Below are 108,733 nucleotides of genomic sequence, written 5' to 3'. Positions count from 1 at the left end.
CAGCCGTTGCGGAGACTCATCGGACCTCATGGCCGGAAACTTGTCCATCGCCGCCGAAAGCGGGATAGAGTGCGTCTGGGTGCGCGCAGGGCCGGGGACGGCTGGTGTTTGAAGGCTTCTACAAGGTGAGATTTCAGCTCGGCGACCGGGTCGGCCGGAGCGTGATGCATGCCGGCAACGGCAAGATGCTCGGCGGCAATTCGGCCTTCGCCCATATCGGCACCTACGTGAAGACCGAAGCCGGCGTCGACGTCGTGATCAACACCGTCCGCCACAACCCCGATCCGAACTATCGCGCCATGGCGGGCACGGACGATGCGACGTTGCTTGCCAAGGGCTGGGCCGACGGCGATCTCTATCGCTTCAAGGGCGAGCTCAAGGAGCTGCCCGGCGTACCCTTTCAGTCGTTGATGACACCGATCACCGAAGACGAGATGCCGATCGCCGGCGGTGTCGGCGAGGCCGGTATCGCCGACGGGCTCTACTCGGTGCATCTGCGCATGCTCGATGGCGTCGACGGCGGTCTCACCGGCGTGATGCTGCTCAACAAGGGCCGCATCCTCGGCGGCGATGCATCGTTCTATTATCTCGGCAGCTACACCGCCGCCAACGGGCGCTGGAAGGGCCAGATCCTCAATCAGGAGCACACGCCGGCCAAGGACGATCCGATCTTCGGCGGCCACGAGGTCGGCATCGGCTTCTCCGGCACCTATGATGCCGAAGAGGCGGTGGTGGAGGCAACGGCGCTCGCCGGCAAGCGCAGCCTGCGCCTGACCGCCGCGCTCAAGCTGATGCACCGCGCCTGATCGTCACGGGAATCGCTGATGGAAACAATTCGCATGCTCTCGACGCTCGGCCTGATGGGCGCGATGCGCAGCCTCTCCTCCGCGTACGAGACCGCGACCGGCGTCCACATCGATGCCGATTTCGCGCCGACGCTGGCGCTGCTCAAACGGTTGCGCGACGGCGAGGCCGCCGATCTCGTCATCCTCACCCGCGAAGGGCTCGACGAGATGATCGGCGAGGGCCGTGTGATCGCCGAGAGCGCTGCCGATCTCGCGCGCTCCTTCGTCGGCATCGCGGTGCGGGCAGGGCAGGCACATCCCGACATCGCCACGGCATCCGCACTGCGCAACACGCTGCTCGCGGCGCGGTCGGTGGCCTATTCGCGACTGGGGGCGAGCGGGGTCTATTTCGCCCGGTTGATCGCGCAGATGGGGATCGCGGAAGAGATCAACGCCAAGGCCACCATCGTCGAGCAGGGCTTTACCGCGGAGCGGCTCGTGAGCGGCGAGGCCGACCTCGCGGTGCAGCAGATCAGCGAGCTGAAGCAGGTCGAAGGCATCGAGGTGGTCGGCCCGATCCCGCACGATCTGCAAACGCCGGCCGTGTTCTCCGCCGGTCGGATGACAAACGCCGAGAACGCCGACGCCGCTGACCGGCTGCTGCGCTATCTGGCATCGCCCGAGGTGGTCCCCGTGCTGCGCCAATCGGGACTCGAGCCTTGAATTTGCCGAGACTGCGACGCAACCTGGCGTCCATGCGGACTTTCCTCGTTGCCATCCTTCTCACGCTTGCGGTGCCGTTGTCGGCGCATGGGCAATCGGCCGACCTCGTGCTGTGCGACCGGGTCGCGGCCGATCCCAGCGATCCCGACAAGCCGGCCGACGTCAGGGGCGCGACCGAGATTGCGGCCTCCGACGTTGCGACCGCCATCAAGTTCTGCAAGCAGGCCGCGTCGTCGTCGCGGCGCGCGATGTTCGCGCTCGGCCGCGCCTATGCGGCCAACCGGCAACCGGCGGACGCGATGGCAGCCTGGCGCAAAGCTGCCGACAAGGGATCGAGTGCGGCGATGGTCGAGCTCGGCGTGGCCTACGGTACCGGCTCCGGCGTCGCCAGGGACGAAGCGCAGGCGCGGAAATTGTTCGAGAAGGCGGCGCAGGCCGGCAATCCCCGCGGCATCAGCAATCTCGCCGCGCTTGGCGGCAGCGGCGGTGCCGCGCCGGCCGATCCGGCACAGGCGCGCGCATTGCTGGGCAAGGCCGCCGAGACCAACGCGGAGGCGCAGTACCAGCTCGGCATGATGCTCTCCGAAGGCACGGGCGGGGCGAAGGACGACGCCGCGGCGCGCGCGCTGTTCGAAAAGGCTGCCGCGCAAAACCATCCCGGCGCGCTGGAGCGGATGGGCGCCTTCGCGCAGGAGGGCCGCGGCGGGCCAAAGGACAAGGACGCCGCGAAATCCTACTACGAGCGCGCCGCAGCGCTCGGCGACGAGGATGCCAAGCAGGCGCTGGAGCGGCTGCGCTGTCCCTATGCGATCAAGGACAAGCAGGGCAAGCTCGTCACCACGCTGTGCTTCTAAAGCCCGATGAACGCGCTGTAGATTTATTTGTGAGCATGATCTTTTCGGGAAACCGCTGCGCATTTTTCCGGATCATGCCGTAGCGCCTCGGCCGGCGGGTTCGAAGCCGGCTTTGGTGAGTGCGCAAGGACCGTTCGCGACCGGCCAAACAAAAAAACTCGAAAAACAACCCCATGCACAGTAGCCAAGTGGTTGAAATCACAGGCCTGCAAATGGTGTGAAATCGCCATATGCGGAATTGCCGAAATTGCTTGCGCCGTCGGGCAAAACAGGCGCATGATGGCATCATGGCAGGGCGTGGCTTCGCGAATGGCCCTGCGCGAAAAAGCCCGATGGTCTTGATGCGATGGCAGTGCTAGGTAGCGCGTGCTTTCCTTATGATTTTGCGGGTCACTTGCGTTGCTGGACGGGCTCTACAAGGTTGAATACGGCGTCAACGATGCCTTCGGCCGCAGCATCATGTGCATGCATGATGGCAAGCTGCTGGGCGGAAATTCGGCCTTCGCGCATCTCGGAAGCTATTTCGAGCGCGACGGCGAGATCATCGCCGAAGTCATCACCGAACGGCACAACGACGATCCCAACTACAAGCCGCTGATGGGGGCTGATGTCGCCGCGATCGGCGCGCGCGGCCGACTCGTCGGCAACCAGATCCGTCTCGCGGGCAGCGCGGACACGATGCCGGGCGCCGGTTTCTGGGCCAATCTCACGCGGCTCGATGACGAGGGGTTGCCGCCGCAGGGGACGATCGGTCCAGGCGGGGTGGTGAACGGGCTCTATGCGATCCATCTGCGCGCGCTCGACGGCGTCGATGCCGGGCTCTCCGGCGTCATGCTGCTGATGGACGGCCGCATCCTCGGCGGAGATGCGTTCTTCTACTATCTCGGCTCCTATTCCTCGGCTGACGGCCGCTGGAAGGGCGAGATCCTCAACCAGGAGCATACGCCGGCAAAAGGCGAGAACCCCGTGTTCGGCGGCTATGAGGTCGGAATCGGCTTCTCCGGAACCTGCACGGCGGACAGCGGCGAACTCGAAGGCATCGCGCTCGCCGGCAAGCGCAGCCTGCGGCTCGCGGCCTCGCTCAAGCTGATGCGGCGGGCGTAGGGCGGTTACTCAAAGATTTGGGATCTCCGCTCGAGAGGCTCAACAGGCCTGACGTCCGAGCCGCGGCAATGTCGGCAAGTGACCCCCAAGCGGACATATCGAAATCAGGACAGATCGAAACGGCCGAGACGAGAAGCACTGCGGCTCAGCTAGGGAAGTCCTTTTGTCATCGTAAAGGGATTGAACCCACGTTCCGCAAGGGCAGCCCACGAAGCTGCGCCAAGATGTGACAATCGGAAATAGTTTCGCGGCTTGGTCGGGTCGGTGTCCAACACGAACCCCGTCGGTAACGCGCGGACAGTCGTGGCATAGAACCCACCATCGGGCGACCTCTGGGATTCGATGACAGCGATCAGCGATTCTGCCCTCTTCGTCTTGCCGAGCAATTTCATCAAGAGAGCCATTTGGCTCGTACCTTCGGTCCACACACCGTCTCGGTCTTCACCGTAAGAAAAGCCTCCGCCGACACTCATTCGCTGTTCGGCGGTCGTCATTGCCGATGCAAATTTCCCGGCCGCTCCGTGAAGCGCTGTTAAAGGCCAGATCTGGGCATCCAGAGCCAAAATCGGATTATGCGTGACACCGTCTTCAGCGGTTCCTGCGGCGAAACAGACGCACCCCGGATCCCACATCGTATTTACAAAGTACTCGGCAACCGTTGCCTTATCGCGCCAGCGCGAATCGCCTGTGCGGATCGCAAGAAGGCCAAACGCGGCGGCGAGGTCAGTATTATGTTCAGTCGATTTCCACGTCCGCACTTCCGGCGTCGGTTCGTGCCCAAACGTACCTCCCGTGAAACCGCCAGTACCGCGCGTATCGGCCCATTGCGCGACCCAAGCGCCAAGCCGCGCTGCACCATCGCGAAACGGGGAGCCGGTGTTCACATCATCAATCGACAGCAACGCCAACATGGCCCATGCCATGTTACCAACATCGCTTCCCACCTGATATCGATCCTCCAACCATTCGTTCCGATTATTGTCCCACCAACCCGGAAGTTTGGCGGAGCCATTCGCCACCACACCCGCGGCGTAAGCGTTTCGGAGCCGTCCATCATGCCAGGTCCGGTCATTATCGACGGCCCAGAGGATCGCCGCGCCCATCCGACTTGCTTTGTCTCGCTCACCGCAACCGACCAACGCGATGACGGCCACCGCATTGTCATAGAGGTATGCGGCGCCATGGAGAGGCCCCGATTCCACGGTCGGATAGCTGGGCAAAAACAACGGCCCTGGCTGCGCCTTATCAATTTGACTAGCGAGGTACCCGCATGCAGACGCTTCCGGTGTTGCCAAAGCCCGTAGTGGAGCGGTGGCTAAAATGATTATGAAGGTCGTTACGATCCATACGAAGGTTTCTATTCGGGCCACTTGGCCGTTCTCCAGGGTGGACGATGATTCTATATACCCATCGGCGAAGTCTGGAAGTGGCCCCATCGCAATCGCGCTTGCGGTGCCCGCTCATGTCCGAAGTTGAGGGTAGACCGCCCGCCCTGACTGCCCACGGCCGAAACCGGCGCTATTGACCCACCGCGGAGTCCGACGCATCGAGCTCCCCCCGAGGGTGTGGACGGTCGGGTTCCGATACTCGGAACTCATCGGGATCGCAACGGGATTCACATGCCTTAATGAAGCCGCGCACGACCGCTGCTTTAATTCGCGGTTCGGTAGCGAATTTGAGTAATGGGGGCGATCATGCAGGACTTTCAAGCTGAGCTGGCCTCTCGGCTCAACGACCTCTATTGCCGGCTCTCAGAACTGGAAAATCTTCGACTTCAGATCGAAGATGCGGAGCGATGCCATCGGGCTGTGATTGCACCGCCGCCCCTCGCAACTATTTCGCCGTCAAGCTCGAAAAGAGCCTGCACTTCGCTGAGGGAGCGGACGCGCTTTTGACCACCCGTGGCGGACATCGCTGTGTTGAGCTATAAGCGCAGGAGCGAACGTCCTTTTGGCATCATCTGATGGAGCAGCAAGGTCAGTGGCAGGTCGCTGGTAGTGCGCCCGAAGTGTACGAACGGGAGTTGGTCCCGGCTGTGTTTGGGCCATGGGCCCCCGTCCTGATAGACCTCGCTCGGCCGAAGCTGGGCGAACGCGTAGTCGATATTGCTTGCGGCACTGGAATAGTGGCGCGCCTCGCGGCGGTGAAGGTGGGCCCTACCGGGATCGTGACGGGCATCGATCTCAATCCTGGCATGTTGAACGTGGCACGATCGCTCGGGATGGCCGATGACGCTGCCTCGGTTCAATGGCAGGAGGCCAGTGCAGACAAACTGCCGTCCGCTGACAGCGCGTTTGATATTGCGTACTGCCAACTCGGCCTCCAGTTCTTCGCCGACAGACCAGCTGCTTTGCGCGAAATGCGCAGAGTTCTATCTTCAAGGGGAAGGCTCGCCCTCATGGTGTGGTGCGGCATCGATCAAAGTCCCGGGTTTGAATCTTTAGCCAAAATACTGGAGCGCCACATCGGTCCAGCGGCGGCCACAATCATGCGAGCTCCATTTGGACTCGCCGATGCCGATGAGCTGAGCCGACTTGTCGCTGCTGCGAACTTTCAGGATATCACGGTTCAACGGAGGGTCGGTGCCATCGAATTTCCATCCGTCGAACGATTTGTACCTAGCTATGTTGCGGGTTCGCCACTGGCCAGTCATGTATCGCAAGCAAGCGAGGTGGCTCGCGAACACCTGGCCGAAGATACCAAGTTGGAGTTGGGAAAATACGTGGGTAGTAGCGGGTTATCGTTCCCGATAGCGGCTCACCTACTCACCGCAACTGCTTGATACGTCCGCTGACGGCATGGCCCTTAGCGGACCGCTGGCCTAGCCGCGCGGCCCCCGAGGGAGTGGATGATCCGCCGGTTTGCACGGGAACTTTTGAGCACTTTTGCACTTATCAGTCCTGCCGCGATGGTCGCGCTAATCAAGCGCTCCATCGAACTCCTCCAAGCATCAGCTCCTAAAGTTCAAAGCCGAATGCCATCCGGTCGTCGACCTCCGAGCGATGCACCGTCCTGAGGGGAGTGAACTTCATCCATCCTTGCACGATGAGGCTTGAGCGGGGGCTCATTTGGCGATGCCCGCTTCTGGCCCGTGGCTGACCTCAGCCCAGAGCGCGGCGATGTCCGCTTCGTGCAAGTGACCCGACCAAGGTTATGCTGGCTGAAGAGGGCAGCCTTTGACCCCTGGCAGACCTAGGCTGGGCGCTTGCTCGAGCTGGTCAGACGATCATGAGACATCGGCTGCAGTATGCCGTACATCAGTGTCCGCCATAACCATTCGACCGGGCCGTACCTGTACCGGTCTAACCACCAACCGCTGACAAATACCTGGCAGACGTAGACGAAAAGCCCGATAGCCAGTGCTTCGGCCGCCCCGAGCTGCCCAAATAGCCCGAGGCCGTATCCGTAGAAAATCCAGCCAAAGATCATGGACTGAGCGAGGTAATTCGTGAATGCCATGCGCCCTAGCGGCGCAGCCCAGCCCAGCAATCGCTTGCCGTTCGCCAGATCGGCGACGGCGATGATCATTGCACCGTAGCCGAAAGCCAGCAGGATCGTGCCGGTGGGAGTGGCCAGTGCGCCGAGACCGACGCCCGCTACGACGCCGCTTACTCTTAGGAGGATCAAGACTGCGCCTAGCCCAGTACAGCTGATTGCTGTCAAGAACAGGAGTGGACGATCTCGCTTCCTCAAGGCATTGCTGCGCCAGACGAGGGCACCAATCAAAAATAGCCCTATCGTCCGCGGGAATACGTAGATGTGGAGAGGAACGATCACTGGGATTTCGCTGACCCGGAACGCCAGCACCTGCCCGAAGCTGCCCCCTGCATAGACCTGATTGGCTTCAAGCACATGGCGTTGCAACGAAGCCAAGCTGGGAAACAATCCAGGAGGGGACCACACCTGCATGGCCAAATACAGCGCCAGGAATGTCGCCGCGCCGCATGAAAGCAGCCAGCGGGGGCCAAACAGGAATGGTAGGACGACTAACCCTGCGATCGCATATTCGGTAAGAATGTCACCATTCCAGATCAGGAAAAGGTGAATCAGTCCAAACATCAGCAAGGCGATCAGACGGCGAAACAACAGAAGCGCGCGATGCGGGTTGGTCGAGAGGTGCTCATATTGAATGGCAAGTCCAACTCCGAATAACAGTGAGAACAGGGCAAATGCCTTCATATCGACCGCGAGCATCAAGACTGTCTCGACCGCGCGGTCAAACGGAGGTGCCGGTCGCCCGGCGGGTAAGAACTGCTCGAAGATTGAGACGCGGAATTCAGTGACGACGTTAATAGCAAGGACGCCGAGCAACGCCAGGCCGCGAAGCACATCGATAGTTTCGATGCGCTGCCTTGGGTTTACAGGGCCGGAGCGGCTCTCACAGCTTATGGCGACCATTGCACGAGCACTATAGGTTGGGGCAGGAGATTGGGCCAGTTCAGTTCTGGTATTGGCCTGCAGCGGACTTCGGTGCATCGGTACTAGAGAGCCTATGGTCGTGGATTCCGGGAGGAGAGCTTGAAGAACATTCAGATTATAGATCGCGCGGTCAACGCGACGTTCAGCTTGTTTCAAGCGACCGATGATGAGTTCGCTGCTATCTTTCCCGGCCCGGGCCAAGACATGGAGTTGATTGAGGACTTTACCGAACGCGCTGGGGAAGAGCAGGCTTTGCGAATATTGTCGCCCGTATGGGAGCGCCCCATTTTGAAGCGCGATGCGCAAGGTGTCCACGGGACGCTGTACTTCGAGTATGCCGACCGGAGGCAATCTCTTCCGGAATCTAAGAGAGAGGTCGATTGGCCCGATTCTTACGTTAATCTTGCGCAGCGCAAGCTGTTTGCCAGCAAACGTTAGGGCCTGTATCTAACCCTGCGACTCGCGGCGATGTCGGCTTGTAACCCGTTGCAGACGTTCGGACGACCAGCCAGATTATAATTGTGAACAACGTCACAGAGCCGAAGCTTGCCTTTTGGCAAGCTCTACCTACGCTGCGCACATGTTGTTCGGGGCTGCGATGGGCGCGTTTCCCTGCGTTTTATTGGTCTTTTCATCTTGCTTGCTTGCGGATCAGCGGGAGGCGGACCGACGTGCAAGCTGCGCGAGGCTGGTAGCGGCAGTCAATGCGGCACAGTTCGGCCAAGTTTGATCCGAGAGTTCGCTGGCGAATGGGGGCACTGATGGCCAAACTGTATTGGATCTGTGCTGCCGTACTCGGCTGCTTGATGTCGCCTGTGCAAGCTGCCGGTGTTCAGCTTCTGGATACCGATCCAAATCTGGCTGGCGCTATATGGTACCCTTGCGCAGCAGCGGCGCAACGAGTGCCCCTCGGCAAACTCACTGTCCAATTCATTGAATCGATTGAAGGTACGAAGGACTGTCCCGTCACAGGAACGAACTTGCCACTCGTGATCGTCTCGCACGGACGCGGCGGTTGGTTCGGACAACACGATGACACGGTGCAGGCCCTGGCAAACGCTGGATTTGTCGTCGCCTCGATCAACCTTCCGGGTGACAATGGAAACGATTCCTCGCAACGAGACAGCCTTTCCATTCTGGCAACCCGGCCCGCCAGCATTATCCGATTGCTTGATTTCATCTTGAATGACTGGAAAGACCGGGCTGCGATTGATTCCTCCAGGATCGGCTTCTTTGGGTTTTCGCTCGGCGCCTATACCGGATTGGTGTTGGCGGGCGGCAATCCCGATCTCCGGAGATTTGCGCTCTACTGCTCGGACGCGAACCGAACGCGGGCATGCGAGCAACTCCGTAGCGGCGACATACCCAGCAGCTTGCCTCACGAACCTCGTATCCGAGCCGCAGTGCTCGCCGATACGGCAATTAACTTCGCCTTTCCCGCCGACCGCTTGGCAGACATCACAATCCCGCTGCTGATCTGGCGATCAGAGTTTGGCGGCGCAGGCGTAGACCCGAAAAACTCAGCGCTCGTTGCTCAGTCGCTGCCCGGCAAAAAGGAAGTGCGCGTGGTGCCTGCCGGTCATTTTGCTTTCCTGTCGCCATGCACGGCAGAGTTCGCGGAGAAGCTTCCTCGCTTCTGTACTGACCCGCCGGGTTTCGACAGGACGGCATTCCATCGCGAGTTCAACGCCAGCATCATCAATTTCTTTCGAGAGACTCTCGTTCGCCAGGGCGAGAGCCGTTAGCAGCCGATCTATGAGCGCGATGGACGGCCGCATCCTTGGCGGCGATGCGTTCTTCTACTATCTCGCGGCGAGCTCGAAGGCATCGCACTCGCTGGGAAGCGCAGCCTGCGATTGGCGGCATCGCTCAAGCTGATGAGGCGGGCCCAGAACGGTTACTCAGAGATCTCGGATGTCTGCCGAGAGGGTAACGCAGGCCTGACGTGCGACCGCGGCGAGGTCGGCAAGTGAGCCCAAGCTGACGTCTGGCCCAATATCAGCACGTTTGACGAGATCATTAGTTTATGCTTATCATTAGTTGTGGCTAATGATAGATCCGCTACCGTAACGGCAACCCTTCGGCGAAGCATGGCTAAAGACAGCGTGCAACTGGCCGCTCTGGGCAATTCGACCCGCAGACGAATATTCGCATTGCTGGGCGCGCGGCCGCGCACTGTCGTTGAACTCACCCGTGAACTGACTGTCTCCCAGTCAGCCGTCTCTCAGGATCTGAAGGTGCTGCGCGATCTCATTTGGTTCGTGCCGAGCCGAAGGGAGCCAGCAACATTTATCACATCGATCCAGCGGGGCTCAGCCAGATGCGCGCCTGGCTTGACCGGTTCTGGAGCAGCACACTGGCTGCGTACAAAGTGGCCGTAGAAAAATCAGTGGAGGACCAGAAATGAGCATCCGTGTATCGGCGGCACCCATCAAACAATCGATCGTGGTTGAGGCGCCTATCGAGCGCGCGTTTAAGGTCTTTACGGAAGACTTCGGCAGCTTCAAACCACGCGAGCACAATCTGCTCTCCGTGCCCATCGCAGAGACCGTGTTCGAGCCCCGGGTCGGCGGTCACATCTATGATCGAGGTGTCGACGGCAGCGAATGCCGCTGCGCGTGTGTTGGCTTTTGAGCCGCCGAATCGCGTGCTTCTAAGCTGGGACATCAGCCCGCGCTGGCAAATCGAAACCGATCCAGACAAGACCAGTGAATGGGAGGTGCGGTTCATTGCCGAGACGCCAAGCCGGACTCGATTGGAACTTGAGCACCGTCACCTCGAACGTCATGGCCAAGGTTGGGAAGGCGTGAGCGAAGGCGTTGAAGGCGATCAGGGTTGGCCGCTCTACCTGAAACGGTTCGCCGAGCGGATAGCCCGCGAGGCATGATATCCGCGTAACCTATGCGACGTGATCGCATTTGCGGAGGTCCTTATGACAGCCTACTGGCTTAGCATTGTCGGGGTGCTTGCCCTTTGCCTCCTGTCAATTTTGCTGGCGGTCTATTCAGGATTCTCCAAAGGCAGGGCCGGGGCACTCTCCGGACCTGTCTTGCCGTTGGATGACGATAACCTGCTGTACCGGATCGATCGCGTCCACATGAACGCAGTGGAGGCGCTGCCGCCTTTTGTCGTCCCGAGTCCTGGCTACGTTGGCAGGGGTAAGACCCGTCACGCTTGCAACGGTTGTATGGGTCTATGTCGCAATTCGTCTGATCCACGTTGCGGTCTATTTGCGCGTGGGTAACGCGGCCAAAGGCGGCAGCGTCAGAACCATTCTCTATGTTTCAGGTGCCCTCGTAACGGTCATCCTCATTGTCGTAACGCCCTGGCAGCCATCCACTAGGGTATCAACGCTGGCCGCCTGACGACAGCGGCTTTTGGCCCGAAGCGAGCGATCTGTGCAATTCGCAAGTTGTGGCCCTGCAGACGTGGGCTGCAGCGTGAAATTCAGCATGATCTGATGAAGCTGCTGAACTGGAAATTCTGTACCGATTGCCACGGCGTCGCGTGCTTATGACGCCGATGATCTGTCAATGTGAAGCCGGCGCCGAGCAGTGCGGTGATGCTGTCAGCGGTGTGACGTGTCACGGGCAAGCCGCTGCATTTCTCCGGACCATCGATTGCGAATGTGCCGATGATGACATGACCGCCAATTTTTACGGTTCTTCGGACGCACGCGACATAAGCCGCTTGTTCTTCCGGCGCGGTGAGAAAATGGAACGCTGCACGGTCGTGCCAGATGTCATAATGGCGCGCTGGCTGCCATGTCGTCACATCGGCGACGGTCCAATGCACGGCGTCGCCAGCGGCACCGAGCCGTGCACGCGAGGCCGCGAGCGCCGCGTCGGACAGATCAAGGACGGTCAGATCTGCATATCCAGCCGCCAGCAGCGCATCGACCAGCCGAGCCGCCCCACCGCCGATGTCAACAATCGGTGAGGTAAGCTCTGCGGCGGCCAGTGCGATCAATTCGAGCGAAGGCGACGGGCTCTCCTGGAACCAGCTTAACTCGCGTTCGCCCTTGCTCTCGTATACGTTCTCCCAATGGGCCGCCCGGCCTGAAATCGTCATGAAACCCGATCCCTTCCATGCTGACCCCGCCAATACTCGACCGCAAGCATTACTCCATCCCTTCAGTGTTCTCGCCCTCGGCGCTCCTGCGTGAAGCGCGGCGACAGCGCGGCCTGCCACGGCAGGATGTCCGGAGGTCTGCATTCTAGACCCGGACGGCGATCTCGTCAGGTGACCCAAGGCGGACCATGACCTGCAAATTCCGAGCTGGCGATCACTTCTAAGATTGCTTCGTTGAGCCGGTTTCCCACGCTACCGGCCCAAGTTGATTAAGAAGTGGCCCAAATTCGTTCCTGTATCTGGAACTGAGTATCTGGTTTAGAGTCTCGTGATCGCCGCCCGGTCCTTGGCTTTTATCGGTGACAGAGAGTCCTGCACGCTCCCGCCTTTGACAATCGCGGTGAGCTATGTGTGAGAAATGTGACGAGATCGACCAGCGCATTGCGCGGTACAAGTACATAGCATCACGTATCACCGACCGAATTACGCTCGATGGCATAACTGAATTAATCGAAGCTGCGCCTGCCAAGAAGGCCGCTTTCCATTGCAAACCCGAGCAACAATGAGGCCGCGTTGAACCTAAACGCCGGCGGTCCGACCAATGTCTACTGGAGGATTGCGGTTTCCAGTTCCAACGTGGCGCCACTGAGCATTATTGGGCTTGGTGGCGTTTTCGTTTAGGGGGAATTTCGAAACTCAGAGCGGCCTATTTCGGCCTCGATAGGGGCGCTGGCCTGTTTCCCACCTCAGTGGCCCGGTTTGATTTTAGCCCCGTCCTGCCTTTCTTTGTCGCAATCGCTCAGCTTGTCCAAGGCATCAGTGGCTTAACCCACATATAGGGCGTAGACTCAGCCGATCACCGCCCCGCCATCGGCATCTATCGGTGACTGAGAGTATCGCGCTCCCGCCTCCTACCCGGAGAGCACTATGCGCACCAAAGCCGTACAACCCACATTGTCGTTGCAGAATAGGCTTATGCTCGAGGCTAACCGCCTCGAAGGCGATGCAAACAGGCTGCCCCATGGCCCCTTCGGGAAGCCATGATCCGCGCAGCGGGACTAACCGAAAGTGCGCATCGAATCGAGAATTGGCTGTCCTCGGCAAGTCTACGAGCGCCAACGTGACCAACGATCGCTGTCGTATTCATCTTCCTGCATCTCAGCGAGGTCCGAGACGAGCCAGAAAGGGAAGGGCATCCAGGGCAGCCCTGCGGCTTCAGCCGTTATCGCAGCCTGCCGAGCCACAGCGCGGCGAGGGACTGGCGACTGCGCACGGCGAACTTGGCGTAGATCGACTTGACGTGGAAATGCGTGGTGTTCGGACTTTGCTCGAGCTTCTGCGCGATCTGCCTTTCCGTGTCCCCGGCGAGCAGTCCGAGCAACACGCGGCGTTCAGCGGGTGTGAGGGGCGCGTTGGCGATGAGCAGTCCGTGGCTGAGCAATTGTTGACGGTGAAACCATCTCAAGGCGCGCATCACGAAGCCCAGACGCTGGCCGTCCCGTGCCGTAAAGCGGGGTTGCTGCGCATCACGAAATACGAACAGGCGAATCCTCAAATCGTCATTGAGCGCAATGCGCACGGAGATGCTGTCGGCGAAGCCAACGTCCAGATAGTGGCGCCGATAGTGCTTGCCCTTGAACCATTCCGGCGGCAGCGTTTCGAACAGCAGGCGGACGCGGAACGGCTCGTCGCCCGACATTGACAGGATCTGGGACAGATCGACGTCGTCGGACCAGAGCGTATCGTACTGCTTCTGCACGGATGCCGCCACCGCCGGTATCGGGTCCAGCACCCTGACGAGACGCGGACGCCAGCCGAGCAGGGGATCGGTCCGCTTCGGCGAAGGCAATCGCACGACCACGCCCCACAGCACATTGCGTGCCGACAACATGGTGCGCAGTGCGGACAGCAGGTGGGTCAGCGCAGCGTCACTGTCGGCGACCGAGAAGTCGGCCAGCTGATCCCAGAGCGCATAGACGTCTTGATTTAGCGGATCGATGGGATCCGTGGAGAGATGCATGTCATTTCCAGATTGTGCCGGCCGCCGAGCTCAGAGGCGACCCCAGAGGCCTCCGACCTGCGCGAGCATACATAAAGTACAGCGAACCACCTTTCCAGGTAGTTCTCAGATGCACAAAATGGCGCGATATCGGCCCGGTTACCGGGAATACAGATTCTCTCAGCGTAACGACATTGGGAGATCGACGACGCGTACAACGACGGGCGCGCGCCGGCCTAAAAGGCCTGGCGAAGGCCGGACGGAGAGGCGACGGCGGCGCGGTTTTTTCCTCGCCCTGTCATCCGCGGTGCTGATTACACTCTCAGCCTTTGCGCAGCATCCACCGGCAAGGGTGTCGATCCGCCCCGGGCGTTAGCGTTCCCTGATCAAGCCGCTTTTGCACGCGTTTCCGTCGCTCTCGGAAGTCGATTGGCATGGAAATCTCATGATCCGGCCAGCCTGCCGGGTTTCTGATCGGCTCGTCGAGCCAGAAGAGCACGGCATCGTCGCTTTCATCATCTCGGCACTGCATGCGTCGCGGCGCCGCCTGGCAAGCCGCGTCATACGCCAATGTGAGCATTTGCTCGGAAACGAAGCCAAAAAACGTCCGGAGAACAAGAATGGTGACGAGCAGAGCGACGCAAACAAGATTGGCGGCCCGATCCCATGCCCACAATGAAACGGGCTGGCTGCTGGCAGTCGCCGCCGCATTCCTCATCGTGCACGCCGCCGCCTGGACCATCTGCGGACATGTTTCGAGCAACGAGGGCGCGCATTTCCAACCTGAGCCGATATGCCTGTCGTGCGATTGACGGCGCTCCTGGATTGCAAACCGATCCGCGGAGTCGATACGCCGGCTCAGAAAGCACAGCGAACCACCTTTCTAGGTAGTTCTCAGACCCCTCGGGTGGCGCGATATTCGGCACGGTGACTGGGAAAACGGATTCTCTCTGCGTAACGACATAGTTGAGCGGGCCTCCGCAGAACTTAAGCGCGTGCAGAACACGTTGCCGATATACCACCCCGCCTCGCAATCGTCGCGCCGTGACGATTGTTCGCCGTTTTCAAGGATGCAGCCATGGAACGCCTATCTGTTTCGCGCTCCCGTCGCGAGACATTTCCTGTCGTCGACACGGCAAACACGAGCGTTTCTGGAGTTACGTCATGAAGGTCAAGCTCGGTTCGACGACGCGGCTGCAAAACAGCAGCAGCATTCACAACAAGATGTCAGGTGGGGCAATGTCGGGCTTTGGACGGTTTTCGAACGGACGGGCCGCGCTGCTGGCTTTGGCATCAACCGGATTGGTCGGGATCGCGGTCCCGGCGTTGGGACAGGATGCGACCTGGCTGGCCAACCCTGGCACTGCCGATTACAACACCACCGCAAACTGGGCCCCGGCGACGGTGCCAGTCGGCACCGCATTTTTTGGCAGCTCGAGCACGACCGCGCTGACGCTCTCGGCCGACACCACGGTCGGCGGCTGGACCTTCAGTCCAGGCGCCTCGAACTATGTTCTCGACAACCACAACTTCCTTCAAACTCTCACTTTCAGCGGTGCCGGCATCAGCGTTCAGGGCGGCAGCGCCACGATCACCAACAGCGGCTTCCGGAGCTCCATCGCTTTCAACGGCAGCAGCTCGGCGGGCGGCGCCACCATCACTGACACTGCAAACGGCATCACGATCGGTTTCAACGACAGCAGCACGGCCGGCAGCGCCACCATCACCAACAGCTTCAGCAGCACCATCAGTTTCGCTAACAGCAGCACGGCCGGCAGCGCCGCCATTACCAACGGTGGCGGTTCGACTTCCTGGACGCCAGCACCGCCGGCAGCGCCACCATCATCAACAACAACGGGCTGCAATTCGCTGACACCAGCACAGGCGGCAGCGCCACCATCATCAACAACGGCAGCCTGGAATTCGCTAACTTCGCGACGGGCGGCAACGCCGCCATCACCAACGGCGCTTCGAGCGTTACGGATTTCAGCGACTCGACAGGGCCCAACAATGATCACAAGCTCAGCGCCGGCTCGATCAATGGCGCCGGGCTCTTCAGCCTTGGTCAGAACGAATTGACGGTCGGCGGCAACAACCTCTCCACCAACGTCACCGGTGTCATTGCCGACGGTGGCGCTGTCGGCGGCACCGGCGCCTCACTCGTCAAGGTTGGTACCGGCACGATGACGCTGTCCGCTATCAACACATACACCGGCGCGACCACCGTGAACGGCGGCACGCTGGCGGTCAACGGCGATATCACCTCGGCAAGCGGCGTCATCGTCAACGCCGGCGGCACGCTCGGCGGCATCGGCACGGTCGGCAACACCAACGTCAACGGCGGCACGCTGGCGCCTGGCAATTCGATCGGCACGCTGACGGTCAGCGGCAGCCTGACATTGACGGCGGCATCGACCTATCTGGTGCAGATATCGGGCGCATCGAGCGACATGACGGTTGTGACCGGCACCGCCAACCTTGCGGGCAAGGTCACGGTCGATCCGCTGGCGCGCATCAGCGCAACCACCACCTACACCATCATGATCGCGGGCACCGTCAACGGCACCTTCGACACGGCAGGCGTTCTCGCCGGCAACAGTTTCGCCCGCAATGCGCGGGTGAGTTATGTCGGCAACGAGGTATTACTGACGGTCGATCCCGGCCTGCTGTCGCCCAACCTGCCCGCCAACGCCAATATCAACCAGAAGAACGTCGCGGCCGGAATCGACAATGCGCTCCTGGCCGGCGCCAACATGCCGGCGGGCTTCAACGCGCTGTTCGCTCTGACCGGCTCCGGTCTCGCCAACGCCCTGACGCAGGTCTCCGGCGAAACCGCGACCGGGTCGCAGCAGTCCACCTTCAATGCGATGAACCAGTTCATGGGGGTGATGACCGATCCGTTCATCGCCGGGCGCGGTGACGGTGCAACCGCCGGCGGCAACGCAACCGGTTACGCCGACGAGCAAGCGCTGGCCTATGCCGCGAGGAAGCGCAGCCCGAACGACGCGCTGGCGGCGATCTATACCAAGGCACCAGCTGCGGTGCCGTTCCAGCAGCGCTGGAGCGTGTGGGCGGCCGGCTTCGGCGGCTCGCAGAAAACCGACGGCAACTCGATCGCCGGCTCGAACAACACCAGCAGCAGCCTCTATGGCACCGCTGTCGGCGCCGACTATCGCATCTCGCGCGACACGCTGGTCGGCTTTGCACTTGCCGGCGGCGGCACCAATTTCAGCGTCGTCAACGGTGGCGGCGGACGGTCCGACCTGTTCCAGGCCGGCGCCTTCGTCCGGCACACGCTCGGCGCGGCTTATGTCTCCGGCGCGCTCGCCTATGGCTGGCAGGACGTCACCACCAATCGCACCGTGACGATTGCCGGCATCGATCGCCTGCGCGCGCAGTTCAATGCCAATGCCTGGTCCGGCCGTGTCGAGAGCGGCTACCGCTTCGTGGTGCCCGTGATCGGCGGGATTGGCTTCACGCCGTATGCGGCAGGCCAGTTCACCACCTTCGACCTGCCGGCCTATGCGGAAGGTATCGTCTCGGGCGCCAACACCTTTGCACTCGCTTATAATGCGAAGAGCGTGACCGACACCCGCAGCGAACTCGGTCTGCGCACCGACAAATCCTTTGCCATGCAGAGCGCGATGCTGACGCTGCGCGGCCGCGTGGCCTGGGCGCATGATTTCAATCCCGAGCGCGGCATTGGTGCGACGTTCCAGACGCTGCCGGGCGCCAGCTTCTTCGTCAACGGCGCGGCGCAGGCTTCCGACTCCGCGCTGGTCACGGCATCCGCCGAAACCAGATGGATGAACGGCTGGTCGACCGCCGCGACATTCGAAGGCGAGTTCTCCAGCGTGACGCGCAGCTACGCCGGCAAGGGCGTGGTGCGATATGCGTGGTGAACCCCTCGGGTGGCAGCGGTGCCGTTGGAAACGATCAAGCAGTGCCATGACTTGATGACGCTCGGCGTGAACTACAAGTTCGACTGAACTCCGTTCGCGGGACGGACCGCTTCGACGTCACGGCGCCGGGCAGGCCGCTCCGGTCTTCACCCAGGCCTCGACCAGCGCGCCGGCCTGCTGTTGCGTGCCCGGCACGGGCGAGCGGCCGAAGCCGGGCTTCCAGGCCCAGCCGACGAGGGTGTCCTTGCCGATATGGTCGATCAGGTCTTCCACCTTGCGCCCGCCATTGCGCGCGGGATCCCTGATCTGCTCGCAGATCTCGCCGACGGTCTTGCCCTCCCAGGCCATCTCGCGCGGGGCGAGATGCCATTCGGGATGGCCGGGTATGCGGCCGGGCTCGAAATTGGCCTTCTGGTGGCAGGTGTTGCAGCGCATCGCCTCGAGCCCGTGGCCGTCAGCGCCGCGCGTCACCGGCGGCTGATGCAGGCGGGCATTGTCGCCCTGGTGCGGCCTGTCGCCGGCCGGATGGCAATTGGTGCAACGCGGATGCGTCAGCACCTTGCCGAGCTCGGTGACGATTGCGGCCGAGCGCTTCTCTGTGTCGCCGATCGAGGCAAAGCTCTCGGGCGAGGCGAGGGCGTGACCTGCCGTCTCCGACGCCGCGTAGCCTGCACCGAAACTGCCGGCGAGGGCGGCGACCACGGCAATCATCTTGAACCGCACGTCGGAGATCATGATGCGCTTCACTTGGTGGCCATGAGGTAGCGCTTCGAGTCGGCGAGGATCACGTCGCGCACCGCCTCGTGATATTTGACGTAGCCGGTGCAGCGACAGAGATGACCGTCGAGCGCATCCGCGATGGTCTGCTCCAGCGCCTCGCGCGCGACCGGTGTCCGCGACAGGCGCTCCAGCAGGACCTGGCCCTCATTGAGGAAGCCGGCGGTGCAATAGCCGCACTGAAAGGCGAAATGCTCGATGAAGGCCTTTTGCAGGGTCGAGAGCTCGCCGTCCCGCGCGTGCCCCTCGACGGTGCGGATCGACTTGCCGTCGAAATTCACGGCCGGCGCGACGCAGGTCGGGCTGGTGGTGCTGGTGCCGTCGGGCGCATCGATGATGACGGCGCAGCTCAGGCATTGCGCGGCGCCGCAGCCGAACTTGGTGCCGGTCATGCCCAGCATCTCGCGCAGAAAATCGTTCATCGAGAGATCGTCGCGGACGTCCATCGGGCCGTGCTTCTGGCCGTTGATGGTGAGGCTGAGGGTCGTCACGCGAGCACTCCCTTCAATAGGCTTGCGGTGACCGGCAGCGCACGGAAGCGATGGCCGGTGGCGTCGTGGATGGCGTTGATCAGCGCCGGCACGATCGGGATCATCACGACCTCCGCCATGCCCTTCGGCGCTTCGTCTGGTACTAGCGGCTTCAGCATCTCGATCTCGAGATCGCGGAGCGGCAGGTCGGAGCCGCGTGCGACCAGATAGCGCCCGAGATTCCATTCGCCGTTGCCGGGGCCGCCCTCGAACGGTGGGAGGGTTTCGAGCAGCGCGTAGCCGACGCCCATGGCGAAGCCGCCCTGGGCCTGGCCCATCACGACCTCGGGCACGAGCGCGGTGCCGCATTCGAACACACTGTAGGCCTTGGCGATGCGCAAGCTCCCGGTTGCGCGCTCGATCTCGACGCGGACGACCGTGCCGCACATCGAGGTGTAGGCGGTGCCAATCCGGTTGTTGTCGGTCGGCGGAAACTTGACGCTGGTGCGGTTGATCCGCTCGAACTTGCCGTTGCCTTTGCGGATCGCCAGCGCATCGATCTCGGCGCGGTATTGCTCGCCGGACACCGGGAAGCGTGCCCGTGACCACGCCCAGCGCGAGAAGCTGTGCGCAACCGCACCGGTGACGAAGCCGCGCGCGTGAGCTGTTGCGGCCAGTACCGGCAGCGCCAGCGGTTCGAGGCCGGGCATGGTGAGCTGGCCGTTCTGCCAGCTTGCGGCGTCCCATTGCCCCGCGCGCCGATCGGTCTTTGCGACGCGCCACAGCTCAAGCGCCGCGGGCCACAGGCCGAAGCGGAAAATCACGCGGGCGGCTTCCGCGGCCGAATGCGTGCCGACATGCGCGCCGATCGAGGAGCTCGTCGGCGAGCTGATCGCGGGCACCCAGCGCGGATTTTTCTCCGCGGCGTCCTGGGTCTTCTGGTCCATGGTGGAGGGATCGCCTGATGTGACCAGCCCGAGCATGTCATAGCTGTCGACGCGAGCGACCGAGACCTCGTCGGCGATGGCGCCGAGATGGCCGGCGACCCGGTTGGCCAGCGCCGTCCCGATGCCGTTGCCCATCTCGACGTGATCGCAATAGATGACGATCCTGCCGTCGGGGGCGAGCTCAACGCGTCCGAGCGAGCCGTCCGCACCGGAGCCATAGTCTTTCGTCACGCAGGCAACGCCGGTGCCGACCAGCCGATCCGACGAGGTCTGCTTGAACTGTGCCCGCTGCTGCCAGATCGGGTGCTTCTCGAGCTTGTCGAGGATTTCGGGCGTGCGCACCGAGACGATGTAGGGATTGCCCGTCATGGTCCGACCGTTCTGCGGCAGCGCGTTACGCCGCCGGAATTCGATCGGATCGCGCTTGAGCTCGGAGGCGGCTTCGTCGATCAGGACCTCCAGCGCCGTCATGGCTTGCAGGATGCCGTAGCCCCGCATCGAGCCTGCGCTCACGCCGCGCGAGTGCACCGCGACGGTCCTGACGTCGACCTTCGGAATGTCGTAGATGCCGATCGCGCCGGTGGCTGCGACGACGGCGACGCTGGCCGAGAAATGGGCGAGCCCGCCGCCGTCGAGCACGTGATCGGCAGCGAACCCCTTGATCTTGGCGGTCGCGCGATCGATGCCGATGCGCGAGCGCATCTTGATCGCGTGGCGTTTGATGCCGGCCTGAAACTGCTGGTAACGGTCATGCGCGAGCCGCACCGGCTTGCCGGGAAAGCAGACCGCCGCGAGCGCCACATACAGAATGAAAGGCGTGTGATCGCGGCCACCAAAGCCGCCGCCGACATGGGCGAACTGCGCGTTGATGTGTGCCGGCTTGTAGGGCGCGCGGGCCTTGCCGAAGAGATGCGCGATCGACTCCGCCGCTTCGTAGGGCGACTGGACGCCGAGCAGCAGTTCGAGATTGCCGCCCTTGCCGTCGTACCAGGCGAGCCCGCATTCCGGCTCCAGGAACATCGGGTCGACCGATTGCGTCTCGAACTCGCGGTCGAGCACCAGCATGGATGGGTCATCCGCTGCAAGCTCGGCGCGGATCTGCTCGCCATATTTCGCCGCCTTTGCGTAATCCGCCGGCGTGTCCTTCGCGAGCGGCGACCACACCGGCAGCGCCGCGCTCTGCACCTTCTTGGGCGAGACCCAGCCGGCCTGGAGCGGCGAATAGACGTCCGGTTGGTCAGGCGAGGGACCTGCCACGCGGGTGAAGCGGAAGGCCCCGTAATCGGGCACCACGACAGGCCCGGTCTCCTCGCCGAATTGGACGAACGTGCCGTCGCGCAGCGCGAGACGCGCCTGGTCGAAGGCATCGAACTTTTCGAAGATCAAAAGCGCGACCGGCTGCCCGAGATAATGCGGCGTCTTGCCGATCGGACAGAACAGGTCGCCCGCATAGAATTCCGGCACCTGCGTCCCGATCCGATCGAGATCGGCGGCTGTCACCACCACCGACGGCTTGAGCGCGCCGCCGAGGCGGCCGAGGTCCAGCCCGGTATAGACATGCGTGGCGTCATTGGCGCGGACCAGGATGGCGTGCGAGGTGGCTTGCGGCCAGCCCGGCAGGTCGTTGGCGCGGAAGTCGGACGCGTAAAGCTTCGCACCGGTGACCTTGGCGACGCCGTCGACACGGCCGGCGCCCGTTGTCGCGGGATTGAACTTGCCGCGTCCAGGCAGCGTTTCGTGCGCTGCGAAGGGAACGCCCGCCGCGGACGCCAGATGTGACAGGCTGACCGAGATGCCTCCCGCCGATAACCACTTCACGAACTCACGTCGCGAAGGCGTCATGATCAGATCCTTGGACAGAGTTTCGAGAACATCGGGATGCTGGCAGCATTCGATGTACGCAGGCCACGGACCAGCGCGAGCGCCGAATCCGTTACGATTCATTGACGATAGAACGGGCGAGGAGGTTTACAACCAATGAATGTGATACGCTTACGGCTCGAATTGCGGTTTCGAGCTTGCTTTAAAATCGAATCGAACGGAAGACCGTCAGGCAACAGGGGGCGAAACGCAAATGCAGCACGATTCGAACGGTGCAGCTTCAGTCACCAGCATGACAGGGACTAGGACATTGTCGCGCCGCCAGTTGCTCGATTGCGGTCTCAAAGCCGGCGCGTTGTCGCTGTTCGCAGGTGCCGCGAACGCCCAGCACGCCGTGCACGACCATGCTGGCATGTCCCACACCGCGGACATGTCGCCGACCATGGGGATGGTCGCTGAAACGCCCGTTCCTGCCATGGACCAGGCGCTGGTCGAGCCCGAGGTGCGGCGGTCCGTCAATGGCGTGCTGAGCACGACGTTGCGGGTCGGCTACGCCTATCGCCAGATCGGCGGCGTCCGGCTCTATGTCAGATCCTATGACGGCGGCAGCCCCGGCCCGACCTTGCGCATGAAGCCCGGCGAAACCCTGCGCATCAAGATGATCAACGATCTGCCGCCGAACCGCGACGGATTGCCGGCCGACATCAGCCATCCGCACCAGTTCAACAACACCAATTTCCATTTCCACGGCGCGCATACCAGCCCGAGCGGGATTTCCGACAACGTCATGCGCTCGATGGCGCCGGGCCGCAGCTACAACATCGAAATCGCCCTGCCGGCCGACCACACCAGGGGCACCTACTGGTATCACCCGCATCACCACGGCAGCGCCGACATCCAGATGTCCTCCGGCATGGTCGGCGCCGTCGTCATCGAGGGCGATTTCGCCGACGTCCCCGAGATCGCGACAGCCCGCGAACGCCTCATGGTGCTGACCCAGGTGGTCTACGATGCCAACGGCATGGTCGAAAATTTCGAGACGCTGTTTCCCGAGACTGCGACGCGCTTTCTCGCCATCAACGGCCAGCGCCGGCCAATGATCGAGATGCGGCCCGGCGAGGTGCAGCGTTGGCGCATCCTCAACGCCGCCTATCAGGACGACATGCTGCTCGACCTCGAAAAGCACGATCTGCATGCGATCGCCTATGACGGCATCCAGCTCGGTGCCATGCAGCCGCTCAAGCAGGTCCTGATCGCGCCGGGGCAGCGCGCCGATATTCTGGTCAAAGCAGGCAGCCCCGGCACCTACGCCTTCAACGCGGCGCCCTACGACCAGGGGCATCCTTCGCCGGTGGGGCCTCTGGCGCGGGTCGTGGTGTCAGGCGCGCCGATGGACATGCAACTGCCGCGCGCCCTGCCACCAGCGCCGCTCGCGACCATCAAGGACTCCGAGATCACCAACCGCCGCAAGGTGGTGCTGTCGGCCACCGCGCCGGAGGCCGATGCCGCCGGCCATTGGCAGGAATTCGAGTTCTTCGTCGACGGCAAGAAGTTCGACCCCGGCCGCATCGATCAGCGGGTCAAGCTGGGCGCGGTCGAGGAGTGGACCATCGTCAATACGCATGAGCATGACGACCACGTCTTCCACATCCACACCAACCCGTTCCAGGTGATCTCGGCCAACGGCAAGGCGCTGGCGGTGCCGGAATGGCGGGATTCCGTGATCGTGGAGCGCAAGGGCGGCGTGGTCGTGTTCCGCTCGCGCTTTATCGATTTCACCGGTGTCTACATGCTCCACTGCCACATGATGAACCACGAGGAGATGGGCATGATGCAGACGGTCGAGGTCTATAAGCCGTAAGCTTCTGGGAGGACGCCTCTCACCAGGCGTATCTGACCACGCCCTTGCCGGCATAGGAGCGCGTGACGTCGGAGAACTCGCCCTCGAAGGTGCCGGCCGCAGACCAGGCGTTCATCCATTTCATTTGGAGGGACGCCGTCGTCAGCGCGGACTCGCTGGCCTGTCTTGCGCCGTTGACGGTGAAGCTGGCGCCGGGCAGCGCCTGGAAGGCGGAGTTGATGGCGTGATCCGGGTTGAAGTCGTGCGCCCAGGCCGCACGGCCGCGCAAGGTGAGGATCGCGTTCGGCATCGCCCAGGATTTGTCGGCGCGGATGCCGAGTTCGCTCCTGCTGTCCGTGACGCTCTTGGAGCCATAGGCTAGCGCAAAGGTGTTGGTGCCGGAGACGACGGACTCGGCATAGGCAGGCAGGTCGAACGTTGTGAACTGCCCGGCCGCATAGGGCGTGAGGCCGATGCCGCCGATCCACGGCGTCACGATGCGATAGCCGCCTTCGAGGCGACCGGAATAGGCGTTCGCATTGAACTGCGCGCGCAAGCGATCGACGCCGGCAATCGTCACGGTGCGGTCGGTGGTGACGTCCTGCCAGCCATAGGCCAGCGCGCCCGAGACATAGGCCGCGCCGATGGTGTGACGCACGAAGGCGCCGGCCTGGAATAGGTCGGAGCGACCGCTGCCGCCATTGACGACGCTGAAACTGGTGCCGCCACCAGCGAGCGCAAAGCCTGCGACGGTGTTGGGTGAAAGGATATAGTCGGCACCGGCCGCCATGCCAAAGATGCGGCTGGTGCTGGTGTTGGAGCCTGCCGCGAGGTTGCCATCGGTGGTTTGCGCGCCGCCGAAGCCGGCCGCCCACACGCTCCAGCGCGGATCGTAATTGCTCCGCAGCGGCGCCTTGCTGTAGATCGCAGCATAAGCGTCGCGCTCGTTCTTGCTGCGCGGCTTGCCTGACGAGGCGTAGGCGTTGGCGGCAACATTATCCTCGGCATAGGCCGGCGCATGGACGCCGTCGCCGCGTCCGGGCGTGAACGGATCGGTCATGATGCTCATGAACTGGGTCATGGCGTTGAAAGTGGTCTGCTGCGACCCCGTCGCGGTCTCGCCCGAGGCCTGGGTCAGGCCGGCCGGTGTCAGCCCGCTATAGACCAGCGGAATGCCGCCATTGGTGTTGAAGTAGCCGACGATGGCATTGCCGACCCCGTTCTGGTTGCCAGTCAAACTGCCGCCTGGCGGGACGAAGTTCAGGACCAGGTTCAGATAGGGGTGGGTGGGATCATAGCTCAGCGTCGTATGGAAGTTCGTCGGCAGGTTGGTCTCGACCACTGATCCGAAGGTGCCGCTGACGCTGCCTGCTGTGAGGATCGTGTACTGCTTGGCGACGTAGCTGCCATTCGCGTAGGTCGCGTTCACCGTGGCGCCGCCGAGCGTGGCCGAACCCGTCACGCCGATGAAGCTCGAAGTCGTCGGATTGATCTGCACCATGTAGATGGCGCCGGACTGAAGGGCGAGACTGCCGGTTACGTTCAGCGACGTGCCTGCGGCGCCGTTGCCCGCCGCCAGGGTGCCGCCGGTGTTGATAACCGTATTGCCGACGGTGCCGACGCCCGACAGCGTGGCGCCGCTGCTGACGGCGGTCAGCACCGACGATGCGATCGAGCCGTTCACCACAAGCTCGCCTACGTTGACAGTCGTGCCGCCGGTGTAGGTGTTGGTGCCCGACAGAGACCAATCCGCTGCCGCCGATGGCGCTGCCAAAGGTGACCGCATCCGAGCGGTTGAAAATTAGCGCCGCGTTGTTGGTGATGTTGCCGAGGACCGAGCCGGTGGTGCCGCCATCGCCGATCTGCAAGGTTCCTGCGGAAATCGTGGTGCCGCCAGCGTAGGTGTTTGTGCCCGACAGCGTCAGCATGCCGGTGCCGGTCTTGACCAGCGCACCGCCGATTCCTTCGATCGTACCAGCAACTGTGGTCGACTGGTTGTTGCCGCCAACCGTGATCGTTTTCGTGCCAAAGTTGAACCTGCCCGTGCCACTGATCGAGCCGGCAGTCGTCCCCGCGGATGTTAGGGTCGAGAAATCAACGACACCGCCCGCAAAAGTCCTCAGAGTTGCATTGCCGCCACTGCTCGTGTCGAAAAACTGGACCAATTGCAGGGTGACATCGGCGCTGCTGGCTGTGCTGTTATTGAAGAATTGCAGAACGCCACTGCCGTTGAATGCGGCGCTGCCGGCGCTGCTCGCGTTGCTGAACGTGGCGGTGCTGTTCACCAAGATCCTTGCAGTGCCGGCTGAGCTGGTGTCCTTGAACACCACAGCGGGGCTGCCGCTGAAGGCGTTGATTTGCGCGTTCCCGGCCGTGCTAGAATTGTTGAAATAGATCCTGTTGGCAGCGCCACCGCCGCCTAAGCTAATGCGGGAATTACCGGCCGTGCTGGTGTCGTAAAAGTTGACGCTGCCGCCGTTCTGGATGTCAAATTGAGTTGCAGGAGCAACTCCTGCGCCGGCCGTGCTGCTGTTGTAGAAATTCAGAGCATTTGTGTCGTTGCGTATAAAGGCTTGGCCGCCCTGGGCATTGATACCAGCGTCGATGAAGGAAAGAGACCGGCTATTGGTGAAGTGGTAAGTCGACGCGCCGCTGTTGAAGGTCCAGCCGCCGAAGCTGGCGTCGGCCGAGAATGAAACTGCCGTCGTGCTGGAGGTGCCAAAGAACGCGGTGCCAGTTGGCACCACGGCCGGGCTCCAATTGGCGGCGGTGTTGAAGTCGCCCGTGCCTGGGCTGGTCGACCAGGTCGAGATCTGCGGCCTGCGCCGCCGCCGTACCGGCCAGCGTCGCCGCCAAGGCAGTCGAAGCCAGCCACGCTGCCCGCTTGGTTGAAATCCGCCGAAATCCCGACACTTGCCCACCTGACGTCTTGTTGACTGCCAGGCCATTGGCGGCACGACATGGCGACGCTATCGGAGTGGAACCCCTGGAACAATGAACCGTTGTTCGCAGCCGAGGCCATTGCTGGCGGCGTGCGTCATTTCAGCCACAGGCAGCAACTTCGGCGTGCGGCCAAGGTCTCTCCGAGCAGACAACACGGGCTCGGCCGGGCTTCCCCTGGCGGCCTGCATGGCCTATGACGCTGCAACGCAACAATCCCCCAAAAAGACCTCATGATCCGCCTCGACAACGTCAGCAAGCAAGCCGGCCACCAGATCCTGTTCATCGAAGCCTCCGCCGCCCTCAACAAGGGCGAGAAGATCGGGCTCGTCGGCCCGAACGGCGCGGGCAAGACCACGCTGTTCCGGATGATCGCCGGCGAGGAACTGCCCGATGAGGGGCAGGTCTCGACCGATCGCGGCATCACCATCGGCTATTTCAACCAGGATGTCGGCGAGATGGCCGGCCGCAGCGCCGTGGCCGAGGTCATGGACGGGGCGGGACCGGTGAGTGCGGTGGCCGCCGAGCTGCGCGAGCTCGAGACGGCAATGGCCGACCCTGATAAGGCCGACCAGATGGACGAGATCATCGCGCGGTACGGCGAGGTGCAGCACGCGTTCGAGGAGCTCGACGGCTACGCGCTCGACGGCCGTGCGCGCGAGGCGCTATCCGGCCTCGGCTTCAGCCAGGAGATGATGGACGGCGACGTCGGAAAACTCTCCGGCGGCTGGAAGATGCGCGTGGCGCTGGCGCGTATTCTCTTGATGCGTCCCGACGTCATGCTGCTCGACGAACCCAGCAACCATCTCGATCTAGAAAGCCTGATCTGGCTGGAGAAGTTCTTGCACGATTACGAAGGCACCCTGCTGATGACCTCGCACGATCGCGAGTTCATCAACCGCGTGATCTCGAAAGTGGTCGAGATCGATTCCGGCTCGCTTACGACCTACGCCGGCAATTACGAGTTCTACGAGCAGCAGCGGGCGTTGAGCGAGAAGCAGCAACAGGCGCAGTTCGAGCGCCAGCAGGCCATGCTCGCCAAGGAGATCAAATTCATCGAGCGGTTCAAGGCGCGCGCATCTCATGCGGCGCAGGTTCAGAGCCGGGTGAAGAAGCTCGACAAGATCGAGCGGGTGGAGCCGCCGCGCCGCCGCCAGACGGTGGCGTTCGACTTCCCACCGGCGCCGCGCTCGGGCGAGGACGTCGTTGCGCTCAAAAAGGTCTTCAAGGGCTACGGCAGCAAGCGGATCTATGACGGGCTCGATTTCATGATCCGCCGCAGGGAGCGCTGGTGCGTGATGGGCGTCAACGGCGCCGGCAAATCGACGCTACTCAAGCTCGTCGCCGGTGCGAGCGAGCCGGACGAGGGCACCGTTGCAGTCGGCGGCAGCGTCAAAATGGGCTATTTCGCGCAGCACGCGATGGATTTGCTCGACGGCGAGCAGACGGTGTTCGAGGTCACTCGAATATGCGTTTCCGACCGCGGGGCAGGGCTCCCTGCGCGCGCTCGCCGGCTGCTTCGGCTTCTCCGGCGACGACGTCGAGAAGCGCTGCCGCGTGCTCTCGGGCGGCGAGAAGGCGCGCCTGGTGATGGCCAAGATGCTGTTCGATCCCCCGAACTTCCTGGTGCTGGACGAGCCGACCAACCATCTCGACCTCGCCACCAAGGAGATGCTGATTACGGCGCTGTCGGATTTCGAGGGCACCATGCTGTTCGTCTCGCATGACCGGCATTTTCTCAGCGTCCTGTCGAACCGCGTGCTGGAGCTGACGCCCGAAGGCATCCACCAGTTCGGCGGTGGCTACACCGAATATGTCGCGCGCACTGGGCAGGAAGCGCCGGGATTGCGGTCGTAGTGATCGGCGGTAGCCCGGATGGAGCGAAGCGTAATCCGGGTTTCGTGCCGCGTGGCTAGTCGTGCGCTGCGGATGGTCCGGCCCCGGATGTCGCTTCGCTCATCCGGGCGACAGGAGTCCGTGGAAATCTCGTAGCCCGGATGGAGCGTAAGCGTAATCTGGGTCAGTCTTCGCGTTCGCCGAAGCTACCAACTATCTCTCCAGCTCCTCCCCAATCGGGCGGAAGCACGCCTTCGCGGACGTAGCGGTGAAGCGATGAATGCGGCCAGTCTGCCGGCGAAGAGACATACCCGTGCTTGGCCGGGTTAAAGTGGATGTAGTCGGCGCAGCGTTCGAAATCGGCGTCGTCACGAATCGTGTGCTCCCAAAACCGCCTTTGCCACAGAGAGAACTCCCCCCGACGATTGCGGGAGATGGGGGCACCTGAAACAGCAGTTGATGCGTGAAGGAGCTCTTGATCCGCCGCCATCGGCCGGAAAAATCAGCGTCATTGTCCGGCAGCGTCATGATGACGTGCAGATGATCAGGGAGGACCACGATTGCTTCGATCGTGAATGGCCTTTCAGCGCGCGCCACCCGGAATGCGTGGCGCAGCTTGTCCACATGATCGACCAACACGGATGATCTTCGATCATCCAGCGTCACGGTGAAAAAGAAGGTCCCACCAGGAGAAGATTGCGCCGATAGCGAACCACGCGAGCACCTTCCCGGATTACGCTTCGCTCCATCCGGGCTACAACCAGATCGAGAGATTTGCAATCCATTCGCTTGCTTGCACGTTTCAGGGGCTCTCGCTACGCTGTTTCAAAAAAGCGGAGCGAAATAGCCATGAAGCAGCTGCGGATCGGCGACATCACCATCGATGCGGTGATCGAGCGGGAGGGACCGTGGCGGCGGCCGCAGGATTTTTTCCCGGCTTATGACGAGGGTGTGTTCAGGCACCATCTGCCGACCATGGAGCCGGAGGTGTTCGATGCCGCGCGCGGCATGATGGTCATCACCTATCAGACCTTCGTGGTGCGCACGCCGCGCTATACCATCCTGGTCGACACCTGCACCGGCGAGGACAAGGGCCATCCGCCGCCGTTCGATTTTCCCGGCAAGGAGCGCTGGCGCAACGAGCTGTTCGCGCTCGGCATCGGCTTCGAGCAGATCGACTACGTGTTCTGCACGCATCTTCATATCGACCACACCGGCTGGAACACGACCTTGGGCGATGGCCGTTGGGTGCCGACGTTTCCGAATGCGAAATACGTCTTCCACAAGGGTGAATATGCGGCCTGGGAGGCCGAGCATGCCAAGGGCCGCAACCCGCCCGGCACCGTGTTTCGCGACAATTGCCTGCCGATCGTCGAGGCAGGCCAAGCGCTGCTGGTCGATGACGATTACGCGCTCGACGACACCGTCACGCTGACGCCGACGCCGGGGCATTCGCCCTGCCATTGCTGCGTGAACATCTTTTCGAAGGGGCGCCGCGCGGTGGTCGCCGGCGACCTCATGCATCATCAGATCCAGTGCCGCGAGCCGGACTGGTCGGCCAAGCCGGATTGGGATGCGAAGCAGTCGGCGGTGTCGCGGCGAAAGTTTTTTGCTTCCGTCGCCGACACCGACACGCTGATCCTGCCGATTCATTTTCCGGCGCCGACGGTCGGGCTGATCAGGCCGCTCGGCGCCGCCTTTGATTATCGTTTCAAGCGGGATTGACCACTGGGTCGCCGTCATGGCCGGGCTTGTCCCGGCCATCCACGACCATGGCTGCACGAAACAAGAACGTGGATGCCCGGGACAAGCCCGGGCATGACGAGTTCGTGGAGCGACCGCGCGTCGAATGCTCTAGTACGTATAGAACATCCGCTGGATTTCCTTGGTGTCGGTCGTCTTGGTCAGCGCCAGCATCAGCAGAATACGCGCCTTTTGAGGATTGAGCGTATCCGAGACGACGAAGTCATGCTCGTCGTCCTTGGCCTCGCCGTTGCGCGCGACGATGCCGTTGCCGACCCGGCTGCTGCGCACGATCACGACACCCTTCTTGCGGGCCTCGTCGAGGGCCGGCTCGACCGCGGGGCGAGCCAGGCTGCCGTCACCGACGCCGGCATGCACGATCCCCTTGGCCCCGGCGGCGACAAACGCGTCGATCGCGACCCGGTTCATGTTGGCGTAGCCGTACACGATGTCGACTTGCGGCAGGACATCGAGGCTGGAGACGTCGAATTCGAGTCCGCCGTGTGCCGGCGCGTCGATTGACGATAGAAGTACGGCTTGTTGCCCTGCATGTAGCCGAGAAAGCCGAGTTCCGGGGTACGGAAGGTGTCCGCCGTCGAGGTGTTGTTCTTGGTGACATCGCGAGCCGCGTTGATCTGATCGTTGAGAGCAACGAGCACGCCCTTGCCGACGGCCTCGTCACTGCCTGCGAGGATCACCGCATTGAAGAGGTTGATCGGCCCATCCGCGCTGATCGCCGTCGACGGCCGCATCGCGCCGACGACGACGACAGGTTTCTTGCTCTTGACGACGAGGTCCAGAAAATAACTGGTTTCTTCGATCGTATCGGTCCCGTGCGTGATCACAATGCCATCGACGTCGTCCTGCGCGAGCAGCGTGTTGACGCGCTTGGCAAGCTTGAGCCAGTAGTCATTGTTCATGTTCTCGCTGGCGATCTGGAAAACCTGCTCGCCCTTGACGTTAGCCACCGTTTTCAGTTCGGGGACGGCATTCAGGAGCGTCTCAATGCCCACCGTGGCGGCGGTGTAGCCGACCACGGTGGTGCTGCTCGCCCCGCTGCCGGCGATCGTGCCGCCGGTTGCGAGCACCATGACATTGGGCAGTCCCGGGCCCCGCGCGTTCGCGGCTTCAAGTCCGATGAGCAGCGCGAAGAGCAAGCTCATTGCCGCGATGAAGTGATGACGCACTCGAGGTTGCCACATCTTGACGTTCCCTTTGCTAGAAAGCCTTGTCGATGCGCCCCGTTTCGCTCAGCACCGCATGATCGGTCAGTCGAGAGCTCCTGTCTAGGGCGACGCTGCTTTCGGATGATTTGGTCTGGAAGCCGGCACACGGAAACACACACGCGAATGGCCGGGACAAGCCCGGCCATGTGGCAGTTCGTCTGGCGATTGCTCGCTAAAGCAGCAGCGAATTTGCGGCGCCTTACGCGCCCATCTCGCACTTCTTCATAAAGCTGTTCTTGGCGGCGCCGGCGAGCGGCTTGCCCTCGGCGCTGACGGCCTTGGGCGCGCAGGCTTCGGCTTTGCACTTCTTCATGAACGAGGTCTTGGCGGCGCCAGCCAGGGCCTTGCCGTCCTTGCCGACCGCCTTGCTTTCGCAGGTGTCCTCCGCGAGGGCCGAACCCGCTGCGAACGTGGCAACGATCGCAGCCAGGAAAATCCGCTTCATCATGATTGTCTCCCTAAACCAGAAATGGCACGCGGATTGGAGCCGGAAATCGTGGCGCAATCAAGCTGGATGAGCGCCTGCCGCCCGGTCTTGCTGGCGATTTCCGACCGCGGGTACGAAAGGGCCGACGCCTGCTGCACTGCTCGCTGACCGGGACGGGCGATCCTGCTAGCTTCAGGCGAGTTTAGCCGAAAGGGAGCATCGTAATGGAGACCCTGATTGCGAACATGCCGGATGCCGCTTCTGACCGGCATTCTCACCTGGTTCGGCCGCAAGAGATGGAATGGCAGAAGACGCGCTTTCCCGGCTGCGAGGCCAAGACGCTGCTGTTCGATCGCAGCAGCGGTCTGATGACGGCCTTGATGCGCTTTGCGCCGGGATCGGTGCTGCCCGATCACGAGCATGTCGGCGTCGAGCAGAGTTATGTCATCGAGGGCGCTCTCGTCGACAACGAGGGACCGGCCAAGGGGATTACCTGCAAGGCCGGCGAATTCATCTGGCGCGAGGCGGGCAGCCGGCATGCCGCCTGGTGCCCGGAGGGCGCCCTGATCCTGGCGATCTTCCAGGTGCCGAACAAGTTCTTCGAAGCCGACGGCCGCGTCGTCGATGCCGCCGGTCAGGATTGGGACCAAACTTGGGGGCACACCGACGCGCAGCGGGCGGGGAAGGCGCGGTAGGCGGCTCTTCGAAGCTCAAGTGCCGTCATTGATGCTTCTGACGAGCGTGGTGACCTGAACGGCGATCAGCCGCCGCATCTCCTTGCCGTTCCTGGCGGTTTCGCGCAGTCCCCGCATGCCGAACACCAGGCATCGCGCCAGCACCTCCGGCTCGACCGCTATCCCGGCGGCATTCACCTGATCGCGGATGAGGTCGGCGACCAAACACTGGAAGTTGTCGTAGACCTTCCGAACTGCGGGGAAACGGAGGTCGAACAGATCTGCCGAATCGGGATGCGCCTCGATCAGGTCGAAGCCATGCGATCCCCAGGATTTACAGGCGTGGAGCAGCCTGGCGTGAAGGCCGTCGAGGCGCGCGATTGCGGCCCTGATCTCCCGATGCTTCTGCTCGTCCATTCGCTGGATCACCGCCGCGAACACGGCGTCCTTGTCGGGGAAGAGCAAATACAGCGCCGGCCGCGACATTCCCGCCCTGGCGGCGATGTCGCCCATCGTCGTGCGGGCATGGCCGTAGCGGGAGAAGACCTCCGTCGCAGCCTCGACGGCGAGCTCTTCTTTCGAAATGCTGGAACGAGCCATGAGCCTCACAAGCGTCGGAACTGAACGTCGGGTCAAATTGACAAAGTATCAATAATTGTCAATATGACCGAAAGCGGCATGAAGCCACGAGAGGTTCTGCGAGATGAACGATGAAGCGCGACTGAAGACCTGGAACACCTATCAGGCGGCGTGGGGACCCATCGATGAGGACGAGCGGCGTCGGCTGCTCGAGCAAAGCGTGGTCGCGGACTGCGTGTATACCGATCCGGGCTCGCAGGTTGAGGGACGCGACGCCTTGATGGCGCGCATCGGTCAAACCCAGCTCAAGTTTCCTGGCGCGCATTTCAGGAATGACAGCTTCCTCGAGCACCATGATCAAGGGCTTTTTCGCTGGACGATGTATGACGGCGCCGGTCGCGTGTTCGTCACGGGCGAGAGCTTCGGCCGTTTCGGCGACGATGGCCGCCTCGTTCAGGCGACGGGCTTCTTCGAGGTGCCCGCTGCCAAGTCCTGAACGCCGGCCGGCGCGGCGGTCGATCCTGCCGCTCCGGATATCGCCCTCAGGCGCCGCGCGCGAGAAGCGCCTTGAAGTCCGCGCGTGCGCGCTGCGCTTCGGCTCGCGCCACCTCGGAGGCGTCGCCGAGGCCGAAATAGCCGTGGATCAGGCCGGGGCCTTCATGATGCTTCACCGGCACACCGGCTGCCTCCAGCGCCCGTGCGTAGGCTGCACCTTCGTCGCGCAGGGGATCGAACCAGGCGGTGGTGACGATCGCGGGCGCGACGCCGGCGAGCGAAGCCGCGCGCAGCGGTGAAACGCGCCAGTCGGTCGCATGAGAGGGATCGGCGAGATAATGACCGCAAAACCACTCCATCACGGCGCGCGAGAGGAAGTAGCCTTCGGCATTCTCGGCGCGCGAGGGGAAGCGTGCGTTCTCGCGCGCGTCCGCATAACTCCCGAGGACGTCGGTCACGGGGTAGACCAGGAGTTGCGCCGCGAGCTTGATGCCGGCGTCGCGGCAGGCGATCGCGGTGGTGGCGGCGAGATTGCCGCCGGCGCTGTCGCCGGCAACGCCGAAGCGTTTTGCATCGCCGCCAAATTCCGCGACGCGGCCAAACACGTCGCTGACCGCGGCAAAGGCGTCCTCGAACGCGCCGGGAAAACGCGTTTCGGGCGGACGGCGATAATCGACGGAGACGACGACCGCGCCCGTCTCGATCGCAAGGTTGCGTGCCTGCCGGTCGTGGGTCTCGAGGTCGCCCGCGACCCAGCCGCCACCATGGAAGAACACCACGGTCGGCGCCGGCGTGGTGCCGACGCGGTAGACCCGTGCATCCAGCGGACCGGCGCCGCCTTTCACCTTGATATTCGCGATGATGTCGACCGGTGGTGGCGCTATGGCCGCGCGTGAGGCAGCCAGTGCACGCAAGGAATCGCGGGCGCTCTGTGGCGTCATCGTCGTGGCATCGCGCATTGGCAGCAGCGGAATGATCTGGGCGATGACGGGATCGAGCGGTGCAGCCATGTTGGCTTTCATGGGATCCTCACAGGGTTCTTGGTCTTGCTTGCGGGTTAGCATAGATATTGCGCGCCGCATCGGCAACCGCTCGCGTGTTGGCGCGCCAGGGGATGAACGGGCAGGGAGGTCTTGAGGTGGAATTCGAAACGCTGGTCCAGTCGCGCCGCAGCGTGCGCGGCTTCAGGAACGAGCCGGTGCCGCGCGCGGTGATCGAAGCGATCATCGACAGCGCCAAGCGTGCGCCCTCGTCGATGAACACCCAGCCCTGGCACGTCCACGTGCTCACGGGCGGTCCGCTGGAACGGCTGCGCCGACGCAACATGGAGGAGATGGTTGGCGGCGCCAAGGTGAAGCGCGACATCGTCAGTCACGGCGAGTATCAGGGCGTGCACCGGACCCGGCAAGTCGACGTCGCCAAGAAACTGTTCGGCGCGATGGGGATCGCGCGCGACGACAAGCCGATGCGGCAGGACTGGGTGCTGCGCGGCTTCCGCCAGTTCGATGCGCCGGTGTCGCTGGTCTTGACCTATGACCGCGTGCTCGATCCCGGCGCGGTCTGCCATTTCGACCTGGGCGCGCTCTGCTACGGCATCGTGCTCGCGGCCTGGGACCGCGGTCTCGGTTCGGTGATCAACGGGCAGGGCATCATGCGCTCTGACATCGTGCGCGAGGTCGTAAACATTCCGGAGGACGAGGTGATCATTACCTGCGTCGCGATGGGCTATCCTGACGACAACTTTGCCGCGAACGCGGTGCGCTCCGATCGCGAGGGCAACGACGATTTCGTGCGCTACGTCGGATTCGCCGAGTAGTGCGGGCAGAGGAGATTATTCTCTCGCCGAAATTTTTGGTGCGGACCGCTTGGCGGCCTCTTGCAATCTCGATCGTGCAGGAGGAACAATGTGCGGACTGAAAGGTTTGATGCTGGCGCGAGGGAATTGACATGCGGCGGCTCGCTAGCCTGGTTCGACGGTTCTTCGGCCCGCGAGTGCGGCGTCCGATCGATGATGATCCAAGTCTTCCTTTCACACCCGAAGAGTTCGGCCGGCTGATCCGCAGCGGCCGGCACGAGGACATGAAGCTGCTGGCCGAAGGGCTCGCCTGCCGGACCGTTCCGCGCCGCACCAGACATCGCGCCGCGCACTAGACTGGGGTCGAGACGGGTTGCTGCGCTTACCTCGTGAGAGCGACCTGCCTGAACGCGGTCAGCAGCGCCTTCTCCAACTTTCCGCTCATCCCGCATAGGATGTCATAGGCTTCGCTGCGTGGCAGCGTCGGCTTGTAGTGCCGATACTCGATCAGGGCCGCGAAGATGTCCGAGATCGTGAGAATCCGCACGATGTCGCCAATACTCTCGGCCCCGAGTGCATCCGGATAGCCGCTGCCGTCAAGAAATTCGTGATGATGCCGCACGGCATCGAGGATCTCCGGTGAGATATTGTCGTGGTCTTTCAGGAAATCGTAACCCGCAATCGGGTGAGTCTCGATCATGGCACGTTCGGCCGGATCGAGACGGCCGGGCTTGTCGAGGATGGCAAGCGGGATCCGGGCCTTGCCGAGGTCGTGGAACATGGCCGCCGAATACAGCCGCTCGAGATCGGCGCGGCCCACACCGAGACTCAGTCCGAAGTCGATCGCAACGCCGGTCACGAGCAGGCAGTGCTGGTAGGTTCCCTCGTGGTGGCGCCGCACAGTGGTGAGCCACTCGGACAAGCCATGCTGGGTGATGCGATCAGCGATCTTGCGGCCGGCTTCCTTCGTGCCGTCGACATCGATGGGCTCGCCGAGCGCGACGGCCGTGAACATCGACGCGATCGCCGTCGCCGCGGCCTCGACGGCATTGTCCTGCTGCGGCGCCTGACCTGAGGAAGCAGACGCCTCTTCGGCGGAATCAGCCAGCGCTGCCAGCAGCTTGATCTTGTCGATCGTCCCGGGAAGGACGAGCGTGGCCCCGAGCGCGTAGGCCTGCGAGATACTCATGTGAGAGGGGTGCTCGACCAGGAAGATGCGCTTCGTTGCCTTTGCGAACTTTATGGCTCGTTTCTTGATGGCCGCGATGGTGTGGACGTCACGCAATTCCGCACGGATGACGATCGCGAACGGCATCTGGGACAGCTTGGCTTCTGCGTCGAGCCGTTCGCCTGCGACGGCAAACCGTTGCTCGAGAATCGAACAGACGCTCGACAATTTTTCCGAGGAGTCAGCCAGCACATGCACGAATGGGCGTGCCGCTTCCTTCTCTCGGATGCCGCCGTCGCCTTTGACGGGGCGGGATATAGTTCGCGCGTTCTGCACGGTTGACCTGAATCATGCTGGAGTTGGATCGGGCTGATGAATCCTTGGGCCTATTTGTTCTGAGCGGCAGCCTGCACAGAGGCTGCCGGTTTCTTCTTGCCGTCTGCGGTGACGAAGTGCACGCCGGCCGTGGTGCCGTCGATCCAGACCAGTTCGCAGCGCCGGTAGGCGAAGCCCCGTCGAGGACAGCAGCAGGAAGAATTCCTTGGCCTGGAGCACGTCGAGCGTGCCCTCGACCTCGATCTTGGCACCGCTTTGCGATATGTCGAGCAAAACGCAACTGCGCCGCCAAGTGCCGTCCGAGCCCATTAGATTGACAGGCTGCTTGTGATCCATTTTTACGCGCATCGCTTTGCGACCGTCGAACTTCATCGGCTAACCCCCATCTTCGGGCTGCAATTTCCCGGGTCGCCTGTGCTGGCGTTTGCTACTATTTGCCCCCATCGCACTGTCCATTGGCTGGTGGACAGAAGCAGCGTCTCGAAGATCCGTTGCGCGCGCTCGCGCTCGGAATAGGAGAGCCTTTTTCCGCTGCGGTTGCTCAGGATGGTAAGGGTGGTCTGCCAGTTTAGCCGCGACGCCCGGCACGCCATGACCAGCCCCTCGCAATCGTCATCGCTCGCGACATGCTCGATAATTTCGAGCGGCGCCCCTGAAAGCACCGACAGCGCCGTGAACAAATTGGCCGTCTCGCCGCGGATCGCAAAGCGGTTCACCGTGGAATCGTTGAGCTTGCCGACGCGGTTGAGGGCGACGATCTCCGGCCTCGCGCCCGCGTAGTCGGCCCGGCAAGGCCGCTTTGGCGGAGCCGGCTCCGCTTCCGGCACCGGCGCTGCGGCGGACGGGGCGGGTGCCTTCCGGGCTGGTGGGGCGGAGAGCAGCTTGCGCACGACCAGATCGGGCGTGCCGGGCCGGAGCACCAGCGCCTTCGCGATCTCGCCGTCCTGGTCGGCCTTGGCAATTAGCGCTGCATAGGCTGCGTCGGAGAATTTCGTTCCCTGGTTCTTGATCAGGTCAAGGCAGATCGGGCCGCCGTGCTTGATCAGCGCCTCAGTCACCGTCGGCGCGATGTCGCTGCGCGCGGCGATCGCGCGTCGATGCCACTCGCCACGGGAGTCAATGACAGCCTCGAGATCGGCTGCGGAAAGTGCACGCGACTTGAGCAACACAGGACATGCCACGTCCGGACTATCGTGCGAGGCGAGACGCCACAATGTTTCGGGAGGCGCGATGTCAAGTTCCGCGAGCGCCGTGCTGAGCTGAACCAGTGCGCTGGCCTCGACCCGTTCCGTCAATCGCAGCAGAACACCGTCGACCACGTTGACGAGCAATTCCCGGCACTGGCCGCGGCTGCCAGTGAGCAACTGCACCATGCCGGCGAGAATGCGTGCGCAACGGTGCGGTGGGTAGGTTGCGACCACCTCTTCCAATTCAGCAAGAATATCAGCAGGCGAATTTGCCATCATGGCAGGGGCCTGACCTAAAATTAATTTGGACTATCGAACTGCACCTATTCCGCCCGACAGACGTTAATTTGAAGTTTGGATTTTGCTCGTCTAGGTATACCTGCACCGCTGGCCACACGGAAAACGCTATCGAAAATTGGCGAGATTTGATGCGCCGCCTTGTCCTTGGACTTCGACGCTCGCCAACTGGTCGGCATAGTTCGAAGTGATTCTTTCAGACTTAAGGCACACGGAGCGCAGAAGCGGGCCGGCATCGTCGCCGGACGCGTGTGTTGCGACGCGAAGTTCACATTGCCATGAATAGAAGTGATGATCCGCCGACGCTGGCGCCAAAGGTATTTCGCTTCACCGACGTCGATGAATTTCGAAACGCCATACGAGGGCTCGACTTCGAGTTCACGCCTTTTGTACGGAGGATTTCGGCCGAGCAGAGTATTCTGTCGCTACCCGGCTGCGACGTGAATTTGACGCGGGCATTTCCGCGGGTCGTCGACGCACAGCTCGTCGAGAATTGTACCGCGATCGGATTCACGATGGACGATTTGGACGTGACCGTTCGATTCAACGGCGCGCGGCGTATACGACCCGTTATCGTCATCGGCAGCGGCGGCGCGGCTTACACCATCATCGAGGAGGTGCAGCGGCAAATCGCCTCGGTGGTGTTCAGGCCGGAGGTGACGGATCGCGGCTGGCCACAAGCAACCCTCTGCTTCAACATCTTCGAAACGACCGCTGCGGGCTTGAGCCGGCTTCGCGGTGTGGTCCGGGAAGTCTTGGAAGCCGCGTCGGAGCCCGTCGCCTCGCCCGACTTGCCGCTGAAGGCGGCCGGCATGAAGGAGACCCTGCTCGGCGCTGTGGACGCAATTTTCGAAAGTATCGTTCCCGCGCGATGGACCCTGCGCCCCAATGACGAGCGCAACTTCAAAGTCTTTCAGGACATCCGCGCGCTGCTTTCCGACGACCTCTCGCTGCCCATCTACAGCGACGAGATCGCGCGCAAACTCGGCTTGTCCGTTCGCACCATGCACGACGTCGCCCGCCGCTATCGTGGAATGAGCCTGCACCGCTACTTGCGCCTGCGGCGGCTGTGGCTGGTGCGTCAGCGGCTGCTCGCGGGTGCCGATAGTGTCAAGGCCGTCGCGCTGGCGTTCGGCTTCTGGCATCTCGGCGACTTCTCCAGAAGCTATCGCGACCAGTTCGGCGAGACACCGTCGCAAACGCTTGAATCCGGACGGCGAACTTAGCGCGTCAAAACGTTGAGGGCCGGCCTGATGATCCGTGCTAGACTGCTGCCCATGAGCAATCGCATTCTCGTCCTCTACGGTTCCTACCGTTCCGACCGCATGGGCATACGCCTGGCGAATTTCGTCATCGATCGCCTGCGCGCCCGCGGCGACGACGTCGTGTTTATCGACGCCAAGGCGATCGGCCTGCCGATGCTCGATCGCATGTACAAGGAATACCCCAAGGGCTCCGCACCCGAGGCGCTGGAGAAGCTCGCCGGAGAGATCCGCGGCGCCGATGGTTTCGTCTTCGTCACTGGCGAATACAATTGGGGCATCCAGCCGGGCCTGAAGAATCTTACCGACCACTTCCTCGAGGAGTGGTTCTGGCGCCCAGCCGCGATCGTGAGCTACTCGGCCGGCCGCCTGTCCGGCGCGCGTGCCTCGACCGCCTGGCATGGCACGTTGTCGGAGATGGGCATGGTGGTGGTGTCGAGCACCATCGGCGTCGGCCCGATCGCACAGACGCTGTCGGAAGCGGGTGAACCGATCGGCGAGGGCGGCAAAGCGCTGGAACGCTCGTTCCCGCGCTTCGCCGACGATCTCGCATGGTGGATCGAGGCGGCCAAGGCGCAGCAGGCGCGCAAGGCGCCGCCGTACTAAGCCCTTACGCCGACCTGACCTCACCGAGGAAGCGGTCGAACTGTCCGGCGAGATCGCGTGACTGGGACGAGAGCTGCTCGGCTGCGCCCAGCACCTCCCGCGCGGCCGTACCGGTGTCGTCGGCGGCGCGCTGCACGCCTGAAATGTTGGTGTTGACCTCCTGGGTGCCGCGCGCGGCTTCCTGGACGCTGCGGGCGATCTCCTTGGTCGCCGAGCCCTGTTCCTCGATCGCGGCCGCGATCGCGGTGCCGATCTGGTCGATCTCGCCGATGACGTCGGCGACGTTGCGGATCGCGGTGACGGTCTCGTCGCTCGCGGCCTGGATCGCCGAAATCTGCTCGGAGATTTCGGTGGTGGCCTTGGCGGTCTGGCCCGCCAGCGATTTCACCTCGGCAGCAACTACCGCGAAGCCGCGGCCGGCGTCGCCGGCGCGGGCGGCCTCGATGGTCGCGTTCAACGCCAGCAAATTGGTCTGCTCGGCGATGCTCTGGATCAGCGTGACGACGTCGCCGATCTTCTGCGCGCCCTCGGCCAGCGCACGGGCGGTGTCGCCGGTGCGGCGGGCGTTGTCGACGGCGCGGGCCGCGATCTCGGTGGACTGGGCCACTTGACGGCCGATCTCCGAAATCGAAGAGGTCAGCTCCTCGGTGGCGCTCGCGACCGTCTGCACGTTGCTCGATGTCTGCTGTGAGGCGGCGGCGACGACGGCGGCCTGGCTGTTGGTCTGGGCAGCCGTCGAGGTCATCGACTGCGCCGTGCTTTCCATGGTGGCTGAAGCGCGGGACAAGCCGCCGACGAGCTCGGTGACCTTGGCTTCGAACGCGCGGGTGATCCCGTCGAGCGCCTGTGCGCGGCGCATCTTGCCGTCGTTCTCGGCCTGCTTCTCCGCCGCGAGGCTGTCGGCCCGGATCATGTTGTCCTTGAAGACCCGGACCGCCGCGGCCATGGCACCGATTTCGTCGGAACGCTCGGCGCCGGGAATCTCTTCCGTGACCTCGCCTTCGGCAAGCCGCGACATCCGCGTCGTCAGGTTGACGATCGGGGCGCAGACGCGGCGGCGGACCGTGACGATGAGGCCGGCGCTGGCGATCAGCACGGCGAGGAGGCCCGCGAGTGCGATGGTGAAGCTGGTGTGGGCCGCAGTGGAGGCACCGGCGAGAATCTGCTCGGCGTTGTCGTAGAAGGCGTCGCGGACCTCGATAATGGTGCTGAGGCCGCGCTGCGTGGCGGTGTAATAGGTGTCCATGTCGTGTTCGTACTTGCCGCTGACCGCACCCTCCTTCACCAGCTTGAGCTCGCGGCCGAACTCTTCGATGTAGATCGCGTTGAATTTCTCCAGCGCGGCGGCGACGTTCGCCGGCGTTGCGGGATTGCCGCGCAACTCCAGCAGCGACATCACGATCTGATCGTTGCGGCCCTGCGAGCGGCTGATCTCGGCCTTCTCGGCATCGGTCGCCGGTTTCTTGCCGCCGACGAGATTCTTGTGCAGGCTGGAGTTGAAGCCGCCCACGTCGCGCAATGTCATCGCGATGTTGGCGTAGCTTGCCTGCCGGTAGGCATCGCCGTTGAGGATCGCCATGCGGCGAACCTGCTCGTTGAGCAGCGCGGTCACGCCGGCGTTGAGCACGGCGTTGTCGGCGACGATCTTCTTGGCGGCATCCTTGCGCGCCTCCGGCGGGCCTGCCATCGCCTTGTCGATGGCTTCGCGCAGCGCCGTGAACTTCGAATTGATGGCGTCGATGTTGCCGCCGGTGGTGTTGCCGTCATCGAACGGGCCGGGCAGGTCCTTGCGCAGCGCGTTCATCCTTTCGCGGGCGGCATCGGTCTGCTTGCGCAGCTTGTCCTGCTCGGCAAGCAGCGCCGGGTCGACCGCGGGAGGGCCGTAGAGGATGTTGGTGGAAAAGCCGCGCTCGGGATTGAGGTAGCGCGGGATGTCGCTGACGGCGCGGACGATCGCCAGCCGCCCCTGCGCTTCGGTGATCCGTTCCATCGTCTGGTATTTCGTCACGGCGACGTAGACGGCGAGGCCGCCGCCCACTGTCGAGAGCGAGACGATGGCGGTGGTCAGGAGCGTACCGATTTTCATGATTCTGTCCGGCAACTGGCGCGGGAAATTATTTGCACGGACAATAGGCAGGCGATGTTAATCCCGGGTTTACGCTGGTGGCTGCGGTCACTTGGGCTGTCGCTCAAGGGCCGCGAGGATATCGAGCGTTGCCTGATCGCGCTTGCCCGAAAAATACCGGGCGAGCGCCTCGTCGAAAACGGGCTCGTCGGACACCGCGTCGAACAGCGTCATCGACGAGCGGAATTTGGCATCATCGGGCGCGCCGAGGATGGCGTTGATGGTCCGGCCCTCGACGGCGAGCACGAGCCGCGTGCATTCGATCAGGCGCGGACCGAGGATGGGGTGGGCGAGGTAGGCCTGGGCCTCGGCGCGGGAGGTGATGGCGTAGCGCTGGGACATGGCGCTGAAGCCGAGACCGGCGACCTGCGGGAAGACGAACCACATCCAGTGGCTCTGCTTTCGGCCCCGGGTCAGCTCCCCCTGGACGTCGCCATAGACCGGGTCCTGGGCCCGGACAAAGCGCTCTAGATCGAACGGATCGGTCATAAGATACCTCGGGATACCCTGGAATGGCTTGCCGGGGCCCTTGCCGGCCGCGATTATGCCTAACTTTTGGCTCCCAATGTGGTAGCTGGTAGAAGATCTCCGGGTGGGGGTGGGTCCCCTCGGGGGTCGATTTTGGGGATCTGATGGTTTCCGACCGGGCACGAGCCGAGGGGCTATTGTCGCGCCGCCGTATTGGGCGAGCCGAGACGATATTGCTGTCTCTGGCCGCCGTCGCGCTGGCACTGGGCGCTGCCGCCTGGGTCGCGGATATCGGCGGTTCGGCCTCGCTGGTCACCGCCGCACTGCCGCCGGCCAATGCGCCTTCGTTCGATGATCGATTCGCTTCGGCTTCCAGCAGTCCGCCCGCCCGCGAGCTCGGCCTGCGAACGCTGGAGCGCTCCGCGGTCAATGCAGTCCAGCTCAAATTGCGCGATGCCAAGGCGATGCTCGCCCAGAAGCTCCAGGGCGACGACTGGCGCTCGACCCTGACCGATGACGACCGGCATATGTCCGAGGAGACGAGACAATCGCAGCGTGCTGACGCCATCCCGATGCCGCGCTCGCGCCCGCCCCAGGCGGACATCTCCGCCCAGATTGCCTCAAGCCAGGCTTATGCCGAGACCAACCCCCGTGTCGACAACCGCAATTTCTTCGAAAAATTCACCGACAAGATCAGGCTGGCCTCGCTGACGCCCGACAGCGGCCTGTTCGGCAAGGCGCCGGATCTCGCCGCGCTTGGCTACGATTCGCGCACCGCGGTCTACGACATCTCGGCCAAGGCGCTTTACCTGCCGAGCGGCATCGCGCTGGAAGCGCATTCCGGCATGGGCGCGCTGATGGACGACCCGGAGCACGTCGACCAGCGCATGGTTGGCGCGACCCCGCCTGCGACCTACGACCTGAAGCCGCGCGAAAAACTGTTTCACGGCGTCCGCGCACTGCGCTTGACGCCCACCGAGGGCACCAGCGCGCTCGGCCGCGTCGGCCTGCTCACCCACAATTACATGCTCGGGCCTCGTGGCGACTCCAACGGCTGCGTTTCGATCAAGGACTATGATCGATTCATGAAAGCCTACGACAACGGTGAGTTCAACCGTCTGGTCGTGGTGCCGAGGCTGACCCCATCGGCGACCGCCTCGCAGCGCGCGAGCACCGAGTCCTGATATCTGCTCCGGATATTGGCCTGCTACGGCGGGGCTGCCGTTTTCCTTTCGTTAAGCCGTCATCGTCCAGAAGCAGCCCATGAGTGATCCGCAAAGTTCCGAGACCCCGCTGCGCACGACGTTCAAGATCAAGCTGAACGGCGACACGCTGGCGATCGCGACCGTCGGCCAGGCCTATCAATTCCTCACCAATTTCAAATCGGTCGAGTGGATGGAATTCCGCTCGCTGCATGAAGACGCGGTCGCGGCGCTCGAAGGCGCCGCCGAGAACGCCATGCTCGTGGTGCAGGCGACCAACGCCGTGCGCGCGCTGTTTGTGAGCGCCAAGCTGCTCTGAGAGCGACACGGGAAATTTGGGAAGATTCCCGGATTGCGCCGCGCTCCATCCGGGCTACCGCTCACTAGTTGAACTCCGCTATAGCAACAGGCCATGGTCTGCGAAGATCGCGCTCAAGCCGATACGTTGAAACATAGTTCAGGGAGAGACCATCATGAAACGCCGTACATTCCTCAAGGGCGGCGCGGTTGCCGGCGCGACGACGCTGGTTGCCGCACCTGCGATCGCGCAAAGCGCGCCCGAGATCAAATGGCGCCTGACCTCGAGCTTCCCGAAGTCGCTGGACACTATCTACGGCACCGCTCAGACTTTTGCGAAATATGTTGCCGAGGCCACCGACAACAAATTCCAGATCCAGACCTTCGCGGCCGGCGAGCTCGTTCCCGGCCTGCAGGCGCTCGATGCGGTCAGCACCGCTTCTGTCGACATGGCGCAGACCCCGCTCTATTTCTACATCGGCAAGGAGCCGGCGCTGGCCTATGCCACCGGCGCGCCGTTCGGCATGAACCATCGCCATCAGGAATCCTGGTGGCATTTCGGCGGCGGCGCCGACCTCACCAATGAGGCGCTGAAGCCGTTCAAGGCGCATGCCATCCTCTGCGGCAATTCCGGCACCCAGATGGGCGGCTGGTTCCGCAAGGAGATCAAGACCGTCGACGATCTCAAGGGCCTGAAATTCCGCATCGCCGGGATGGGTGGTCATGTGCTGGCGCGGCTCGGCGTGGTCCCGCAGCAGATCGCGGGCGGCGACATCTATCCGGCGCTGGAGAAGGGCACGATCGACGCAGTCGAATTCGTCGGCCCCTATGACGACGAGAAGCTCGGCTTCCAGAAGGTCGCCAAATATTACTACTTCCCCGGCTGGTGGGAAGGCGGCGCCATGCTGCACATGATCGTCAACGACGAGAAGTGGGCGTCGCTGCCGAAGCAGTACCAGGCGATCGTCAACCAGGCCGCGTCGGCCGCGGGCGCCTGGATGCTCGAGAAATACGACAGCGTGAATCCGGCGGCGCTGAAGCGGCTGATCGCCAACGGCGCGGAGCTGAAGGCGTTTCCGCAGCCGGTGCTGGAGGCCTGCTACACCGCGACCCAGGACCATCTGAACGAGCTCGCCATCAAGAGCGACCTGTTCAAGCGCACCAAGGAAAGCCACGACGCCTATATGAAGGAGCTGCTGTTCTACACGCAGATCGCGGAGAATTTTTACGACAATTATCTGCTCGGCAAGATGCGCAACAAGGCTTGATCGCGCAAACTCCCGTAGGGTGGGGCAAAGGCGCACTTGCGCCGTGCCCACCACTGCTTGCTTGCCTCGCCATGGTGGGCACGCTTCCTCCTTCGCTCTTCGAGCTACAGCGGACAAGTCGCTTTGCCCACCCTACAGCATCTATCGTGCGGTGAATTAAGCCGCGCCCAAACCCAGCTTCTCGTAAATCCGCCGCGCATAGGCGCCGAACGCGTCCGTCGTTTTCAGCGGCAGAGCCCGTGGGAAGGGCAGGTCGATGGGGAAATAATCGGCCATCTTCGCAGGTCCGGCCGTCAGCACGGCGCAGTGCGAGGACAGGAACACGGCCTCCTGGATCGAGTGCGTGATGAAGATGATGGTCTTGCCGCTCTCGCGCCAGATCCGCAGCATCTCCAGATTCATCTGCTCGCGCGTCAAGGCGTCGAGCGCGCCGAACGGCTCGTCCATCAGGATCAGTTTCGGGTCGTGAATGAAGGCGCGCGCGATGGCGGTGCGCTGCTGCATGCCGCCGGACAGCTCGCGCGGATATTTCTGCTCGTACCCGGCAAGACCCACCAGATTGAGCAGATCGCGCGCCCGCTCGCGCGCGGCCTTCATCGGAAGACCGACGATCTCTGCCGGCAGCAGCACGTTGTCCAGGATGGTCCGCCATTTCAGCAGCAACGCCTGCTGGAACACCATGCCAATGTCGCGGGTCGGATCGAACGGGCTTTTGGCGTTGCCGATCTTCACCGTGCCGCCGTCGGCGTCGTGCAAGCCGGCCAAAATCTTCATCACGGTGGTCTTGCCGCAGCCGGACGGGCCGACCAGCGAGACCAGCTCACCCTCCTGCACGTCCATGGTGACGTCGGACACCGCGAGGAATTCGGCGCCGCCGCTGCGATAGACCTTGCGGACGCCGTGCAGGCTGATGAAGGGGCTTGAGCTCATGCCAGCCATTTATCCAAGTTTGCGGCCACGAACGCGTCGTCGCTGAGGTCGGAATGCTCGCGGTACACGCGCTCGATCTCGTCCTTCTGGCCGGGGCTCAGGCCCTCGTTCGGATCGAGGCACCACAGGCCCTGCATCAGGCCCTGCCGTCGCAGCACCTCATGGCAGCCGGCGATGCAGCCGTGAAAATCGTTGGCGACGTCGAAGAAGGCGCTGTTGCAATCGGTGACGCGGGCATCGAGCGCGAGCAAATCGGCCGGCACGCTGTCCTTGTGCCGTGCCGCTTTGCAGCGCTCGAACTGTTTGATCGCGCTCGCCGTCCACACCGACCAGTGGCCGAGCAGGCCGCCTTTGAAATAAGTGCGCGTGGTGACGCCGTTGTCGCGGAGGTCGAACGGCAGCATCAAATCGAGCAGGATGTGGTCATCATTGCCGGTATAGAGCGCAACGCGGTCGAGCGCGCCGGCTGCTGCGACGCCGCGCAAAACATCAAGGGTCCGGTAGCGGTTGAACGGCGCGATCTTGATCGCGATGACATTGTCGATCGAGGCAAAGCGCTGCCAGAACCGGCTCGACAGGACCACGCCGCCGACCGCCGGCTGAAGATAGAAGCCGACCAGCGGAATTTCGGCTGCGACCGCTGCGCAATGCGCGATGATCTCGTCCTCCGACGCCCTCTTCATCGCAGCGAGACTGAGGAGCCCTGCGTGATAGCCGATGTCGCGCGCGGTGCGGGCTTCAGCGGTGGCCTGCCTAGTCGGACCGGCGATGCCCGCGACCAGCGCCAGCGGACGCTTGGTCCAGTTCGCCGCCGTCTCGGCGGCGAGCTCCAGCACGGGACGATAGAGGCCGACGTCACGGATCGCGAACTGCGTGGTGTGCACGCCGACCGCAAGGCCGCCGGAGCCGGCTTCGATGTAATAGCGCGTCAGCGCGCGCTGATGCTTTTTGTCGAGCTGGCGTTCGGCGGTGAGCGCGAGGGGATGCGCCGGCAGCACGGTGCCGTCGGCGATCAGCTTGCGGATCTCGCTGTTGATCTGGCTGTGGTGCATGATGTCCTATCCGAATTCAGGGCCGGCGACGGCGAATGGCATGTCTTCACCCGCGGTCTTAGCGGGGCCGAACCGCATGCGCTGGAACGGGCGCTCGATGATCCAGCCGGATGCGGTCAATCCTTCAGGGAACGCGGCTTGCGACGCGACGGCATCGAGCAGCAGCGGTCCGGTCTCCGATCGCGCGATGGCATCGACCAGGGTCAGCGCGGCTGCCGCGTCGTCGGCAAGCAGCGGGCCGATATGGCGCGCGGTACGTCCGTCGCGAACCAGCGCGATGGCGCCGTTCGCGGCGACGATGCGCGAGCCGGAACGCTGCGCGAAGTTGGAGAGCAGGGCGGTTCGATCGAGGCCCGTGGCGCGCCGGTCGCGCGCGCGGAGCGCGTCGAGCGTCGCGGACGAAGGTGCCTGCCCGGACGCGGATGCCGATTTCACCAGCTTGAGCCGGCGCAATTGCAGGGTCGGCGTGAACCCGAGCGGCCCATAGACGGCAGCACCGTCCGGGGTTGCGTCGAGCCAGCTCGTCAGGCCGCGTTCGCGCGCCATCGCCAGGCAGGCGTCGACGAGCCGCGTGGCGAGACCGCGTCGGCGATGGCTTGCCGTCACCAGCACCATGCTGATCCAGGCGTTGTCGCCGGGGTAGGGCAGGAGTGCTGCGGTCGCGACCAGTTGCGCGCCATCACGGATGCCGAACGCGACGCCGTCGCTCAAGAAAAACCGCCAGTCGTCTTCATTCTGGTTCCAGTGCGCCTCTGTCGAGAGCGCGAGGCCCGCCGCAGCATCCTCGACGCCAAGCTGGATGATGCGCGGATCGTCAGTAGCGTCCATCGCGCACCTCGTATTTGGTGGGCTTGCCGAGGCTCGGCATGGCGCGCGACACCCAATCCGCCGTCCAGGCGATCAGCTGCTCGGTGTCGACGACCGGCAGGCCGAAAAGCTCGACTGCCTTGGACGTGTCGGTCAGCCACGCGGTCGGCTCTTCGTTTCCTGTCAGCACCGGCATACGGCCGAACCTGGCGCCGAATCTTGCTGCGAGGTCGCGCACCGCCAAAATCTCGTGGCCGCTGACATTGATCGGCGAGGTCGGCGCTGTGCAATGCGCGAGGCAGCGCAGCGCCTGCGATGAGGCATCGCCCTGCCAGATGAAATTGACATGACCGATGCTGAGGTCGATCGGCGTGCCCGTGAGCACTTTCAAGGCGATGTCGTGCAGCACGCCATAGCGCATGTCGATCGCGTAGTTGAGGCGGAATAGCCGCCCGGGCGTTCCGAACTTGCGCGAAAAATACTCGAACATGCGCTCGCGGCCCACGCAGGACTGGGCGTACTCGCCGGGCGGGTTCGGCGCCATGTCCTCGCCCGATCCTTTGCCGTCGACGGGGACGAACGGATAGATGCAGCCGGTCGAGAACGCCACGATCCGCGACGAGGGGAAGGCCTGCGCGATCAGTGCCGGCACGTGCGCATTCATCGCCCAGGTCAGCGAGAGATCGCCCTCAGCGCCGAATTTGCGGCCGGCCATGAAGACAATGTTGGGCGCCTTCGGCAGCGCCTGAATCGCGGTCTCGTCCATTAGGTCGCAATTGATAGTCTCGACGCCACGCGCGTGCAGCCAGTCCTTGACGCCGGCGTCGCTGAAGCGGGCGACGCCGATGACACGGCGATCGGGCGCTGCGGCCTTGGCAAGCCCCGCAAGCGTCGGCCCCATCTTGCCGGCGACGCCGAGGATCATGATGTCGCCGTCGACCCGGGCGAGGTCGTCGATCAATGCCTGGGTCGGCCGGCACAGGAGATCGTCGAGCGCAGCGATATCAGGGATGGTCTTCGGCAGGTTGTGGCGGGTGAGGAGCATGGTTTTGGTCCTTGATCTTCAAGTTTGTCTTGCGTCGCCGACGACGAAGATGCGTTCGAGGACGAGCACGAAGCCGTAAAGCGCGACGCCGAGCAGGGTGAGCAGCACGACGGCCATCACCATCGCGGGCGTGTCGAGCGACGACTGCACCTGGATCATGAGGTAGCCGAGCCCGCGCTCGGAGGCGATGAACTCGCCGACTATGGCGCCGGCGACCGCGAGGATGGCGCCGACCTTCATTCCGGAGAAGATGTAAGGCAGCGATCCCGGCAGCTGGATCTTGCGGAACAGCGTCCAGCGCGAGCCGCGCAGCGATTTGACGAGGTCGAGCAGATCCGGCTCGACCTCGCGCAAGCCCCGCGCGGTGGTGAGCAGGATCGGGAAGAAGCAGATGCTGAAGGCGATCAGGATGTTCGGCACGATGCCGTAGGAGAACCAGACGATGAGGAGCGGACCAAGCGCGACCTTCGGGATCATGTTCAGCGTCACGAACAGCGGCAGCAGCACGAGGCTGATCAGCGGCGCCCAGCTGAAGATGACGGCCAGCGTCACGCCGACGAAGGCGCCGAGCGCAAAGCCGCCGAGGATCTCGATCGCCGTCACCAGCGTGTTGGCGCCCCAGGCGTAGCTCGCGGTTCCCAGCGTCTGGATTGTCGCGAGCGGCGAGGGCAGGATGAACTTCGGGACGTGGAAGGCATCGACCAGCACCTGCCAGAGCACCAGCACGGCGAAGTGCACGATTAGGACGATCGCAAAGCTGCGCGTATTGCGGGCGCCGTCTCCTGTCACCGGTTACCCCCTGCTGTCAGCGGCCACCTTGCCGCTGGTCGCAAGCCTAGCCGTCCCGGAGGGAAGTTTCAACCAGTTGGTTGATTATGGCCGGAGCGAATGCAGCACGAGATCGGCGACGTGCCGGCGGCGGGCGCGGCGCGCGGCCCGGCTCGACAGGTCCTTGCCGAAGATCGCCGACAGCGTCGGCGTGTTGGAGAGATAGAAATAGCTGAGGCCCGCGATGGAGATATAGAGCTGGATCGGGTCGATCCCCTTGCGGAACATGCCGGCGCGGACGCCTTCGTGAAGGATGTGGGACACGCTCTTCACCAGCGGCGAATGCATCGCCTCCAGCCGCGTCGAGCCGCGGACGTGGCGGGCACCGCCGCGGTTCTCGTCGTTCAGAAGCACGATGAAATCGGGGTTCGTCGCGAGGTAATCGAACGAGGCCTCGATCAGTTTCCGGATCGCCTTTCCCGGCGGCAGGCCTTCGAGATTGAGCTGACGTTCCTGCTCGCGGATATCGGCGTAAACCCATTCGAGCACGGCGAGATAGAGCGCGTCCTTGTCGCCGAAATAGTGGTAGACGAGCTGCTTGTTGACACCGGCGCGCTCTGCGATCTCGTCGACGCGGGCGCCGGCAAAGCCGTGCCGGGCGAACTCCTCGCGCGCCGCGGTGAGCAGCTTCTTGCGTGTGGCGACCGGGTCGCGCCGCTGCGGCACGGTGTCGCCTGAACGTTTTGCGGGCATTTCCAACCAAACAGTTGACAAGTTGAGGGCGGCCTTGTTGCATTGGTATCCTCACGGGGGGAGAGCGACAAGCCGGTCGCGGGCAACGAGGAGAGATGCGATGAAGCGTTTGCAGGCGGCGGGCTCGGCCCTGGCGGTGGCCCTGATGCTCGGATCACCAGTCGTGCCCGCGAACGCGGGCGAGGCGGTCAATCTGATTCTGAACTGGGCGCCGACGGCCGATCACTCGCCCTATTATTACGCCAAGGCGCAAGGCTGGTACGAGAAAGCGGGCATCGATCTGACCATCGAGGTCGGCAAGGGCTCCGGCGTCTCCGCCGCCAAGGTCGGCTCCGGCGGCTCGCCCTTCGGCGTCGCCGATCTCGCCACCATGCTGGTGGCGAAGAGCAAGGGGGCTGACGCTGTTGCCGTGATGAGCGTCTACGCCAACACCGGCCAGACCTTCTACTGGTTGAAGAGCTACGGCGTGAACGGGGTGAAGGATTTTGCCGGCCACAAGATCGGCAATCCGCCCGGGGACGCCTCGCGTGTGATGTGGCCGGCCTTCGCCAAGGCTGCAGGGCTTGCGCCCGACTCCGTCGGCTTCGTCAATGTCGGGCCGACGGCGAAGATCGCCGCGCTCAAGAGCCATACGGTCGACATCATCAGCGACTTCTACAACGAGCACGATTTGAAGGTGATCGAGTTCGGAAGCGATCTCGGCTACGTCAATTGGAAGGACATCGGGCTCAACCCTTACGGCAATTCGCTGATCGTCAACGGCGGCTATCTGCAGAAGAACCCGAAGCTGGTCGAGGCGTTCGTGCGGGTCACGCAAAGGCCTTCGCGACCTGCGTCGCCGACGCCGCGCCCTGCCTGAAGGCGCTGCTCGATCAGGTCTCCGGTCTCGACAAGGAGAACCAGGAGCGCCAGTGGGAGCGCATCAAGTCCCTGATGACGGACGAATTCACGACGACGAAGGCACTCGGCTGGATCGACGGCGAGCGGATGAAGAAGGACTACGATCTGGTCCAGACCTATCTCGGCATGGAGAAGCCGTTCGACGTCACGACGGCGTTCACGACCAAGATGCTGGACCCCGCCATCAAGATGGATGCGAGCAAGGTGAAGAAGTAGGGGGCTGGTCGCCGCGCCGGCCCCACATTCCGCTGTCATGCCCCGGCTTGACCGGGGCATCCAGTACGCCGCAGCCTTTCGGCTGACCCGCAACCGTCTCGGAGTACTGGATCGCCCGCCTTCGCGGGCGATGACCGTTGTGCGGGGCGAGAGCGCCTGCTCAACGCCCTTGGTGCGCTTCCATGCCACGTAACCCCACGGAGAAATTAACCGGCCATTAACCATATCGGCGGCATCGTTAACCATTCAATAACAGGGGACGAGTCGGCCGCTATGGAGGCTGCAGTAAAACCTCAACGCCAAATGGTTCGCCTGCGCGGGCGCTCCTATGTGGCCTTCGTCTTCGTGCCGACGGTTCCCATCCAGGACTGGCTGCAGGAGATCGACACCACCATCGCGCGCTCGCCGGGCTTCTTCGCCGGCCGCCCCGTGGTGATCGACCTGTCCTCGGTCGATCTCAGCCAGTCCGGCATCGGCCATCTGCTCACCAGCCTTCAGGACCGCAACATCCGCGTGCTCGGGATCGAGGGCGTGGAGGAGGGCCGGTTGAACCCCATGATGCCGCCGCTGCTTTCGGGCGGGCGCAGCTGCGTGGTCGAGCCGAGTGCGCCCAAGAAGGTCGAGGCAAAGGTCGAGACCAAGCCGACCTCGCTGCTGCTCGAAAGCCCCGTGCGGTCGGGCCAGACCGTGATCTTCCCCGAGGGTGACGTCACCATTTTGGGCTCTGTCGGCTCCGGCGCCGAGGTCGTTGCCGGCGGCTCCATTCACATTTACGGCGCGCTACGCGGTCGCGCCATGGCGGGCGTGAACGGTCACACGAGCGCGCGCATCTATTGTCAGAAGATCGAGGCCGAACTGCTTGCAATCGATGGTTTTTACCAGACCGCCGACGATATCGACGCGGCCCTGCGCGGCAAGCCGGCCCAGGCCTGGCTGCAGGGCAACACCATGCGAATTACTGCGCTGAACTGACCAGAAGGAGATTTGAGAGATGGCCAAGGTACTGGTCGTGACGTCAGGCAAGGGGGGCGTCGGAAAGACCACGACGACCGCCGCACTGGGGGCTGCGCTCGCGCAGCGCGGCGAAAAGGTCGTCGTCGTCGATTTCGACGTCGGCTTGCGCAACCTCGACCTCGTGATGGGCGCCGAACGCCGCGTCGTGTTCGACCTCATCAACGTGGTGCAGGGCGTCGCAAAGCTGCCGCAGGCCCTGATCAAGGACAAGCGGCTGGAGAACCTCTGGCTGCTGCCGGCCTCGCAAACCCGCGACAAGGACGCGCTGACCGAAGAGGGCGTGGGCAAGGTCATCGACGATCTGCGCAGCCGTTTCGACTGGGTGATCTGCGACAGTCCGGCCGGCATCGAGCGCGGCGCCTCCATGGCGATGCGCTTTGCCGACGAAGCCGTGATCGTCACCAATCCCGAAGTCTCCTCGGTGCGCGATTCCGATCGCATCATCGGCATGCTCGATTCCAAGACGGTGCGGGCCGAGAAGGGCGAGCGGGTCGAGAAGCACATTCTCATCACCCGCTATGATCCCTCGCGCGCCGCGCGCGGCGAGATGCTGACCATCGAGGACATCCTCGAAATTCTTGCAACGCCCCTGCTCGGCATCATCCCGGAGAGCCAGGACGTGCTGCGCGCCTCCAACGTCGGCACGCCCGTGACGCTGTCGAACGCGGAAGGCGCACCGGCGCGGGCCTATATCGACGCGGCCCGACGGCTGTGCGGCGACACCGTGCCCATGCAGGTGCCGACCGAGCGCAAGGGCTTCATGGACCGCCTGCTGCGACGGAGGGCCGCATGAGCATGGGTCTGCTTCGGCTTCTCCGCGGCAACAAGGCCTCTGCACCCGTCGCGCGCGAACGGTTGCAGATCCTGCTTGCCCATGAACGCGGACTGCGCGGCCAGCCCGATCTGCTCGGTGTGCTGCGTGAGGAAATTCTCGCGGTCGTCTCCAGGCACGTCACGCTGGACCCGACCAAGGTCATCGTCCGGCTCGATCGCGGCGACGAGGTCTCGACCCTCGAGGTCGATATCGAGGTGCCCAACGATTTCGAGCGCAAGCGCGCGGCGGCCGGCTAGGGGACCTCGGCCGCGACGCTTCAAATTTGGGGTTGGTGAAAAGGCGGTCCGCTGGGCATAGCGGGCCGCCTTTTGCTTGCTGACGTGAACGCTACGGAACGAGGTCCGGGGCTCAATCGTTGTGAACAACCCGCGGCGGCGCGATGCACCGCGGTTTCGTCAAACGGGAGAACGCCCATGATGACCGAGGTCCAGGTCCACACCGTCGCGCGCCAGATGCTGGAACAGCATGGTTTTGCTGCGATCGCGAAGGCCGCCGAACAGGCCAGGGCTTGTGAGGGCCGCGGCGAGGCCGACGAGGCCAAAGAGTGGCGTCACATCGCGGACGCGATGAAGATCATCCGCGGTCCGCACCAGAGCTGACACTCCCCCGCGTTCAACGCTCCCCGCGGTCAGCGCCCTGCGGCGAGGTGCGATTCTGTGTCTGCGGCTGGGAGCGCTCGCCCGTCTCCTTGCAGGGGAGCGGCTCCCACGAGCCATCCGGCGCCTGCTGATAAGCGCTACACGACGAAGACGAGGTCGATTTGTCCTCGCCCTTCTGGGCATTGGAATTCTTCGCCAGCACGGGCGCAGTCAGCATCGGTGCGACGGCAAACGCGACCGCGAGAAGGACATGGTTGATCCGCATGGAGCTCCCCTGTTCGAGTTCGAAAGAGCCGCATGCTGGCGAGAAATGTGACGATTATTGGCCGAAGCAAAAATTCCGGCGCGGCGTGCTTAACGCCGCACGATCACGCTAGCCGCCCTTGCTGCGGATCAGGCCGGCGAGGTTGGTCTTCTGGGCCTCGCACCAGTTGGGCATGCCGAGGCGGCGTTGGTTGAGGTCGGTCGCCTGGGTGGCCACCGCGACCTCGGCCATCAGATCGTCGTCCTGCTTCTCGCCCATCTTGCCACCCGTGTGCATCCAGGCGATCGCCTTGCGGACCTTCTCGGTGGTGCCTTCGGGCAGCTGCATCTGCTCCGCCTTCTGCACCAGATCCTGGTAGGCGATATCGGTGCCCGGACATTCGACCTTGGCGGCGAAGGCCTGCAAGACCAACGTGACATAGGTCGAGCGTGGATGGTCGGCCGCTTGGGCGGACGCGGCCAGCAGCAACAGGGCCGTCATCAGAAAACCAGTGCGCATCCTTGGTACCTCCCCGAATTTTCGGGAAGGCTAGCGGCTGCCGCGCCGCTCCGCAATGGGGATAGCGTGCGCCCGCGAAGCCGGCCGGCGGGTTAGCGCCGCCAGGCCGGCACCGGATCGAGCGGCGTGCGATAGACCTCTTTGTGATCGCGGTCGGTGACGCGCACAGCGCAACCCTTGCTTTGCAGCTCGGGCTTCACCTGCGACAGCTCGGTGGCCAGTTGAACGGCGCGATCGGAGGCGACCTCGATGTCTTCGAGGATGATACCGCCCTGGTTCTTGAACTCTTCACCAACCACGAGATCGAAGGAATAGTAAGGCATCCGAATTCCCCGGTGTGACGAATTGAGCTTCGGGTGGACGTTTCAACACATGACCGATGGTACCACTGAGTCGATGTTTATCGAATGAACGGCGCGCGCAATCTCTCTGCTTATGCGCAGAAATGATGTGCAGCATTCAAGCGTGTTAAGATTTTATTAAATATGTCGGCGTGATCATGAGGCATGGAATTGCAGCAGAACCGGGCTCCGGGAACCGGCAGCTGCAGAGAAGGCCGCCGGCATAGATCCCGACGGCCTTTTCTCTTGATGGAAAACGATCGAAGCTCGCTTCCCGTAGTCATCCGGATTCAACGCATCACATCGACTCTGACAGCATCGCTGGTGCGACGCGTCGTCGCGTGACGATGGTTCAGCGCAGCGGCATTGGCGGGCGTACGACAGGTCCGTCGTCGTCGGCAACGGCTTGCGTCGTCATGGCAGCGGGCGGTGGGGCTGCGGCAGCCTGCGAGGCCGGCGGCGGCGGAGCGAGCGGCGCCGGCGAATAAGCCGGCATGTAGGTGTGCGACACGACCGGCTTCGGTTTGCGAACCGGCGGCGCCGCGGGCCGCGGCGGTAGCGCGGACATTTGCGCGCGCGGATCGACGCGCGGCTTCGTATCGGCCACCGGCTTCGGCGCGGGCGGCTTCGCCATCTCGCGTGCCATCTGCTCCTGCCCGGCCTTCAACTCGGCGATGTTGGCCTTGAGCTGCTCGATCTGTTGCGCCATCGCGGTGAGATCGCGCGTCATCGACTGCACCGATTGTACAGGATCGGGTTGTGTTGCCGGGGGCACTGCTGCTGCAACCTGGGTTGCAGGCGGAGCCGCCGATTGGTCGGCCGCTTGATCCGTTGCGACTTGATCAGTTGCGGGCTGGTCCGCAGGCGACGCGGCCTGCGCGGCGGCGACCGGTGCCGTCTGCGACGTCGAAGGCAACAGCGACGCCAAAGCCGGGGTCCATTCGGCGAGCATCTGTCTTGCGGTGTCGCCATGTTTCTCCCAGGCGACAGTGGCGGCTGCGCTTCCGCCCGCAAACAGCATCGTGACGAACGCACCGCGCAGCCACTTGCCGGCGGAAGAGCGCTTCTGCCGGCTGAGGCCATCACTGGCCGCGACGCGCACGGCGGTGTCGACCGAGGGCGCTGCCGGCTGCGGCTCCGCGACGGGACTGAACTTCGGCTCCGGATTCATTCTGGGCTTCAGCAGGAACGCCGGATCTATTTTGGGTTCCGGACGGGTCGTGATCTCAGGCGCGAGCGCGGGCGCAACGCTGAGAGGGCGCGAGGCCAGCAAAATGTCAGGCGAAATCTGCACGGCGTCGTGCGGGTCGTTGTTCGTGACCGTGTCCTTCACGATCTCATCGACGATTTGCCGAGAGTTCAGCGTCGCGAGCATCGCAGCTCCTTTGAAGCCTGGGTGTTTTGAAGCCCCAGGTGTTGAGTATTGAGGTATCGGTCGTTCGCATTGGCGCGAGCAGATCCGTTGAGGTGGGCCCATCCAAATCCCCAAATCCGATGAGGCCCAAGCACCATGACCCACGAGTCCAGCCGGGTTTGACCAAAGCAAGGCGAGGGGATGGAGACTGTGCGACGCTCTTGCGCCGTTTGTGGTGATGGAACCCGCCTCAGAAAACACGCGTAATTGTTCCACAATGCCTTGTTTTCAGCACGATTTTGGCAGCATCTGGTGTTGCTGGGGGCGCTGCTATCGCTATCGGGGCCGGCGATGCCAAGATCCTTATTCGTTCTACTCGTCCTTGCCATGCTTCCGTTGGGCGGCTGCATGCAGACGACGCTTTCGCCATCGACGGACGCGAGCATGACGACCCGCGACCGGCAGTTGCTGGCGCATACGCCTTACGCGCAAGCAAACGTGCCCGAGCAATATCTCCGTCATATCGTCGATTATCCGCGCAAGGAGCAGCCGGGCACGATCCTGGTCGATACCGATGCGCGCTATCTCTATTTCGTGCTGCCCGAAGGCAAGGCGATCCGCTACGGCGTCGCGGTCGGCGAGGAAGCCATGGCGTTCTCCGGAGTCGCGCGGGTCGGTCGTCTAGCGGAATGGCCGGATTGGGTTCCGACGGCGGACATCCAGGCGCGGCTCGGGCCCTATCCGGCGCGGGTGCCCGGAGGCCCCGCCAATCCGCTGGGCGCGCGGGGCATCTATCTCTATGCCGGCAACAAGGACACGCTCTACCGCATCCACGGCACCAACCAGCCGGAATATATCGGGCAGGCGATCTCGTCCGGATGCATCCGGATGCGCAACGAGGACGTGATCGATCTCTATGACCGGGTGAAGCTCAACTCAATGGTCGTGGTGCTGCCGCCCGGACAGAACGCGCAAGTCGAGGCGCGGCCCAGCTGGCGCGGGTGAGGTCGCCCTAGTTCTCGGGACGGGCGACGCGCCATTGCAGCGTCGTGGCATTGCCATTGGCCTCGCCCGGCGCCTTGTCGGCCGGCGAGGTGTAGAGCGGACGATAGCGATAGGCCCACATCTTGCTGCCGTCGTTACGGTTGATCACGGTGAAGTCGCCGACCGCTTTGGCATCGGCCGTTGCGGGCAGCGGCACCCAGCTCTCGACGCATTTCCCGTTGCAGTTCGACGTCTTGCCGGTGGTATCGCGCTCGTAATAGTAGAGCGTCATGCCGTTGAGGTCCACGAGCGTGGGGCCCTGCTTGGTCAGGATGACTTTCGCCGGTGACGTCGCGGGCTTCGGCGGCGGAGGGGCATCGCCGCCGCCATGGCCATTCGCGAGCGCCGGAGCGGTCGAGAGCGCGATCGCCGCCGCCGCAATGAGGAACCTGAACATCCGAAACTCCAGACCGGCAAAGTTAATCGCGCGTTAAACGCCGAATGCCGTCGACCGTAACAGCCGAAGGTTAGTTCCTGGTTTCGCGATACTGCGACAATGAGGGGTAGAATTACGGGGCTTTCTGTCTTGGCACGTTTTCTTGACGCGAAGCGGTATCCACCTCGCTCGAATACGCTCTATGCCTGCACTCCGCGCAGCGGGGCGCGGCTGAGTTCGTTGCCGGCGGCGATCGCCTTGTGCAGGAGGCGCATCAGATCCTCACCTTCCTTCGCGCTGAGGCCACGCAGCATGATGCGTTGCGCGGATCTGACGGCCGGCGTGATCTTGCGCAGCGTGCGGCGGCCTTCGTCGGTGATCTCGAGCTCGCGGGCACGGCGGTCGCGGCGCGAGGCGCGGCGCTCCGCGAGCCCCTTCTGCACGAGCCGGTCGATCACGCCGGTGATGGTGGTGCGGTCGTAGGCGATCAATCCCGCGAGCGTCACCTGGTCGAGCCCCGGATTGGCCTTGATGGTCGCGAGCGCGGCGTATTGCACCGGCGTGAGGTCGAAGCCGGCATCCCCGACCTCGGCCAAAAACACCGCGACCGCGATCTGCTGGAATCGGCGCGCCAGATGTCCGGGCATGTCGTTGTTGTCTTTCACCGAATTTCTCCGTTGGGGCGGGACGGCCGGGATCGTTGACAAGTATACTGATAGTCAGCATACTGATCAATATCCAAACGGAACATCGGCGGGAGAGGTGCTCATGCAATTCCATCTCAATGGATTTCAGCCGGGCGACCCCGAAATCGCCGATCCCGCCGCGCGCATTCAGCCTTCTGGCGCAACGGGGGGCGTGCCCGAAGAGGTCGATGTCCTCATCGTCGGCTGTGGCCCTGCGGGCCTGACGCTTGCGGCCCAGCTTGCGCAGTTTGCCGACATCAAGACCTGCATCGTCGAGCAGAAGCCGGGCCGCTTGCTGGTCGGGCAGGCCGACGGCATCGCATGCCGCACCATGGAGATGTTCCACGCCTTCGGATTCAGCGAGCGCGTCCTGAAGGAAGCCTGTTGGGTGAACGAGACGACATTCTGGAAGCCGGACGAGCGGGTGCCGGAACATATCGTCCGCAGCGGCCGGGTGCAGGACGTCGAGGACGGTTTGTCGGAATTCCCGCACGTTATTCTCAACCAGGCGCGCATCCATGACGGCTTTCTCGACGTCATGCGCAAGGCGCCGGGCAGGCTCGAGCCCCATTACAGTCGGCGCCTGCTCGACCTTCAGGTCGATCCGGCCGCGGGTCCCGCCGACCATGCCGTGACGGCGCGGCTCGAACGGGTCGATGCCGAGAACGAGGGCAAGGTCGAGACCATCAAGGCGCGCTATGTCGTCGGCTGCGACGGCGCCCGCAGCACGGTGCGCAAATCGATCGGTCGCGAGTTGCTCGGCGATTCCGCCAATCATGCCTGGGGCGTGATGGACGTGCTGGCGGTGACCGATTTTCCCGACATCCGCTTCAAGGCTCTGATTCAGTCGGCGAAGGACGGTAGCCTGCTGATCATTCCGCGCGAGGGCGGCTACATGGTCCGCCTCTATGTCGAGCTCGCCAAGCTCGACATCGGCGAGCGCGTCGCCAATCGCAATATCACCGCCGACGACGTGATCGCGAAAGCGCAGCGGATCCTGAAGCCGCATACGCTCGATGTGAAGGAGATCGCGTGGTGGTCGGTCTACGAGATCGGCCAGCGCCTGACCGACAAGTTCGACGACGTGCCGGAGACCGAGACGGCTACGCGTCTGCCGCGGATATTCATCGCCGGCGATGCCTGCCACACCCACAGCCCGAAGGCGGGGCAGGGCATGAACGTCTCGATGCAGGACGCTTTCAATCTCGGCTGGAAGCTCGCTGCCGTTTTGCGGAAGCAGTCTGCGCCGAGCCTGCTGCATTCCTATTCGGCCGAGCGCCAGGCGGTTGCCAAAGAGCTGATCGATTTCGACCGGGAATGGGCGGGGATTCTTGCGTCCGCCGCCAAGGCCGGCGGCGCCGACGCCGCCAGGACGCAGGACTATTTCGTGAGGCACGGTCGCTACACCGCGGGCACGGCGACGCATTACCGCCCGTCGGTTCTGACGGGAGCGACGTCCCACCAGCATCTCGCGCAAGGCCTCGTCATCGGCACGCGATTTCATTCCGCACCGGTGATCCGGCTTGCGGATGCCAAGCCGGTGCATCTCGGTCACGCTGCGCAGGCGGATGGCCGCTTCCGCATCTACGCTTTCTCCGGCGCTGAGGATCCCGCAGCAACCGGATCGGCCGTTCGCGCCTTGTGCAATTTTCTCTCCGATGCGCGGGAGTCGCCGGTCCGGCGTTACACCCCCGCGGTCGCCGACATCGATAGCGTGATCGACCTGCGGGCGGTCTTCCAGCAGGATCATCGCGAGCTCGCTCTCGAGGCGATGCCTGCGCTGCTGCTGCCGCGCAAGGGCCGCTACGGCCTGATCGACTACGAGAAGATGTTCTGTCCGGACCTCAAGAATGGTCAGGACGTTTTCACCATGCGCGGCATTGACCGCAAGGCGGGCTGCATGGTCGTGGTGCGGCCGGATCAGTATGTCGCGACCGTGCTGCCGCTCGATGATTTTGCTGCGCTTGCTGCGTACTTCGACGGCTTCATGCTGCAAGTGAACTGACGGGCCGGCGGCGCACACGTAGGCTCTCTCTGCGCGCGGTGTCGATGAACGGCGAATGAATATTGAACCGCGCGCGGCATCCGTCTCGATCTTTCGACGAATGAGACCTTCGTACCCGGAACGCCCGTTCCGCTGGCGCGTTCCGACTCGAAAGAGGAGGACTCCGCCATGAAATTCCGAAGCGTGTTGTTAGCCGCATTGCTGATCGCCCCGACCGCCGCGCTGGCCGCACCGGGCATGGTCACCGTCTCGACCGGCCTGCGCGCCGGGCCGGGTTCGGGCTTTCCCTGGTCGACCGCATCCCCGAGGGCGCCCGCGTCGATATCCATGGTTGCCTGCGCGGCAACGCCTGGTGCGACGTGAGCTTCTCGGATGACCGTGGCTGGGTGTCGTCGCAATACCTCGAATATCTCTACCGCAATCACTACGTCTATCTCCCCGACTATGTCGACGAGATCGACGTGCCAATCGTCCCCTTCGTGCTGACCTCGTACTGGTCGAGCTATTATCAGGGGCGGCCCTGGTATCGGCGGCATGCCCACTGGAATAGCTACTGGACTTCGCATCAGCGCGACGCGATGCGGATGACGATCGATCCGCGCGCGGCTCGCATCGGCCGCGCGGCAACGCGCGATGCGGCGGTCGCACTCGGGCGCAACGGTGCGAATGTCAAGGAAAGTGTCAAGGGCGCGGCCGCGGTCTCCGGTCGCGATGCCATAACTTCACGGCGCGACGCCGCGATGGCGAGGCACGAGACTGCGGTGACGGCGGACCGGAGCCGTGCGGGACGAAGCGACCGCATCGCGCATGAGCGGACCAATCTCCAGGGCCGCAATCCGCGCGATGCACAAGCGCGCATCATGCACGAGCAGGCCGCACACCGCGCGGCTGTGCGTGCGCAGCCGATGGCGCGCCCGCATGAGGTGCCGCGTGTATCAGCGGCGCCGGCGAGCCGGCCCGCGATGCCGCATGTGGCCCAACCCAACTTGAGCCACGGCTCGCCGATGAACGCTCATGCCCAAATGCCTGCGCCGCGCGCGGCTGCGCCTGCGATGCCTCACGGCGGTGGCGGCGGCGCACCTCACATCAACGCCGCGCCGCACGGCGGCGGTGCCCCGGCCGGCGGTCCCGGTGGCGGGCACCAAAAGCACTAAAGTTGCCAACGAAAGCCCGGCCCTCGCGCCGGGCTTTCTGTTTGGGCCGGAACGGGTTCCCTGCCCATACAATTTAAGAAGCTTCTTCGCGGGCAGATTTCATCGATCGTAATATGTCTACTCAAAGCTGTAAGCATTCCACTCGGGGCAGCGGGGCACGGGAGGATGACGACGATGAGACAGAACCAGGCGGAGACGCGCCGCCACAATGTCGCCAAGCGGTCGATGACCAAGGAAGCCAAGCAGCTGTCCGGCCTGATTGCCGGATTGCGCCAATCTCTCGAGGTGATTCAAAAGGAGCGATCGAGCACCAAACTCTCCGGCGCCGAGATGGGCCTTCTCGACGAACGCCGCAACAATTTGTTGCTGACCATCGCAGCTCTCGACGACCGCCTCTCGGCGGTGCAGGGGCTGATCGATCTTGGCCGTCCCCATATCATTCGCGTCCACTGATCGGAGCGCTGACCTGATGCTATCGGCTTCGTCGCGGCGGCGACGGAACCGGGCTCAGCTGTCTGCTCCGCGTGGCATAGGATTGGCGTAGCACTGGGCGGACTGCCCGGAGGCGGTCGCGGCGCACTGCGCGATCGTCGCAAAACTGCAATCGATGCTGCGGCCGTCGATCGTGTAGATCTCGATGCAGACGGGATGGCGCGGATCGTAGGTCTGGGCGGCTGTCGGCGGCACGCCGAGCAGGCCCGCACCAAACAAGCCCGCGACAAGCAGAATCGCATTGATGAAGCGGCGCACGATCGATCTCCTTCGCTCAGCCGGAACAAAGCACAATGCTGCCGCGGATGGCACCAAATTGCCACGCTCCCGGCGAATTGCCGCCAAAGCCCGCTGCCACGACGAGACCGGGTGCACGGCAACGCAAGGGGATGCGCATTGGCCTACAAGATGATCGCAGAACGCGACAACGAGAAGTGCAGTTTTGCCCGCGAGAGCCGTTTGCTCATCGTGGCGAAGGCGAAGGTTTGGGCGAGCGAGGGGTGGAAGGTCGTCATCACCGACCAGGACGGCAAGGCCTACGCGCCGCCCGACTTCGATCAGCTATTGGCGGCCTGACCGCAAGACCGGGCAGGACGACATTGATCTCGTACTTTCGACCGGGGCGCGATCTGATCGCGCCCCTGATGACTTTTCCAACGATGACTCTTGCAGCCGCGGCCGTTCTGACGGCGACATTTGCCGCCGCGCAAAATCTCGATGCCGGCAAGTCGCCGCAAAAGCTCTTCGCCGATGGTTGCACGACGTGCCATCGCAGCCCCCGCGGCCTTGCCAAAGGGCGCTTCAACCTGACGCTGTCCTGGTTCCTGAAGGACCATTACGCAACCAGTTCGGATACAGCCAAGGCACTTGCCGCCTATCTGGAATCGGTCGATGCGGCGCCGCCGCGAGTTGCGGCCAAGCCTGGCGCGAAGCGATCCAGGCCGCATCCTCCCAAGCCGTCGCAAAGCCAATAGCGTGAGCCGGCTGCGAGACGGCGTCGCGAAGCTGAAGGCCTTGCCGGCATCAATGCACCGTGGCCGCCGAGAACAGGTTGATGACCACCACTCCGGACACGATCAGCGCGATGCCGACGAAGGCGGGGTCCAACTATCACGCGTCAGTGACGAACCTGCGACACGGCGGAGCGCAGCACGAAACCGCCGCGCGATGGTTCGCGCGGCGGCTCATTGGTGTCGCGCCGATCTGACGTGGCGTTAGTTGATCCGCACGGAGAGTTCGACGTCCTCGGCAAAGGCCGTGGACATGTAGCCGCTTCCGGGGCTGCGCATGCGCGCCAGATAGTCGGGGCTGTCGTCGGCGTTGTCGGCGACGATGATCGCGCCCGGCCGGAGATGGCCTTCGACCAGATCCAGGATATCGGGGTAGAGCGCCTTGGCGCCGTCGAGCAGCACGAGATCGATCGTGTCGGGCAGGTCGACTTGAAGCATCTTCAGCGCGTCGCCTTCGCGGATTTCGACGAGGTCCAGCAGCCCGCCGGCCGCGAGGTTCTCGCGCGCCCGGGCCACCTTGGACGGTTCGAATTCGCTGGTGATGAGGCGGCCGCCGCCATTGTCGCGTAAGCCCGCGGCAAGGTGCAGGGTCGAGATGCCGAACGAGGTGCCGAACTCGACGATCGCTTTGGCGCGGGAGCTGCGTGCGAGCATGTAAAGCAGATGACCGGTCTCGCGGGAGACCGCGAGCGGTGCGTCCTTCAGCCGCCCGTAGAGGTCGCGGTAAGCGGTCTTGCTCCGCATCATCCGTGCGCGGTCGGCGTCGGTCACATCGGCGAAGGCGGCTCGCATCGCGCCGCGCGCCGCTTCGTCCTGGTCGAACAGACGATCGAGCAGTGGCGCAAGTGATGTGATGGTCGGGGTGGTCATGTGTAGTCTCCAGATGTCGCCGTGCTGCGAGTGCTTGCGTGAGAATTGAAATACGACTAATTCGTCGCATTCGCTATTCGCGTTGCCCGAGGGTGCCATGGCAGATCGCCGAAGCCATTCAGTTTCCTCACGAAAACAGCCACAGCAGGCCCGCTCGAACGAGCTGGTGGCGGCCATTCTGGACGCGGCTGTTCAGGTCTTGGCCAAGGAGGGGGCGCAGCGTTTCACGACGGCGCGAGTGGCCGAGCGGGCCGGGGTGAGCGTCGGGTCGCTCTATCAATATTTTCCGAACAAGGCGTCGATCCTGTTCCGCCTCCCGAGCGACGAGTGGCGGCGCACGAGCGAGCTCCTGCGCGGCATCCTGGCGGACCGGGCGAAACCGCCACTGGTACGGCTGCGCGCGCTCGTCCACGCCTTCATTCGTTCCGAGTGCGAGGAGGCTGCGATCCGCACGGCGCTCAGCGACGCCGCGCCGCTCTATCGCGATGCGCCCGAAGCACACGACGCGCGGGCCGCCGGTAAGGGCATCGTCGCGGCCTTCATGCGGGAGGCCCTGCCCAGGGCGCCGGATGCGACGCGGGCGCTTGCCGGCGAGTTGATCAAGACAACGCTGAGCGAGGTTGGCAAGCAGTTCTCGGAGACACCGCGCAACGAGGCGGAGATCGCGCGTCACGCCGACGCAATGGCCGACATGTTCTGCGCCTATATCGATGAGCTGGCACGACTCCGGGATCATTCCTGACATCCGCGTTTGCGGGCCAATACCCCTTCTGACTTGACTGGATCATGAGTTAGCCTCGGTTTGTCCTTCAGCCAGTCAACGAGCGCCCCGCCATGCATGTCCTCCGCCCCCAATTCCGCATCGAGGAGCAGCAAGCGCTGGAATTCGCAAGCCAGCGCGGCTTCGGCACGATCGTCGCGGCGGATGAGCGCGGTCCACGCGCCTCGCATGTGCCCTTCGTGCTGGAGCAGCGCGACGGGCACACGATCGTGCAAATCCATTTCACCGCCAGGAATCCGCTCGTCCCGCTCGCGGATGGTGCGGGGCGCTTTCTGCTGATCGTTGCCGGCGACGACGCCTACATCTCCAATGACTGGTATTCTTCGCGCGACAACGTCTCGACCTGGCTTTACGAGGCCGTGCACCTGTCGGGCGTAGCGCATCTGCGCGGGCTCGACGAGAACCGCAGGCACGGCGATGCACTACTCGCGGTCTCGGAAGCGCGCTTGCCAAAAAAACCTTGGGACCTCGCACAGATGGAGCCCGGCAAGCGCGAGAGCATGCTGGCTGTGATCCGCGTCGTCGATCTCGTGGTGGATACCGTCGAGGGGCAGGCCAAGCTCAATCAGCACAAGAGCGATGTGGACCACGTCGCGGTCGCCGGCCGGCTTGCGCGGTCGGAGGAGAGCGGGCATCGGCGGCTGGCGCGGAAGATGCAAGCGCTGCGGCCGGGACTTGGATATGAGTTTTCGTGATCCGGGCGACCCTTCTCTCGCTAGACAATTACTCCTACGGACCTCCCTCATGCTCGTCATCTCCATTCAAAGCCAGGTGGTCCACGGCCATGTCGGCAACAGCGCCGCCGCCTATGCGATGCAGGCGGAAGGGGTGAATGTCGCGGCCGTGCCGACAACGCTGCTGTCGAACCATCCGCGCTATCCGACCTTGCGCGGGCGGGTGCTGGAGACAGAGCTCGTTTCAGATCTGCTGAGAGGCGTCGAAGAGCGCGATCTCGTCGACGAGGCTGCGGTCCTCGTTACCGGCTATCTCGGTTCGCCCAGCAATGCCGCTGTCATTGCCGATTTCGTCGAGCGGGCGCTGACCCGCAATTCGAAGCTGGTCTATCTCTGCGACCCCGTGATCGGCGATGACGGCCGGGTTTATGTCGCCGACGGCATCCTGGACGTGGTCCGGCACCGGCTGCTGCCCGCCGCCAATCTGACCACGCCGAACCAGTTCGAGCTCGGGCTGCTCGCAGGCCTCGACATCGCGGATGCGCAGGGCCTGCGCGCGGCGTGCGCGGCGCTGGCCGGGACTGGGCGCATCGACGTGGTCGCCACCGGTTGCACGCTCACTGATACGGCGGAAGGGCAGGTGGAAACGATTCTGTGCGCCGGCGGTCAGTTGTCGCGCTTTGCGACGCCGCGCCTTCCGATCCGCCCCTCAGGCACCGGCGATCTTCTCACCGGCCTGATCGCGGCGCATCTGGCCAAGGGCACAGCGACCGAGGCGGCGGTGCGGCTCGCAGTCGAAACCATCTATGCGGTGCTGGTGCGCACGCAGGAAGCAGGCACCGCGGAGATGCGGCTTGTGCCGTTGCCGACGCCGCGACGATAAGCCGTCAAACTCAGGTCGCGCGCTTCGTGGCTGATTGCGCTGATTTCTGCGGCTTCGCGGGGACCTTCTGCTCGCGCGTCGCCTGTGCCTTCGCCTTCGGCGGCTTTGCGCTTGCCACGGCCCGCGCTTTTCTCGGCTTGACGTTGGCTTCCTTGCGGTCCGACGTGCCTCGGCGCGAGACGTATTCCGTACCATCGACCGGGCCGACATGCGGGGGATCGCGGCCGAGATAGGGGCGGCCGATGCCGAGCGCCTTGCCATTGGCGTCGACCCACTTCCACAGCACCTCGGTCGAGACCCAGCGCTGCGCGCGGTTGTCGCCCTTGGTGCTGACGATGTCGGCCGCCATGCCGTGCCCGTAGCCGCCGCGCGTGCTGCCGCCGTGATAGGAACGGTCGGAGGCGGCCTTCAGGCCACTCGCGATCGACTGGCGATAGTCGTCGCGGAACGCGCTGGTGATGCCCGGCGAAAGCCCGGCAGCCTCAGCCGCGAGCAGTGTGCGAAACAGCTTTTTCTTGAAACTCTTGTCCATGCCGCCGATGACGTAGTCCATCATCGACATGCCGGCGCGGTCGGCCGCCTTCGGATCCTTCCAGCCAAAGTCCTCGTCAACCAGCTTCGTGAAGCTGCGCATCACTGTGACCATCTTGCCCTTGCGCTTGACGGTGACGGCCCGGCGATCTGTGACCTTGATCGAGTCTTCCTTGGCCGTGCGCTGGTAGAGCGCCCAGAGATAGCGGTCGATGCAGGCTTCCATCACGTAGCATTCGTCGAGGACCGCGGTCGTGTCCGCAGACGGCGAGGCCTTGCTCGCCACGGGCGCGGGGCCGGTCGCGATTGTCGCGGGCGACAGCGCCTCCGTCGTCACGATCTCAGTGGGATCGGCGGATGCGAGCTTTACCAAGGGCTCCGGCGCCGGAGCCGGAGCAACCTCGCTGGCGACTGGTGTCGGGTCAGGCGACATCTGCGGCGCGAGCGGCGCTTCGGTCGGCAAGATCAGCACTGGGTCGGCCGAGGCGAGCTTGATGGCCGGAGCTGGCGCCTCGGGCGCTGCCGCTTCAGCATTGACCAATTCTGGTGTCGCAGCGACAGCGGCCGCGATATCGGAGGTCAGGGCGACGCCGTCCTCGATGGCCGCAGCGTGCGGGATGTCGGCGAGGTCAAGTCGGCTGAGATCCTTCGCGCGCGAGACGGCGGAAGCATTGGCGCCGCTGTTCTCGATGAGGGCCGGGGCATAGGCGGACAGAGAGAGCGCCAGCCAGCCGGCGAGAACCGCCGAGGGGCAGGAGACCGCCACCAGAAGAGACCGCCGATCATTCATGATCCCTGCCTCCAAACGGTTCTGTTGAACCTCGTCTTCTCCGAACAGTCTGACCAGACAGTCTTGGCCAAACAGTCTTGCACGAAAAGGCACGCCGCGCGTCGATTGTTCTGGGGAGGGTGTCGCGGCGCAATGGCGCAATTCGGCGAAAGCGGGCTTTTCGAGCAGGTGTTGCGCGGCGGCAACGCGGGTTCCATTGCGGTTCCACGGGCGCTTGCTCGCCAGCGTTGTGCAAAATTCGATAAAGGCGAATATTTTGGCGCGGGCCGCGTGGCGGTGTTTCGCAGGCGCGTTGGGCAACCTTGTCACGGCTAGCGCGTTAGGCGCGCATGACGCATTCCTCGCTTCGTCCGATGGACGCCTTTGATCCCACCGAGCCCGCCATCCTGCACGACCAACTCTCCGATACGATCATCACCTGGACTGCTGAGCAGGCCGACGATTTCAGGCGTGCCAGCCGGCCGGGCCAAGACGGAACCGTGATTTGGAAAGGCTACGTTTTCGACGGCTGGGGCCACGTGCTCGGCGGCTGACCGCCGCTCATTAGAGTGTCATTTCGCGAGAGTGTCATTTCGCGCCGGGGCGGTGATTTTGCCAAGACATTGCGCGCATTAAACATATTTGCCATGCACCCGGCGCGTTGTTGCATTGCAACAACGCATGTCGCAATGCAGCAAAATGCGCTTAAATGTGCTCCGAATCTTCCACTGAAGGAGCATCACCCATGAACAAGAAGACTCTGTCAATCGCCGCCGCCATCCTGACGATCGCGGGCAGCACCGCGGCTTTCGCCGCCGAACTGCCGACTTATGAGGCCAACGGCTTTCCGGTCTCCCCGATGCAGGTGCGCGTGCTCGGTGCCGCGCATGTCGAGCAGCAGGCCTCGGCGCCCACTACTGTCGCTTCGGTCCACCAGGCCCGCGTTCTGTCGCCGCGCCAGGTGAAGACGGCTGACGTCACGACGGGCAGCGCCCGCTGATCTGGGGACGCCACAAGCCAACGTCAAGCCAATGTGATGCAGGCTCGCTTTCTCCGAGTCTGCCCGGACCGCGTTCCCTTTCGGGAGCGCGGTCTTTTTTTGGCGCAGCGAGTCATGATCACGTGCCGGTTGTGTACGGCCGTTCAAAGCGAGTGTGATCTCTTTAATAGTTGCTTTCCAGATCGCGGCGCTTGATGCGGGCGCCGCATATTGAGCAGCCAAGAATCATTTTCATAATGGAGTAGTCATGCCCGTTGCACAGAAAGCCGTTGTTGCAAGCGTCTCGCCCCGCGCGTTCATTCTCAAGCATCTCGCCTTGTTCGCAGCCGCCGCGCTGTTCGTGTTCGTGCTCGGCCTGACGTATGGGCTCGATCTCAGCCCGGGATTTTTCTGAGCGAAGGCGCGCTGGCGTCTCTCGCTTGCGTGCCAGCCTTGCAGGCACATGGGTTGAGCGACGGCCTCTGTCGGCGTACCGCTTTGTCCCATGGATCAGCGGACGAGCGGCGCTGACGCTCCCATTCGGAAGAACGATCAAGCGCCGGCGCTTGTCGGCGTGCTCTGCGGCCTCGCCGCGGCGCTGTTCTGGGCGCTCGGCTTTGCCGGCACGCGGCATGGCCTCAAGCTCGGCTTCACGCCGGTCGATCTGCTCGTGCATCGCTATGTCTGGTCCGGCATCGCGTTCCTGCCGCTGGTGATACGCGGCGGAATCTCCGATCTCTGCGGCATCGGCTGGGGCAGGGGCCTTGCGCTGATGGTGCTCGGCGGCCCCGTGATGTCGCTGATCTCCTACACTGGCTTTCTGTTCGTGCCGCTCGGCCATGGCAGCGTGATCCAGCCCTCCTGCGCGACGCTTGGCGGCCTGCTGCTCGCGGCCTTGTTCCTGAAAGAGCATGTCTCCTGGTCGCGCATCGCCGGCGCTGTCGTCATCGTCGGCGGGCTCGGCGTGATCAGCGCGGAATCGATCGGTCATATCGGCGTTGACGGCGTGCTCGGCGATCTGACCTTCGTGCTGACCGGGTTGATGTTCGCGGGTTTCGGCGCGCTGGTGCGCCACTGGCGGGTCTCCGCCGTGTCGGCTGCGCTCGTCATCAACGTGCTGTCGCTGTTGCTGCTGCCGATCTACCTCATGACCGGCGGACTCGCGCGGATCGCGTCGATCGGGTTCAGTGAGAACGCCATCCAGGCGCTGGCACAGGGCGTGCTCGCCGGCCCGGCTGCGCTTTATCTGTTCGCCGTCTCGGTCCAACGCCTCGGCGTCGCCCGCGCCGCCGTTGTCCCCGCCTGCGTGCCCGCGCTGACGGTGCTCACCGGCTGGCTCCTGCTCGGCGAGCCGCCAACACTATTGCAGACGGCGGGATTGGTGACCGTGCTGTGCGGATTCTATCTGGCGCAGAGACAGCGATAGATCGCAGCCTCCAGACGGCGCTTACCATTCGATGGTGGTAAACTTGACGCCGCGGCAGGTCAGCTCCCGCCCCAGCCGTTCGGCGCGCTCGCTGGCGGATTTGCCGCGAGTCCGGGGCCTCGGCTACGCCTTCCTCACGAACTCCGATTTCAGGTTCATCGCGCCGATGCCGTCGATCTTGCAGGCGATGTTGTGGCCGTCGGTGGCGTCCTGCAGGCGGATGTTGCGGACCTTGGTGCCACCCTTGACCACGGAGGAGGAGCCCTTGACCTTGAGATCCTTCATCACGATGACGCTGTCGCCGTCGGCGAGCGCATTGCCGTTGGCATCGCGCACGCCGGCCTCTTGCGCGGCGTCCGCGACGGCCTCTGCCGTGCCGCTCCATTCATGGCCGCATTCCGGGCAGACCCAGAGGCCGCGATCCTGATAGGCGTGCTCGGAGTTGCAGGTCGGGCATTTCATCGCGTCGGTCATTATTCGCCTCGTCGCCCGTCACGGGCGCGCCGCACGCTGTCCGCCGGATAAAGGTGGATTGGGAGCAAATCCTTTACCATGGCTTTCAGTCCTGGTCGAACCCTTGGAAATTTAGGAGTTCAGGAAAAACTCTGCGGTATCGAGGTCCGAATTTGCGGCTGCGACGTCGCCGCGCAAGGAGCGTCCCGTCATGAGCGAGCATCGCGCCGCCGTCAGAACATCACATTTTGCGGACCGGCATTGTCGAGTTCGACAACGGCACCGGCAAGGTCATCAGCGCGCCCTGCACGATCCGCGATGTCTCCGGCACCGGCGCGCGCCTCGGCCTCAACGCCTCGCTCTGGGTCGCCGAGCAGTTCACGCTGGTCTTCAGCAGCGGACTGCGGAAGGACTGCCGGGTCGCCTGGCGCAAGGGGAGGCTGATCGGCAGCGCGTTCGCGGACGGCTATGCCAGCGCGGACGAGCAGGCCGTGATGATGACCGCGGACGAGCAGTCCCGGCACCGGCTCGGGATCGGTGCGCGCGTGAGAAGCGCGCGCGAGAGGCGCGGCTACACGCAAACGCAGCTCGCAGAGCTGATCGGCGCCACGCCGGTCTTCGTGTCGCTGGCCGAGCAGGGTGAGGCGGACATTCCGCTCTACCAGCTCATGCACATCGCCGATCTCCTGATGGTCGGCCTCGACGGGCTCGTCGCGGGGCCGGCGCCTGAGGATGTCGACGCAGCGTAGGTGGCGAGCCGTCAAAACAAAAACGTCGAAAACAACCCCATGCACAGTAGAAATCTCGAGGGATTTCAGTGTGTTGGAAATCCGAAAACGTTGGTATTGGGCCTCCGCGCCCGGTATCGACTTCGGCGATACCGAATCGAATTTGACTCGTCGGGCAAAACAGGGGCAGTATGGCATGATGGCGCCGCAGGAAGCTGGTGGCTTGCCAGCTGCGGAGCGACATGCCGAAAAAAGCAAAACCAAAAGAAAACTCAAGACCTACCAGACCTCGCTCGGCTTCTACGACCAGGCGATCGCCGCGCCCTCGATGAAGGCGGCACTGGACGCCTGGGGCGCCAGGTCCAATCTGTTCCATCAGGGCGCCGCGAAGGAGACCGACGACCCCGACATCGTCGCGGCAACGATGGAGAAGCCGGGCGTGGTGCTCCGGCGTCCGGTCGGCTCGACGGCCCGTTCACCGAGCATTCCGAGTTGCCGACCGATCTCGCTGACGACGAGGCCAAGCCAAAAAAGCCCAAAGCGAAGTCCAAGCCGAGAAAGCTTCCGGCGAAGGCTGCAAAGCAACCATCCCGCAAGGTCGACGATCAACAGGCGCGCAAGGCCGCCGCGGCGTTCGAGAAGGAAGAGCGGCGGCGGGAAGCCGAGCGCCGCAAGGAGGAGGCCGCTCGCGCCAAGGAGCGCGCGCGCCGCGACAAGGCAGTCGCGAACGCGCAGGCGGCGCTGGACGACGCGAGGCGGCAGCACGAATCGCGGGCGGAGGCGATCGAAGCTGAGCGCGCGGCGCTCGAGGAGCGTGCCGAGACGGAGCAGAGCCGGTGGGACAAGCAGAGGATGAAGCTGACGGAGGCGGTGCGGCGCGCGCGGGAGTAGGGGCCGCGGTCGACAGTCTGGATTGCTCCGCTCCGCTCGCAATGACGGCGGGGCGGCCGGCATCGGTCATTCCGGCAAAGCTTGATCGCAAATTCGCTTGCCTTGCTTGACGTCCTTTTGCACTCTTGGGGGAAGGAGACCAACGCATGAAGATCATGACTGTCGCGTGTGCGCTCGGAACCGCCCTGGTGCTGTGCAATCTCGGGATATCGGATGCCGAAGCCCGGGCGCGGAAGGCGCGAGTGGTGGATGAACAACGGCTGAGGGTGGATGTCCCCGTGCTCCGGCCGACGCCGTGGGATTACAATATCGTTCCACGCTATCGTTATCGCCCGGAAGACGACCGGGTCGATCCCTACGGCCCGCCCTTGGTATCGTCATATGTCCGCTACGAGGGATGGCGCTGGCCGTACTGGTGGTGAAGGCCACCGACGGACGCGGAATTGATTGGCTCCTGTAGCCCGGATGAGCGAAGCGATATCCGGGACGTTGCCGCAGCATTCCCGGATGTCGCTTCGCTCATCCGGGCTACGCTCCTTTGCTAGTCGCCGTCCTCCGCGGCGAGCCGCACAAACTGCCGCTTCATCGCGTTGACCCTGGCGACATAGCTCGCGACGAGGTGATCGCCGCAGCGTTCGTCGGCGGCCATTTGAAACTTGCGGCGTGCGAAGGCCGTTGCGGGGCCTGCGCCGCAGAGATGGATGAAGGCGGCGAGATCCTGCCTCTCGCGTGCACTCGCCTTCACATCGCCCGCGCGGGCGAGAACATCGGCGAGATTGCGGTCGAGATACACCGATGCCAGCTCGATGGCGTGGCTCGGAATCGCGCGGCTATAGAGGAAGGTCGAGCCGCAGCCGGCCTCCGTGACCGCGTTGCCACGAACGCAGAACCGCGCGGCGTCAGCAAAGGCTGCGTCCAGCATCTGGAAGAGGCCGACGGCGCTCGATGCGGGCCGATAGATCGCGAGCGGATTGAAGCTCCATCGCCAGCGCCAGTAGGTGCGCGCGAGCGGATTGCCCGATGTCTCGACCTGCGCCAGCGCGGCCAGCAATTCCGGCGTGATCGTCGCGGTGGAATGCTTGCGGAACAGCGGCCCGTATTGCCGCCACGTGTCCGATGGCTCCTTGTCGAGCGCATGGCCGACTAGGACGAACAGCTCGGTCGGCTTGCGCACCGTTTGATAGGCGATGTTCACGAGGACGAGGACCGCAAGCAGCATCGCCGCGCCGCCCGCGATCCGAACCATCCGCGGTGCGCGGGCGAAGGTCTTTCGCATCGATCGCGCGCTACGCCGGAGCTTGCGAAGGCGAGGGAGGGGGCGCTTGCTTTGTCCTGGCATCGGTCTTCTGGGAGTGCATTGCGGAGGCTTTGTACCTGGTTAACGCTGTCACCAGGCCTTGAAATCCGGCTTCTTTTTCCTCTGGTCGCCTGTTTTCAAGTCGCCGCTCCGTACTCCCACGGCAGCTCGAATCCTTGATGGAAATAACCCGAGGTTGTACTGTGCGCCGCAGCAGGGTTAATTTTGTGTGAATGGATCGGCTGGAATGACCGTAATCGAAAGCGTGGTGCCGGCGGAAGCTGCGGAGCGGAAAATGCCGCCGGGCGTACTGGTCGAAGGTCCCGTGGTCGACGCCAAGTTTCGCGATTCCTACATCTCCTTCGTCATCATGATCGGTGGGTCGATCGCGGCGCTGGTCTGGGCCTTCTGGCAAGGCATCGGCTGGGTGGAGGTTTCGGTCTTCGCCGGCACGTTCGCGCTTTCCACGGTCGGCATCGGCTTCATGCACCGCTACTTCGTGCACCGCAGCTTCCGCTGCGGTCCGGTGATGCGGACGCTGTTCGCGGCCATCGCCACCATGGCGGTGCAGGGCTCGATCCTGAAATGGGTGAGCAATCATCGCCGGCATCATCTTCACTCCGACAAGCCCGGCGACGTCCACAGCCCTTACTATGACGGCGACGGCAACCCCTATGTCACCTTCGCCAAGGGGATGATGCATGCGCAAGGCGGCTGGGTGTGGGACCAGGCCACCACGGATGCCGAATACTACGCCAAGGATATCCTGGCCGATCCGATCGCCATGTTCTTCACCAGGACGCGCTGGTACTGGTACGCGCTCTCGGCAGTGATTATTCCGGGCGCGATCGGCTACGCGTTTGGCGGCGTGCACACGATGACCGGCTGCATCCTGTTCTCCGGCCTGTTCCGCAGTTACCTCATGACCATGGCGACATCACTGGTCAACTCGGTCTGCCACAGCGACGGCCGCTACGGCTACCGCCGCTTCGATCTCGACGACGGCACCACCAACGAGTTCGTGACCACGATCCTCACTTTCGGTGAAGGCCTGCACAACAACCATCACCGGTTTCCGCGCGACGCCTACATTTCGCACGCCTGGTACGAGATCGACATCAACGGCCTGATCATTTTGGGACTCGGCAAGCTCGGGTTGGTGCAGGACATTTTCTCTGCCGGAAGCCGGACGCTTCGCTCGGGAGATCCGGACGGCGGAAAACGTCCAGTGGCAGATACCGAAGCGATGGTCTGAAGCATACGGGCTCGGTGTTCCACTACGCCAAGGGATTCGGCCACACCAATCTGGTTGTGTGGTGAGGCGGTTGGCTCACTGGCGCGGGCGCTTTGATGACCCACGGGGCACAAAGTTAGGCCGATGAACTATCTGGATCTCATGGACGACCGACGGCCACCGGCGCCCTCCAACGCCATCCGTGCGCTGGAGCAACACATCGGTGCGCCGTTGCCCGCGCCCTACAAGGAGCTACTGGCGCAATCGGACGGCGGCGGCTTCGACCGCTGCGGCGTCGAGCTGCCTTGGCGCAACGACCGCACCGTTTTGGACGTGCTGTTCACGACGCATCCGACCGACAGCTACGGCGTCATCGACAATTACGATGTGTATCGGGGCATGAATCGAATTCCCCGACTGAGCTGCCCCTTCGCTCCCGATCCCGGCGGCGACCTGTTCCTGCTGAGTCTGGAGGAGGACAGTTATGGCCAGGTCTTCTACTGGGATCACGAGCATGAACCGGTGGACGGTGGCGACATGTTCGCCGATTTCCCGAACACAAACGAACTCGCGCCCGATCTTGAAACCTTCATTCTCGGCTTGGGAGAGGGGTGAATGGATATGCAGCCGTTCGGGCGGATTGAGCCCTTGCGAAACCCATCATGATCGCGTGGGGCCGAACGACAAAAAGGGCGGCCATAAGCCGCCCTTTTGGTTTGCGCGTCATCCGTCGGATTTCGCTTAGCCCTCGATGATATAGACGATCTCGTGGGTGTGCGGACGAAGAATGACGTACCTGCCGTGCACCAGAATGAACTCGTATCCGCGCCACTCCGGATAGATTTCGACGATGCGGCTCGGGATCGCATGATAACGAACGCCTGCCGGGACGGTGGTGCCGATCGAGATGTTGAAGTTCACGTTGGTGACTTCCTCGACCTTCTCCTGCTTGATGGCCGAAGTGATCTGGGTACGCTTTTCGGCGGGAGGCGCCGCGACCGCCGTGGTAGCGGCATTGCCGGTCGTCTTGCCCTCGGGCGCCGAAGGCTTGCTCTCGGCGGTCGGGGTCTTCACGTCCTTCGACGTGGTGGCCGAATCGGGCGCCTTGGTCATCCCATTCGCCTTCATCTCGCCGGGCGTCTTGCTGTCGGCAGTCGGCTTCGAAGTGGTGGCCGGGGCCATTGTTTCCGTGGTCTTCGCCTTGCCATCGGCCTTGACGTCGCCGGAGTGCTTTGCGTCAGGCGCGCCCTGTGCGTGCTGCGGCGTTGCCGCTGCCGGCGAGCCGTGCGGTGCCGCGGTGGGGGCGTCCTTTGCTGTGGGCGCATTCATCGGTGCCGCGGTTTCGGCTTTCGGCGAAACGGCAGCGGGGGACTCCGCACCCTTGGCGCCGCCCTGATTGACGCCTTGAGCCATTGCAGTGCCGGTCGCAGCGAACAACGCCACAACGGCGACGGAAGCCAGCAAAGTATGTTTCATCTGATCTCTTTCAATTCATTTGAATATGATGCCGACGAACGTCAGCCACGGGAACGAACGGTCTCGACGGGCTGCAGTTCCGATTCTATTTCTGGTTTAACGACGATTGATGCCTCGACATCCGAAAAAGCTGCAAAATAGATGAGTCGGCGATAACAAGAGCTTTGCATCCCGCGTTGGCTTGGACGCGACCGATGAATTTCAAACATAAGTTGTGATCGGAAGGAACTCTTGCTCGATGAGGCTGTTGTGTCAGTGATCCCCGAGCGTTGCGAGATCGAACCTCCGATCCTCGCCTGAGTTAAAGACCGCAGTCGCGTTGTGAGTGCGACTCGGCGCGAAGCGTCCTCCGTGCGTATCAACCGGAAACCTTCATGAACAACCCCGATGTTCGCAATGCCATTCAGATCGACCGCGGCTCCAGCCTGGCGATCTCTCATGAAATAGCAGACCGCCTTCGGATCAGGCTTCGGGGTGAGCACGACCCATTACCGCGACATTTGACGGCCCTGGTCGACCGGATTGCGCAGATCAGCAGCCATTCGAACCAAGTGATCGAGGTCACAAAATGAGAATGTCCGGCGAAAGCCTTTTGGTGGTCTTGTTTGTCGGTCTCGTCGCCGGCTGGCTGGCGGGCCAGATCGTCCGCGGGACCGGCTTTGGGATCATCGGCGATATCATCATCGGAATCCTGGGCGCGTTTGTCGGCAGCTGGTTGTTGCCTCAGCTCGGCGTGCATCTCGGCAGCGGCATGATCAGCGCGATCGTCAACGCGACCGTAGGCGCGGTCCTGCTGCTCCTCGTCGTCCGGCTGGTGCGCGGTGGTGGTGGATGGGGAAGCAGCTGGCGCGGCAGCTGGGGCCGGCGTTGGTGACCCTTGCTCACGCAGCCGCATCAGGCGCCGGTGAGACGCCCGCGGCAAAGACGCTCGTGATGACCTCCGGATCGGATCCAGCATGTTAGACTTTTCAAATGCATCTTTTACGCCTGAAACCATCGGCATCATGAAAACTGCGCTGGACACGGCGGTGGCGTCACTGCCGGCCCCGGTCAGCTCCGCGCATGTCCGGTCGATCGCGGAAACAATCCTTCGCACAGCGAAGGAGGGCGAGCGAGACCCCGCTGTCCTGGAGCGCATGGCGTTGATGGAGCTTCAGATCTCGCCGCGTGATTGATGCCGGTCCGCGAGCGTGCGTGCCGGCGCAGAAGGGCTCGCGTTCATTGCCATTCCCTGATGTTTCGATGGAACTCTGGGGCGGCGGAAGCATTCATCTCTGCCGCTATCACGCGGCTCCTGGAGAATCCCCACATGATACGTCATTTGTTGATCGGCGTTGCCGCGTGCGCAATCGCGGCAATGTCGACATTTTCCGCTTCTGCCATGCCCCGCGTTGCGGCTGAGACGTTGGTCGCTGGCTCCGACAGTCCGGTGATTCTCGCGCGCGGAGGACATGGCCACGGTCACATGGGACGTGGCGGTCGCGGTCATCACTACGGCTGGAGCAGGGGCCGTCATCGCGGTTGGCGCTAGCCGCACCAACGCAACATCCGGGGCCGCCTTCGATTGGCGGCTCCGTAACGTCAGCTCATCCGCCCCGCGGGCTCACCAATCCGGATCCCCATAGTAGGGATCGACCATATAGGGCGGGGGCATCCAGGGCCCTCGCGACGGCCGGGGTCGCCGAGGTGCGGCCGCTTGCACGTGGGGCCGTGCGGGCGCAGCGGTCTCGTTGGTGATCACGCTACGCGCGGCGGGTTTCGCGGACGCAGGTGCGGATGACGATGCGGATGACGTCGTCAGCTCCTTTTGCAGCGCCTGGACCTGTGCGGCGAGGCGCGCATTGGCCGCCGCATCCTTCTCCTGCGCCGCCTTGAGCTGCTGAATGGTGTCGGCCTGCTCGCGCAGCGTCTGCTCGTTGCGGCTTTTCAATTGCTCGAGCTTTCCGTTGATGTTCGCAAGCTCGCTGGTGATGGTCTTGAGCGATTGCGCGAGATCGGACGACGAGGGTCGGGCGTCGTGGCGCCCGTTGTTGGAGCGTCGGGTCTTGAAGCGTCAAACCCTGCATTGCTCTCCGTGTCCTTGCCGGCCGGCGGCGCGGGCACCGTGCCGGGCTCATCCGCGGCAGCCAGTTGCACCGCCGGCGGTTGCGCCGGAGTTTCAACCGTGGACGTTTGGCGAGGCTCAGTCGCGGCCGGCGGAGCCCATCGCGCCATGATCGATTTGGTCATAGACCTGGCCCGATCGCTGTATTGCGAAGCGAAGGCGGCACCGAGAATGCCGATCGCCAGCACGAGGCCGACCAAAGCGCGCAGCATGGGCCGATCTCCCCTCAGGCCTTGACTGCGAACCCTGCCATCCGGCGCCGGCGCCGTGCTCTTGAGAGTTTTGGCCTCGGGAGCCTTGTCCTTGGGAGTCTCGACAGCCTCCGCACCGGCGCTTGCTCGCGAGGCCGCTGGGATTTCGCTGCCGCGTTCCATTCCGGAAACCAGCCGGTCCAGCCGCGCAAGGTCTTGCTCCGCGCTCTTGATCCGATCGTAGGCCCGCGCCAGCCCGCCATCGGCGCGCCCCTCGTCCGGCTTGGGGGCGTCTGGCTTGTGGTCGTCAGGTTTGGGGTCGTTCGTCTCGGGCACCGATGCGCTCTCGCTTCCGTCGGGCGTCAATGGAAGTGTGGCAGTCCGATCGGAACGATAGGTCTCGCCGTCATCCAACACAACGCGCGTCCGAAGGAGAAATTATGGCGAGGCCTCGGGGTGGGGCGGTCGCGGGGTATGCAACGGGCGCCCTTGATCTGGATCAAGCATGCGGCGCCCGACCGTCGCCACCGTGCAGACATTCATCGGAAGGAAAACATGGTTCAGACAAGAGCGATCATCCTTGGTGCCTTCGCGGCCCTGCTGTTGGCCGTCCCTGCCAAGGCCCAGGTGCTGGTCGACGTTTCCAAAATCAGCTGCGACCAGTACATCACCCAGCGCATTACCCACATGCAGACCGTGAACGTCTGGCTCGCCGGGTTCTACGCCGGTCGCCGCAACAATCCCGTCGTGGACACGCAAGCGCTGAACAAGAACGGCAACAAGCTCTCGCGCTTCTGCGAGTCGCATCGCGAGATGCCGCTGCTGGAGGCGGTCGAGGCCAATACGAAGTAGGGGCGGGGCCGCCCAGCCTCGGAGTGCGGCAGTCCTATCGCCGGAAGGAGAGGTTGCGCCGCTGTCCCCCCAACGCGCGTGCGAACGAGAAATTATCGCGGGCACGGGGGTGGGGCGTGGCATTGCCGAACCGGCATGCGTCGCGAGCGTCAGGTACATGACCGAAAGCGGTGTGGCTCCCGCTCATGCCCTATGTAGGTAAAGCGTGACACTTTCGCTGTCTCGTTATGAACCGGCCGCCAGATCGCAAGGGCCCGCATTGTTCTAAATCAACAAACCCGCTCATTAGCGAATTGCGCTGACGCACCGTCCCAATCCAGGAAGGAGAGTGGACATGTCGCGCCGAACCATCGTTTCACTTACCGCATCCGCAATCATTGGCATCGCCTGCATCGTGACTGTTTCGACTGACGCCTTCGCCTATCGAAGAGGCGTCGGGGTTGGTCGGGTTGGTGTTCATCACGGCGGTGTCTATCGCGGTGGCGTCTATCGTGGTGCAGCCGTGCGCCGCGGAGTTGCCGTAGGCGTCGGAGCTGCTGCGGTTGGTGCGGCAGCTTACGGAGCTTACGGAGCTTACGGAGCTTACGGAGCTTACGGAGCCTACGGCGGCTATCGCCGCTGCGGCTACGAACCTTACCCGCCCTGCTACTAGCCGGTCTTGTAGCCGGTCTTTGCGCAGCGGCCAGAGCACCGTCGGTCGGCTGTGCGCGGAGCACCTCTCTCCGAGTGGGGAGAGGTGATCCGAGTTCCGGGCCCGCACACACGCGATCCGAGCTGTGCTCGCTTCACCGTGCGTATTGGCGCGTCTGTTGCTCGACAGGTCGACTTCTAGCGAGGCGCACGTGCCATCTTCGCCGGCCGCGACCAGGAGACGTTGAACGCCGACAAATCTATCCATGCGTGCAATTGGGCAATCGGGAAAAAGCGGCAAAACTGCGGCTGTCAAGGATACATCAGAGTAGAACGGAGCTTATCCCCGTAATAAACCCGATGCTGTTAAGGGTTCGGGGTGCGTATGGGAGATCAATAATGGCAAATGTCGAACAATTGCGCAGGCGGGACGGAGTAAACCTGGTCCAGCTCGAGGAGGACATTGCATCGATACGCTCGGGAAGCTCTCTTGCTTCCATTGCTCTGCCTGATTACGTCGAGCACACCGCGGGCGTGACGCGCGTCGGCGCGCTCAGTGCAGAGGCGGTCGTTCGGGACTATGAGTCCGCTGCAAAAGAGATCGAGGCCATGGGCACCGAGTTGATCGACGCCGCGCAAAAATGCGAGGCGCTGACTGCCCAGGTCCATGATGCGATCGCCTTCATGCGAGAAACGGCGGCGGAGTATCGTGAAGAGGGTCGGAAGATCTTCAAGCGCATCGAAGAATGCGCGCTGTTCACCGAAGACGTCCGCAAGACATGCGAACAGGTCAAGCGCAGGATGGTCGACGTCTCGCTAGGCTCATCGTCCAACGAGGAGTTCGCACCGCAACAGCCCGAGTTGAGCGGGATCGCCGCCAAGGTGTCGATGAGCGAGATACGGTGAGGCGGGCGTAGATAGCGCGTAGGCTGGGTTGAGCTCTAGGTCGTAGGATGGGTTGAGCCCTTACGAAACCCTTCATCTCTCGCCGATCGAGCGGTGATGGGTATCGCTTCGCTCCACCCATCCTACGAGCTGGAGCCAACAATCAATAGCGACCGCCGTGGCCCTTTTGCTGCGTGATCCAGTCCGACAATGTTTTCGGTGTCGATTTCGCAGTCCGGCCCGGTGATGCCTTCGGATTGTCGCGAACGCCTTTCGTCGGACGGGTGCGCGGCGCTTCCGTTCCGTTGACGCCCTTCCGGCCAGCGATCGATGCCTCCGCGGCTTCCTTCTCCAGGCGCAACTGTTTCAATCGCGCCATCTTGAGGCGCTCTGCCTCGACTTCGGGCCGTTCGGCAAGCTGCGGCTTGTGTTGAGCGACCTCCGCCGGGACGATGACACCGATAATGGTTGTCTCGCCGAGCGCCTTGCAGGCTTCGAGCCGATGCAGTCCCTCGACCAGAACGAGGCGGTCTCCGTCGAGCCGGACGGAAATGGGTTCCTGTTGTCCGATGTCCAGCATACTTTCAGCGATCTCCCCGACGATCTCGGGCTTGATGGCTTTCTTCTGCTTCGTGGGAACGAAGATCTTCTCGATCGGGAAGCTTTCCGGTTTGGGCATAATCTGACTCCGCTTCTACCGGGCCCGCCGGAACCGATGCCGGTGAGGACGAGAGTTTAGGAGGGAAAGGCTCGACCGCAAAGGCAATTCGGCGGCAGGGTGTTGATGAGCTCGTAGGATGGGTTGAGCCCTTACGAAACCCATCCCTTCTGTCGATCTGGCGGCGATGGGTATCGCTTCGCTCCACCCATCCTACGGGCTGCACTCCAGCCATCCTGCGAGCTACAGTTAGCGGTTCAATTGATCCAGGTGGACACGCTTGCCGACGCGGGCCTCAAAGGCATCGACAATATGCTCCCATCGGTTAGAGCGCATCAGGCTCGAAGGATTATACGCCATGGCGCGACCAACGAACGGCATGTCGTCGTCCTGGTAAATATAGAAGTCTAGCCCTTCGTAATTGCCGATCATGCATAGCTTCTGAGGATTCACGTCGCCCAAAGCGATGTTCCACTCGACGTAGCTATCCTTCGATTGGTGGTGCATCCACTGCAATATCTTGAATGGATTGACTGGCACCACGACATCAGCCAACGCCATTAATTCACTGGAAGTCTCGGCCGGATAGCAGTGCAAATGCACTGCTACAGGGGTGTCCCGCAATGCTTCAAAAAGTGGAAAGAAGTCTAGGTCCTTCGTCATGATGTGGGCTTCGGACATGTGGCCAGACGTTGCATGTTTGAAAACGTCGATTGCGAGTAAGATGTCGACGCCTTTTTGACGCAGCGTCTTGTTTTGTCCCCGCGTCAGCCCCTCTCGAACGTGCATAAAAGGCGTGCGATTAACCAGCTCGAATTGTTCTCGCTTGCGTTTCACTCGTCGTTCGTATTCCTCGCCAGATTCATTGTCCTTTTGGGCGGGCAAAGCATCGTAGTAAAAGGTTCTTTGATGCCCGCCAGCGATTGCCCGGTAATCGATTTTGTTACGACTGAGGTCGATCGCGAAATATTCGGATGTCTTCCGCACCATTGCGTCGATAAAGCCACCATCAACAAATGCATATTTTGTCACGGCTGCTGTATCCCTCGATCTGCCGCCTCCGCGGGCTCCAAGTGTCCCAAAGCTCATTTCAACCAAGTTCAGAAGTAGTTATCGATAGAAAACCATAAGTTGCAAGGCGACAATGAAAAAAAGGGCGGCCTTCTGGCCGCCCTTCGTAGATGCTCGAGGCAAATCCGGGCTCAGCAATCCTAGCTGTCTAGCCCCTCACGAACACCCCGTCGTGCTTCCACACGTATCGCACTTCATACAAGTACCATTCCGCACCAGCGTGAAGTTGCCGCACTCGCTGCACATCTCGCCCTCATAGCCCTTGGCTTTGGCTTCCGCGCGGCGCTCGGCCTTGCTGGGCACCGCGACTTGCGCGCTGCCGGCCTTGCTCCACTGCAGGGCTTCGAGCTTCTCGGTGGGCGAGAGGTCGTGGGTCACTTCCTGCTTCAGCGCGACCGCGCCTTCCAGGACGTCGCCGGCACGGCCTGCGCCGTGGGAGGCGAGCGAGGTGACCTTGCTTCCGCCGGCCGGTGCGCTGTCGTTGCCTTGGGCGACCGCGGTCGAACCGCCGCGCATCACCACGAGGTTGTCGGTGCGGGAGCGGGTGAGGCCGCGCGACACCAGCTTGGAGGCGCGCTGGCCGTGATCATCAGGCTCCTTGCCCTCCTCGACGCCCTTGCCGAGCACGTCGAACCCGGTCTCGCTGGGATCGACATGGGCGAGGTCGAAGCGGCTGAGATAGCTCACCGCCAGCTCGCGGAAGACGTAGTCGAGGATCGAGGTCGCGTATTTGATGCTGTCGTTGCCCTGCACCGGGCCCGCCGGCTCGAAGCGGGTGAAGGTGAAGGCATCGACATATTCGTCGAGCGGCACGCCGTACTGGAGGCCCAGCGACACTGCGATCGCGAAGTTGTTGATGAAGGAGCGGAGTGCCGCGCCTTCCTTGTGCATGTCGATGAAGATCTCGCCGATGCGGCCGTCGTCATACTCGCCGGTGCGCAAATAGACCTTGTGGCCGCCGACGACCGCCTTCTGGGTGTAGCCCTTGCGGCGATCCGGCATCTTCTCGCGCTCGCGCATCACGATGATGCGCTCGACCAGCTTCTCGACGATCTTTTCCGAGACCTGGGCGGTGCGTGCCGCCATCGGCTTGTCGTAGAGGCTCTCGACCGCATCGTCCTCGTCCTCATCGTCGGCGATGAGCTGCGAGTTGAGCGGCTGGCTGAGCTTGGAGCCGTCGCGATAGAGCGCGTTGGCCTTGAGCGCCAGCTTCCACGACAGCATGTAGGCGGACTTGCAGTCCTCCACGGTGGCGTCGTTCGGCATGTTGATGGTCTTGGAGATCGCACCCGAGATGAAGGGCTGCGCCGCCGACATCATGCGGATGTGGCTCTCGACCGAGAGATAGCGCTTGCCGACCTTGCCGCAAGGGTTGGCGCAGTCGAACACCGGATAGTGCTCGGCCTTGAGGTGCGGGGCACCTTCCACCGTCATCGCGCCGCAGATGTGGACGTTGGCCGCCTCGATCTCGCGCTTGGTGAAGCCGACGGCCTGGAGCAGGTCGAAGCCGGGGGCCGCGATGGCCTCGGCACCGATGCCGAGCTGGTCGCGGATGAAGTCCTCGCCAAAGGTCCATTTGTTGAAGGCGAACTTGATGTCGAACGCGGTCGGCAGCGCCTTCTCGACCTTGGCGATGGCTTCGTCGGTGAAGCCCTTGGCCTTCAAGGTCGAGGCGTTGATGCCGGGCGCGTTGGAGAGCGAGCCGTGGCCGACGGCGTAGGCTTCGATCTCCGCGATCTCGCTCTCGCGATAGCCCAGCGCGCGCAGTGCTGCGGGGACCGCACGGTTGATGATCTTGAAGTAGCCGCCGCCGGCGAGCTTCTTGAACTTCACCAGGGCGAAGTCGGGCTCGATGCCGGTGGTGTCGCAATCCATGACGAGGCCGATCGTGCCGGTCGGCGCGATCACCGTGGTCTGGGCGTTGCGATAGCCGTGCTTCTCGCCGAGCTCGAGCGCCGCATCCCAGGCCGCTTGCGCATGCGTGACGAGGTCGGTCTGCGGGCACGACACCAGGTCCATCGGCACCGGGTTGACGCTGAGCCCCTCGTAGCCGTTGGACTGGCCATGGGCGGCGCGGCGGTGGTTGCGGATCACGCGCAGCATGTGCGCGGCGTTCTTCTTGTAGCCGGGAAAGGTGCCGAGCTCGGCCGCCATCTCGGCCGAGGTCTTGTAGGTGATGCCGGTCATGATCGCGGTCAGCGCGCCGGCGATGGCGCGGCCTTCCTTGCTGTCATAGGACAGACCCATGGTCATCAAGAGGCCGCCGATATTGGCGTAGCCGAGGCCGAGCGTGCGGAACTCGTAGGAGAGCTCGGCAATCGACTTCGACGGGAACTGCGCCATCATCACCGAGATTTCGAGCACGATGGTCCAGAGCCGGCAGAGATGCTCGTAGCCTTCGACGTCGAAACGCTTGGAGGGGATGTCGTAGAACGTCAGCAGATTGGCGGAGGCGAGGTTGCACGCCGTGTCGTCCAGGAACATGTATTCCGAGCACGGATTGGAGGCGCGGATGTCGCCGGACGCCTTGCAGGTGTGCCAGTCATTCATGGTGGTGTTGAAGTGCAGGCCCGGGTCGGCCGACGCCCAGGCGGCGTAGCCGATTTTTTCCCAGAGGTCGCGCGCCTTCAGCGTCTTGGTGATCTTCTTCGTGGTGCGTCCCACGAGATTCCAGTCGCCGTCGGTCTCGACCGCGCGCAGGAAGTCGTCCTTCAGCGACACCGAATTGTTGGAGTTCTGCCCCGAAACCGTGAGATAGGCTTCCAGATCCCAGTCGGTGTCATAGACGTCGAACTGGATGTCCTTGTAGCCCTGTTTTGCAAATTGGATGACCCGCTTGATGTAGTTGTCGGGTACGAGGCTGCGGCGCGCCAGCTTGATCTCGCGGCGCAGCGCCGGGTTCTTCTCGGGATCGAAGCAATCGTCGCCCGAGCCTTCGCAATTGACGCAGGCCTTCAGCACCGCCTTGAGGTGCTTCTGGTTGATCTTGGATCCGGTGACGAGAGCGGCGACCTTCTGCTCCTCCTTCACCTTCCAGTCGATATAGGTCTCGATGTCGGGGTGATCGACGTCGACGACGACCATCTTGGCGGCGCGGCGCGTGGTGCCGCCCGACTTGATCGCGCCCGCGGCGCGGTCGCCGATCTTGAGGAAGCTCATCAGGCCGGACGAGCGGCCGCCGCCGGAGAGGCGTTCGCCTTCGCCGCGCAGGCGCGAGAAGTTGGAGCCGGTGCCGGAGCCGTATTTGAACAGGCGCGCTTCGCGGACCCAGAGGTCCATGATGCCGCCCTCGTTGACGAGGTCGTCACCGACGCCCTGGATGAAGCAGGCATGCGGCTGCGGATGCTCGTAGGAGGATTTCGACCGGGTCAGCTTGCCGGTGAAGGGGTCGACGTAATAATGGCCCTGGCCGGGACCGTCGATGCCGTAGGCCCAGTGCAGACCGGTGTTGAACCATTGCGGCGAGTTCGGCGCGACCATCTGCATGGTCAGCATGTAGCGGAGCTCGTCGTAGAAGGTCTGGGCGTCCTCGTCGGAGGAGAAGTACTTGCCCTTCCAGCCCCAATAGGTCCAGCAGCCGGCGAGACGGTCGAACACCTGCTTGGCCGAGAGCTCGCTGACATAGCGCTCTTTCTCGGGCAGGAGGGCGAGCGCCTCGGTGTCGGGAACGGAGCGCCACAGGAAGGAGGGGACGGACTCTTCCTCGACCTTCTTCAGGCGCGCGGCAACGCCGGCCTTGCGGAAGTACTTCTGGGCGAGGACGTCGGAGGCGACCTGCGACCACGCGGTCGGCACCTCGACATTGTCGAGCTTGAACACGACCGAGCCGTCGGGATTCCTGATCTCCGACGTGGTCAGCCGGAAATCGATGCCGGCGTAAGGTGACTGTCCCGAAGTGGTGTGGCGCCGCTCAATCCGCATGGTCTTGCCCCGTCCTATCTTTGACCGGACCGCCTCCGTTCAGGCGTGCCGGGTCATCATTTCATTTCGCGGTGCTCGAGGCCGCCTGGCCCTTGGCATCGCAGCTCAGCCGGTAGACCCGGCCCGTTTTCTCCCGACGCGATTGCTCGATGCGCGCACCGATCATCCGCCGGCACGTCCAGACCCATCCGCCCCAAAGGGATGAGCCCGACATGCGTTCAACGCCCCACAACGTCACGTCTTCAACCATTGCCATCCGGGCCTGTTTCCAGCCCGTTCAGGCGCCCGAAAAGTCCGCTCTCGCCGGGCAGACAAGCCCGTATCCCGCTGCCCTTGTCTGGCTTGGCGGAGTGCTGTTTTGCAGACCCTTTGGGGGAGTGCCGGCGGGACGCAAACACACTCGCGCCGAACGGATCGAAAACTAGGACTCTCCGTTACGCCCGTCAAGAACTAGTGCGAGTTCCTGAATCAAATACTAAATATGGTGGATTATGGGGGATAACAGGGGGCAGGCCCGCGCCTGTTGTTGAGCCAAGTATCAGTGAGTCCTCAGGGATTCCCAACCGAAAAAATTTGCATCTTGGGGTGCCGCTGAGGCTTCACCCCGCTGTTCACAGGGCAGGTATATTTTTGAATCGCGGGCTTGCCTCGGGGGGACTCACGTAGGGCTACGGAAGGTGAGGGCAGGCATGCCCGCCGGGGTGGTGGTGGGAGGCGCGAATCCGCGCCAAGCTGCCCTCGATTTTGCCGGACTACCCACATGCTTGATTCGACTCGGCCGGTGCTGCGAGCGCGCATCGCCCCGGCCGGCCTGATATTCCTCGCCATCACCTCGGTGGGCTGGGGTTTCAATTGGCCGGTGACGAAATTCCTGCTCTCCGAGCTGCCGCCGCTGACCTTGCGCGGGGCGACGGGCGTGCTCGGCGCGGTGCTGCTGGCGGCGCTGGCACTGATCCGCGCTGACAGCCTCAGCGTCCCGCGCGCGATCTGGCCGCGCCTCGTGACCGCCGCGATCCTCAACGTCACCGGCTGGATGGTGCTGATGGGTCTGGCACTGCTGTGGCTGCCGGCGAGCGAAGCGGCGCTGATCGCCTACACCATGCCGGTCTGGGCCTCGCTGATCGCCTGGCCGGTGCTCGGCGAGCGGCCGACCTTGTTGCGCACCATCGCGCTGGTGATGGCCTTTGCCGGCCTGGCCTCGATCATGGGCGGCAACGGCTTTGCCGCCACTGCGGACAAGCTGCCGGGCATCGTTATGGCGCTGTGCGGCGCGCTCGGCTTCGCCGCCGGCACGGTGTTTTCGAAGAAGTACCCGATCCGCCTGCCGCCGATCACCGCCGCGGCCTGGCAGATCGGGATCGGCTGCCTGCCGATCACTATCATCGGCCTCGCCATCGAGACCACGCATCTGGAACTGGTGACGCCGGTCGGCTGGTGGCTCCTGGTCTATTCGACCGTGGTGCAGTTCTGCATCGCCTATGTCAGCTGGTTCGCTGCCCTTGCGCGCCTGCCGGCTTCCGTCGCCGCGATCGGCACCATGGCGGTGCCCGTCATCGGCGTCGTGGCGTCCGCGATCGCGCTCCACGAGCCGCTGGGGGCAGGGCAGATTGCCGCGCTGGTGTTCACGCTGGCGGCCGTGGTGCTGGCGACGCGGTAGGGCGTATATTCATGAGCGGCTGGCCGCCTGGACTTCCGGTTCATCGTCAACATCGGCCGGAGAGCGGAAGGTCTCCGAGCTCGCAGATGCGCCAAGAGCCGACCTGCCTTGCGGGGGATTGTCTCTACCCAAATCGGTTGGCGAACTCTACGACCGCTGCTGCAACATCTTTACGCCTGGCGTCCGTGCGTGTGAATCCCAGCGGTCCTGTGGACCTGATAACCACCTTTTCAGGATTGGATTTCGGCCGAGCATCGGTCGTCCAAGATAGCTCTCCGGCCCGGACCTTGACAACATCGCGACTGGTGCACGCGGACTCGATCGATGAGAATATCTGCTTTGCTTCATCGACCGAAAGCTTCATCGATTGACACTCACCAGCGCCGACCGACACAAGGGTCAAACCAGACCGTTCGACGCGGAAGTACAGCCCATTGGTCAGCGTGACTTTTTCCTTAGGTCCCAACTCGGCGCCAATACGGGCCAGCGCTTGAGACCCAACTCGCGACAGGAGCCGTCCCAACACTTCAAAAAAGACTTTGATCTTTCGGTGATCATTCATGGGTCGGGCGCCATCGTACGTGGTCCGATGGGGGGACCAAAGCACCTCGCCATTGGCAAACAGTACAACATCCACTTCGGGTCAGCATACGAAGAACTCAACTGAGCAAATCTGGTCCGCCATGCTTCGGGGAGCGACCTCCTGGAGGGCTGCCGCCATCTGCAAACCTTCTCAGAAATACTACGTCTTTTCTTTCTACCCCGGGAGCGAGGTTTCGGAGAGCGTTCGTAGCGAGATATATCTCAAGCCCGACCAGAAGCGGTATTCCCGCGCCCCAAATGTAGATCAGGCCACGCATTGTTGCCTCCGTCAGGATAATTTTGAGCCGCTGCTTCGGGCAGTCTTCCAGGCCAAGGAAGCGGCCACGACAAACGACACGAAACAGAACGCGATCACCCCCAAAGCGCGGACATCGCGGCGCGGCTCGTTGAGCCACACGAGAGCCGCCAGGCAAAGGAGCGCCGGGACCGCGCAGGCTTGTGTTGCGATATACCGACGCCTCAGCGCCAACGGCGCGCGGTCCCCCCAGATAAACGCCTCAACCTGAAACTTGCGAGAAATTGCGTCCGTCCGGGGGAGGCACGACCTATCTAGCTCTGCCACGATGGATTGAAATCCCCATCCGGCAATGCCCAGCAGTGAAAGTCCAAAAAAGAGTAAGAACAGCGACACTTCACGTGTCTAGCAGCTTCAACACAACCGCGCGAGACCAGTTAGTCCGCAATGGGTCCAACAGCGGACCAACGTTGGGATGCCCGACCTCAGGCGAATACTCTGCGGCGGTGGCGAATGCTGGAGGGCGAGCGCCCATAGAGTTCGCGAAAGACGGCGTTGAACCGGCGCACGCTGCCAAAGCCAGCTCGGTAGGCGATCTGGGCCAGTGGTTCAGTCGTCTCGTCAAGTAGGCGCTTCGCCCTCTGTACACGCCTGGTCTTCGCGACCTGTTGGGGGCTGGCCCCGACGTACCGTTCGAACAGACGCGCAAGGTGGCGCGAGCTTACCCCGAGCCGATCGGCCAGTGCGGCAACCGAAGCGTCATCCAAGGCGCCACCATCGATCAATTTCAAGGCCCGCGCGACTGTCGAACGCGTGCCATTCCAGGCAGCACAGAAGGGCGCGGTCTCCGGACGGCAACGCAGGCAAGGTCGGTACCCCGCGGCCTCGGCGGCCGCTGCAGTTTGATAGTAGGTCACGTTACGGGTCAACGGCTGCTTCACCGGGCAAACCGGGCGGCAGTAGATTCCCGTGGTCTTCACTGCCGTGTAGAAACGGCCGTCATAGCGGGGATCGCGCTGCAAGCGCGCGGTGTTGCATACCTCAAAACTGAGCATGACTCATTTTACCGCAGGCCGCAGCCAGAAGAATAGCCCTGAGATGATCAGGTCCGATTCCGGCCAGCGATATCGGTGCGCCCTTCTTATAGAGAAGGTCCAACTTCGCTGAGCACTTGGAGAAGCAAAAATGAACAGCACAGATCCTAAAGAGATCGTCATCAATGCCTGGAAGACTTTTAAAACCCGTGATGCGCAGTTGATCGCGGAGCTGTTTACTCCCGATGCCGAATGGATCGCACCGGCTGGAAATGCCACGGCGGTCGCTCTCAAACACACCGACCACATGATTGGACCGGACCAAATCGCACAGTTTATTGCCTCGGAAATGCATCATCTGTTCTCGAACGTCGACATCTCGTTTCGGGGCATTCATGCCGATGGCGATACTGTGATCGTCGAGGAGCGAATGCGAGCCACTCTTCCTGGAGGCAAGCCCTACGAGAATGACTATTGCTTCGCTTTTGTCCTTTCCGGCGAGCGGATCAAGCTGGTTCGCGAATACATGGACACCCGAAAGGGCTGGCAGATGATTTTCGAGCCGCTTTAAAGGCTGCTTTGGGTCACAAGCGGTCCTCGACCGGCTGCGCAGGGCAGGTCAGCTCTGGGCCACGAACAGACTCCTTTGCTCTTGCCGTGTCCAAGAAAAGCCGCCTCGCGGCGGCCAGATGTCGGAATACATTTCGATCACTACGCTAGTGCGGACTGCCGCAGAGCCTAGGCTACAATCGGCCGGTGACCCGGTAGACTCGCGCCTCGCCTTCGACGCCGCGCAGCGGCGCCTCGAACTCCTCGACATGGTGGCCCGCCAGCAGCTGGCGAACAGCGGGCGCGGTGTAGAGTGCTTCAGTGAGACAGATTTCGCCGGCGTCGGCGAATGATTGCACCCGCGCGGCAATATTCACGGTCTGGCCGAAATAGTCGAGATTCTCGTTGAGGGTCACGGCGATGGAAGGACCGCAATGTGCCCCCATTTTGAGAACGACGGCGGGCTGGCCGTGCTTGGAGTTGAACTCTCCGATGTCCCGCAGAATGTGCAGCGCTGCCTCCACGGCATCCACCGGCCGGAAAAACGCAGCCATGACGGCGTCGCCGATGGTCTTCACGATGGCACCGGCATGCCGATGGGCAATTGCGTCGAGGAGAGCGAAATGTTCGCGGACGAGAGCATAGGCATTAAGATCCCCGAGGCGCTCGTAGAGCGCGGTCGAACCCTTCAGGTCCGTGAACAGGAACGTCACCTGCCGAACGCCGAGGCCCTCCTCCTCATCTACGCGCTCTGAGCGGAAGAGCTTGCGGAACGTCTGACGCGTCAGCAGCATCCCGCCCGAGACGTAGGGATCGAATTCGAGGGTCGGCTTCTCTGGCATTTCCAAGATTTCAGGTGGCCAGTTGATCAGGAGCAGCGAACCGCGCTTAGGGCCGGTGTTGCTGATCTCGAAGATCACAGGCCCCGACGGCACGGCCGAAACGGCGGGCGTGAACCGCTGCCCGTCATAGGTGGCACGAACGATCGTCGGAGTATTCGGCATCTGCACGGCAGTGGGATCGAGCGCGACCGGGAGCGTAAAGCCCGCCTGGGTCTGGACGTTGACGCCTGAGACCGCGCCCGGCCCAATATCGGTCTGCAGCGTCGTTGTCAGACCGGACGGCAGATAAGTCATTCCGCGAACGAAACCGCGCAAGACATCGACAAATCGAGTCTGTCCGCCGGGCAGCCGTCCGCTGTTGGCGAACTTGAGCTTCCAGTGCAGATCTTCGATCGAGAGATTGTCGACGTCATACAAGGCGAGGTGCCGAATTTGCGGCGAGACGGAGAAGGACACTTCGATGAAGTCGTCGAGTTCGGTGTGACCCTCGATATCGCAAAGCCCGCAGACGAAATGGCTCCGGAGCGCACGGAGCCTCCCGAAGCTTTCCAGCACCAGACCCGAGTGGGGGCAGAGAATGTCCCAATGCATGTCGACCAGCCCGGCGCGAGCGGCATGGAGAAACAGATCGATCGACTCCGGCTCAGCCACACTGCGATCACGGGCGAACGCCAGCGGATTGGCGCGGTACAGGCTGACCTCGTCACCACTGCAGATCAGCGTTTCGAACTTGGAGATTACGCGCGGGCTCCAAGTGCGGGCCTGCTCGATCTGCGTCATCTTGCTTTCGAGAAGACGCTCGTCAATGGATGTCATCGATCAGCTCCTGACGATGGCAATCTATCAGCTTCGCCCGGTCCTCGCGAGCCATCCGATGCCGCACGGACTATTGCACTGCAAGGATTTTCAATCCACCCATGTCGCTTATGGGTCAAAGTGCGAAGAACTCAACCTGAGCAAATCTACTCCGCCATGCCTCGCTGGATGGACCTCAATATGGTGCGCCCACGACGTCGCTGAAGCCCCAAAAGCTGACCCGTATATCGGGAGATGCCGCGCATTGCAGTGAGTCCGATCACATGCAGGAACGGTGATCTGCTCCAACAGGGCCGTTTGAGAAGGGTAGCTTCCAGCGAGGGGACAGAATGGAGAAGTATGGAGGGGCGCCATCGAGGTGCGTGACTATGACCCCGACTGGCCGGTTCGTTTCCAGCAGGAGTGCCGTCGCTTGCGATTTGTGGTCGGTCCGGCGCTCAAGATCGAACACATGGGCAGTACGTCTGTGTCCGGCCTCTCGGCCAAACCGATTATGGACATCTTGGTCGGCCTCCCGAACTTGTTGCGCGCGAAGTCCACGTTTGTGAGGCCATTCGCGCAACTCGGATACACCTACATCCCCGAGTACGAAGCATGGTTACCTGGTGAACTGTTTTTTCGGAAGAGGATGCCTGGACCCTGGACACACCATCTTCACATCATGGAGCAATGCAATCCACGCTGGAGAGATTTCCTGCTGTTTCGCGACTACTTGCGCTTACACCCGGAAATCGCTGCCGCGTACGGAAGCCAAAAGAAATCGCTCGCGGATGAATTTGGCAAGAACATCGAGGGCTTTCGCAAAACAAAACATCGGTTGTGAGGGAGATAACCGACAAGGCGCTATCAGCATTCGGGAAGTATTGTTTGCGCTGCCACAGCGACGGGATATGCCGTGCGGCGCTGCTAAGATGTCCGCTTCGGGTCCACAAGCGGGAATGCCAACGAGCAGCTCCTTGCTCGAGCCTCACAGCGCAAGGCACGGGTGGAGTTCTCTCCCTTCAGGCGCTTGGCAGGGACCGAGTAAGGAGCTGCCGGCGAGCCTTCTTCAGATCGGTCGCCAGTTTTATTTTCTCTCTCAAAACGAGGATTTCGGAATATTCCTTTTGGATCTCTGGGCGGGTGCGAAGTGCTTCAAGCTGCTGGGCGGTCAGTTTCAGTATCGCGGCAATATGCGTACTCTGGATGTGGTGCATGGCAATCAAATCCGCTGTTGGAAAAAAACGGAACGGCACGATACAGCGAACTGCGGTGCGGCGTCGCTGGAAATAAACAGCCAGCCTTACTGTCGTTTTTTTTGCAGCGCGTCACTGCCCTCATCAGGTGGGGGGCTGCCGTCTGCTCATAATGAATTTCTTGACCGCATGAATCGTGCGAGCAAGCTGTCGCGGCCGGCGACTACGCGGCGGCGTGACTAACACAACGAAGAGCAGGTTCAGCAGCAGCCAGCAGCCGACCGCGATGAAAATGTACTTCATAACTCCTCAAGGGTGCCCTCGGAAGAGCACTGCAAGAAGAGCGGCAGCAACAATCGCGAGCCAGATCATCGAAACAACGAAGCTGGCGAAATGCCAATCTACGTCGCGGCGCCTGGTCTGCATTGTGTCTCCTTCCGGAGGCCGTGTCGTCGTCTCAGCGGCCTCTATCGTCCTTGCCGTTGGGGCTGCCGTCTCCGCCGCCGTTGCCCCAGCCGTTGTTGCCGTGATGGTGATGGTCGTCGTGGACCGCGCCTGCGCCCGACTTCGCGATCGCATCCGATGTAAGGGATGTCGACAGGAGTAGGGTGATGGCTGGAGGTGTCACCGCCGCGAACTTTCCGCAGGTTCTTAAGAACTCGCGACGGTCGTCCTGATCTGGCATGCGTTTCTCCGTCCAGAGATAAGCCCAAATTAAATCACAATAACTGAATTAAATCAATTTAATTTCGTTCCAGAAGAAAGCGGCCCGCCCACTCGTCCACTCCCTCAGGGGAAGCTCGACGCGCTGGAGTCCGCTGTGGTCACAAGCCGCCGACCACGCCGAAGGTGGGAGCTTCCGCTTTGCCTTGGTAAGCCGACGTTTATGAGGTCACGTCCTCCGCGAGGCGGCTTCGACCGCTCGGCTCGGCGGCAGGCCAAGAGCAGGTCAGGAACTCGCGGAGGCGTTGCGGATTGGCTCTGTCGGCCGGACTGAGTGCCTCCAGCGAGACGGCTATGGCGAGCGACCGCAACACATTCCTCGGCGTCGCGGCGTGCGACCTTGCCCTGCCTCTTGGCGAAGCCGACGTCGTCATCTTCGGAGCTGCCGACGCCACGCCGCATGTGAAGGGCAGGACCAGCCATGCCGCGAATGGCCCAGCGGCCATTCGCAATGCTTTGCGCGTTTATCAGACCGACCTTGCCAGGTGGGATTTCGACCAAGACGGAATCCTGCTCGACCCGGAGCAAATCCGGGTCGTCGATGGCGGCGATCTTGCCACGTCACCCGAGGCCCCCGAGCAAAACCGGAATGCAATCAGGTCCGCCACCAGGAAGATCCTGAAGTCCGGCGCGGTACCCATGCTGCTCGGCGGAGATGATTCTGTCCCCATACCGTTCTTCGAGGCGTTCGAAGACATGGGCAAGCTGACGATCCTGCAGATCGACGCGCATCTGGATTGGAAGGACCAGCGCGACGGCTCAGCACATACGTTTTCCAGCACGATGCGGCGCGCCAGCGAGTTGCCTTGGGTCGAACGCATTGTGCAGGTCGGTTTACGGGGTATCGGCGGCTCGGGCCTGCAGGAGCTCAGTTGCGCGCGGAATTGGGGCTCCAGGATTTTTACGGCACGAGACGTCAAAAGCCGGGGCGTTCAAGCCGTCCTGAGTGCAATCGAGGACAGCGCGAATTGCCTGATCACGATCGATTGCGACGGCCTGGATCCGTCCGTCATTCCCGGCGTGCTGCTGCCGCAACCTGGCGGCTTGTCCTATTTCGACGTCATAGACCTGATCGCGGGCGTCGCCTCGAAGGCCAGAATTGTCGGTCTTGATCTGGTCGAATTGGTGCCGGAGCGTGATCTGCAGAATATTGGGGCGATCTGCGCAGCGCGGATCATCTGCAACGCCATTGGACATATCGCCAAGCAGAAACGCTAGCCGGTGGGCATGTGTCCGAGCGCCTTGCGGATCATCGCGGCGAGCTGGTTGCGGCGGTAGGGTTTTGTCAGCAGCATGACGCCGTCGTCGAGCTTGCCGTGGTGGACGATGGCGTTGTCGGTATAGCCGGAAGTGTAGAGCACCTTCACGCCGGGGCGGATCGTCGCCACCTTGTCGGCGAGGTCGCGTCCGCTCATGCCGCCGGGGATGACGACGTCGGTGAACAGTAGATCGAACGGCTGGCCGGCCCGGATCAACTCCAGCGCGGCCTTGCCGTCGGGCGCGGCGACGGTCTGGTAGCCGAGGCTCTGGAGCTGCACGGTGACGAAGTTGCGCACCAGCGGATCATCCTCGACCACAAAAATGGTCTCGGCGCCACCCTCGGCCGGCGGTGCGGCAGAGGTGACTGGCTCGGTCATGCCTTCGCCCGGCGGCAGATAGAGCTTGATCGTGGTGCCGTGGCCTTCCTCGCTGTAGATCTTGATGTGGCCGCCGGATTGCTTGACGAAGCCGTAGACCATGGAAAGGCCGAGGCCGCTTCCCTTGCCGACCTCCTTGGTGGTGAAGAACGGCTCGAACGCCTGCTGTTGCACCTCGGCCGGCATGCCGGTGCCGGTGTCGCTGACGGCGAGCATCACGTAAGGGCCGGGCCGCACGTCGGGATTGCTTTGCGCATAGGCCTGGTCGAGCACGACGCGGTGGGCCTCGAGCAGCAGCTTGCCGCCGTTCGGCATGGCGTCGCGGGCGTTGATGGCCATGTTGAGCAGGGCATTGGTGAGGCGGGACGGATCGATGTGCGCGGTCATCTGCCCCTGTTCGAGCACGGTCTCGATCTCGATCTGCTCGCCGAGGGTGGGGCGCAGGAGTTTCGCGATGTCCGCGACCGCGGCGTTGATCTCGACGTTGCGCGGCTGCAGCGGCTGCCTGCGCGCGAAGGCGAGCAGATGCTGAATCAGCTCGGCGCAGCGCTCGGCGGCCTCGTCGATCAGGCGTGCCACGCGCTGGAGCTCGGGCTGCTGCTTCAGGCTCGCCACCAACGTCTCGGTATTGCCGGAGATCACGGTCAGCATGTTGTTGAAGTCGTGCGCGACGCCGCCGGTGAGCTTGCCGATGGCATCCAGCTTCTGCGACTGGTACAATTGCCGCTCGGTCTCGCGCGAGGTGGTCGCGTCGTGATAGACCAGCACCGCGCCGGAGACGTTGCCTTTCCCGTCCAGCATCGGCCGGCCGCTGATCATGAGATGACGGGGAGCATTGCCGCTGTGCGGGCGGACGATCATCTCCATGTTCTCGAACGGCTCGCCACGCAGCACGCGTGCCGACGGTAACTCGTCGGCCTTGAGCGGGGTGACGCCGTCGCCGTGAAGCACGATGGACATCGCGCGCAGATTGCGCAGGTTCATGCCGGTCCGGTGCAGCAGCATGCGCTCGGCGGCGGGATTGGACAGAAGGACATTGCCCTCGGCATCGATGACCAGCACCGCCTCCGCCATGCTGTGAAAGGTGCTCTGGAGCACGTTGACCGAGAGGCGCAGCTCGTCATGCGCGGTGACCAGATGCTCGGTGCGCTCGGCCACCGCGGCCTCGAGCTGCTGCTTGGCGGCCGTGGTCTCCATTAGCGTGCTCTTGAGTGCGCCCTCACTGCGCCGGCTCTCGCGCATCATCATCACGACCAGCAGCAGGATCACCAACGCGCCGGCGACGTCGATGCCGAGCAGCACGATGCCGGTGCGGCGCAGATCCTGGGAGCGCGCCGCGAGCAATCGTTCTTCCTCTGCGCTCAAATGATCGAAATTGCCCATCACCGTGTCCATGAGGCCACGGCCCTCGCCCTTGCCCTGGACTGCGGCAATGCCGGCCTGATCGTTTCCGGCGCGCAGGCGCATCACTTCGGCGGCGATCTCGATCCGGCGCAGCGCCAGCGGCTCGGTGCCCTCGAGCAGCGCGACATGTTCGGGAGTGTCGCGCACGCTGCGCTTGAGGTCGGCGAGTGCGGGTGCGATACGGGCGTGCACCGCCTGGAATTCTTCGCTGAAGCTCGGGTTGCGATAGATCTCGTAGCCACGTGCGGCGCTCTCGGCACTGCGCATCAGCACGCGCAGGTCGGAGATCTTCTTCAGCACCCCGACGGTGTGATTGACCCAGGCCGCATCGGACCGTGACTTGACGTCGAGGCCGATCGAGGCTGCGGTGATGATCAGGAGGATGGCAAGTCCAGCACCGAGAATGACGCGCTGCGTTGGGATCAAGGGACTTCTTTCTTGTCCTTCGGCTGCGAGCCATCGCCCGGCACGGCGATGCATTCCCGGATCGTGGTCAGCAGCGTGTCCGGCGTGAACGGCTTGCGCAGGCAGCGGGTCGCGCCAAGCTCCAGCGCCATCCGGAGGAAGTCGGGAGAGGGCGAGGCGGATGATGCGAAGGCGTAGCCGGACATCGCGATTAGCGGAACCGCCGGCGCGCGCTCGTGAAAGATGCGAATGGACTCGAAGCCGCGCATATGCGGCATGAAGATGTCAACCAGCATCACGTCGAAATTCTGTGTTTCGAGCGCAGCCAAACCCGTTTCTCCGCCGTCAGTCAACGTGACGTCGAAACCCTGACGTTGGAGGAGGACCTCGATGGTCGCGCCGACCATCGGATCGTCATCAACCACGAGAATGCGCGGCATGACACTTCCCAGTCATCGAAGTCCCCACAGCCAAGTTGATACAGGTGAATCGCGCGTCGGGTCAATTTGGGATTGGATAAGGGTAGATATGCACGGTGCGGTGAATAAAGGTCCGCTCGCATCGATTGTACGCGACACCTGCCGATGACGAATACGAGGCGAGCGAACAGGTGAGGCGCCTGAATGAAAAAGGCGCCGCATCGCTGCGACGCCTTCTTCTTCAAGTGTTTCAGGTCGTGTTACGGGCAGGGATGACGCTGGCCGTCATAGCCCAGATAGGTGCCGGACGCGGGATCGTAGGACTTGTAGCGCTGCGCGCAGTAGGCCGCGGAGTCGCCGCCGCCATCGGGGACCACGGCCACTGTCGGTTCATCATAGTAGCTGTCGCCGTAATAGTAGGGGTCGTCGTAATACCCGCCGCCGTAATAGGCGTACGAGCCGAGGCCGCCGATCGCAGCGCCGGCCGCGAACCCGGGCCAAAAGCCGCCGCCGTGACGATGATGCCAGTGACGACCACTCCAATTGCCGCTGCCACCCTGCCAGTTGCCCGCAGTCGCGACGCTGCGTGTACCGCTGTAGGACGGCGAGAAGGCCTGTCGGCTCACCGTGCCGGCTGCGAAGCTGCCACCGCCCGGACGTACTGCTGCGCCGGCCGCGAAATTGCCGCCGCCGCCGCCGATCCGCGCGCCGCCGAAGTTGCCGCCGCCCATGCGGGCGCCGCCGCCACCGAAATGTGCCCCGCCGCCGCCGCCACCGAAGTGTGCTCCGCCGCCGCCACCGAAGTGTGCTCCGCCGCCGCCACCAAAGTGTGCTCCGCCGCCGCCGACCGCTGCGGCCCGACTTTGGGCAAAGCTCGGCGTCGCCAACGGGATAACCAATGCCACTGCCGCAGCCGTGCTCAAGACTTTCAGACTTTTCATGATCAAAACTCCTTTTCCCGGAAGCAAACCCCATGAAAGGGCCGGAGTTCCTGGGATCACGGGGGTTTGCGTGCGACGAAAAGTTCTCATGGCGACGCTGTATCCGGCATGAACGGATCGCGTCCGATTTGCGGCAGCGTTCCGTGCCGGGGACTGCATCTGCAGCGCGGCATTGCCGCCCGCGCCGAACTGGACATTTCGCCGTCCGGATGGCATCAGGACCCGACGAAGCAGGGCCCTTGCCGCATGAAACAGTTCTTCCTCAAGTTTTTCACCTGGTGGAATGGCCAGACGTTTGGCACCCAACTCTGGACCAAGCGCTACGGCGAGCTGGTCGGCCAGGACGAGCAGGGCAACCTCTATTATCGCACCCGCGGCGGGGCGATCGACCCGGTGCTCGGCTTCGAGCGCCGCTGGGTGGTCTATAACGGCTACGCCGAGGCCAGCCGTATCCCGCCGTCCTGGCACGGCTGGATGCATCACACCGTCGACGTGCCGCCGACGCAGGACAACTACCAGCCGCGCGAATGGGAAAAGCCGCACCAGCCCAATCTCACCGGCACGGCCAACGCCTACCGTCCCGCGGGCTCGACGCTCGCCAGCGGCAAGCGGCCGAAGGCGACCGGCGACTATCAGCCCTGGACGCCGAGCTAGCCTTCCGATTCCCGTCTCAACCCTTGTCGTGGGGGTGGATGCACCCGCATCCGCCTCGCTTTGCTGTGGACAACGGGAACAGCGGGGATGAGTGCTGCGCGGGCATTGCAGCCACGCGGGCGATGCGGCTCAATGGTCGCATCTTACGGAGATGGGAGACCATCGCGTTCGGTTCGGGCAACAGTTCGCGACTGTCCCGAAATGCAGCGGCCGCCGACCAGGACTCGATCGGGAGATAGGCCCCCGGTCTGGAAGCTCCGAAATCGCCCGATGAAATGTGCAGCCGCCGTAAGACAGGAAAGGCCGCTCGGGAAACCGGGCGGCCTTTTTCTTTGATAGAGGGACGACTGATTTCGCGTGCCCCGGACGCTGCGCGGCACCGCTACGCGATGCATCGCGTCCGGGACACGAGAGTGGAGACTAGGTCATCCGCTCGGCCGCACGCTTCACCGCCTCTAGCCGGCGCGCCTGACCCTGCGCGCCGCGCTCTTTTAGTAATGCCAGCACCTCCGCCGGCGCGGTATCCGGCGAGCCTGCATTGAACGGCGGGGCCGGATTGTATTCGAGCTGAAGCTGGATCGCCTCCGCGGTGGTGCGATCGACCATGATCGACACCAGGGTCAGCGCGAAATCGATTCCCGCGGTGACGCCGCCGCCGGTGATGCGGTTGCGGTCGACGCAGACGCGCGTCTTGGTCGGCGTCGCGCCGAACTGAGCGAGCATCTCCATCGCGCTCCAATGCGTGGCGGCGCGATAGCCCTTCAAGAGGCCGGCGGCGCCGAGCGCCAGCGATCCCGTGCAGACCGAGGTGACGTATTTGGCACCCTCGGCCTGCCGGCGCAGGAAACCGAGCACCTCCTCGTCATTGAGCAGATCGTTGGTGCCGCCGCCGCCGGGCACGCAGATCACGTCGAGCTGCGGGCAGTCGGCGAATGTCGTGGTCGGCGTCAGCGTCAGCACGGAATCGCTCGGCACCGGCTCGACCCGTTTCCAGATCAAATGCAGTTTTGCGCCCGGCACAGAGGAGAACACCTGCAGGGGACCCGTAAAATCGAGCTGGGTGACGCGCGGAAACACCAAGAAACCGATCTGGAGCGGGGACGACATGAGAGCCTCCAATTATGAGCTTGACGGAAGCAGCCTCTCATGATGCCTTTCCGTCCAGAATGGCGTATTTCCCTCGCTTTCGGACATAACCATGATCGGCATCCTGATCTTCCCGGACTTCCAGTTGCTCGATGCGGCCGGCCCGATCTCCGTGTTCGAGATCGCGGCGCGCTGCACGGGCAAGACGACGACCGGGATCCGCGTGCTGGCGGTGAACGCGGGGCCGGTGCGCAGCTCGTCCGGCGTTGAGATGATGGCGCGCGAATTCAAGTCGGCCAATGCGATCACGACGCTGGTCGTGGCGGGAGGTGCGGGCGTGACGGATGCCGCGCGCTGCGAAGTCACGCGCGCCTTCGTGCAGCGGCTGGCGCGGCGGGGCGTGCGGGTCGCGAGCGTCTGCTCGGGCGCCTATGTGCTCGCCGAAGCAGGCCTGCTCGACGGCCGCCGCGCCACCACGCATTGGGGACGCACGCGGGATTTCGTCGCGCGCTATCCCAAGGTGAAGTTCGAGCCGGACCAGATTTTCACCCGCGACGGCAATGTGTGGACGTCGGCCGGCATCACGGCCGGCATCGACCTTGCGCTCGCGATGGTGACGGAGGATCACGGTGAGCAGATCGCGCAGGACACGGCGCGGCAGCTCGTGCTGTATCATCGCCGCAGCGGCGGCCAGTCGCAATTCTCGTCACTTCTGGAATTGAAGACGCCGAACGGCCGCTTCGGCGCGCTGCTGTCCTGGGCGCGCGAGAACCTCGACGCTCGCTTGACTGTCGAAGATCTCGCCGACCGCGCCGGCATGAGCGCGCGGCATTTTGCCCGCGCCTTTGCCGCCGAGACCGGCACGACGCCCTCGAAGGCCATCGAGCGCTTGCGCATCGAGGTCGCGCGCGAGCGCGTGCAGTCCTCGCGCGAGGCGATCGAACTCGTCGCGGAGACGACCGGTTTCCGCGATCCCGAGCGCATGCGGCGCGCCTTCATTCGCGCCTTCGGCCAGCCGCCGCAAGCGCTGCGGCGCGCGGCAAGGGCCGGGTAGGGAGAATTGATCGAGTTGGAGAGCCCGCTTGAGCGGGTGAGCACACTTGGATATTTGAGCAGACTTGCATATTGCGCGGCATTTCCCCTTTTGGAGCCGGAACGGACCTCGTCAAGCGAATGCACCCGTTGTAGACGATGTGTACAACACGTACCGTCGCCGATCCGATGCAAGGAACCCCAATGACCGATCGAGAAAAGATTCTGATTGCCCTTCGCGAAAAACCTCTGAAGACCTTCGAAGTCATGAAGCGCGTGAACATCAAGAATCAGGACGACTGCCAATCGCTCCTGTTGAAGATGCGTGACGAAGGCGCCGTGAAATTCGACATTCACAAGGGACATTGGCGCGCTGCGTGACGACATTCGCCTGGTCACCAGCGGCCTCGCGACGGCAGAGCGGACATGACTTGCGTGTTGGCAAGGCTTGCGGATTGGTTCAGCCCGATGCGGCCTTGCCGCCGGTCGCCGCGGCGCCCGAGGCCTGTGCGCGCGCCGTCAAGCGCCGCGCGATCGGCATCAGCATGTAGGGCGCCAGGTGAATGGGAAACTGCGTCATCGCGAAATAGAGCCAGGTGGTGGGCGGCAGCGCGCCGGCAGTCGCGGCGAGCATCAGGCCCAGATTGCGCTGTGACACCATCAGCCCGAGCGCCAGCGCGCGCTCATAGCCGATGCGGCGGAACAGCAGCGTGGTGACGGCGAGCAGCGTGAAATAGATCGCGAAGGCGAGAGCTGCGAAGCCGATGGTGGAGACCGGCCGGGCGACGAGATCGCTCGCGACGTCGCCCATGATTGCGGTCGCGAAGACCAGCAGGATGACGATGTTGAAGCCGTCGATCGGCTGCCTGTGGCGCTGGATCGCGGCCGCGCCGAAGATCTGTCGGATCACGGTGGCGGCCAGCAGCGATGCGGCGAGGATGCCGAGCAGCTTCAAGCCCAGCGCAGGCGGCGAGATGCTGAGCATGCCGTCGAGGAACAGGCTTGCGAACAGCGATGCCGTGAACGGTACCAGCGCCGTCGCGCTCACCAGCGTGACCAGCACCAGCGTGGCGTCGAGGCCCATCAGCGCCGCCAGCGCCGGTGCGGCCATCATCGGCGAGGCCATGCTCTGCAGCATCAACGCCAGGGCAAGGTCGGGCGCGCGCGCCGTGAGCCCGGTGACATGGACGATCAGCCCGATGATCACAGGCACGCCGATCATGGTCCAGACGGTCGCGGTCGCGACCAGCGCCGGCCGGCGCAGATGGCCGGTGAGCGCGGCGAGATCGACCCGCATGAAGGAGATGCAAAGCAGAACGAAGATCGCCTCGGTGACGTAGGGGCGCAACAACGCCCCGAGCGGCGGTACCGCGAGCGCGATGAACACGACGGCGGCCACCGCGCGGGTGCCCTGGCCGCCAAGCCATGTCAGCCCGCGCAGGGGGAGGGCGAATATGTTTTGAAGAACGGGCGGCATCGGGAACGGCGTTTCAGGCCAATCCTTTCAGCCACGCGCCGATCTCGCTCACGGCGACATTGGCCTCTCGCAGCAATTTCCCCATCGTGAAGAAGCCGTGGAACTGGCCGGGATAATGCTTGGTAGCCACGGCCACGCCGGCCTGCCTCAGCCGCTCGGCATATTCGTCGCCTTCGTCGCGCAGGGGATCGGCACCGGCGGTCAGCACATAGGCCGGCGGCAGGCCGGCCAGGTTTGTCGCCCGTGCCGGCGAGGCGCGCCAGTCGTGGATATCGGCGGCGCCGTTGAGATAATGGTCGCGGAACCAGCGGATCACCGAATGCGTCAGCAGCACGCTCGTCTCGGGTTCGCGGTGAGAGCCGTGCGTCATGGCGAAATCGGTCGCCGGGTAGATCAGCAATTGGCCCGCGATCGCAGGACCATTGCCGTCGCGCGCGGCGAGCGCGACCACTGCGGCGAGATTGCCGCCCGCGCTATCGCCGCCGATCGAAAGCCGGGAGGCGTCGATGCCGAGCTCGCGCGCGTTGGCGGCGACCCATTTGGTCGCGGCGATCGCGTCATCGATGGCGGCGGGAAATTTGTGCTCTGGCGCGAGGCGGTAGTCCACCGAGATCACGATCAGCGCGCCGGCGTCGGCGAGCTGGCCGCAGACGACGTCATGGGAGTCGAGATCGCCGATCACCCAGCCGCCGCCGTGGAAGAACACCAGCGCCGGGGACAAGCCATCATACCGCCGCGGCTCTTTCGGAACATAGAGGCGCGCGGGAATGGCGCCGTGCGGTGCCGGGATCGACAGCGGCGTGACGCGCGCGAGGTCAGGTGGCTCGGGATTGGTCGCAAAGCGCGCCTGCGCGTAATAGGCCCGCGCTTCCGGTGCGGTCAGGGTCTCATAGGCGGGCCGGCCGGCCTCCTGAAAGGCCTTGTAGACGGCGGCGGCATCGGGATCGAGCACAACGGGCATGGGGAGCGACCTCTGGGTTTCCAGTTATCGTTGGAGTTCTTTTCGGGGGCGGGCCGCCTCGGCCGCCGGGAAGCGTGCTCGACTATTCCATCCGGGGGCCGATCTGGCCAGACCGGGCCGGGAAGGGCAGGGATGCCGCCCTTCCCCCGCCGTATTCGCCGTGTTAACCGGATGGCCTGCGAGCGGCGGTAGCCCCTGTAGAATGTCCTCCAGCAAGCCCGATTCGCTGTTGAAGCCGCGCGAGATATGTTTCGAACATTTACCCTGACAGGTCTTGCGGCGCTTCTGGCCGCCACCGCACTGACGGCTGCGACGCCGGCGCAGGCGCAGATCGGCACGATCTTCTCCGATCCGCCGCCGCTGCGGCCGCCCGGCACCATTCCGCGTGGCCAGCCCCAGCCGCAGCCGCAGATCCCCGATGACGACGAAGAGGTGCCGGAGCTGCCGCCGCAGGGCCGTGTGCTGCCGTCACGTCCGATGGCGCCACCGCCGGGCCGGCAGGGCAATGTGATGCCGGGGCCGGTCGAGACCCAACCTCTGGCGCCGCCGCCCGGTTCTAGCGCCGCTCCGCCAAACCAGCCGCCGCCCGTCGCGGTCGCTCCGCCCAATCCGCAAGGCGCCCCGGGTGCGCCCGGTCAGCGCCAGCCACAGCAGAAGGGCGGACCGGGCGGCGCTGTCCCGCAGACGCCGGCGAGCCTTCAGCCGGGCGACGAAGTCGTCACCGAGCCGCCGGCCCAGAAGATCGTGAACAAGAAAGCGACCTTCTCCGGCCTCGACAAGATCACCGGGCGCATCATCAACTTCGACGAGGAGATCGGCGAGACCGTGCAATTCGGGGCGCTGCGCGTCAAAACCGACGCCTGCTACACGCGGCCGGCGACCGAGGCCGCCAACACCGACGCCTTCGTCGAGGTCGACGAGATCACCTTGCAGGGTGAGGTGAAGCGCATCTTCTCGGGCTGGATGTACGCGGCAAGTCCGGGCCTGCACGGCGTCGAGCACCCGATCTACGATATCTGGCTCACCGACTGCAAAGAGCCGCAGCAAACGATTGCGACCGCGGCACCGGATCCCGGCACCAAGCCGGCACCGCCGCCGCCCGCGCAGAAGAAGGCCGCGCCCAAGCAGGTGCAGCAGCGTCCGCCGCAGCCGTTACCGCCGATCCAGCAGCAGCAGCCGGCACCGCCGCCACCTCCTCCGCCGCCCGAGCAGCGGCCGGGTCTGTTCGGTTTCCCCGGGTTTGGCCGCTAGGCCAAATCCCGCGGGGTTTGGTCGATAATCCGGTTATTGCCGCGCGGCGATGATCTCGAGCGCGCGCGCGCCCGGGATCGCTTCGCCGGCCGAGAGCCTCAGGAAATCGCCAGGCTCGCCCGCGAGCGCCTTGTCGAGCAGCGCGGTGTAGCGCCGCCGCGAAATCTCGGCCGCGCCAAAACTCTTCAGGTGTTCGGTGACATATTGGGTGTCGAGCAGCTCGAAGCCGCCATGGATGAGCCGCGCGACCAGATGCACCAATGCGACCTTGGAGGCATCGCGTGCGGTGTGGAACATGCTTTCGCCGAAAAAGCCCGGCCCAGGCTGACGCCGTAAAGGCCGCCGACGAGGTCCTCGCCCTGCCAGGCCTCGACGCTGTGGCAATGGCCGAGCTCGTACAGCCCGCCATAGAGGTCGCGGATGCGCTTGTTGATCCAGGTGTCCTCGCGCCCGGCTTGGGGTGCGGCGCAGCCGGCGATCGTGGCCTTGAAGGCGGTATTAACGGTGACGCGGAATGAATCCGAACGCACGGTGCGCGCGAGCCGCGAGGCCACGCGAAATCCGTCGAGCGGGATGACCCCGCGCAACTCCGGCTCGACCCAGAACAGGGTCGGATCATCGGCGCTTTCAGCCATCGGAAAGATGCCGCAGGCATAGGCGCGCAGCAGCACGGCTGGCGTGATTTCAGACGGGGCAGAGTCGCGCGAAGTCATGGCGCGTCATAATAGCAGGATCGCAAGGCGGTTGCGATGGGCGGTGCGGATCAGTTCGCTGCGGCAGCAGCCGGCTTGCCGGCGGCAGCCGGGACACGGCGGAACATCAACATGACGCGGGTTCCGGAATGGTTGGGGTCGCGCTCGACCGAAGCGTCGAGCTTGCTGGCCATGGCTGCGACGATACGCTGGCCCATGCCGGTGGAGCGCGGATCGGCCTTGACGTTGTCGCCGACGCCATCGTCGCTGATCGACAGCAGGAGATCGTCGCCCCGCGAGGTCAGCTCCACATGGATCGGGCCGGCGCCGTCAGGGTAGGCGTATTTTACCGCGTTCATCACCAGCTCGTTGACGATGATGCCGACGGCGACTGCACGGTCCGGATCGATCTCGATCGGTTCGGCCTTCAGCGTCAGGCGCGACATCCGGTTGCCCTCGGCCGAGCGGCGCAGATCCTCGAGCAGCGAGTCCAGATACTGGTTCAGGACCACGCTCTTCAGGTCTTGCGAGGTGTAGAGGCGGCGGTGCACTTGCGCGACTGCGGCCACGCGGCCCATCGCATTGGTCAACGCAGCCTTGACCTCGTCCTGCGCGGCGGAGCTGGCCTGCAGGTGCAGGAGGGAGGCGATGATCTGCAGCGAGTTGCCGACGCGGTGGTTGACCTCGCGCAATAGCAGCTCGCGTTCGGCTGCAAGAGCAGCGTAGCGGTCGCGCGAGGCATGGATCTCGGCTTCGGCTTCCTCGCGCGCCTTCTGCAATTCGGCTTGGCGCAGCGCGCCATCGGCCGCGACGTGAAGCAGGGGAATGAAGTCGCCCTTGACGTCCTTGACGAGATAATCGGCCGCGCCCGCCTTCAGCGCCGTCACCGCGATGCTGGAATCCTGCGAGGCCGTGACGAAGACCACCGGCGGCGCGCCCGGGATCGCCATGATCTGCTCCAGCGTTTCCAGTCCGTCGAGGCCGGGCATGTATTGGTCGAGCGCCACCACGTCGATACCGCCGGTCGTGGCCGCGCGGCGGATGTGCTCGAGGCCTTCCTCGCCGCTTGCGGCGTGAACGACCTTGTAGCCGCGCCGTGTCAGGCCGCGATCGACCAAGCGCGCCAGCGCCCCGTCATCGTCGATGTAGAGCAGTGTGGGCGTACGTTGATTCATGGGGCGGCGGGCGGGACCTGGATGACCGAGAAGAACAAGCCGAGCTGCCGGATGGCATTGGCGAAATTCTCGTAGTTCACGGGCTTGGTGATGTAGACGTTGCAGCCGAGCTCGTAGCAGCGTTTGATTTCCTGGGAATCGTCGGTGGTGGTCAGCACCACCACGGGCGAGGCCTTCAGGTATTTGTTCTCCTTGATCTGCTTTAAAATGTCGATCCCGGTCATGTCGGGGAGGTTGAGATCGAGCAGGATCAGGAGCGCATTGCCTTTTTGCACGAGCCCGCTGCCGTCGGGCCCGAACAGGTGCTTCATCGCCTCAGTGCCGTTGGCAAAGGAGATGATCTCGTTGTTGACGCCGGACCTCCGGATGTTCCGCTCGATCAGCCGCGCGTGGCCCTCGTCGTCCTCGATCATGATGATGGTGACGGGTTGAGTCATTGATCCGCGTTCCGGTTGCTGGCGTTCCAGGTGATGGGCAGCGTGATGGTGAACGTGCTGCCCGTATTCAGTTCCGATGATACCGACATGGTGCCGCCGAGGCGACGCACAAGTGCACGCACATGCGCAAGACCGATGCCCTGACCGGGCTTGTCCTGGGTTCCGGCGCGGCGAAACAGGTCGAAGATCCGCTGGTGGTCCTTGGCGTCGATGCCGCGGCCGTTATCGCTGATCTCGAAGATAGCGTAGCCGAGCTTGGTGCGCCCGCGGATTCTGATCTCGCCGGGGACGCCGGGCTTGAGATATTTGATGGCGTTGTCGATCAGATTGGAGAAGATCTGCTCCAGCGCCAGGCGGTCGCTGACGAGATCCGGCAGCGGGGCGATGTGGATCTCGGCCTGCGCATCGGCGGCCTGATGCGCCAGCGTCGACACGAT

Annotated in this window: 112 protein-coding genes and 14 pseudogenes (1 of these 126 only partly in view); 67 read left to right on the top strand and 59 right to left on the bottom strand. The window is 63.4% G+C overall.

Annotation, left to right across the window (positions count from 1 at the left end; genetic code table 11):
- Positions 1–104: 104 nt before the first annotated feature.
- From AB3L03_RS02115 to AB3L03_RS02100, 4 genes are all read left to right on the top strand, one after another.
- The gene (locus AB3L03_RS02115; RefSeq protein WP_085352980.1) at positions 105–806 is read left to right on the top strand and encodes a GrlR family regulatory protein; all 702 of its coding nucleotides are present in this window, start codon (positions 105–107) and stop codon (positions 804–806) included.
- Between the two features lie 18 nt (positions 807–824).
- Complete coding sequence (locus AB3L03_RS02110; RefSeq protein WP_085384882.1) at positions 825–1,508, top strand: substrate-binding domain-containing protein; 684 nt, start codon at positions 825–827, stop codon at positions 1,506–1,508.
- Between the two features lie 32 nt (positions 1,509–1,540).
- A complete protein-coding gene (locus AB3L03_RS02105) occupies positions 1,541–2,362 on the top strand; it encodes a tetratricopeptide repeat protein (RefSeq protein ID WP_085352983.1) in 822 nt (273 codons plus the stop codon).
- Between the two features lie 399 nt (positions 2,363–2,761).
- The gene (locus AB3L03_RS02100) at positions 2,762–3,466 is read left to right on the top strand and encodes a GrlR family regulatory protein (RefSeq protein WP_018456325.1); all 705 of its coding nucleotides are present in this window, start codon (positions 2,762–2,764) and stop codon (positions 3,464–3,466) included.
- A 149-nt stretch (positions 3,467–3,615) separates the two neighbouring features.
- Here the strand turns inward: AB3L03_RS02100 and AB3L03_RS02095 are convergent, their stop codons facing one another.
- Positions 3,616–4,836: a hypothetical protein gene (locus AB3L03_RS02095; protein WP_240543387.1), complete on the bottom strand. Its 1,221-nt coding sequence runs from the start codon at positions 4,834–4,836 to the stop codon at positions 3,616–3,618.
- Between the two features lie 593 nt (positions 4,837–5,429).
- On the opposite strand from AB3L03_RS02095, the gene AB3L03_RS02090 reads away from it, so the two are divergent.
- Positions 5,430–6,248 carry a methyltransferase domain-containing protein gene (locus tag AB3L03_RS02090; protein ID WP_085352985.1) on the top strand — a complete coding sequence of 273 codons (819 nt, stop codon included), beginning with the start codon at positions 5,430–5,432 and terminating at the stop codon, positions 6,246–6,248.
- A 410-nt stretch (positions 6,249–6,658) separates the two neighbouring features.
- On the opposite strand, the gene AB3L03_RS02085 is transcribed toward AB3L03_RS02090, so the two are convergent.
- A complete protein-coding gene (locus AB3L03_RS02085) occupies positions 6,659–7,864 on the bottom strand; it encodes a DUF418 domain-containing protein (RefSeq protein WP_085352986.1) in 1,206 nt (401 codons plus the stop codon).
- 120 nt (positions 7,865–7,984) lie between these two features.
- Here AB3L03_RS02085 and AB3L03_RS02080 point away from each other — a divergent pair, with 120 nt between their 5' ends.
- The 7 genes and pseudogenes from AB3L03_RS02080 (at position 7,985) to AB3L03_RS02050 (ending at position 11,250) form a co-directional block, all read left to right on the top strand.
- Positions 7,985–8,323 (top strand): hypothetical protein, encoded by a 339-nt coding sequence (locus AB3L03_RS02080; protein ID WP_085352988.1) that lies wholly within the window; start codon positions 7,985–7,987, stop codon positions 8,321–8,323.
- A gap of 323 nt (positions 8,324–8,646) precedes the next feature.
- Positions 8,647–9,630 carry a dienelactone hydrolase family protein gene (locus AB3L03_RS02075; RefSeq protein WP_026233144.1) on the top strand — a complete coding sequence of 328 codons (984 nt, stop codon included), beginning with the start codon at positions 8,647–8,649 and terminating at the stop codon, positions 9,628–9,630.
- A 19-nt stretch (positions 9,631–9,649) separates the two neighbouring features.
- A pseudogene (locus tag AB3L03_RS02070) lies at positions 9,650–9,774 on the top strand (GrlR family regulatory protein); the annotation flags it as partial.
- 201 nt (positions 9,775–9,975) lie between these two features.
- Positions 9,976–10,292, top strand: a pseudogene (locus AB3L03_RS02065) (ArsR/SmtB family transcription factor).
- Positions 10,289–10,519 (top strand): hypothetical protein, encoded by a 231-nt coding sequence (locus AB3L03_RS02060; RefSeq protein WP_317244438.1) that lies wholly within the window; start codon positions 10,289–10,291, stop codon positions 10,517–10,519. Before AB3L03_RS02065 ends, AB3L03_RS02060 begins: the two are co-directional and overlap by 4 nt.
- On the top strand, positions 10,467–10,772 hold the full coding sequence (locus AB3L03_RS02055; protein ID WP_317244437.1) for an SRPBCC domain-containing protein: 306 nt from the start codon (positions 10,467–10,469) through the stop codon (positions 10,770–10,772). Before AB3L03_RS02060 ends, AB3L03_RS02055 begins: the two co-directional genes overlap by 53 nt.
- 238 nt (positions 10,773–11,010) lie before the next feature.
- The gene (locus AB3L03_RS02050) at positions 11,011–11,250 is read left to right on the top strand and encodes an MAPEG family protein (RefSeq protein ID WP_368508168.1); all 240 of its coding nucleotides are present in this window, start codon (positions 11,011–11,013) and stop codon (positions 11,248–11,250) included.
- 82 nt (positions 11,251–11,332) lie between these two features.
- Here the strand turns inward: AB3L03_RS02050 and AB3L03_RS02045 are convergent, their stop codons facing one another.
- Positions 11,333–11,956: a trans-aconitate 2-methyltransferase gene (locus AB3L03_RS02045; protein WP_085352991.1), complete on the bottom strand. Its 624-nt coding sequence runs from the start codon at positions 11,954–11,956 to the stop codon at positions 11,333–11,335.
- A 17-nt stretch (positions 11,957–11,973) separates the two neighbouring features.
- Between AB3L03_RS02045 and AB3L03_RS02040 the strand changes: the two are divergent.
- Positions 11,974–12,128: pseudogene (locus tag AB3L03_RS02040) on the top strand (uridine phosphorylase); the annotation flags it as partial.
- Between the two features lie 1,050 nt (positions 12,129–13,178).
- Here AB3L03_RS02040 and AB3L03_RS02035 read toward each other — a convergent pair.
- On the bottom strand, positions 13,179–13,976 hold the full coding sequence (locus tag AB3L03_RS02035; protein WP_368508167.1) for a LuxR C-terminal-related transcriptional regulator: 798 nt from the start codon (positions 13,974–13,976) through the stop codon (positions 13,179–13,181).
- 424 nt (positions 13,977–14,400) lie between these two features.
- Here AB3L03_RS02035 and AB3L03_RS02030 point away from each other — a divergent pair, with 424 nt between their 5' ends.
- From AB3L03_RS02030 to AB3L03_RS02020, 3 genes are all read left to right on the top strand, one after another.
- Positions 14,401–14,634: a hypothetical protein gene (locus tag AB3L03_RS02030; RefSeq protein ID WP_368508166.1), complete on the top strand. Its 234-nt coding sequence runs from the start codon at positions 14,401–14,403 to the stop codon at positions 14,632–14,634.
- Between the two features lie 485 nt (positions 14,635–15,119).
- Positions 15,120–16,034 (top strand): hypothetical protein, encoded by a 915-nt coding sequence (locus AB3L03_RS02025; RefSeq protein WP_368508165.1) that lies wholly within the window; start codon positions 15,120–15,122, stop codon positions 16,032–16,034.
- Positions 16,031–17,857 carry an autotransporter domain-containing protein gene (locus AB3L03_RS02020; RefSeq protein ID WP_368508164.1) on the top strand — a complete coding sequence of 609 codons (1,827 nt, stop codon included), beginning with the start codon at positions 16,031–16,033 and terminating at the stop codon, positions 17,855–17,857. Before AB3L03_RS02025 ends, AB3L03_RS02020 begins: the two co-directional genes overlap by 4 nt.
- Before the next feature lie 117 nt (positions 17,858–17,974).
- Here AB3L03_RS02020 and AB3L03_RS02015 read toward each other — a convergent pair whose 3' ends face one another.
- The 3 genes from AB3L03_RS02015 to AB3L03_RS02005 are packed head-to-tail and all read right to left on the bottom strand — an operon-like array spanning position 17,975 to position 21,893.
- Entirely contained in the window at positions 17,975–18,592 is a 618-nt protein-coding gene (locus AB3L03_RS02015) for an Isoquinoline 1-oxidoreductase subunit (protein WP_368508163.1), read from the bottom strand.
- Positions 18,593–18,600: 8 nt separating this feature from the next.
- Positions 18,601–19,125 (bottom strand): (2Fe-2S)-binding protein, encoded by a 525-nt coding sequence (locus AB3L03_RS02010; protein WP_018456342.1) that lies wholly within the window; start codon positions 19,123–19,125, stop codon positions 18,601–18,603.
- A complete protein-coding gene (locus AB3L03_RS02005; protein WP_368508162.1) occupies positions 19,122–21,893 on the bottom strand; it encodes a xanthine dehydrogenase family protein molybdopterin-binding subunit in 2,772 nt (923 codons plus the stop codon). The genes AB3L03_RS02010 and AB3L03_RS02005 overlap by 4 nt, the downstream gene beginning before the upstream one ends.
- 232 nt (positions 21,894–22,125) lie before the next feature.
- Here AB3L03_RS02005 and AB3L03_RS02000 point away from each other — a divergent pair, with 232 nt between their 5' ends.
- A complete protein-coding gene (locus AB3L03_RS02000; protein ID WP_368508161.1) occupies positions 22,126–23,733 on the top strand; it encodes a multicopper oxidase family protein in 1,608 nt (535 codons plus the stop codon).
- A 19-nt stretch (positions 23,734–23,752) separates the two neighbouring features.
- Here AB3L03_RS02000 and AB3L03_RS01995 read toward each other — a convergent pair whose 3' ends face one another.
- Positions 23,753–25,486, bottom strand: coding sequence for an autotransporter domain-containing protein (locus AB3L03_RS01995; RefSeq protein ID WP_368508160.1), 1,734 nt, complete (start codon positions 25,484–25,486; stop codon positions 23,753–23,755).
- 152 nt (positions 25,487–25,638) lie between these two features.
- Here AB3L03_RS01995 and AB3L03_RS01990 point away from each other — a divergent pair, with 152 nt between their 5' ends.
- From AB3L03_RS01990 to AB3L03_RS01980, 3 genes and pseudogenes are all read left to right on the top strand, one after another.
- A complete protein-coding gene (locus AB3L03_RS01990; RefSeq protein WP_368509138.1) occupies positions 25,639–26,106 on the top strand; it encodes a hypothetical protein in 468 nt (155 codons plus the stop codon).
- A gap of 261 nt (positions 26,107–26,367) precedes the next feature.
- Positions 26,368–26,604, top strand: a complete 237-nt coding sequence (locus AB3L03_RS01985; RefSeq protein WP_368509137.1) for a hypothetical protein — start codon at positions 26,368–26,370, stop codon at positions 26,602–26,604.
- Positions 26,605–26,885: 281 nt separating this feature from the next.
- A pseudogene (locus tag AB3L03_RS01980) lies at positions 26,886–28,509 on the top strand (ABC-F family ATP-binding cassette domain-containing protein).
- 163 nt (positions 28,510–28,672) lie between these two features.
- On the opposite strand, the pseudogene AB3L03_RS01975 reads toward AB3L03_RS01980, so the two are convergent.
- Positions 28,673–29,204 (bottom strand): annotated as a pseudogene (locus AB3L03_RS01975) (transposase).
- A 133-nt stretch (positions 29,205–29,337) separates the two neighbouring features.
- On the opposite strand from AB3L03_RS01975, the gene AB3L03_RS01970 reads away from it, so the two are divergent.
- The gene (locus AB3L03_RS01970; RefSeq protein ID WP_368508159.1) at positions 29,338–30,213 is read left to right on the top strand and encodes an MBL fold metallo-hydrolase; all 876 of its coding nucleotides are present in this window, start codon (positions 29,338–29,340) and stop codon (positions 30,211–30,213) included.
- A 129-nt stretch (positions 30,214–30,342) separates the two neighbouring features.
- Here AB3L03_RS01970 and AB3L03_RS01965 read toward each other — a convergent pair whose 3' ends face one another.
- The 3 genes from AB3L03_RS01965 to AB3L03_RS01955 form a co-directional block, all read right to left on the bottom strand.
- Complete coding sequence (locus tag AB3L03_RS01965; RefSeq protein WP_368508158.1) at positions 30,343–30,678, bottom strand: hypothetical protein; 336 nt, start codon at positions 30,676–30,678, stop codon at positions 30,343–30,345.
- Entirely contained in the window at positions 30,657–31,319 is a 663-nt protein-coding gene (locus AB3L03_RS01960) for an asparaginase (RefSeq protein ID WP_368508157.1), read from the bottom strand. Before AB3L03_RS01960 ends, AB3L03_RS01965 begins: the two co-directional genes overlap by 22 nt.
- Before the next feature lie 337 nt (positions 31,320–31,656).
- Positions 31,657–31,905: a hypothetical protein gene (locus AB3L03_RS01955; RefSeq protein ID WP_018456350.1), complete on the bottom strand. Its 249-nt coding sequence runs from the start codon at positions 31,903–31,905 to the stop codon at positions 31,657–31,659.
- A 203-nt stretch (positions 31,906–32,108) separates the two neighbouring features.
- On the opposite strand from AB3L03_RS01955, the gene AB3L03_RS01950 reads away from it, so the two are divergent.
- Entirely contained in the window at positions 32,109–32,579 is a 471-nt protein-coding gene (locus AB3L03_RS01950; protein WP_018456351.1) for a cupin domain-containing protein, read from the top strand.
- A gap of 15 nt (positions 32,580–32,594) precedes the next feature.
- On the opposite strand, the gene AB3L03_RS01945 is transcribed toward AB3L03_RS01950, so the two are convergent.
- Positions 32,595–33,158 (bottom strand): TetR/AcrR family transcriptional regulator, encoded by a 564-nt coding sequence (locus AB3L03_RS01945; protein WP_018456352.1) that lies wholly within the window; start codon positions 33,156–33,158, stop codon positions 32,595–32,597.
- A gap of 103 nt (positions 33,159–33,261) precedes the next feature.
- On the opposite strand from AB3L03_RS01945, the gene AB3L03_RS01940 reads away from it, so the two are divergent.
- The gene (locus AB3L03_RS01940) at positions 33,262–33,633 is read left to right on the top strand and encodes a nuclear transport factor 2 family protein (protein ID WP_018456353.1); all 372 of its coding nucleotides are present in this window, start codon (positions 33,262–33,264) and stop codon (positions 33,631–33,633) included.
- Positions 33,634–33,679: 46 nt separating this feature from the next.
- On the opposite strand, the gene AB3L03_RS01935 is transcribed toward AB3L03_RS01940, so the two are convergent.
- Entirely contained in the window at positions 33,680–34,642 is a 963-nt protein-coding gene (locus AB3L03_RS01935; protein ID WP_368509119.1) for an alpha/beta hydrolase, read from the bottom strand.
- 128 nt (positions 34,643–34,770) lie between these two features.
- Here AB3L03_RS01935 and AB3L03_RS01930 point away from each other — a divergent pair, with 128 nt between their 5' ends.
- Positions 34,771–35,448: a nitroreductase gene (locus AB3L03_RS01930; RefSeq protein ID WP_368508156.1), complete on the top strand. Its 678-nt coding sequence runs from the start codon at positions 34,771–34,773 to the stop codon at positions 35,446–35,448.
- A 131-nt stretch (positions 35,449–35,579) separates the two neighbouring features.
- The gene (locus tag AB3L03_RS01925) at positions 35,580–35,783 is read left to right on the top strand and encodes a hypothetical protein (RefSeq protein WP_018456356.1); all 204 of its coding nucleotides are present in this window, start codon (positions 35,580–35,582) and stop codon (positions 35,781–35,783) included.
- A gap of 26 nt (positions 35,784–35,809) precedes the next feature.
- On the opposite strand, the gene AB3L03_RS01920 is transcribed toward AB3L03_RS01925, so the two are convergent.
- The 3 genes and pseudogenes from AB3L03_RS01920 to AB3L03_RS01910 form a co-directional block, all read right to left on the bottom strand.
- Complete coding sequence (locus tag AB3L03_RS01920; protein WP_085353014.1) at positions 35,810–36,931, bottom strand: HD-GYP domain-containing protein; 1,122 nt, start codon at positions 36,929–36,931, stop codon at positions 35,810–35,812.
- Between the two features lie 50 nt (positions 36,932–36,981).
- A pseudogene (locus tag AB3L03_RS01915) lies at positions 36,982–37,303 on the bottom strand (PilZ domain-containing protein).
- Positions 37,300–38,397, bottom strand: coding sequence for a DUF2336 domain-containing protein (locus AB3L03_RS01910; protein ID WP_018456359.1), 1,098 nt, complete (start codon positions 38,395–38,397; stop codon positions 37,300–37,302). Before AB3L03_RS01910 ends, AB3L03_RS01915 begins: the two are co-directional and overlap by 4 nt.
- A 296-nt stretch (positions 38,398–38,693) precedes the next feature.
- On the opposite strand from AB3L03_RS01910, the gene AB3L03_RS01905 reads away from it, so the two are divergent.
- On the top strand, positions 38,694–39,641 hold the full coding sequence (locus tag AB3L03_RS01905; RefSeq protein ID WP_204511038.1) for an AraC family transcriptional regulator: 948 nt from the start codon (positions 38,694–38,696) through the stop codon (positions 39,639–39,641).
- 51 nt (positions 39,642–39,692) lie between these two features.
- Positions 39,693–40,283 (top strand): NADPH-dependent FMN reductase, encoded by a 591-nt coding sequence (locus AB3L03_RS01900; protein ID WP_368508155.1) that lies wholly within the window; start codon positions 39,693–39,695, stop codon positions 40,281–40,283.
- 4 nt (positions 40,284–40,287) lie between these two features.
- Here AB3L03_RS01900 and AB3L03_RS01895 read toward each other — a convergent pair whose 3' ends face one another.
- Together AB3L03_RS01895 and AB3L03_RS01890 are read right to left on the bottom strand one after the other, a co-directional pair.
- Positions 40,288–42,369 carry a methyl-accepting chemotaxis protein gene (locus tag AB3L03_RS01895; RefSeq protein WP_204511039.1) on the bottom strand — a complete coding sequence of 694 codons (2,082 nt, stop codon included), beginning with the start codon at positions 42,367–42,369 and terminating at the stop codon, positions 40,288–40,290.
- A gap of 87 nt (positions 42,370–42,456) precedes the next feature.
- Positions 42,457–42,897: a DUF1810 domain-containing protein gene (locus AB3L03_RS01890; RefSeq protein WP_204511040.1), complete on the bottom strand. Its 441-nt coding sequence runs from the start codon at positions 42,895–42,897 to the stop codon at positions 42,457–42,459.
- A gap of 212 nt (positions 42,898–43,109) precedes the next feature.
- Here AB3L03_RS01890 and AB3L03_RS01885 point away from each other — a divergent pair, with 212 nt between their 5' ends.
- From AB3L03_RS01885 to AB3L03_RS01875, 3 genes are all read left to right on the top strand, one after another.
- On the top strand, positions 43,110–44,060 hold the full coding sequence (locus AB3L03_RS01885) for a DUF2778 domain-containing protein (protein ID WP_204511041.1): 951 nt from the start codon (positions 43,110–43,112) through the stop codon (positions 44,058–44,060).
- Between the two features lie 79 nt (positions 44,061–44,139).
- The gene (locus AB3L03_RS01880; protein ID WP_007609546.1) at positions 44,140–44,397 is read left to right on the top strand and encodes a hypothetical protein; all 258 of its coding nucleotides are present in this window, start codon (positions 44,140–44,142) and stop codon (positions 44,395–44,397) included.
- Positions 44,398–44,551: 154 nt separating this feature from the next.
- Complete coding sequence (locus AB3L03_RS01875; protein ID WP_018454553.1) at positions 44,552–45,643, top strand: TRAP transporter substrate-binding protein; 1,092 nt, start codon at positions 44,552–44,554, stop codon at positions 45,641–45,643.
- A gap of 156 nt (positions 45,644–45,799) precedes the next feature.
- Here AB3L03_RS01875 and AB3L03_RS01870 read toward each other — a convergent pair whose 3' ends face one another.
- The 6 genes from AB3L03_RS01870 to AB3L03_RS01845 form a co-directional block, all read right to left on the bottom strand.
- Complete coding sequence (locus tag AB3L03_RS01870; protein ID WP_018454552.1) at positions 45,800–46,582, bottom strand: ABC transporter ATP-binding protein; 783 nt, start codon at positions 46,580–46,582, stop codon at positions 45,800–45,802.
- Entirely contained in the window at positions 46,570–47,625 is a 1,056-nt protein-coding gene (locus AB3L03_RS01865) for a dihydrodipicolinate synthase family protein (RefSeq protein WP_018454551.1), read from the bottom strand. The genes AB3L03_RS01870 and AB3L03_RS01865 overlap by 13 nt, the downstream gene beginning before the upstream one ends.
- A gap of 6 nt (positions 47,626–47,631) precedes the next feature.
- Positions 47,632–48,453, bottom strand: coding sequence for a GNAT family N-acetyltransferase (locus AB3L03_RS01860; RefSeq protein ID WP_018454550.1), 822 nt, complete (start codon positions 48,451–48,453; stop codon positions 47,632–47,634).
- Positions 48,440–49,477: an NAD(P)-dependent oxidoreductase gene (locus tag AB3L03_RS01855; protein ID WP_018454549.1), complete on the bottom strand. Its 1,038-nt coding sequence runs from the start codon at positions 49,475–49,477 to the stop codon at positions 48,440–48,442. Before AB3L03_RS01855 ends, AB3L03_RS01860 begins: the two co-directional genes overlap by 14 nt.
- An 18-nt stretch (positions 49,478–49,495) precedes the next feature.
- Positions 49,496–50,266 carry an ABC transporter permease gene (locus AB3L03_RS01850; protein ID WP_026232760.1) on the bottom strand — a complete coding sequence of 257 codons (771 nt, stop codon included), beginning with the start codon at positions 50,264–50,266 and terminating at the stop codon, positions 49,496–49,498.
- An 84-nt stretch (positions 50,267–50,350) separates the two neighbouring features.
- Entirely contained in the window at positions 50,351–50,998 is a 648-nt protein-coding gene (locus AB3L03_RS01845; protein WP_018454547.1) for a TetR/AcrR family transcriptional regulator, read from the bottom strand.
- A gap of 100 nt (positions 50,999–51,098) precedes the next feature.
- Here AB3L03_RS01845 and AB3L03_RS01840 point away from each other — a divergent pair.
- The 5 genes and pseudogenes from AB3L03_RS01840 (at position 51,099) to AB3L03_RS01820 (ending at position 54,562) form a co-directional block, all read left to right on the top strand.
- A pseudogene (locus tag AB3L03_RS01840) lies at positions 51,099–52,114 on the top strand (ABC transporter substrate-binding protein).
- 273 nt (positions 52,115–52,387) lie between these two features.
- The gene (minC, locus tag AB3L03_RS01835) at positions 52,388–53,086 is read left to right on the top strand and encodes a septum site-determining protein MinC (protein ID WP_026232759.1); all 699 of its coding nucleotides are present in this window, start codon (positions 52,388–52,390) and stop codon (positions 53,084–53,086) included.
- Positions 53,087–53,105: 19 nt separating this feature from the next.
- Positions 53,106–53,921, top strand: coding sequence for a septum site-determining protein MinD (minD, locus tag AB3L03_RS01830; protein WP_007591740.1), 816 nt, complete (start codon positions 53,106–53,108; stop codon positions 53,919–53,921).
- Positions 53,918–54,199, top strand: coding sequence for a cell division topological specificity factor MinE (minE, locus tag AB3L03_RS01825; RefSeq protein ID WP_007591739.1), 282 nt, complete (start codon positions 53,918–53,920; stop codon positions 54,197–54,199). The genes minD and minE overlap by 4 nt, the downstream gene beginning before the upstream one ends.
- 177 nt (positions 54,200–54,376) lie before the next feature.
- Positions 54,377–54,562 carry a hypothetical protein gene (locus tag AB3L03_RS01820; RefSeq protein WP_018454544.1) on the top strand — a complete coding sequence of 62 codons (186 nt, stop codon included), beginning with the start codon at positions 54,377–54,379 and terminating at the stop codon, positions 54,560–54,562.
- Between the two features lie 13 nt (positions 54,563–54,575).
- On the opposite strand, the gene AB3L03_RS01815 is transcribed toward AB3L03_RS01820, so the two are convergent.
- From AB3L03_RS01815 to AB3L03_RS01800, 4 genes are all read right to left on the bottom strand, one after another.
- Complete coding sequence (locus AB3L03_RS01815; protein ID WP_018454543.1) at positions 54,576–54,827, bottom strand: hypothetical protein; 252 nt, start codon at positions 54,825–54,827, stop codon at positions 54,576–54,578.
- A 108-nt stretch (positions 54,828–54,935) separates the two neighbouring features.
- Entirely contained in the window at positions 54,936–55,325 is a 390-nt protein-coding gene (locus tag AB3L03_RS01810) for a hypothetical protein (protein ID WP_018454542.1), read from the bottom strand.
- A gap of 92 nt (positions 55,326–55,417) precedes the next feature.
- A complete protein-coding gene (locus tag AB3L03_RS01805) occupies positions 55,418–55,648 on the bottom strand; it encodes a hypothetical protein (RefSeq protein WP_007591727.1) in 231 nt (76 codons plus the stop codon).
- Between the two features lie 370 nt (positions 55,649–56,018).
- Positions 56,019–57,041, bottom strand: coding sequence for a hypothetical protein (locus AB3L03_RS01800; RefSeq protein ID WP_018454541.1), 1,023 nt, complete (start codon positions 57,039–57,041; stop codon positions 56,019–56,021).
- Between the two features lie 330 nt (positions 57,042–57,371).
- Between AB3L03_RS01800 and AB3L03_RS01795 the strand changes: the two genes are divergently transcribed.
- Entirely contained in the window at positions 57,372–58,025 is a 654-nt protein-coding gene (locus tag AB3L03_RS01795; RefSeq protein ID WP_026232758.1) for a L,D-transpeptidase, read from the top strand.
- Between the two features lie 7 nt (positions 58,026–58,032).
- Here the strand turns inward: AB3L03_RS01795 and AB3L03_RS01790 are convergent, their stop codons facing one another.
- Both AB3L03_RS01790 and AB3L03_RS01785 read right to left on the bottom strand, forming a co-directional pair.
- The gene (locus tag AB3L03_RS01790; protein WP_018454539.1) at positions 58,033–58,461 is read right to left on the bottom strand and encodes a hypothetical protein; all 429 of its coding nucleotides are present in this window, start codon (positions 58,459–58,461) and stop codon (positions 58,033–58,035) included.
- Positions 58,462–58,640: 179 nt separating this feature from the next.
- Positions 58,641–59,105 carry a MarR family winged helix-turn-helix transcriptional regulator gene (locus AB3L03_RS01785; protein ID WP_368508154.1) on the bottom strand — a complete coding sequence of 155 codons (465 nt, stop codon included), beginning with the start codon at positions 59,103–59,105 and terminating at the stop codon, positions 58,641–58,643.
- 103 nt (positions 59,106–59,208) lie between these two features.
- Here AB3L03_RS01785 and AB3L03_RS01780 point away from each other — a divergent pair, with 103 nt between their 5' ends.
- The 3 genes and pseudogenes from AB3L03_RS01780 to AB3L03_RS01770 all read left to right on the top strand — a co-directional run bounded on the left by AB3L03_RS01780 (position 59,209) and on the right by AB3L03_RS01770 (position 62,738).
- A complete protein-coding gene (locus AB3L03_RS01780) occupies positions 59,209–61,131 on the top strand; it encodes an FAD-binding monooxygenase (RefSeq protein ID WP_085384030.1) in 1,923 nt (640 codons plus the stop codon).
- Between the two features lie 168 nt (positions 61,132–61,299).
- Positions 61,300–62,285 (top strand): annotated as a pseudogene (locus AB3L03_RS01775) (SH3 domain-containing protein).
- 174 nt (positions 62,286–62,459) lie between these two features.
- Entirely contained in the window at positions 62,460–62,738 is a 279-nt protein-coding gene (locus AB3L03_RS01770; RefSeq protein ID WP_026232756.1) for a hypothetical protein, read from the top strand.
- A gap of 54 nt (positions 62,739–62,792) precedes the next feature.
- Here the strand turns inward: AB3L03_RS01770 and AB3L03_RS01765 are convergent, their stop codons facing one another.
- Positions 62,793–63,035 (bottom strand): DUF3551 domain-containing protein, encoded by a 243-nt coding sequence (locus AB3L03_RS01765; RefSeq protein WP_018454534.1) that lies wholly within the window; start codon positions 63,033–63,035, stop codon positions 62,793–62,795.
- 111 nt (positions 63,036–63,146) lie between these two features.
- Between AB3L03_RS01765 and AB3L03_RS01760 the strand changes: the two genes are divergently transcribed.
- Positions 63,147–63,353 carry a hypothetical protein gene (locus tag AB3L03_RS01760; protein WP_346283655.1) on the top strand — a complete coding sequence of 69 codons (207 nt, stop codon included), beginning with the start codon at positions 63,147–63,149 and terminating at the stop codon, positions 63,351–63,353.
- An 83-nt stretch (positions 63,354–63,436) separates the two neighbouring features.
- Positions 63,437–63,751, top strand: coding sequence for a hypothetical protein (locus AB3L03_RS01755; protein ID WP_085353560.1), 315 nt, complete (start codon positions 63,437–63,439; stop codon positions 63,749–63,751).
- 49 nt (positions 63,752–63,800) lie between these two features.
- On the opposite strand, the pseudogene AB3L03_RS01750 reads toward AB3L03_RS01755, so the two are convergent.
- Positions 63,801–63,884: pseudogene (locus tag AB3L03_RS01750) on the bottom strand (QacE family quaternary ammonium compound efflux SMR transporter); the annotation flags it as partial.
- A gap of 107 nt (positions 63,885–63,991) precedes the next feature.
- Positions 63,992–64,657, bottom strand: coding sequence for an O-methyltransferase (locus AB3L03_RS01745; protein WP_018454530.1), 666 nt, complete (start codon positions 64,655–64,657; stop codon positions 63,992–63,994).
- A 97-nt stretch (positions 64,658–64,754) separates the two neighbouring features.
- Here AB3L03_RS01745 and AB3L03_RS01740 point away from each other — a divergent pair, with 97 nt between their 5' ends.
- The 3 genes from AB3L03_RS01740 to pdxY all read left to right on the top strand — a co-directional run bounded on the left by AB3L03_RS01740 (position 64,755) and on the right by pdxY (position 66,995).
- A complete protein-coding gene (locus AB3L03_RS01740) occupies positions 64,755–65,399 on the top strand; it encodes a TetR family transcriptional regulator (RefSeq protein ID WP_368509118.1) in 645 nt (214 codons plus the stop codon).
- 92 nt (positions 65,400–65,491) lie between these two features.
- On the top strand, positions 65,492–66,133 hold the full coding sequence (locus AB3L03_RS01735) for an FMN-binding negative transcriptional regulator (protein ID WP_368508153.1): 642 nt from the start codon (positions 65,492–65,494) through the stop codon (positions 66,131–66,133).
- 49 nt (positions 66,134–66,182) lie between these two features.
- Positions 66,183–66,995, top strand: coding sequence for a pyridoxal kinase (gene pdxY, locus AB3L03_RS01730; protein WP_018454527.1), 813 nt, complete (start codon positions 66,183–66,185; stop codon positions 66,993–66,995).
- Between the two features lie 10 nt (positions 66,996–67,005).
- Here pdxY and AB3L03_RS01725 read toward each other — a convergent pair whose 3' ends face one another.
- Complete coding sequence (locus AB3L03_RS01725) at positions 67,006–68,316, bottom strand: hypothetical protein (RefSeq protein WP_247395236.1); 1,311 nt, start codon at positions 68,314–68,316, stop codon at positions 67,006–67,008.
- A 132-nt stretch (positions 68,317–68,448) separates the two neighbouring features.
- Here AB3L03_RS01725 and AB3L03_RS01720 point away from each other — a divergent pair, with 132 nt between their 5' ends.
- The 5 genes from AB3L03_RS01720 (at position 68,449) to AB3L03_RS01700 (ending at position 70,700) form a co-directional block, all read left to right on the top strand.
- On the top strand, positions 68,449–68,631 hold the full coding sequence (locus AB3L03_RS01720; protein WP_085362184.1) for a hypothetical protein: 183 nt from the start codon (positions 68,449–68,451) through the stop codon (positions 68,629–68,631).
- A gap of 14 nt (positions 68,632–68,645) precedes the next feature.
- Positions 68,646–68,849, top strand: coding sequence for a hypothetical protein (locus AB3L03_RS01715; RefSeq protein ID WP_085353556.1), 204 nt, complete (start codon positions 68,646–68,648; stop codon positions 68,847–68,849).
- Between the two features lie 191 nt (positions 68,850–69,040).
- The gene (locus AB3L03_RS01710) at positions 69,041–69,295 is read left to right on the top strand and encodes a hypothetical protein (RefSeq protein WP_085353555.1); all 255 of its coding nucleotides are present in this window, start codon (positions 69,041–69,043) and stop codon (positions 69,293–69,295) included.
- 247 nt (positions 69,296–69,542) lie between these two features.
- Positions 69,543–69,689: a hypothetical protein gene (locus AB3L03_RS01705; RefSeq protein WP_162847293.1), complete on the top strand. Its 147-nt coding sequence runs from the start codon at positions 69,543–69,545 to the stop codon at positions 69,687–69,689.
- 90 nt (positions 69,690–69,779) lie between these two features.
- Positions 69,780–70,700, top strand: a complete 921-nt coding sequence (locus AB3L03_RS01700) for a DMT family transporter (RefSeq protein ID WP_368508152.1) — start codon at positions 69,780–69,782, stop codon at positions 70,698–70,700.
- 123 nt (positions 70,701–70,823) lie between these two features.
- Here the strand turns inward: AB3L03_RS01700 and AB3L03_RS01695 are convergent, their stop codons facing one another.
- On the bottom strand, positions 70,824–71,174 hold the full coding sequence (locus AB3L03_RS01695; protein ID WP_018454521.1) for a zinc ribbon domain-containing protein YjdM: 351 nt from the start codon (positions 71,172–71,174) through the stop codon (positions 70,824–70,826).
- Between the two features lie 190 nt (positions 71,175–71,364).
- On the opposite strand from AB3L03_RS01695, the pseudogene AB3L03_RS01690 reads away from it, so the two are divergent.
- From AB3L03_RS01690 to AB3L03_RS01680, 3 genes and pseudogenes are all read left to right on the top strand, one after another.
- Positions 71,365–71,902 (top strand): annotated as a pseudogene (locus tag AB3L03_RS01690) (helix-turn-helix domain-containing protein).
- Positions 71,903–72,080: 178 nt separating this feature from the next.
- Positions 72,081–72,772 (top strand): annotated as a pseudogene (locus AB3L03_RS01685) (cell envelope biogenesis protein TolA).
- A gap of 146 nt (positions 72,773–72,918) precedes the next feature.
- Entirely contained in the window at positions 72,919–73,194 is a 276-nt protein-coding gene (locus AB3L03_RS01680; RefSeq protein ID WP_027517656.1) for a hypothetical protein, read from the top strand.
- Between the two features lie 119 nt (positions 73,195–73,313).
- Here the strand turns inward: AB3L03_RS01680 and AB3L03_RS01675 are convergent, their stop codons facing one another.
- A complete protein-coding gene (locus AB3L03_RS01675; protein WP_026232751.1) occupies positions 73,314–74,111 on the bottom strand; it encodes a transglycosylase SLT domain-containing protein in 798 nt (265 codons plus the stop codon).
- Between the two features lie 205 nt (positions 74,112–74,316).
- Between AB3L03_RS01675 and AB3L03_RS01670 the strand changes: the two genes are divergently transcribed.
- Both AB3L03_RS01670 and AB3L03_RS01665 read left to right on the top strand, forming a co-directional pair.
- On the top strand, positions 74,317–75,324 hold the full coding sequence (locus AB3L03_RS01670; RefSeq protein ID WP_018454517.1) for an acyl-CoA desaturase: 1,008 nt from the start codon (positions 74,317–74,319) through the stop codon (positions 75,322–75,324).
- Positions 75,325–75,447: 123 nt separating this feature from the next.
- Positions 75,448–75,918: an SMI1/KNR4 family protein gene (locus tag AB3L03_RS01665; protein ID WP_018454516.1), complete on the top strand. Its 471-nt coding sequence runs from the start codon at positions 75,448–75,450 to the stop codon at positions 75,916–75,918.
- 126 nt (positions 75,919–76,044) lie between these two features.
- Here the strand turns inward: AB3L03_RS01665 and AB3L03_RS01660 are convergent, their stop codons facing one another.
- Positions 76,045–76,779 (bottom strand): DUF1236 domain-containing protein, encoded by a 735-nt coding sequence (locus AB3L03_RS01660; protein WP_018454515.1) that lies wholly within the window; start codon positions 76,777–76,779, stop codon positions 76,045–76,047.
- Positions 76,780–77,153: 374 nt separating this feature from the next.
- On the opposite strand from AB3L03_RS01660, the gene AB3L03_RS01655 reads away from it, so the two are divergent.
- The 3 genes from AB3L03_RS01655 (at position 77,154) to AB3L03_RS01645 (ending at position 77,954) form a co-directional block, all read left to right on the top strand.
- The gene (locus tag AB3L03_RS01655) at positions 77,154–77,351 is read left to right on the top strand and encodes a hypothetical protein (protein WP_018454514.1); all 198 of its coding nucleotides are present in this window, start codon (positions 77,154–77,156) and stop codon (positions 77,349–77,351) included.
- On the top strand, positions 77,348–77,653 hold the full coding sequence (locus AB3L03_RS01650; protein ID WP_026232750.1) for a GlsB/YeaQ/YmgE family stress response membrane protein: 306 nt from the start codon (positions 77,348–77,350) through the stop codon (positions 77,651–77,653). The genes AB3L03_RS01655 and AB3L03_RS01650 overlap by 4 nt, the downstream gene beginning before the upstream one ends.
- 82 nt (positions 77,654–77,735) lie before the next feature.
- Positions 77,736–77,954 carry a hypothetical protein gene (locus tag AB3L03_RS01645; RefSeq protein WP_007609614.1) on the top strand — a complete coding sequence of 73 codons (219 nt, stop codon included), beginning with the start codon at positions 77,736–77,738 and terminating at the stop codon, positions 77,952–77,954.
- A gap of 428 nt (positions 77,955–78,382) precedes the next feature.
- On the opposite strand, the pseudogene AB3L03_RS01640 reads toward AB3L03_RS01645, so the two are convergent.
- Positions 78,383–79,410: pseudogene (locus AB3L03_RS01640) on the bottom strand (hypothetical protein).
- A 219-nt stretch (positions 79,411–79,629) separates the two neighbouring features.
- Here AB3L03_RS01640 and AB3L03_RS01635 point away from each other — a divergent pair.
- Positions 79,630–79,926: an HdeA/HdeB family chaperone gene (locus tag AB3L03_RS01635; RefSeq protein WP_245313402.1), complete on the top strand. Its 297-nt coding sequence runs from the start codon at positions 79,630–79,632 to the stop codon at positions 79,924–79,926.
- Between the two features lie 1,029 nt (positions 79,927–80,955).
- Entirely contained in the window at positions 80,956–81,462 is a 507-nt protein-coding gene (locus AB3L03_RS01630) for a hypothetical protein (RefSeq protein ID WP_026232748.1), read from the top strand.
- Between the two features lie 142 nt (positions 81,463–81,604).
- On the opposite strand, the gene AB3L03_RS01625 is transcribed toward AB3L03_RS01630, so the two are convergent.
- The 4 genes from AB3L03_RS01625 to AB3L03_RS01610 all read right to left on the bottom strand — a co-directional run bounded on the left by AB3L03_RS01625 (position 81,605) and on the right by AB3L03_RS01610 (position 87,341).
- Positions 81,605–82,120 carry a ParB N-terminal domain-containing protein gene (locus AB3L03_RS01625; protein ID WP_247368609.1) on the bottom strand — a complete coding sequence of 172 codons (516 nt, stop codon included), beginning with the start codon at positions 82,118–82,120 and terminating at the stop codon, positions 81,605–81,607.
- A 228-nt stretch (positions 82,121–82,348) separates the two neighbouring features.
- A complete protein-coding gene (locus AB3L03_RS01620; protein ID WP_157642915.1) occupies positions 82,349–83,131 on the bottom strand; it encodes an NYN domain-containing protein in 783 nt (260 codons plus the stop codon).
- Positions 83,132–83,326: 195 nt separating this feature from the next.
- Complete coding sequence (locus AB3L03_RS01615; protein ID WP_368508151.1) at positions 83,327–87,091, bottom strand: vitamin B12-dependent ribonucleotide reductase; 3,765 nt, start codon at positions 87,089–87,091, stop codon at positions 83,327–83,329.
- A 61-nt stretch (positions 87,092–87,152) separates the two neighbouring features.
- Complete coding sequence (locus tag AB3L03_RS01610) at positions 87,153–87,341, bottom strand: hypothetical protein (protein ID WP_231188561.1); 189 nt, start codon at positions 87,339–87,341, stop codon at positions 87,153–87,155.
- Positions 87,342–87,851: 510 nt separating this feature from the next.
- Here AB3L03_RS01610 and AB3L03_RS01605 point away from each other — a divergent pair.
- Complete coding sequence (locus AB3L03_RS01605; protein ID WP_085353541.1) at positions 87,852–88,748, top strand: DMT family transporter; 897 nt, start codon at positions 87,852–87,854, stop codon at positions 88,746–88,748.
- Between the two features lie 124 nt (positions 88,749–88,872).
- Here the strand turns inward: AB3L03_RS01605 and AB3L03_RS01600 are convergent, their stop codons facing one another.
- Both AB3L03_RS01600 and AB3L03_RS01595 read right to left on the bottom strand, forming a co-directional pair.
- The gene (locus tag AB3L03_RS01600) at positions 88,873–89,310 is read right to left on the bottom strand and encodes a hypothetical protein (RefSeq protein WP_368508150.1); all 438 of its coding nucleotides are present in this window, start codon (positions 89,308–89,310) and stop codon (positions 88,873–88,875) included.
- 761 nt (positions 89,311–90,071) lie between these two features.
- Positions 90,072–90,641 carry a bifunctional transcriptional activator/DNA repair enzyme AdaA gene (locus AB3L03_RS01595; protein WP_085353539.1) on the bottom strand — a complete coding sequence of 190 codons (570 nt, stop codon included), beginning with the start codon at positions 90,639–90,641 and terminating at the stop codon, positions 90,072–90,074.
- Between the two features lie 130 nt (positions 90,642–90,771).
- Here AB3L03_RS01595 and AB3L03_RS01590 point away from each other — a divergent pair, with 130 nt between their 5' ends.
- Positions 90,772–91,191, top strand: coding sequence for a nuclear transport factor 2 family protein (locus tag AB3L03_RS01590; protein ID WP_368508149.1), 420 nt, complete (start codon positions 90,772–90,774; stop codon positions 91,189–91,191).
- A 172-nt stretch (positions 91,192–91,363) separates the two neighbouring features.
- On the opposite strand, the gene AB3L03_RS01585 is transcribed toward AB3L03_RS01590, so the two are convergent.
- The gene (locus tag AB3L03_RS01585; protein ID WP_368508148.1) at positions 91,364–92,827 is read right to left on the bottom strand and encodes a DUF5939 domain-containing protein; all 1,464 of its coding nucleotides are present in this window, start codon (positions 92,825–92,827) and stop codon (positions 91,364–91,366) included.
- Positions 92,828–93,185: 358 nt separating this feature from the next.
- Between AB3L03_RS01585 and AB3L03_RS01580 the strand changes: the two genes are divergently transcribed.
- Positions 93,186–93,650: a GrpB family protein gene (locus tag AB3L03_RS01580; protein WP_204511068.1), complete on the top strand. Its 465-nt coding sequence runs from the start codon at positions 93,186–93,188 to the stop codon at positions 93,648–93,650.
- A gap of 178 nt (positions 93,651–93,828) precedes the next feature.
- On the opposite strand, the gene AB3L03_RS01575 is transcribed toward AB3L03_RS01580, so the two are convergent.
- The 3 genes from AB3L03_RS01575 to AB3L03_RS01565 all read right to left on the bottom strand — a co-directional run bounded on the left by AB3L03_RS01575 (position 93,829) and on the right by AB3L03_RS01565 (position 94,687).
- The gene (locus tag AB3L03_RS01575) at positions 93,829–94,023 is read right to left on the bottom strand and encodes a hypothetical protein (protein ID WP_018454499.1); all 195 of its coding nucleotides are present in this window, start codon (positions 94,021–94,023) and stop codon (positions 93,829–93,831) included.
- Between the two features lie 123 nt (positions 94,024–94,146).
- Entirely contained in the window at positions 94,147–94,305 is a 159-nt protein-coding gene (locus AB3L03_RS01570) for a hypothetical protein (RefSeq protein WP_204511069.1), read from the bottom strand.
- A gap of 154 nt (positions 94,306–94,459) precedes the next feature.
- A complete protein-coding gene (locus tag AB3L03_RS01565; protein WP_085353535.1) occupies positions 94,460–94,687 on the bottom strand; it encodes a hypothetical protein in 228 nt (75 codons plus the stop codon).
- Positions 94,688–95,019: 332 nt separating this feature from the next.
- Between AB3L03_RS01565 and AB3L03_RS01560 the strand changes: the two genes are divergently transcribed.
- Positions 95,020–95,943 carry an arginase family protein gene (locus AB3L03_RS01560; RefSeq protein ID WP_368508147.1) on the top strand — a complete coding sequence of 308 codons (924 nt, stop codon included), beginning with the start codon at positions 95,020–95,022 and terminating at the stop codon, positions 95,941–95,943.
- Here the strand turns inward: AB3L03_RS01560 and AB3L03_RS01555 are convergent.
- From AB3L03_RS01555 to AB3L03_RS01545, 3 genes are all read right to left on the bottom strand, one after another.
- Positions 95,940–98,192, bottom strand: a complete 2,253-nt coding sequence (locus AB3L03_RS01555) for a CHASE3 domain-containing protein (protein ID WP_368508146.1) — start codon at positions 98,190–98,192, stop codon at positions 95,940–95,942. The genes AB3L03_RS01560 and AB3L03_RS01555 overlap by 4 nt on opposite strands.
- On the bottom strand, positions 98,189–98,611 hold the full coding sequence (locus AB3L03_RS01550; protein ID WP_085353532.1) for a response regulator: 423 nt from the start codon (positions 98,609–98,611) through the stop codon (positions 98,189–98,191). Before AB3L03_RS01550 ends, AB3L03_RS01555 begins: the two co-directional genes overlap by 4 nt.
- Before the next feature lie 239 nt (positions 98,612–98,850).
- Positions 98,851–99,531 carry a BA14K family protein gene (locus AB3L03_RS01545; RefSeq protein WP_368508145.1) on the bottom strand — a complete coding sequence of 227 codons (681 nt, stop codon included), beginning with the start codon at positions 99,529–99,531 and terminating at the stop codon, positions 98,851–98,853.
- Between the two features lie 246 nt (positions 99,532–99,777).
- Between AB3L03_RS01545 and AB3L03_RS01540 the strand changes: the two genes are divergently transcribed.
- A complete protein-coding gene (locus tag AB3L03_RS01540) occupies positions 99,778–100,185 on the top strand; it encodes an NADH:ubiquinone oxidoreductase subunit NDUFA12 (RefSeq protein WP_026232746.1) in 408 nt (135 codons plus the stop codon).
- 420 nt (positions 100,186–100,605) lie between these two features.
- Here AB3L03_RS01540 and AB3L03_RS01535 read toward each other — a convergent pair whose 3' ends face one another.
- Positions 100,606–101,292 (bottom strand): DJ-1/PfpI family protein, encoded by a 687-nt coding sequence (locus AB3L03_RS01535; RefSeq protein ID WP_204511073.1) that lies wholly within the window; start codon positions 101,290–101,292, stop codon positions 100,606–100,608.
- Between the two features lie 91 nt (positions 101,293–101,383).
- Here AB3L03_RS01535 and AB3L03_RS01530 point away from each other — a divergent pair, with 91 nt between their 5' ends.
- Together AB3L03_RS01530 and AB3L03_RS01525 are read left to right on the top strand one after the other, a co-directional pair.
- A complete protein-coding gene (locus tag AB3L03_RS01530) occupies positions 101,384–102,325 on the top strand; it encodes a GlxA family transcriptional regulator (protein WP_204511074.1) in 942 nt (313 codons plus the stop codon).
- A 182-nt stretch (positions 102,326–102,507) separates the two neighbouring features.
- Entirely contained in the window at positions 102,508–102,684 is a 177-nt protein-coding gene (locus AB3L03_RS01525) for a hypothetical protein (RefSeq protein ID WP_018454491.1), read from the top strand.
- A gap of 79 nt (positions 102,685–102,763) precedes the next feature.
- Here AB3L03_RS01525 and AB3L03_RS01520 read toward each other — a convergent pair whose 3' ends face one another.
- Positions 102,764–103,780 (bottom strand): Na+-dependent transporter, encoded by a 1,017-nt coding sequence (locus AB3L03_RS01520; protein WP_247390470.1) that lies wholly within the window; start codon positions 103,778–103,780, stop codon positions 102,764–102,766.
- Between the two features lie 13 nt (positions 103,781–103,793).
- Positions 103,794–104,741, bottom strand: coding sequence for an alpha/beta hydrolase (locus AB3L03_RS01515; RefSeq protein WP_204511076.1), 948 nt, complete (start codon positions 104,739–104,741; stop codon positions 103,794–103,796).
- Positions 104,742–104,943: 202 nt separating this feature from the next.
- Between AB3L03_RS01515 and AB3L03_RS01510 the strand changes: the two are divergent.
- Positions 104,944–105,992, top strand: a pseudogene (locus AB3L03_RS01510) (DUF2155 domain-containing protein).
- Between the two features lie 33 nt (positions 105,993–106,025).
- Here the strand turns inward: AB3L03_RS01510 and aat are convergent.
- From aat to AB3L03_RS01490, 4 genes and pseudogenes are all read right to left on the bottom strand, one after another.
- Positions 106,026–106,705: pseudogene (aat, locus tag AB3L03_RS01505) on the bottom strand (leucyl/phenylalanyl-tRNA--protein transferase).
- 50 nt (positions 106,706–106,755) lie between these two features.
- Positions 106,756–107,859 (bottom strand): sensor histidine kinase, encoded by a 1,104-nt coding sequence (locus tag AB3L03_RS01500; protein WP_231188558.1) that lies wholly within the window; start codon positions 107,857–107,859, stop codon positions 106,756–106,758.
- The gene (locus tag AB3L03_RS01495) at positions 107,856–108,296 is read right to left on the bottom strand and encodes a response regulator (RefSeq protein ID WP_018454485.1); all 441 of its coding nucleotides are present in this window, start codon (positions 108,294–108,296) and stop codon (positions 107,856–107,858) included. Before AB3L03_RS01495 ends, AB3L03_RS01500 begins: the two co-directional genes overlap by 4 nt.
- Positions 108,293–108,733: the 3' portion of a CHASE3 domain-containing protein gene (locus AB3L03_RS01490; RefSeq protein ID WP_204511079.1), read on the bottom strand. The gene runs 1,077 nt beyond the window's last position; only the last 441 of its 1,518 coding nucleotides appear in the window; its start codon lies off the right edge, out of view; its stop codon occupies positions 108,293–108,295. Before AB3L03_RS01490 ends, AB3L03_RS01495 begins: the two co-directional genes overlap by 4 nt.

The organism is Bradyrhizobium lupini (assembly GCF_040939785.1).
GTDB lineage: Bacteria > Pseudomonadota > Alphaproteobacteria > Rhizobiales > Xanthobacteraceae > Bradyrhizobium > Bradyrhizobium canariense_D.
Note: the sequence above shows the minus strand (reverse complement) of the source record. Positions and strands in the feature narration are given on the sequence as shown.

Bases quoted from the DNA above. Each gene is read 5' to 3' on its own strand.
- AB3L03_RS02110 (WP_085384882.1), top strand. From the start codon at position 825: ATGGAAACAATTCGCATGCTCTCGACGCTCGGCCTGATGGGCGCGATG.
- AB3L03_RS02105 (WP_085352983.1), top strand. From the start codon at position 1,541: ATGCGGACTTTCCTCGTTGCCATCCTTCTCACGCTTGCGGTGCCGTTG.
- AB3L03_RS02090 (WP_085352985.1), top strand. From the start codon at position 5,430: ATGGAGCAGCAAGGTCAGTGGCAGGTCGCTGGTAGTGCGCCCGAAGTG.
- AB3L03_RS02085 (WP_085352986.1), bottom strand. From the start codon at position 7,864: ATGGTCGCCATAAGCTGTGAGAGCCGCTCCGGCCCTGTAAACCCAAGG.
- AB3L03_RS02075 (WP_026233144.1), top strand. From the start codon at position 8,647: ATGGCCAAACTGTATTGGATCTGTGCTGCCGTACTCGGCTGCTTGATG.
- AB3L03_RS02060 (WP_317244438.1), top strand. From the start codon at position 10,289: ATGAGCATCCGTGTATCGGCGGCACCCATCAAACAATCGATCGTGGTT.
- AB3L03_RS02055 (WP_317244437.1), top strand. From the start codon at position 10,467: ATGATCGAGGTGTCGACGGCAGCGAATGCCGCTGCGCGTGTGTTGGCT.
- AB3L03_RS02045 (WP_085352991.1), bottom strand. From the start codon at position 11,956: ATGACGATTTCAGGCCGGGCGGCCCATTGGGAGAACGTATACGAGAGC.
- AB3L03_RS02035 (WP_368508167.1), bottom strand. From the start codon at position 13,976: ATGCATCTCTCCACGGATCCCATCGATCCGCTAAATCAAGACGTCTAT.
- AB3L03_RS02030 (WP_368508166.1), top strand. From the start codon at position 14,401: ATGATCCGGCCAGCCTGCCGGGTTTCTGATCGGCTCGTCGAGCCAGAA.
- AB3L03_RS02025 (WP_368508165.1), top strand. From the start codon at position 15,120: ATGAAGGTCAAGCTCGGTTCGACGACGCGGCTGCAAAACAGCAGCAGC.
- AB3L03_RS02015 (WP_368508163.1), bottom strand. From the start codon at position 18,592: ATGATCTCCGACGTGCGGTTCAAGATGATTGCCGTGGTCGCCGCCCTC.
- AB3L03_RS02005 (WP_368508162.1), bottom strand. From the start codon at position 21,893: ATGACGCCTTCGCGACGTGAGTTCGTGAAGTGGTTATCGGCGGGAGGC.
- AB3L03_RS02000 (WP_368508161.1), top strand. From the start codon at position 22,126: ATGCAGCACGATTCGAACGGTGCAGCTTCAGTCACCAGCATGACAGGG.
- AB3L03_RS01990 (WP_368509138.1), top strand. From the start codon at position 25,639: ATGCCGGTGCCGGTCTTGACCAGCGCACCGCCGATTCCTTCGATCGTA.
- AB3L03_RS01970 (WP_368508159.1), top strand. From the start codon at position 29,338: ATGAAGCAGCTGCGGATCGGCGACATCACCATCGATGCGGTGATCGAG.
- AB3L03_RS01955 (WP_018456350.1), bottom strand. From the start codon at position 31,905: ATGATGAAGCGGATTTTCCTGGCTGCGATCGTTGCCACGTTCGCAGCG.
- AB3L03_RS01950 (WP_018456351.1), top strand. From the start codon at position 32,109: ATGGAGACCCTGATTGCGAACATGCCGGATGCCGCTTCTGACCGGCAT.
- AB3L03_RS01945 (WP_018456352.1), bottom strand. From the start codon at position 33,158: ATGGCTCGTTCCAGCATTTCGAAAGAAGAGCTCGCCGTCGAGGCTGCG.
- AB3L03_RS01940 (WP_018456353.1), top strand. From the start codon at position 33,262: ATGAACGATGAAGCGCGACTGAAGACCTGGAACACCTATCAGGCGGCG.
- AB3L03_RS01935 (WP_368509119.1), bottom strand. From the start codon at position 34,642: ATGGCTGCACCGCTCGATCCCGTCATCGCCCAGATCATTCCGCTGCTG.
- AB3L03_RS01925 (WP_018456356.1), top strand. From the start codon at position 35,580: ATGCGGCGGCTCGCTAGCCTGGTTCGACGGTTCTTCGGCCCGCGAGTG.
- AB3L03_RS01910 (WP_018456359.1), bottom strand. From the start codon at position 38,397: ATGATGGCAAATTCGCCTGCTGATATTCTTGCTGAATTGGAAGAGGTG.
- AB3L03_RS01905 (WP_204511038.1), top strand. From the start codon at position 38,694: ATGAATAGAAGTGATGATCCGCCGACGCTGGCGCCAAAGGTATTTCGC.
- AB3L03_RS01900 (WP_368508155.1), top strand. From the start codon at position 39,693: ATGAGCAATCGCATTCTCGTCCTCTACGGTTCCTACCGTTCCGACCGC.
- AB3L03_RS01895 (WP_204511039.1), bottom strand. From the start codon at position 42,369: ATGAAAATCGGTACGCTCCTGACCACCGCCATCGTCTCGCTCTCGACA.
- AB3L03_RS01890 (WP_204511040.1), bottom strand. From the start codon at position 42,897: ATGACCGATCCGTTCGATCTAGAGCGCTTTGTCCGGGCCCAGGACCCG.
- AB3L03_RS01880 (WP_007609546.1), top strand. From the start codon at position 44,140: ATGAGTGATCCGCAAAGTTCCGAGACCCCGCTGCGCACGACGTTCAAG.
- AB3L03_RS01875 (WP_018454553.1), top strand. From the start codon at position 44,552: ATGAAACGCCGTACATTCCTCAAGGGCGGCGCGGTTGCCGGCGCGACG.
- AB3L03_RS01870 (WP_018454552.1), bottom strand. From the start codon at position 46,582: ATGGCTGGCATGAGCTCAAGCCCCTTCATCAGCCTGCACGGCGTCCGC.
- AB3L03_RS01865 (WP_018454551.1), bottom strand. From the start codon at position 47,625: ATGCACCACAGCCAGATCAACAGCGAGATCCGCAAGCTGATCGCCGAC.
- AB3L03_RS01860 (WP_018454550.1), bottom strand. From the start codon at position 48,453: ATGGACGCTACTGACGATCCGCGCATCATCCAGCTTGGCGTCGAGGAT.
- AB3L03_RS01855 (WP_018454549.1), bottom strand. From the start codon at position 49,477: ATGCTCCTCACCCGCCACAACCTGCCGAAGACCATCCCTGATATCGCT.
- AB3L03_RS01845 (WP_018454547.1), bottom strand. From the start codon at position 50,998: ATGCCCGCAAAACGTTCAGGCGACACCGTGCCGCAGCGGCGCGACCCG.
- minC (WP_026232759.1), top strand. From the start codon at position 52,388: ATGGAGGCTGCAGTAAAACCTCAACGCCAAATGGTTCGCCTGCGCGGG.
- minD (WP_007591740.1), top strand. From the start codon at position 53,106: ATGGCCAAGGTACTGGTCGTGACGTCAGGCAAGGGGGGCGTCGGAAAG.
- minE (WP_007591739.1), top strand. From the start codon at position 53,918: ATGAGCATGGGTCTGCTTCGGCTTCTCCGCGGCAACAAGGCCTCTGCA.
- AB3L03_RS01820 (WP_018454544.1), top strand. From the start codon at position 54,377: ATGATGACCGAGGTCCAGGTCCACACCGTCGCGCGCCAGATGCTGGAA.
- AB3L03_RS01815 (WP_018454543.1), bottom strand. From the start codon at position 54,827: ATGCGGATCAACCATGTCCTTCTCGCGGTCGCGTTTGCCGTCGCACCG.
- AB3L03_RS01810 (WP_018454542.1), bottom strand. From the start codon at position 55,325: ATGCGCACTGGTTTTCTGATGACGGCCCTGTTGCTGCTGGCCGCGTCC.
- AB3L03_RS01805 (WP_007591727.1), bottom strand. From the start codon at position 55,648: ATGCCTTACTATTCCTTCGATCTCGTGGTTGGTGAAGAGTTCAAGAAC.
- AB3L03_RS01800 (WP_018454541.1), bottom strand. From the start codon at position 57,041: ATGCTCGCGACGCTGAACTCTCGGCAAATCGTCGATGAGATCGTGAAG.
- AB3L03_RS01795 (WP_026232758.1), top strand. From the start codon at position 57,372: ATGCCAAGATCCTTATTCGTTCTACTCGTCCTTGCCATGCTTCCGTTG.
- AB3L03_RS01790 (WP_018454539.1), bottom strand. From the start codon at position 58,461: ATGTTCAGGTTCCTCATTGCGGCGGCGGCGATCGCGCTCTCGACCGCT.
- AB3L03_RS01780 (WP_085384030.1), top strand. From the start codon at position 59,209: ATGCAATTCCATCTCAATGGATTTCAGCCGGGCGACCCCGAAATCGCC.
- AB3L03_RS01770 (WP_026232756.1), top strand. From the start codon at position 62,460: ATGAGACAGAACCAGGCGGAGACGCGCCGCCACAATGTCGCCAAGCGG.
- AB3L03_RS01755 (WP_085353560.1), top strand. From the start codon at position 63,437: ATGACTCTTGCAGCCGCGGCCGTTCTGACGGCGACATTTGCCGCCGCG.
- AB3L03_RS01745 (WP_018454530.1), bottom strand. From the start codon at position 64,657: ATGACCACCCCGACCATCACATCACTTGCGCCACTGCTCGATCGTCTG.
- AB3L03_RS01740 (WP_368509118.1), top strand. From the start codon at position 64,755: ATGGCAGATCGCCGAAGCCATTCAGTTTCCTCACGAAAACAGCCACAG.
- AB3L03_RS01735 (WP_368508153.1), top strand. From the start codon at position 65,492: ATGCATGTCCTCCGCCCCCAATTCCGCATCGAGGAGCAGCAAGCGCTG.
- pdxY (WP_018454527.1), top strand. From the start codon at position 66,183: ATGCTCGTCATCTCCATTCAAAGCCAGGTGGTCCACGGCCATGTCGGC.
- AB3L03_RS01725 (WP_247395236.1), bottom strand. From the start codon at position 68,316: ATGAATGATCGGCGGTCTCTTCTGGTGGCGGTCTCCTGCCCCTCGGCG.
- AB3L03_RS01720 (WP_085362184.1), top strand. From the start codon at position 68,449: ATGGCGCAATTCGGCGAAAGCGGGCTTTTCGAGCAGGTGTTGCGCGGC.
- AB3L03_RS01715 (WP_085353556.1), top strand. From the start codon at position 68,646: ATGACGCATTCCTCGCTTCGTCCGATGGACGCCTTTGATCCCACCGAG.
- AB3L03_RS01710 (WP_085353555.1), top strand. From the start codon at position 69,041: ATGAACAAGAAGACTCTGTCAATCGCCGCCGCCATCCTGACGATCGCG.
- AB3L03_RS01705 (WP_162847293.1), top strand. From the start codon at position 69,543: ATGCCCGTTGCACAGAAAGCCGTTGTTGCAAGCGTCTCGCCCCGCGCG.
- AB3L03_RS01700 (WP_368508152.1), top strand. From the start codon at position 69,780: ATGGATCAGCGGACGAGCGGCGCTGACGCTCCCATTCGGAAGAACGAT.
- AB3L03_RS01695 (WP_018454521.1), bottom strand. From the start codon at position 71,174: ATGACCGACGCGATGAAATGCCCGACCTGCAACTCCGAGCACGCCTAT.
- AB3L03_RS01680 (WP_027517656.1), top strand. From the start codon at position 72,919: ATGAAGATCATGACTGTCGCGTGTGCGCTCGGAACCGCCCTGGTGCTG.
- AB3L03_RS01675 (WP_026232751.1), bottom strand. From the start codon at position 74,111: ATGCCAGGACAAAGCAAGCGCCCCCTCCCTCGCCTTCGCAAGCTCCGG.
- AB3L03_RS01670 (WP_018454517.1), top strand. From the start codon at position 74,317: ATGACCGTAATCGAAAGCGTGGTGCCGGCGGAAGCTGCGGAGCGGAAA.
- AB3L03_RS01665 (WP_018454516.1), top strand. From the start codon at position 75,448: ATGAACTATCTGGATCTCATGGACGACCGACGGCCACCGGCGCCCTCC.
- AB3L03_RS01660 (WP_018454515.1), bottom strand. From the start codon at position 76,779: ATGAAACATACTTTGCTGGCTTCCGTCGCCGTTGTGGCGTTGTTCGCT.
- AB3L03_RS01655 (WP_018454514.1), top strand. From the start codon at position 77,154: ATGAACAACCCCGATGTTCGCAATGCCATTCAGATCGACCGCGGCTCC.
- AB3L03_RS01650 (WP_026232750.1), top strand. From the start codon at position 77,348: ATGAGAATGTCCGGCGAAAGCCTTTTGGTGGTCTTGTTTGTCGGTCTC.
- AB3L03_RS01645 (WP_007609614.1), top strand. From the start codon at position 77,736: ATGTTAGACTTTTCAAATGCATCTTTTACGCCTGAAACCATCGGCATC.
- AB3L03_RS01635 (WP_245313402.1), top strand. From the start codon at position 79,630: ATGGTTCAGACAAGAGCGATCATCCTTGGTGCCTTCGCGGCCCTGCTG.
- AB3L03_RS01630 (WP_026232748.1), top strand. From the start codon at position 80,956: ATGGCAAATGTCGAACAATTGCGCAGGCGGGACGGAGTAAACCTGGTC.
- AB3L03_RS01625 (WP_247368609.1), bottom strand. From the start codon at position 82,120: ATGCCCAAACCGGAAAGCTTCCCGATCGAGAAGATCTTCGTTCCCACG.
- AB3L03_RS01615 (WP_368508151.1), bottom strand. From the start codon at position 87,091: ATGCGGATTGAGCGGCGCCACACCACTTCGGGACAGTCACCTTACGCC.
- AB3L03_RS01610 (WP_231188561.1), bottom strand. From the start codon at position 87,341: ATGGTTGAAGACGTGACGTTGTGGGGCGTTGAACGCATGTCGGGCTCA.
- AB3L03_RS01605 (WP_085353541.1), top strand. From the start codon at position 87,852: ATGCTTGATTCGACTCGGCCGGTGCTGCGAGCGCGCATCGCCCCGGCC.
- AB3L03_RS01600 (WP_368508150.1), bottom strand. From the start codon at position 89,310: ATGAATGATCACCGAAAGATCAAAGTCTTTTTTGAAGTGTTGGGACGG.
- AB3L03_RS01595 (WP_085353539.1), bottom strand. From the start codon at position 90,641: ATGCTCAGTTTTGAGGTATGCAACACCGCGCGCTTGCAGCGCGATCCC.
- AB3L03_RS01590 (WP_368508149.1), top strand. From the start codon at position 90,772: ATGAACAGCACAGATCCTAAAGAGATCGTCATCAATGCCTGGAAGACT.
- AB3L03_RS01585 (WP_368508148.1), bottom strand. From the start codon at position 92,827: ATGACATCCATTGACGAGCGTCTTCTCGAAAGCAAGATGACGCAGATC.
- AB3L03_RS01575 (WP_018454499.1), bottom strand. From the start codon at position 94,023: ATGCACCACATCCAGAGTACGCATATTGCCGCGATACTGAAACTGACC.
- AB3L03_RS01570 (WP_204511069.1), bottom strand. From the start codon at position 94,305: ATGAAGTACATTTTCATCGCGGTCGGCTGCTGGCTGCTGCTGAACCTG.
- AB3L03_RS01565 (WP_085353535.1), bottom strand. From the start codon at position 94,687: ATGCCAGATCAGGACGACCGTCGCGAGTTCTTAAGAACCTGCGGAAAG.
- AB3L03_RS01560 (WP_368508147.1), top strand. From the start codon at position 95,020: ATGGCGAGCGACCGCAACACATTCCTCGGCGTCGCGGCGTGCGACCTT.
- AB3L03_RS01550 (WP_085353532.1), bottom strand. From the start codon at position 98,611: ATGCCGCGCATTCTCGTGGTTGATGACGATCCGATGGTCGGCGCGACC.
- AB3L03_RS01545 (WP_368508145.1), bottom strand. From the start codon at position 99,531: ATGAAAAGTCTGAAAGTCTTGAGCACGGCTGCGGCAGTGGCATTGGTT.
- AB3L03_RS01540 (WP_026232746.1), top strand. From the start codon at position 99,778: ATGAAACAGTTCTTCCTCAAGTTTTTCACCTGGTGGAATGGCCAGACG.
- AB3L03_RS01535 (WP_204511073.1), bottom strand. From the start codon at position 101,292: ATGTCGTCCCCGCTCCAGATCGGTTTCTTGGTGTTTCCGCGCGTCACC.
- AB3L03_RS01530 (WP_204511074.1), top strand. From the start codon at position 101,384: ATGATCGGCATCCTGATCTTCCCGGACTTCCAGTTGCTCGATGCGGCC.
- AB3L03_RS01525 (WP_018454491.1), top strand. From the start codon at position 102,508: ATGACCGATCGAGAAAAGATTCTGATTGCCCTTCGCGAAAAACCTCTG.
- AB3L03_RS01520 (WP_247390470.1), bottom strand. From the start codon at position 103,780: ATGCCGCCCGTTCTTCAAAACATATTCGCCCTCCCCCTGCGCGGGCTG.
- AB3L03_RS01515 (WP_204511076.1), bottom strand. From the start codon at position 104,741: ATGCCCGTTGTGCTCGATCCCGATGCCGCCGCCGTCTACAAGGCCTTT.
- AB3L03_RS01500 (WP_231188558.1), bottom strand. From the start codon at position 107,859: ATGAATCAACGTACGCCCACACTGCTCTACATCGACGATGACGGGGCG.
- AB3L03_RS01495 (WP_018454485.1), bottom strand. From the start codon at position 108,296: ATGACTCAACCCGTCACCATCATCATGATCGAGGACGACGAGGGCCAC.